This is a genomic window from Micromonospora aridisoli (assembly GCF_056150025.1).
Window position 1 is genome coordinate 168,843 of sequence record NZ_JAXCFK010000007.1, and the last position, 115,343, is coordinate 284,185.

Below are 115,343 nucleotides of genomic sequence, written 5' to 3' on the forward strand. Positions count from 1 at the left end.
GCCGCGAGTTCCGCCACGCCCTCGGCCCGGGCCAGGTCCGCCCGGACGGGCTCCACCCGTGGACCGCCGTCGCGGCGCAGCTTCTCCGCCGCCGCCGTGACGCCCTCGTCCTCGGCGGCGATCACCAGGTCGAACCCGTGCTCGGCGAACTGCGCGGCCAGCTCGTACCCGATGCCGCTGGAGGCACCGGTCACCACCGCCAGCGGCCGTTCGGTGCTCGGAGTGGTCATCTGCTTCCTCACTCTCCTCGGCTGCCGGGCCGACCGTCACCGTGCGGCCCCGGTTCTGCTGTGCCCCGACCGGGGCGGGCTAACCTTCGCCGGCCGCCCCCGATCCCCGGGGCGTCGGCCGGTCGGGACCGGTCCGGGTCGCCGCCGCGTCGACGCCGTCGGCGCGGCGGCCCCGACGGCGCTGCGGCCACCGCGACGGCGTACCCGGTAGGATCCCCTCGGGCCGTGACTGGCGCATTGGAGATGGAGAACCATCGGGGAGCGGCCCCGTCACGAGGACGCATGCCGAGCGCCTGGGCCTTCCGCACGTCACCTGGAGGTCACATGCCGCGCAACGTCGAATCCACCGCCTTCCGCAGCGCCCTTGAGGTGATCCGTGGTGTCGAGCCGCGGGTCGCCGACGCGATCGGGGCGGAACTGGCCGACCAGCGTGAGTCGCTCAAGCTGATCGCCAGCGAGAACTACGCCTCCCCGGCCACGTTGCTGGCCATGGGCAACTGGTTCAGCGACAAGTACGCCGAGGGCACCGTCGGACGCCGCTTCTACGCCGGCTGCCAGAACGTGGACACCGTGGAGGCGCTCGCCGCCGAACACGCCCGGGAGCTGTTCGGCGCGGCGCACGCGTACGTGCAGCCGCACTCGGGCATCGACGCCAACCTGGTGGCCTTCTGGGCGATCCTGGCCGACCGTGTCGAGGCGCCGGCACTGAAGCGGGCGCAGGCGCGCCACGTCAACGACCTGACCGAGGCGGACTGGTTCGCGCTCCGGCGTGAGTTGGGTGACCAGCGGATGCTTGGCATGTCACTGGACGCCGGTGGGCACCTCACCCACGGCTTCCGGCCGAACATCTCCGGCAAGATGTTCGACCAGCGCAGCTACGGCACCGACCCGGCCACCGGCCTGGTCGACTACGACCGGGTCGCCGAGGCGGCCCGCGAGTTCCGCCCGCTGGTGCTGGTCGCCGGCTACTCGGCGTACCCCCGGAAGGTCAACTTCCGGATCATGCGGGAGATCGCCGACTCCGTCGGCGCCACCTTCATGGTGGACATGGCGCACTTCGCGGGCCTGGTCGCCGGCAAGGTCTTCACCGGCGACTTCGACCCGGTGCCGCACGCGCACATCGTCACCACCACGACCCACAAGTCGCTGCGCGGCCCGCGCGGCGGCCTGGTGCTGTGTGGCCCGGAGCTGGCCGACCAGGTCGACCGGGGCTGCCCGATGGTGCTCGGCGGTCCGCTACCGCACGTGATGGCCGCCAAGGCGGTCGCCCTGGCCGAGGCCCGCCGGCCCGACTTCGCCGACTACGCCCAGCGGATCGTGGCCAACGCGCAGGCGCTGGCCGAGGGCCTGCTGCGCCGGGGTGCCACGCTCGTCACCGGCGGCACCGACAACCACCTGGTGCTGATCGACGTGACCGGCTACGGGCTGACCGGCCGGCAGGCCGAACAGGCGCTGCTGGACTCGGGCATCGTCACCAACCGCAACGCGGTGCCGCAGGACCCCAACGGCGCCTGGTACACCTCCGGCATCCGCGTCGGTACGCCGGCGCTGACCACCCGGGGTCTCGGCACCGCGGAGATGGACACCACCGCCGAGCTGATCCACACCGTGCTCAGCCAGACCACCGCCGGGGCGAACCCGGACGGCACGGCGTCCAAGGCGAAGTACGTCCTCGACCCGGCGCTCGCGGACAAGGTCGGCCGCCAGGCCGGCGAGTTGCTCGCCGGCTTCCCGCTCTACCCGGACGTCGACCTGGGCTGACCATGGACGCGCCGGGCCGGGACATCCCGGCCCGGCGCGCCCCCGGCACCGGTCAGTAGTTGAACGTCCAGAGGAACCACTGGGTGCTCACCGGCGCGTAGCTCTGCTCGCAGTACCACCAGTCCCAGAGGCCCTGGCTGGCGCCGGAGGCGCCGTACGACCGGCAGAAGTCGTAGCTGTAGTAGACGCCGCGCAGCGTCCCGCCCGCCGGATCCGCCTGCGCCGGCGCCGCCCCGGCGACCACCGTCGCGCCTACCGCGGCGAGCGCCGCCAGCGGCGCCACCACCCTGCTCCGCACCATGGGTACCCCCAATGCCAGACCTCGTCGATGCCGTTGCATCGACAACTGGTAACAGGATGGTGACGCTCGGCACGGGCGGTCAACGCGATCCCGAGCAGTGGCGGGCGGCTCAGGCGAGCGGCCGCTTGAGGTGGTAGCGGTGCACCTCGGTGCTGCCCTGCACGTTGTTCACGTCCTCGGCGGCGGAGACGAGTTCCCAACCGTCGCGTCCGGCCCGGTTGAGGTGCGCGATCGCGGTGTCGCCGTACGCGGTGATGTCCTTTCGGGAACCATCCGGGCCGTACCAGACGAACGAGACGTGGAAATTGCGGCCCTGCCCCTGGTAGCGGCGGACCAGCAGGGCGTACTCCCAGGCAACCATGTCGCCCATTATGACCGTCCACCCCGGACGATGGCAGGGCGGCGGTCACAGGTTGCGAAGCGGTGAACGCGGTGGGTCGCGTGGCTCGGGCACCCGGTCAGCCCACCGGCACGGTGCGCAGCTCGCGGGCGGCCGCCGGGTCGGCGCAACCGGCGAGGGCCAACGCGTGCCGCAACTCGTCGGCGAGCAGGGCCAGCGCGGTGCTCGCCGCCGGTCGCCCACCCACCGCAAGGGCCCAGAGCATCGGTCGACCGAGCAGGACACCGTGGGCACCCATGGCCAGGGCACGCAGCACGTCGACACCGCTGCGGATCCCGCTGTCGAGCAGCACCTGGCAACGGTCACCGACGGCGGCCACCACCTCGGGAAGCATGGTGGCGCTGGCCGGTGCCCCGTCGAGCTGCCGACCTCCGTGATTGGACACGACCACCGCCCGCGCTCCCGCCTCCACGGCCCGTACCGCGTCGGCCGGGTCGAGGACACCCTTGACGACCAGCGGCAGGTCGCTCCGCTCCCCCAGCCACCGCAGATCCGCCCAGCTCAACGCCGGAGCGGAGGCCGCACCACGGTCCGCGGACACCTCGGTGACGCCCGGCGTACCGCCGTGGGCGAGGTCGTCCCGGCCGCCGGGCAGGTTCGCCGGGAGCAGGTCCGGCGGCAGCCGGAAGGCGTTACGCAGGTCCCGGAGGCGCCGGCCGAGCACCGGCACGTCCACCGTGACCACCAGCGCCCGACAGCCGGCGGCCCGGACCCGCGCCAGCAGATCGGCCACCAGGCTTCGGTCCCGCAGCCAGTACAACTGGAACCACACCTCGGCGCCGGTGGCGGTGACCTGCTCGATCGGTGTGCTGCCCAGGATGCTGGCCAGGTACGGCACGCCGGCGGCCCGGGCCGCGGCGGCCAACGCGGGCTCGCCGTCGGGATGCACCAGCCGCTGGTACGCCATCGGTGCCACCCCCACCGGCATCGCGTGTTCCCGGCCGAGCAGCCGGGTACGCAGACTCGGAGTGGTCACCCCGGTCAGCACCCTCGGCAGCACGCCGACCCGGTCCAGGGCGGCGCGGTTGCCTCCGAGGGTCACCTCGGCACCGCTGCCACCGTCCAGGTAGTCCCAGACCTGCGGCGGCAGCACCCGGCGGGCCAGGGCGGCGAAGTCGGCCAGGCAGACCGGCGGTGGACCCGGCATGATCTCCATGCCGTCCACCATCCCCGACCCGCCGCCCGCCGCGCCAGGCGCACCCGCGCTACGCCGGTCCGACGGCGGGCACACGGGGCGCGCCACCTGGCGTACCGTCGGGAGGTGGCCAGTTGGGACGACGTACGCCGGATCGCGCTGAACCTGCCGGAGACCAGCGAGCGACCCTCCTACGACGGGGTGGCCGCCTGGCGGGTCAAGGACAAGTCGTTCGTCTGGGAACGCCCCCTGCGCGGCAAGGAACTCGACGCGCTCGGCCCGGCCGCGCCGGACGGACCCATCCTCGGGATCCGGGTCGCGGACCTGGGCGTCAAGGAGGCGTTGCTCGCCGACGACCCCGCTCTCTTCTTCACCACGCCGCACTTCGACGGGTACCCGTCCGTGCTGGTCCGACTGGACCGGATCGGCATCCCGGAGCTGACCGAGCTGATCGTGGAGGCCTGGTACGTCCGCGCCCCGAAGCGGCTCGCCGCCGCGTACCGGGCGGAGACGGCGGGACAGTAGCGGTCACCGGGCACGACCGGACGGCGCGGCCCGGACGACCGGCGGCGTCGCCGTCGGATCGGCGGGCCGGCTCGGGAAACGCTGAGTCTGTCGTCCGTGGGCGGCGGGCCGGATGAGCCGCTCGCCGAGCGACAGCACCAGAGCCACGACGCTGAGCAGGGCGCCGATCAGCACCGTGCCGTGCGCGCCGTGGCTCGGCAGGGCGAGGCCGCCGGCGAAGGCACCACCGGTGATGCCGACGTTGACGGCGGCGGAGACCGTGGCGGCGGCGAGGTCCGAGCGCCCCGGTGCCACCTGCAGCACGAGACCACCGAGGGTCGCGGTGAACGCGGCGAAGGCCAGGCCGGCCAGCGCGATCAGGCCGACGGCCACGGTGGGCCGGCGGCCCAGCGCGGCCAGCCCGACCAGTGCCAGCGACTGGAGTGCGACGGTCGTGACCAGGGCTAGCCAGGGGCTGCGATCCACCACCACGCCGATGGCGAGGATGCCGAGCACGCTGGCGACGCCGCGGGCCAGCAGAACGGCTCCGACCGAGGCGGCGGGCATCGCGCTGACCTCCGTCACGAAGAGGGCCACATAGGTGTACGCGGCGATCGCGCCGGCGGTCGCCAGCACCGCCACGGTCACCAGCAGCCAGAAGCGGCGGGCGTCGGGGGTCGCACCTCGGGCGGCGTGTCCCTGATCCGGCCGCGTCGAGGGCAGCAGCGAGGCGACCACGACGAGGACGATCGCGCCCAGCCCGGCCACCGCCAGGAACGAGGCCCGCCAGCCGGCGTGCTCGCCGAGCCAGGTGCCCGCTGGCACGCCCAGGGCCAGGGCGATGGTGCCACCGGCGAACACGACCGCGACCACCCGCCCTCGTAGACCCGGTCGGAACAGCTCCGCGGCCGCCGGCACCACCACCGCCCAGAACAACGAGTGGGTCGCCGCGGTCGCCATCCGTGCCGCCATCAGCAACGCGAAGGTGCTGGCGAAGACCGTCAACACGTTGCTGACCACGAAGCCGGCCAGCAGGCCCGCCAGCAGCCGCCGGCGAGGAACCCGGCGGACCAGCGCCGTCAACGGAACGGAGGCGACCATCACCACCGCGCCGTACGCGGTGACCAGCATGCCCACGTCCGCGGGTGAGACGTCCAGGTCCCGGGCCATCGGCAGCAGCAGCCCGATGGGCAGCGCCTCGGCGGTGGTGTAGAGGAACGTCCCGCCCGACAGACCGATCAGTACCGCCGTCGCCCGCCCGCGTCCCATTCGCCCTCCAGCGTTACCGTCTAATCAGGTTATGGGGGTAACAGTAGGGAGCGCCGCGACCAGGGTCAACTGGTAAAGTCGGTTTTGATGGAAACATACGAGGGTTTCCGGGGGCTGCGCCTGGTGGGCGGCAACCTCGCGCTGGACTTCGTCAACACCCGCACCGGCCCACCCGTCGGGCCTCCCGACGGCGACGCGCTCACCGGCTACGCCGAGCTGGTCGCCTGGGCCCGGCACACGGGCGACCTCACCGAGGCCGAGGTGGCCAGGCTGCACCGCCGTTCCCGCGACGAACCGGAAGCCGCGCAGGCGGCCTTCGTACGTGCCCTGCACGCCCGCGATCGTCTCGACGAGGTGTTTCGGGCACTGGCCACCGGCCGCGACCCGAGCGCTGCAGCCCTGGCCCACCTGCGCGACGAGGAGGCGGACGCGCTCGCCCACGCGCGGCTCGACCGGGCCGGCAGCTTCGCCTGGACCTGGCGGGACGACCAGACGGCGGACCGCCCGCTACGGCCGGTGGTCCACGCGGCAGTCCAACTGCTCACCACCGGCACGCTGGAGCGGATCAAAGGCTGCGGCGGCTGCCGCTTCCTCTTCCACGACGAGAGCAAGAACCGCAGCCGCCGCTGGTGCAGCATGGACGACTGCGGGACCGCCGAGAAGGCTCGACGCTACGTCGCCACGCGACGCACCCGCACCGCGAGGTGAGCGAACGGCCCCACCCGGCGGCGACATCGCCGCCGGCACAGCGGCTCCGGACGACGACCGCGGGTTCGTCGCCCGTTCGTCCGTCCGCCACGTCGGCGTCGCCTGCTCCGCGTACCGTCGACGCCCGTGATCATCCGTCCGGCGACCACCGAGGTGCGCGCGCTACGCCGTATCGGTGACACCGCCCCGCACAGCGCCTTCACCGACCTGGTCCGGCACGCGGGAGCCTGGTTCTGCGCGTTCCGGGAGGGCCGCTCGCACCTGTCCGACGACGGCGTCCTGCGGGTGTTGACCTCCTCCGACGGCGAGTCGTGGGAGACCGCGGCCGTCCTCGTTCAGGCCGGCGCCGACCTGCGCGATCCGCGCCTCGTGCCGCGGCCCGACGGACGGCTGCAACTGCTCGCCGCCGCCGCGGCCGGCACGCCGAAGCGGTTCCGGACGGTCACCGCACTCAGCGACGACGGTCACCGGTGGGACGAGCCGAGACCGATCGGGGAACCGGACGTCTGGGTTTGGCAGGCCGCGTGGCGAGGCGACGTGATGTACGGCGTCGGCTACGCCACCCGGGAACCCCGGTTCGTCCGGCTGTACCGCAGCGAGGACGGCTTCGACCTGCGCCCGGTGGTGCGGACGCTGTTCTCCGACGGGTATCCGAACGAGTCCGGACTGGTCTTCGACCCCGACGGCACCGCCACCTGTCTGCTGCGCCGCGACGGCGGCCCGGCCACCGCGCAGCTCGGCCGCGCCCGCCCGCCGTACCGCGAGTGGACCTGGACGGACCTGGGCGTACGGGTGGGCGGTCCGGCACTGTGCCGGCTGCCCGACGGCACCCTCGTGGCGGCCGGACGCCTGCACGACGGTGTGGTGCGGACCGCGATCTGCGCCGTCGACGTGGCACGGGGCCGGCTGCGGGAGCTGGTGACGCTACCCTCCGGCGGCGACTCCAGCTATCCCGGCCTGGCCTGGCACGACGAGCGGCTGCACGTCAGCTACTACTCCTCCCACGAGGGGCGCAGCTGCGTCTACCTGGCCGAGGTCGGCCTCGGGCCGCGCTGAGCATGCCGTCCGCGGCGCCGGCAGAGCACCCGCGGCCGCCTCGGCGACGCGGGGCGGCAGGTCCGCCGGGGGCCGCCGGTCGGCCCCGCTCAGCGAGAACAGCGGTCCGGTCATGACGTCCCCACCCTCCAGCACCCGACGAGTCCGCAGGTAGCGCCCTCGGAGCACTGCCGGAACCCTACGGCAGGCCCGATGCGCATTGCGTCATGCAAATGGATGCACGAGAAGGGCGACCGGCAGGATTGCCGCCGGGCCGATCGGCGAGGATGATCGATTCCGTGTGTCAGCCGTAAGTGACGGCATCAACACCGAACGTGCGAATTGTGGTGCGGAGCGGTCAGGCCGGGACCGGGGTCTGAGCGTGGATGTGGAAGCGCAGCGACCGGGCGTCGGTGAAGCACTCCCGCATCGGCCGGACCAGCTCGCGATGCTCGGGGCTGCGTTCCCACGCCTCGAAGTCGGCCAGGTCGGCCCACTCACTGGTGATGAGCCACTGCTCCGGGTCGGTCGACGAACGGCACACCTGGTCCACCAGATGCCCCGGCACGCCGTCGGCGACCAGGTGGCGTACCGCCTCGTAGGCGCGGAGAAAGTCCTCGGTGCGGTCGTCGGGCACCCGCACCAGGAAGACCACTCGTGCTCGCATGGTCACCCCTCCTGTCCGTCCGGTGGCGCACCGCGCAGCACCAGCGCACTGTTGAATCCGTCGAAGCCCCGGGCGCAGATCAACGCCACCCGGGTACGCGGGCGGCGGGCGGCCCGCAGGAAGTCCAGCTCGCAGCCGTCGGCGACGACGTCCGGGCCGGCCGAGGCGGGCAGCGTGTCGTGCGCGAAGGCGAGCAGGGCGGTGGCCACGTCCAGTGCCGATCCGCCCTGGTGCGCCCGCCCGGTCAGTGCCTTGTGGGTGCTCACCGGTGGTGTGCGGCCGCCGAAGACGGCGCGCAGCGCGCTCGCCTCGGCCCGGTCGTAGCGGGGCACCCCGAGGGCGTCGGGAACCACCACGTCCACCTCCCCCGGTTCGACGCCGGCCCGGCCCAACGCCAGCCGCATGGCGCGGGCGTACTGGTGCGGGTCACCGGCGCTGTCCGCCGTGGTGTGCGCCGCGTCATGGGTGGCACCCCAACCGGTCACCTCGCCGTAGATGCGCGCGCCCCGCGCCCGCGCGTGGCCCAACTCCTCCACCACGAACACCGCGCCCCCCTCGGCGGGCAGGTAACCACTGGCGGTGGCGTCGAACGGCCGGTAGGCCCGTTCCGGGTCGGTCACCTCGCTGAGCAGGCCGGAGCGCAGTTGGCAGGCCAGCGCGTACGGGCTCAGCGGGCACTCGGTCGCCCCGGCGAGGACCACCGACGCGCCGCGCCGCACGGTCCGCACCGCGTGCGCGAGGCTGTCCAGGCCGCCAGCGGACTCGGCCACCAGCACCCCGCACGGCCCCTTCGCCTGGTGTCGGATGGAGAGCTGGCCCACGCTGGCCGCGTAGAACCAGGCGATCGACTGGTACGCGCCGACGGTCCGCGTCGGTGACGACCAGAGACGTTGCAGCTCCCGCTGACCGAACAGGTTGCCACCGGAGGCGCTGGCCAGGGTCACCGCCCACCGGTACGGGTCGGTGGCCCGCTCGGGCAGGCCGGCGTCGCTGAGCGCCAGGGCGGTGGCGGCGAAACCGAGGTGGGTCCACCGGTCCGTCTGCACCAGGGCGCGGTTGTCGGCGTACCGGGCCGGATCGAAGTCCGCCACCTCACCGCCGAGCCGGGTCGGGTAACCGGAGGCGTCGAACAGCGTGATCGGCCCGGTACGGCGGCTGCCGGCCAGGACCGTACGCCAGTGCGCGTCCGCGCCGACGCCGCTGGGCGCGACCACCCCGACGCCGGTGACCACGGCCCGCCCGGCGGTCATGGCGTCACCTCGCCGGACACCCGGCCCGCTCACGACGTCACGTCCCGGGCCGGCCGGCGGAACAGCATCGCCGACTGGAACCCGCCGAACCCGCTGCCCACCGAGAGGGCGACGTCGACCGGCACCTCCCGGGCCTCGTTCGGCACGTAGTCGAGATCGCACTCCGGATCCCGGGTGGCCCAGTTGGCGGTCGGTGGCACCACCCCGAACTCGATGGCCAGTGCGCAGGCGGCCATCTCGATGGCACCGATGGCACCGAGCGAGTGCCCGACCATCGACTTGATCGAGCTGATCGGCACCCGGTACGCCGCCGACCCGAGGGACCGTTTGAACGCGGCCGTCTCGTGCCGGTCGTTCTGCCGGGTGCCGGAGCCGTGGGCGCTGATGTAGGAGACGTCCTCGGGCCGCACCCTGGCCTGCCGCAGGGCGTCGGTGATGGCCAGCCCCATCTCCACGCCGTCGGGTCGCAGCCCGGTCATGTGGTAGCCGTTGCTGCGGCTGGCGTAGCCGGCCACCTCGCAGTAGACGTGCGCGCCGCGCCGCGCGGCGTGTGCGGCCTCCTCCAGCACCAGCACCGCCGCCCCCTCGGCCAACACGAAGCCGTGCCGGTCGGCGTCGAAGGGGCGGGAGGCGTGCGCCGGGTCGTCGTTGTCCGGGCTGGTGGCCTTGATGGCGTCGAAGGAGGCCACGGTCACCGGGGAGATGGGTGAGTCGGCGGCGCCGGCCAGCACGATGTCGGCCTCGCCGTCGACGACCAGCTGGTGGGCGTATCCGATGGCGTCGATACCGGAGGTGCAGCCGGTGGAGACCACCTGCGCCGGACCGTGCAGGCCGTGTCGGCAGGCCACGTCGGCGGCCAGGCTGCTGGGCATCAGCGCCGGATAGAGGTACGGCCCGCCGAGTGCCGCGTCGACCAGCCAGCGTCGGCCGCTGTCGCTGACCGTCACGTACTCCTGCTCCAGCGCCATGGTGCCGCCGACGGCGGTGCCGAGCACGACACCGGCGCGGTCGCGTTCGGCGTCGGTGAGTTCCAGTCCGCTGTCGGCGACCGCCTCGGCGGCGCAGGCCAGCGCGAACTGCACGTACCGGTCGGCGCGCTGCCGCTGGGCGGGGGTCAGCCCGGCGGCGTCCGGGTCGAAGTCGCACTCGGCGGCGATCTGCGAGCGGAACGGCGACGGGTCGAAGAAGCTGATCCGCCGCGTCGCCGTGCGTCCCTCGGTGATGCTCTTCCAGAACCGGTCCCGGGTCACCCCGCCGGGGGCCACCACCCCCACCCCGGTGACCACGGCGCGGCGGGTGGTCACGATCCGTCCCGCTGTTCGACCACCTCGGTGTCGACGTGGCCGAGTTCCGGTCGCGGGGCCAGCGGTCCGAGGTGGAAGACCACCTCCGCCGGTACGTGCCCGGTGTTGCGCAGCCGGTGCCGGACGTTGCGGGCCACGAAGAGCGCCTCACCGGCCGCCAGCGGCACCGGTTCGTCGTCCAGGTCGACGGTGATGGCGCCCCGGGCGACGTAGAGGAACTCCTCGCTGTACGGGTGGTAGTGCTCGGCGATCCGCTCGCCCGGCGCCATGGTGGCCACGCCCATGAAACCCGAGGTGCTGCCGACGGTGCGCGGACCGAGCAGCACCCGGAGTTCGCCGCCGCGACGCCGGTCGGCGGGTACGTCCCGGGCGGCCACCAGCGCGAGGTCACTCATCGTCGGATCCCGTCGCGCCGGTGCCGGTCGACGCGGCCACCGGTGCCGCGCTCGTCGGGCCGGGGCTCGCGGGCGGCGAGGTCGCTCGTTGCCGGGCCAGCCGTTCGACCCGCTCCTTGATCACGGCCAGTTGCACGGCGCTGTTGGTGTTGATCCGCTCGGTCATCCCGGCGTTGTCCACCGGCGCGGTCGGCTTCATCGCGAAGTCCTGCACCCAGGTCATCCGGACGCCGTCGGGCTCCTCGGTGTAGGTCCAGTGGATCCGCATGTACTCGAACGGTCCGGTCTCCACCCGGCGCGCCCGCACCTGGCGGGTGGCCGGGTCCGCGGTGCGCTCGCTGACCCAGCTCCAGGCGACTCCGTTCTCGTCCGGATGCATGGTGAGCCGGAACCGGACGGTGTCTCCGTCCCGGTGCAGGATCTCGGCCCGCGCGTACTCGGTGAACAGGTCGGGCCAGTTCGCCACGTCGTTCGTCACCGACCAGACCAGTTCCAGCGGCGCGGCGACGACGATGCTGTTCTCGGTGTGCCCGGGCGGGTCGGCGCGCCGGGCGACCAGGTCGGCCACGGCGGGGATGCTCAGCTGGGCCGCCTGCTCCGGAATGCTGACCTGCCACCGGTCGGCGACCACGGCGGAGAGTTCGAGCAGGGCTAGGGAGTCCATCCCCAACTCCTCCAGCGAGGCCGCCGGCGCGCGGGCGGCGGCGTCCGGGTCCAGCCCGCAGTTGGTCACCAGGATGTCGGTTATCTCCGCGGTCAGCGGCGCACGGCCGTCGGTGACGGTCATCGTTTCCTCCTCGGGTGTGCGGGTTTCGGTGCGGCGAGAAGTCGGTCCACCAGGCCGGTGGAGTGACGTCCCTTGCGGAACTCGGGGTCGTCGAGCACCCTGCGGACGAACGGGATGGTGGTCCGCATCCCGGGCCCGGAGATCTCGAACTCGCCGAGAGCGCGGTCCAGCCGGCTCAACGCCAGGTCGCGATCCGGTGCCCACACCGCGACCTTCGCCAGCAGCGAGTCGTAGTAGGGCCCCACCAGGTAACCGGCGTGGCCGTGGGTGTCGACCCGGGTGAACGGGCCGCCGGGCGGTACGAACCGGTCCAGCCGGCCGGGCGTGGGCGCGAATCCGTGGTCCGGATCCTCCACATTGACCCGGCATTCGATGCCCACCCCGGTGAACCGGATGTCCTGCTGCCGCCAGCGCAGCGGAGTTCCGGCCGCGACGTGGAACTGCTCGTGCACCAGGTCGATCCCCGTGATCATCTCGGTGACCGGGTGTTCCACCTGGATTCGGCAGTTGATTTCCAGGAAGTGGAACCGCTCCTCGGCGTCGACCAGGAACTCCACCGTTCCGGCGCCGGTGAACCCGACATCGAGCGCGCCGCGCAGGGCGGCGCTGGCGATGGCGTCCAGCGTCGCCGCGGACAGCGCCGGGGCGGGTGCCTCCTCGACCAGCTTCTGGTGCCGACGCTGCACCGAGCAGTCCCGGGTGCCCAGGTGCACGCCGTTGCCGTGCGCGTCGCAGAGCAGCTGGACCTCGACGTGCCGGGCATCGGTCAGGTAACGCTCCACGTACACCCGGTCGTCGCCGAAGGCGGCCTGCGCGGCCGCCCGGGTGCGTGCGTACGCCCGGGGCAGGTCCGCCGGGGTCCGGACCACGGTCATCCCCCGGCCCCCTCCCCCGGCGGCGGCCTTGATGATGACCGGGTAGCCCACCTCGGCGGCGACGGCCGCGGCCTCGGCGGCCGTCGGCACCGGCCGCACCGCGCCCGGCGCCAGCGGCAGCCCGGCGCGGCTCATCAACGCCCGCGCGGAGGACTTGTCGGCCAGCACCGACATCACGTGCGGCGGCGGACCGACGAAGGTCAGCCCGTTGTCCGCGCAGATCTCCGCGAAGTCGGCGTCCTCGGAGAGGAAGCCGTAGCCCGGATGCACCGCCTGCGCGCCGACCTTGCGGGCGGCCTCCACCACCGCGGCGGCGTTGAGGTAGCTGCGGCGGCTGGCCGAGGGGCCGATCCGGACCGCCTCGTCGGCCAGTCGCACCGCCGCCGAGTCGGCGTCCGCGGTGGAGTAGACCACGGCGGTACGGATGCCCAGTTCCCGGCAGGCGCGCAGGATGCGCAGCGCGATCTCGCCCCGGTTGGCGATGAGCACCTTGGAGAACATCGGCACCTCACCCTCCGGCCGGGTCCAGGGCGACCAGCGGCTGGTCGTACTCCACCGGCTGCCCGTCGGTCACCAGCACCTCGACGACCCGACCGGGCCGGTCGGCGGCGACCTCGTTCATCAGCTTCATCGCCTCGACGATGCCGACGACCTGCCCGGGCCGGACCAGGTCGCCGACGGCGACAAAGGGCGCGGCACCCGGCTGCGGCGACCGGTAGAAGGTGCCGACCATCGGCGAGCGGACGGTGGTGCGGGTCGCGGGGTCCGCCGCCGGCGCGGCCGTGGGCGGTGCGACCGGCGACCGGGGGGCGGGGGCGGAGGTGCCGGCGGCCTCCGGCGCGCCCGGACCGGAGCCGGTCGGGCGCTCCCACTCCACCTCCAGTTCCACGTCCCCGCAGCGCAGCCGCAGGCGGCGTACCGGTGCGGCCAGTTCGGCGACGAACTGCCGGGCGTGTCGACGCAGTTCGGCCAGGGTGGCGTCCGCCTCCGCGTAGCGGCCGGGCCGGGCAGCGGTGCCGTCCGAGGGGCGCCCGTTCTCCGCGCCGGCCGCGTCGGTCGGAGCGGTCCCCGCCGGTGGTCCGCCATCGACGCCGACCTGCCGGTCGCGCGCCTCGTCCGCTCCGGATTCCGGCGCGGTGGTCGAGGGTGCGGAGCCGCCGACGTCCACCACCGGGTGACCGGCGACCGTGGGTACGCCGCCGGCCGCGCCGCTCATCGGGCACCCGCCCTGGTGCCGGCACGGGCCGCGCCGAAACGGCGGAAGCGCCCTCGGCGCCGTTGGACGAGGGTCGCCGCGGGCACGTCCAGCAGCGGCAGCAGGTTGGCCAGCAGCGCCTGGCGGACGGTCCGGGCCGTCGCCTCCGGATCCTCGGCGGCCGAGCCCGCCGGCTCGGGGACGACCTCGTCGACGACCCCGAGTCGGCACAGGTCCGGCGCGGTCAGGCGCAGCGCCCGGGCCGCCTGCGGCGCGGCGGTACGGCCCGGCCAGAGGATCGCGGCGCAGCCCTCCGGGCTGATCACCGAGTACACCGCGTGCTGGAGCATCAGCACCCGGTCGGCCACCGCGAGGGCGAGCGCCCCGCCGCTGCCGCCCTCGCCGGTCACCACGGTCACCACCGGCGTGGGCAGCATGGTCAGGGTCAGGATGTTCTCCGCGATGGCCGCCGCCTGGCCGTGCTCCTCAGCGTCGACGCCCGGGTCGGCCCCCGGGGTGTCGACCAGGGTCACCACCGGCAGCCCGAGCCGGGCCGCGAGTCGCATCAGCCGCAACGCCTTGCGGTGGCCCGCCGGGGTGGCCATCCCGAAGTTGCGGGCGGCCAGCTCGGCGGTGGTGTGCCCCTTCTGGTGTCCGATCACCATCAGGTGACGGCCGTCGAGCCGCGCCAGCCCGCCAACGACCGCCGGGCAGTCGCCACCGAGCCGGTCGCCGTGCAGTTCCGTGAAGCCGTCGAAGGTGGTTTCCAGGTAGTCCAGCGTGGTCGGACGACCGGGATGCCGGGCCAGGCGTACCGTCTCCCAGGCGTCGCGGGCCGGCGCCCCCGCCGGGTCGCCCGGACGGGCCGCCTCGGCCGCCGGGGCGGAGACTGCGGACCGGTTCGTGTCCCGCCGGCCGACGCCCGCCACTGCGAGCAGGGTGGCCAGCCGGGCGCGCAGCGCGTGCCGGGGCACCACCATGTCGACCTGGCCGTGCCGCAGCAGGAACTCGGCGGTCTGGAACCCCTCCGGCAGGCTGCGCCCGGTCACCTGACGGATCACCCGAGGACCGGCGAAGCCCATCCGGGCACCGCTCTCGGCGAGCACCAGGTCCGCGCTGGTGGCGAAGGAGGCCGCCACTCCGCCGTAGGTGGGGTCGGTCAGCACGCTGACGGTGAGCAGCCCGGCCTCGCGCAGCGCGGCCATGGCCTGGCTGACCGTGGCCATCTGCATCAACGACAGGGCCCCCTCCTGCATCCGGGCGCCCCCGGAGGCGGTGACCAGGACCAGCGGGACGCCCACCTCCAGCGCCTGCTCGGCGGTACGGGTGATCAGCTCGCCGACGGCGCAGCCCAGACTGCCGCCGAGAAACCGGAAGTCCATCACCGCGAGCGCGCAGCGCGAGCCGCCGACCGTGGCGGTGCCGCAGAGCACCGCCTCCGGCAACCCGGTGTCGGCGCGGGCGGCGGTGAGCCGGTGCGGGTAGGGCAGGACGTCGACGAAGCCGATCGGATCCACCTCGACCGCGCGATCCGGCAACGGCCGGAACGACCCGTGATCGACCAGTTGACCGACCCGTTCGGGGGCGGCGAGCCGGGAATGCAGGCCGCACTCCGGGCAGACGTCGAGGTTGCGGCGCAGCCGCTTGCGGTAGAGCAGGGCCGCGCAGCCGCCGCACCGGGACCACAGGGTCTCGCCCGAGGGCACGGTGGCGGTCACGACCGCCCCCCGTCGAAGCGGTAGAAGCAGCGCGCCATGGCGTCCCGCGGCGAGCGCCAGTCCGGCAGGTACGGCGAGACGTACGGCTGCAACCGGGTACTGACCCTGGCGAACTCGGGATGCGCCCGGGCGGCCTCCACCGCGCCGTCTCCGGCCGACTCGGTCTCCATGAGGTGCACGTACAGGTCGTGCAGGCGGTACAGCGAACGATGCCGAACGCCCACCAGGCGGGGCAGATCGGTCGTGTCGGACTCGGCGAAGATCTCGGCGACCGACGATTCGGCGGTCGGGACCACCTTCGCGACGATCAGCGTTCGGTCCATGCTGGTCCTCCCCCCATGGGCCCGGTGGTGACGCCACCGGGTGTGCCCGGACGGCTGCCGCCACGATGCTCAGCGGCGCGTCACCCGGGCGTCACCGCCACCCCGGGAACGGGCGGCGTTTGGTGACGCTGCGTTGACGCAAGCTGTGGTTCGGCTGAGCGACCACCATCGCCATGATCGGGAGGATTTAGCAGTTCAGAGGCGGTCTCACAGAACAGCATTCGTTACATTGCCGACAGCATTGTTGACTCAGAGTAATCGCTGTTGATAATCTTCGCGGCGGTCAGACCCGGCACCGCACATCCCGTGTGCGACGGCCCCAGCGAGTCGACAGTGGCGTCACGGCGGCCACGCCGGGACCCGGCCGAGACCCGCAACCGACGCGTTCCGCAGGGGGTGCCGCCGTGGCCGCCGTTCCGCCCGCGCCCACCACCGGCCAGCGCCGCGACGTGGCCGTACACCTGCATCTGCTCGGCGGTTTCCGCCTGACGCACGGCGACACCCCGGTGGCGGTGCCCCGCGGCCTGCAACGGGTCATCGCGTTGATCGGGCTGCGGCCCGGTGCCACCCGCACCCACCTCGCCGGCCTGCTCTGGCCCGAGGCCTGCGAGGAACGGGCCCTGTCCTCCCTGCGGACCGCACTGTGGCGGCTACGTCAGGACCCCTACTGCCCGCTGACCACCGCCGCCGACACCGTGCGCCTCGATCCGCTGGTCCGCGTCGACGTGGACCAGCTCGTCGACACCGCCGGCCGGGTACGCGACGGCCATCCCCCGGGCGACGCCGCGGAGGCCCTCGCCGCCGGTCGGCACGACCTGCTCCCCGGCTGGTACGACGACTGGGTGCTGGCCGACCGGGAGCGGCTGCGCCAGCTCCGGCTGCACATGCTGGAACAGGTGGCCGGTCAACACCTGGCCGCCGGGCGACACGGCGAGGCACTGGAGGCGGCGCTGGAGGCGATGGCCGCCGAGCCGCTACGCGAGACGCCCCATCGGCTGGTCGTCCGCATCCACCTCGCCGAGGGCAACGCCTTCGAGGCGGTACACGCCTTCTACGTCTACCGGGACCTGTTGCTCCGGGAGCTGCGGCTGGAACCCTCGCCGGCGATGAGCGCGCTGCTGGCGGAGACTCTCGAACCCATCCGCCGGGCCAGTCGCCCGACCAACGGCCCCCGTCGGCACCTGGTCACGCGCGCCGCCTTCCCGCACCCGATGGCGGTGCGTCACCGCACCGATCCCGGACGTTGACGGGCAGGTGACTGCGCGGGCGACAGGCTGGGGCGACAGCGGTCCGAAGCCTGGTGTCCGTCCGGGCCGGACCACCGGTGAGAGGGGTCCGATGAGCCGTCTAGTGATCGTCAGCAGGATCATCCCGGGCGCGGAGGGTCGCGTCGCGCAGATCTTCGCCGAGTCCGACGAGACCGAACTGCCCAGCCTGACCGGGGTTCGGCACCGGTCCCTGTACTGCCTGCACGACCTGTTCGTACACCTCATGGAGACCGACGACGTCGGCGCGGACGCCCTCGCGGCGGCCCGCAACCACCCGCTCTACCAGCAGGTCAACGAGCGACTGTCCGCGCACACCTCGCCGTACCTGCCGACCTGGCGCTCGCCGCGTGACGCGATCGCCAACTGCTTCTACCACTGGGACGGCGCGGAGGTTCCGACGCCCCGCGTGGCCGGCTGACCGGGCGGGACCGTGGCGACCCGAGCACCGCATGTCCTGGTCATCGGCGCTGGCACCGGCGGCCTCTGCCTGGCGCAGGGGCTACGTCGGGCCGGAATCAGCGTGGCGGTCTACGAACGGCACCGCGCCAGGGGCGAAGGGCTGCTCGGCTACCGGGTGGGCATCGGCCCCACCGGCAGTCGGGCCCTGCGTGACTGTCTGCCGCCGGAGCTCTTCGAGATCTATCTGGCCACCTGCGCCCGCTCGCCCCGCTACTTCAACGTGCTCAGCGAGAAGATGCGCCACACCGCCTCCTTCCCACTGCGGCCGGACACCCACCCGGTCGACACGGAACGGTCCGTGGCCCGGATGACGCTGCGCCAGGTGCTGCTGACCGGTCTCGAGGACGTGGTTCACTTCGACCGGACCTTCACCCGGTACGAGCAACACGACGACGGCACGGTCACCGCCCACTTCGCCGACGGCGGCACCGCCACCGGTGACCTGCTCGTGGCGGCGGACGGCACGCATTCGGCGGTCCGCCGCCAGTACCTGCCGCACGCCGTCATCCGGGACGCCGGCACCGTCAACATCGCCACCCGGGTACCGCTCACCGAGCACACCCGGTCGCTGCTGCCGGAGAGCGTGCAGCGGGGCATCTCGCTGATCTTCGGCACCGGCGGGGTGATGGGCGTGCTGCACGTGATGGAGTTCAAGTGGGACCGCGACGGCCGCCTGAAACCGGAGACCAGCTCGGTCGACGCGGCGCTGCTCGGCAACTGGCCGGGGCTGCGTCACGACCCCACCCGCGACAACATCAACCTGGTGGTGTGGAGCACCGCGCGCCGGTTCCCCTCGGACGTGATGCGACGCCGGGGTACCGAGCTGATCCAGGTGGCCTTGGAGCTGACCGCGAACTGGCATCCTCACCTGCGGGAACTACTCAGCCTCGCGGACCCGGACAGCGCCCTGCCGATCCGGGTGTCCACCTCGGAGCCGGTACCGCCCTGGAAGAGCAGCACGGTCACCCTCCTCGGCGACGCGATCCACACCATGACACCGGGACGGGGCGTGGGGGCCAACACCGCGCTGCGCGACGCGAACCTGCTGCGGCGACAGCTGATCCTCGCCGACGCCGGCGAGAAGACCCTGGTGCAGGCGGTCGCCGACTACGAGGCGGCCATGGTGCCGTACGGCTTCGCCCGGGTCGCCGACTCGCTGGGACGCAGCGGCACCAACGGCGACGACCGCATGTACCAGCCGGTCTTCGGACGCCTCGCGCTGCTCGGTGCCCGGGGATACTTCCGGGTCACCAGCCGGGTTCCGCGCCTGCGGCGAAAGTTCGTCGACGACTTCTACACCTACCGAGGTGAGCAGGACTGATCCAGGCTCGACGCGACCCCGGCGGCCGACCCGGCGCCGGGGTCGCGGCGCGTCCACTCGTACCGCACCGTCCGTCCCGTGACGGACACCTGCCGTAGCCTCCGCCCGTCGCGTACGGACTGTTACCTGGGCTGCCTGTCGTCCCGGCCGCGCGTGTGCGAAGCTGCGGCGAGTTTTTCTCGCGACGATCCGGACGTGAACCTCAGGGAGGGTTACCGTGGGCGAGTCCTTCGGGAACTGGCTGATACTGCTCGTGGCGCTGCTGGCAGGGCTGGCGGTGGGCTGGATGCTGCTGCGCGGCCGGCGGGAGGAACCGCCGACGGCCGGCCCGGTGAGCGGCGTGACCACCGAGGCGAACGATTCGGCCCCGGCGACCACCGTGACCGAGACGGCCACCGCCCCGGCCGAGCCGGCGACCGTGGCGTCCGAACCGACGGCCGCCGAAGTCACCGCCGCACCGACGGACAATGACACCGCACCGGCGGTGACCGAGCCGGCCGCCGATGTCGAGTCGACCCCCGTCACCGGCGAGGAGCCGGTGACCGCTGCCCCAGTCGCGGCGACGCTGCCCGCCGAACCGGTCGCGGCTGACGTCGAGCCGGCCACCGTCCTCGACGGACCGGCGGCGGACGCGACCGCGGCGCCGCGTCCGGCGGTCGCCACCCCGCCGGTTCGCCCGAACGCCGACGCCGCACCCGAGCCGGTCGCGGCGCCGGAGCCGGTCGCGGCGCCGGAGCCGGTCGCGGCGCCGGAGCCGGTCGCGGCGCCGGAGCCGGTCGCGGCCACCGAGCCGGTGGCCGCCGCCACCGACGACTTCCGGCGTATTCAGGGGGTCGGGCCGAAGATGGCCGCGGCGTTGCACAGCGCGGGCATCCGCACCTACCGGCAGTTGGCCGAGCTGGACGAGGCCACGCTGCGGGAGACCATCAAGAGCGCCGGGCTGCGTGCCACGGCCAGCCTGGTGACCTGGCCCCAGCAGGCGAAGGTGTTGGCCGGCCAGGCCGACAGCGAGGCCTGACAAACCAGGGCCGCCGGCCGCGGGACACCCAACGGCCCCGCGCCGGCGGCCACCGGTGCACACCGGTCCGGTGTACACCGTTCCGGTGACCGGCGTCGGCAACGGCCCGAGCCGGCCCGGCGACCCGGTTACGGTCGCTGGTGGGTGGCCAGAAACGTTCACCGTGCCGCGCCGGGCCCAGGCGGGACACCGCCAACGTTCCTGGACACCGCACTGGGTCGGCCACGCCGGTCCACCGAACCGTCGCCGGCAGCCGGGAGCCGTCCGTGCCGTTCGCCCAGTCGGAGCCGGAACGCCCACGGCAGCCACCGACCCGCAGCGCGGCCTCGCCCCGTCGGGTCACCCTGCTGGAGCTGTTCTTCGATCTGGTCTACGTCGTCGCGCTGGCGCTCATCTCGCGCGGCCTGGCCGAGGACATCACCTGGCACCAGGCGGGGCAGGCGCTGATCCTGCTGGCCGCCGTGTGGTGGACCTGGGTCATCACGTCCCTCATCACCGATCTGTACGACCCCGCGCGCACCGAGATCAAGGCCCTGATCGTCACGGTGATGTTCGGTGTGCTGCTGATGACCACCGCCATCCCCAAGGCCTTCGGCGACCGGGGACTGGTCTTCGCCGGCGCTTACGTCGCCATCCATCTCGGACGCGGGCTGTTCCTCATCCCGCTGGTCCGCGGCGACCGACAGATCCAGCGCCGCGCGGCGCGCGTCTTCTGCTGGTTCTCCGTCTCGTCGGTGCCCTGGCTCGTCGGCGCGTTCGTCTCCGACGACGCCCGGATGGTGCTGTGGCTGCTCGCCCTGGGGATCGACTATCTCGGGCTCCGGCTGGCCTACCCGGTGCCCGGGCTCGGCACCGTCCCGCCCGCCCTGTTGCGGGTGACCGCAGAGCACCTCGCCGAGCGGTACCAGCAGTTCTACACCATCGCCCTGGGTGATGCGATCCTGGTCACCGGCATGGCCTACAGCCAGGAACACTCGGAGGCGGAGCACGCCGTCGGCATGGTACTGGCCTTCGCCACGACCCTGCTGCTGTGGCGGATCTACGTGCACAGGTCCGGGGAACTGCTACCCCTGGCCATCCAGGTCTCCAAGGAACCGAACCGCTTTGTCAGGACTGCCCCGTATCTCCACCTGCTGATGGTCGCCGGGGTGGTCACCACCGCGGCCGGCTTCGAGCTGGTGCTGCACGAACTGCCCCGGCGTACCCCGCCCGCCTGGGCGGCGGTCATCCTGGGCGGCCCCGCCCTGTTCCTGGTCGGCCGCGCCATCTTCGAGCGCGAGGTGTTCAACCGGGTCTCGCCGTCGCGACCCGGCGGCGTGGTGGCCCTGCTGACCGCGGCGCCCGCGGTGCTGTTCCTTCCGCCGCTGACCGCGTCGCTCGCCGCCCTGCTGGTCCTCACCGCAGTGGCGCTCGACGACTTCCGCCGCAGCCGCAACCGACCGCCGGAGGCACCCGCGCCGCCGTAGGTCCGCGTCGGCCGCCGTTAGCCGTTGGACACGGTTGGGTACAAGGCCCCAAACCTTGCAACCCACCCCCGAACCGTGGAGGAAGCCATGCGTGGCACGTCGATATTCGGAGTCCTCGTCGTCATCTGGCTGGTCATCGGTGCTATCGCCGCCGGTCAGCGCGGCTACTACAGCGACGAGGAGACCAACTGCGCTGAGGTCGGCACGATCCTGGTGACCATCGCCGCCGGACCGCTGAACTACGTGGGCGCCAACCCGAAGGTCGACTGCGAGCTGCCGCAGCCCTCCCAGTGACCCCGGTGACGCACGACCGTGGCCCGTGCCGGCTTCGGGCTCGGGCCACGGTCGAGGCGGTCAGCGGAAGCAGTGCGCCACCGGCACCTTGCTTCCCTCGCAGTTGGTCGGGTTGTTCTCGATGACGGCGGTCTCATCGTCGATCTTGACCCGGGCCCGCTCGGCGTGGATCCCGCCGGCCTTGACGGTGGACTGGTTGTCGGCCACCCGGCTGCGGTAGAGCGAGGCCGAGCCGGCCGTCACGAACAGCCCGGCACCCTGCGACCGCTTGCCGACGGCGGCGTTGCCCCCGACGTCGCTGCCCCGCACCAGCAGGTTGGACTTCTCCGCGTAGATGCCGCCGCCGTTGCCACGCGTGGTGTTGCCGCTGACCACGCTGTCGTCCAGCGGCAGCAGGCCCTGGAAGGTGGAGATGCCGCCACCCTTGACGGTGGCCACGTTGTCCCGGACGGTCATCTGCCGCAGCACCATCACCGCGTCGGAGACGGCCAGGCCGCCGCCGGTCTCCGCGCTGTTGCCGACCACGGCGGTGTCGAAGACCTTGGTACGCGCGGAGAAGCTGGCCAGCCCGCCACCCTGTGCCGCGTTGTTGCGTACGAAGGTGGAGGAGTAGACGTCTCCGGCGGCCCGGAAGTTGGCCAGACCACCGCCGTAGGCGACGGCGCTGTTGTGCCGGAACTCGGTGCGGTGCATGGTCATGACGCCACCGTTGAGCAGGCCCCCGCCCTTGCCCTGGGTGCCGGCGGCCCGGTTGCCGATCAGCTTGCTGTCGCTGATCTGGAGGTTGCCGTCGTTGAAGATGCCGCCGCCGCCCTCCACCGAGGTCGAGGTGCTGCCGATGACGGTGACCCGTTCGACGACCGCCGTCGCGCCGTGGACGACGTGGATGCTGCCGCCCTCGCCGGTCGAGCGGCCGTTGCGCAGGGTGACGTCGCGCAGGGTCAGCTCGCCACCGTCGCGGACGGTGAAGAAGCGGAAGTCAGGGGTGTCGAGACCCCGGACGATGCTCGCGCCGGAGCCCTCGATGGTGATCCCGTGATAGATCACCGGCAGTCCGGCCTTGTCGTCGGCGGGGTTGCGCGGGGGCGCCTCGGCGTCGCCGGGGTTCTCGGCGGCGTCGTTGGCGTCCCGGGCGTCACGGATACCGCCGTCGTAGTCGTCGGGCTGCTGGAAGGCGTGGGTCAGGGTGTAGGTGCACTTCTCCGCCAGCCGCAGGGTGGCACCGCCCTCGGCGTTCGCCCGCACCAGCGCCGCGATCAGCCCGCCCGAGTCGCAGGGCACGGGAAGGACCTTGGCCGTCGACGGCCGCCCACGGCGACCGGCCGCATCGTCGGGCGGGTTCGACGGTCGTCCACGGTGACCGGCCGCGTCGCCGGACGCGTCGGCGTCGTGCCGCCATTCGGGCCGTTTCCGGTCCTTCCCCCGGTGTTGCGGCGTCTCGTCGATCCCGGGCACGTCATCCTGATACATCGCGGCGGGCTGGCCCGGTTGCGGTGCCGCGGGGTCACGGTCGGCGGCCGAGGCGGTGACGGCGGTCAGGCCGGCCGCCCCGGCCACCAGGCTGCCCGCCACCAGGCCACCGGCCAGCAACCACCGGGACCGCCGACCGGGTCGGCCCGACCCACGGCTCCCTTGGTACGTGGACATCAGCGTTCCTGCCTCTCGTGCATGGGGAAACACGGCCGCACCCGGAAATCGGGCGCGGAGTGGCTGACATCACCTCAGCCACCAGAGGCCACCGTACGGCGACACATGACGCAAATCCGGCATAAGTGAACGAGTAAGTCTTTCGGCTTCACATCTACTCACGAGGGGCGAGACCGCGCCTGCGGCACTCAGCCGCCGACGTGGATGCCGGGCCGGCGCGCGGGATCGGGCTCGGACTTGCGCAGGATCTCCCGCACCACCGGTGGGGTGTCCCCGCGCCCGAGAATGAGGTAGCGCAGCAGGTGGGCGATCGGATTCCCCTCCGACCACTCGAAGTGGGCGTGCGGGCGGACGCCGGTGGCGTCCCGCAACGCCAGCAGGATCGCCGCGATCGCGTTCGGTGCCGCCGGGCTGCTGGCCCGCAACACCCGGTACCCACCCACCTCGACTCCGCGTACCCGCAGCACGTGGCGGAACCCGGACGGATCGACCACCTCGATCTCCAGGAAGAGCACGTCCGTCGCTCCCGGAACCGGGTTCAGGCCCCGCTGCGCGCGTTCCTTGATGGTGTACTCCTTGACCGCGCCGCTGTGCCGTTTGTTGGCGATCAGATGCAACCGGCCGTCGTGGGCCACCGAATCGGCGACGAACCGCCGCGCCGTCTCGTCGAACTCGACCCGCTCCGCCCGCAGCTCCGTGGTCCGGGTCACCCGGGACACCAGTGAGACGGCGATGATGCCGAGGATGAACAGCCCGGAGATGGCGATCCCGTCCGGTTTCGCGATGACGTTCTCCACCAGGGCGTACAGCAGCACCAGGGTGAGCACCGTGAACCCGGCGGCGACACCGCGTTGCCGGCGGCCGGCGGCGGCGATGGCCACCGCGATCGCCGCCGAGACCATCATCGCCAGGATCCCGGTGGCGTACGCCCCCGCCTGCGCGTCGACGTCGGCGCGGAACACGACGGTCAGCACGATGCAGACCAGCGTGTAGACGATCACGACCGGGCGCACCGCCCGCGCCCATTCCGGTGCCATGCCGTACGACGGCAGGTAGCGCGGCACGATGTTGATCAGCCCGGCCATCGCCGACGCACCGGCGAACCAGAGGATCAGCACGCTGCTCACGTCGTACGCGGTGCCGAACGCCTCGCCGACGTGCTCGTGGGCGAGATACGCCAGCGCCCGCCCGTTGGCGGGCCCGCCCGGGGCGAACGCCTCGGGCGGAATGAGCACCGCGGTGACGAAGGTGGTCGAGAGCAGGTAGACCGACATGATCGACGCGGCGGCGGTGAGCAGCCGCCGGGTGTTGCGGATCCGTGCGGCCAGCCGGGCCTGCGTGTCCGGTCCCTCCCCCGCCACCAGAGGCATCATGCTGACCCCGGTCTCGAAGCCGGACAGTCCCAGCACCAGCAGCGGAAACGCCAGCGCTGCGGTCAGCGCCACCTGCCCCGGCCCGCCACCCGCGGTCAGCGCCGTGGTCCAGTCCGCCAGCGGACGGGAGTCACCGGCCAGTTCCACCAGCGACACGCCCACGATCACCGCGTTCAGCCCGAGGAAGGCGACCACCAGCGGCACGGCCACCGCCACCGCCTCCCGGAAGCCGAGCAGGAACACCCCACCCAGGATCAGCAGCAGCACCACGGTCACCGCGACCGCGACGCCGGTGCCGGCGAACGCCTCCGGCAGGTACGGGTTCTGCAACACGTGCACGGTGGCGTCGGCCGAGGACAGGGTGATCGTGACGATCCACGACGTGGCGACGAAACCGAGCAGGATCAGCACGAAGATCTTGCCGCGCCAGAACGGCAGGAGCCGCTCCAGCATGGCCACCGATCCCTGGCCGTGCGGGCTGTCCCGGGCCACCCGCCGGTACATGGGCAACATCCCGAACAGGGTCAACGCCACGATCAGCAGCGTCGCCACCGGAGACAACGCACCTGCGGCCAGGGCGGCGATGCCCGGCAGGTAGGACAGGGTGGAGAAGTAGTCGACGCCGGTCAGGCACATCACCCGCCACCAGGCGTGCGACCGGGCCTGTCCCTCGGCGGTCTCCGGTCCCACCGGTTGGACCCGGTGGAGGAACAGCCACCGACGCAGTCGGCTCTCCGGTGCCACCGGCCCGGTCGGGACCGCCACCCGTTCGGGCACGGTGACCACCCGTCCCGCGCGTTCGCCCTTGCGCGTCGGATCCCGCGCGGCGCGCAGCGCCGGCTCCGGTGTCCCGGATGCCGGGCGGCGGCGTTCCCGACCCCGTCGCGCTCTCGTCCCGTCCCCCATGCCCCGCCTCGCCGTCGTCGAACAGGCCGTCGGTGCTGGCCTGGAAGCTCGTCCCGGTCAGCCGCCGTCCGGTGCGGTCAGCACCCGGGCCAGGGCGGCGGGATCGGCCACGGTGACCGTCATCCCGGGATGGCGCGGCCACCCGCCGGGTAGCAGGGCGGGCACCGGTCGAGTGAATCGGACGCAGAGCCCGGCGGTCGTGGTGGTGCCGAAGGTGACCCCCATGTCGGCACCCGACAGATGCGGGCCGATCGCCCGCCACCAGCGGTACGGACCCCCGGTCTCCACGCCGGCCACGTTGTCCCGCTCGGTACGCAGGCACCACGGCCCGAAGCGGACCACGAGATCGTGGGCGTCGACCCGGGCCCAGGCGGTGGAGGGCCGGACGCCGATCAGCGCCAGCGGCCGGCGGAACCGCGGATCGAAGCGGAACTGGAAAACCTGGCCGGTCATCCCCGGGCTCCCCGGCCGGCGCGGTCTCCCGGGCGCGCGGGGCGGGGTGGCGCGGCAGGGCGCGGTCGCGGCCGGGCGGCAGGACGGCGCCGGGACACAGCGGTCATGGCCGCGGCGTACCCCGCAGGGGCCGGCCGACACCCCCCGGGCCGGCCGGCCCCTGCTTCCCCCCGTGGTCCCCCACCAGTCCCCCGTGGTCCCCCCGTGATCCCCGTGGTCCCCCCTGCTCCCCGTGGTCCCCCGTGGCCATGATCCGGGCGGATTCCGCCCGGGCGGGTCGGATGCCCCCGCGCCCCGCGGTGACGGAGCGCGGGGACCCCCCGTCCCGGCTACTGCAGGAACGCCCCGAGGGGCGACAGCAGCAACCGACCGAGCGCGGCGGCCGTGTCGTCGAGCCGCCTGCGCTCGCGCTCATGCTGGTGCGGGTCGTGCCGGCACCGCCAGATCCGCTGCGCGTTGCGCCAGGCGACATCGCGCGTGTAACCGATCAGCTCGCCCTGGTACCAGTCGTCGATGTCGCCGTTGAGCATGTCGATGAGCAGTTGCCACTGCTCCAGGTAACCCCGGCGCAGGCCGGGGATCTTGTCGGCGAAGATCTTGTTGATCTCCAGATAGTCCCGGTGCTGGTCGCTGCCGTCGACCGGCTCGGACTCCAGGTGGTCGAACGTGGTGACCAGCGCGAACGGCAGGTCGAAGTTGATGTGCGCGTTGACCCCGGCCGCCGCCGAGGGCAGTGGGCGGGCGTCCGGCCCCCGCATCCGCTCGAACAGGCACGCCCAGGCCCGCGGCGTGCTCGGGCTGGAGTCGCTCCACATCCGCAACGCGTCGAAGTAGCGGGCCGCGAACTCGACGTCCAGCCGGGACAGGAAGACCGGGTCGACGAACCGGTCGGCGTACAGCCCGTCGAGCACGCTGGTGGTGATGGTCAGGTAGAGCTTGTTGAAGTCGGCCAGCGGGCAACTGTCCAGCAGCGGAGGCAGGCGGACCAGCATGTCCTGCAGCTTGGTCAGGTGGTCGACGACGGCGGGCACGTCGGTCGGGTGATCGGCGAGCAGGTCGACGATGTCCCGGTGGACCGGCCCCCAGACCAGGTCGTCACACCCGCTCATGCCGAAACTCCGCCGCGCCACGTGCCGGCATGAGGCACCACAGCGTTGAACCCGATGATCCGCTCGCGGTGCTCGCTCATGTCCCCTCCAGGCAGTTCGTCGGCGTCGTCGTGCCGTTGCGACGCCGGGCACAGCCTTTCAGGGGTCCACCCCCGTGGACATCAGTAGAACGACGTATCCGACACCTACGCCCGACTACGCAGGAAGATGGCGCTGGCCTGGACCCGGGTACGCACCTGGAGCTTGTCGAAGATGTGCGACACGTGGACGCCGATGGTCCGCTCGCTGATGAACAGCCGCTGGCCGATCTCCTTGTTGGTCAACCCTTCGGCCACCGCGGCCAGCACCTCGCGCTCCCGGGCGGTCAGTGCGGCCAGTTCCTCGCCGGATCCGTCGGGCGTCGGCACCCCCACCGGACCGCGCTCCTCCAGCGCGACCCGGGCCCGCCCGGCGAGCGTACGGATCTCGTCGGTCAACGGCACCGCGCCGAGCGCCTGCGCCATCTGGTACGCCTGGCGCAGCAGCTTCCCGGCGGTGGCGGCCTTGCGACGGCTGGCCAGCAACGCCTCGGCCTGACGCAACCGCGAGTACGCCGCCGGGTACGGATGGTTGCGGTGATCCCACTCCGCCGCCGCCCGCGCCCACAACTCCGGGTCCGCCCCGTCGAGTCGGCTCACCTCGGCGGCGCACAACGCCAGGTACCCGTCGACCACGTAGCGCACCGGCCGGGCAGCCCGCTCGCTGCGCGACGCCACCCGGTCGGCGATCTCGCGCAGCCGGCGCACCGCGTTGTCGTCGACGGCGACGGTACGGCTGGCGTGGGCCTCCGCCTCGGCGCGCAGACCGTGCCAGACCAGCACCGCGAGAATGACCAGGTCGTCGGAGCGGGTCTCGGTCAGACCACGCTGTACGGCGTGCCGGGCCACGTCGTGCCGCCCCTGCCACATGGCCAGCCCGGCGCGCAGGGTGAGCAGCGGAATGACGTGCCGGGCACCGCCACCGGCCAGAATGGTCGCCACCGCGTCCAGGTCCCGATCGGCCGCCTCGATGTCGCCGTAGCCGACCGACAACCGGCAGCGGGCCAGCAGCAGCTCGACGGCGTCGGCGCCGGAGGGCCGGTGCCGCAGCGCCGTCGCGACCACCTTTTCCGCCTCGGCCCACTGCCCCACCCGGAACAGTCCATTGGTGGCGATGGCCAGCAGCCGGGTCTCGTAGGAACGGCCCAACCCGAGCTCGGCGACCCGCTCGGCGCCTCGGCGGGCGACCACCACCCCCTCCTCGAGAATGTTCAGCGGCCCGGTCAGCAACTCGGCCAGATGCAGGTAGGCCAGCGCGACGTCCTCCGGACGGCCGGCCCGCTCGGCGGTGGCCAGCGCCCGGCGCAGCACCGTCAGGCCCGTGTCCGGATCCTCCAGGCATGCCTCGGAGAAGCCGAGCGCGGCGCTGGCCAGCACCACCTCGGTGGTCGCCCCGTCCACCTGCTCGGCCAGGGCCAGCGCCTCCCGCGCACGCTGGCCCGCCTCGGCGTACCGGCCGAGCTGCAGCAGCAGTTCCGCCAGCCGGGCGGCGGCGGTGGCCCGCTGCACGGGTGTGCAGTCGGCGGCGGCGAGCGCCTGCTCGTACTCCACCTCGGCCAGCGCCGAACGGCCGGCGGCGGCCAGGTAGCGGGCCCGCCGGATGTGCAGCTCACAGGCCGGAGGGGCGGTGTCGGTGCCGGCCAGTTCCTCCAACAGGGTCAACGCCCGGGCGTACTCACCACAGTGGTGGGCCGCCTCGGCCGCGCGCCCGAGCAGCGAGGCCCGGTCGACACCGGGCAGCCCCTCGGCCGACTGCACCGCCACCGACCAGTGCCGGTGCGCCTCGGCGTAGCCGTACAGCCGCTCCGCCTCCTCGGCGGCGGCCACCGCCGCCGGCAGCGCCCGCTCCGGCTCCCCGGCCAGGCGCCAGTGGTGGGCCAACCGGGCCTGCTGCAACTCGCCCGGCGCCGAGGTCAACGCCTCGGCGTAGCGGCGGTGCAGCACCGCCCGTTCGGCCGGCAGCAGCTCGTCCTCAAGCACCTCGGCCACGAGGCGGTGGCGTAGCCGGTAGCCGTCGTCGGAGCCGACCAGCAGCCGATGGGCCACCGCCGCCCGGACCGCGTCGAGCAGATCGTGCTCCGGCAGGCCGACCACCTGAGCGAGCAGCCAGTGCTCCACCGGTTCCACTCCGGCGGCGACCGCGTGCACGGCGCGGTGGGCCGGCTGGGGCAGCGCGTCCACCCGGGCCAGGAAGACCTCGCGGAGGGTGTCGGAGAGCCCGTCGCGGCCGTCGCGTAGGTCCCGGGAGAGTTCCTCCACCACGAACGGGTTGCCGCCGCTGCGCTGCCACAGCTGCTCGGCCGCCTCGGCAGCCAGCGGTCGACGCATCACGGCGGCGGCCAACGCCTCGGTGCCGGCCCGGTCCAGCGGGGCCAGGTCGAGCACCCGCACCGAGCGCAGCCGGCGCAGCTCCGTGAGCACCCGACGCAGCGGATGCGCCCCCTGCAACGACTCCGACCGCACCGCCGCCAGCACCGACAGTTGCAGATCGCCGAGCCCGGCGAGCAGATAGAGCAGCAGTTGGCGGGTGGTCCGGTCGACCCACTGCAGATCGTCCAGCACCAGCACCAGCGGGCGGCCACCGGCGATCACACTCAGCCCACGGGAGACGCGCTCCAGCAACGCGCCCGCGCCGTCGGGGCCGGCCCGGTCCTCGGCGAACACCCCGAGCAACGAGCGGACCGACGCCGCGGCCGGCGGGGCGAGGTCGGCGTCCAGGCGGCGCAGCGCCTGCCGCAGCGGGTGCAGCGGCGAGGCGTCGCCGATGTCCAGACAGGACCCGGTGAGTACCAGAGCACCCCCGTCGCCCAGCCGGTCGCCGACCTCGCGCAGCAGGCGGGTCTTGCCGACCCCGCTCTCACCGGTCAGGAACACCGCCGCCGTGTGCCCCGACGTGACGTCGTCGAGCAGCGCGGAACGTACCGTCGCCACCAGGTCGTCCCGACCCACGAGCGGTGTGGTGTCCACGTCGCTGGCCATGGCTCGCAGCCTAGTCACAGGGTCCGTCCGCGTTCTACAGCCACCTCGCCCCTCTCCTACTCATCGCGTCGACATTGCGACCAAAGGTTGCGTCCGGCCGACATACGTCGTTCTGCCGATCCGCCGTCGGACCGGCGGTGACAGGCTCCGGACATCGTCGGCACGCACGGGGGGAGAGGCAGGTGCGATCTCCATGCCCATGTCTGTTGTCGCTGGTCATGTAGCCGAATGGCGGACGCGTTGGCCCGTGTCGGAGGAGCGGCGGACCGTCACGGTCCTCTTCGTCGACATCGTCGGGTCGACCCGGCTGGTCGACCAGCTCGACCCGGAGGATGTCCGCGACCTGCAACGGGCGTACTTCGGCACGGTCGCGCGGGTGCTGCGACAGTGGGGCGGCGCGGTGGAGAAGTACATCGGCGATGCCGTGATGGCCCTGTTCGGAGCGCGCCGCGCCGACGGGTGGGAGGCGTACCGTGCGGTACGCGCCGGGCTGGAGATCCAGCGGGCGCTGGACCGCCACCCGCTCGGCCCGGCACCCGGGCTGCAGGTCCGGGTCGGCGTCGCCACCGGGGAGGCTGTGGTGGACCTCGCGGTCGCCCACGACGGCGGGCACGGCGTAGCCAGCGGTGCCGTCATCACCCTCGCCGCCCGTCTCCAGGAGCATGCCCCGCCCGGCGGGGTGGCGCTCTGCCCGGCCACGCACCGGGCCGTCCTCGGGCTGATCGCGCAGCACCCGGTACCGGCGGTGACGGTGGCCGGCAAGGCGCTGCCGGTCGACGTCTGGCACGCCACCGGAACCGTGCGGACCCGACCGCGGCGGCACGACCTCCCGCTGGTCGGCCGTCGACGGGAGCTGGCCGCCGCCCGGGAGCACCTCGCCGAGGCGGTACGCGGACGCGGTGAGCGCCGGGTGCTGCTCCTCGGTCCGCCCGGCAGCGGGCGCAGTCGGCTGCTGCGCGAGCTGCTCCGGACCACCCGTACGGTGGACGGCGTCCCGGTGCGTTGGTGCCCGGCGGCCTGCCCGCCGTACCCGGAGGGGCCGTTGGCGCCCTTCGCGGACCTGGTCCGCGGGCTGGCCCGGGCCCGCGTCACCGACGATCCCGAGACGGTACGCCGCCAGCTCGCCGACGCCCTGGCGGGACGGGTACCCGCCGACCGGCTGGCACCCGCTCTGAGCACGGTGGACGCGCTGCTCGGGGTGGCCGCCGACCCGGCTCAGGTCGGCGCGGTGACCTACTGGCGGGAGGTGCTGCTGAGCCTGGCGCGGCGGCAGCCGGTGGTGGTGGCCATTGACGATCTCGATCGTGCCGCCCCGGAGCTGCGCCGTCACCTGGAAGCCCTCGTCGAGCTGGCCGACCGGCGTGGTCTGCCGTTGGTGCTGGTCGCCACCGGCACCCGGGACCCGAGCGACCCCGGCCAGCGGGTGGCCCGGCTGCGGCTGCCTCCGCTGGACGCGATCACCACCGGCCGACTGCTGCGCCGGCTGCTGCGTCGGGCCGGACAGCCCAGCGGGCTGGCGGCGCGGCTGATTCCGCTGGCCGGTGGCAACCCCGGACGGGCCGTGGCCTACGTGCGTGCGCTCACCGCGGGCGAGCTTGGACAGCTGCCCGTGCCGGAGAGTGTCCGCCGGATCATCGAGGCCCGGCTGGACCGTCTCGACGGTGGCGCGAGGGCCGTGCTGATGGCGGCCGCGCTCGCGCCGGGCCGCACCGTCGCGGAGCTGGCCCGCGTCCTGGGCTGGCCGCGGGCGCGGGCGGCGACGGAATTGGCCACCCTGACCGGCACCGGTCTGCTGGTGGCGCTGCCTACCGGCGGCTACGACGTCGCCGACCCGGTGGTGCGGCAGGTCGCCGGTGCCCGGCTGCCGCGGTCGGTGCGCGCCGTCTTCATCGGGCGGGCCGATCCCGTCACCCGGACAACCGGTACGCGCCCGGACCGACTGGTACCGGACCGCCCGGCCTGCGCCGCAGTCGCGCGACCGACGGCCGGGTCAACGGTGCGCCAGAAAGGCCAGGACCCGGTCCCACGCCAACTCAGCGGCGACCGGGTCGTGGTCGGCGACGGTCGGATCGGTGAAGAGGTGCCCCGCGCCGGAATAGCGGTGCACCACGAGTGCCGCTCCGGCCCGGGTCATCTCCCTCCGCCACTGCTCGACCTCCTCGGGCGGGTCGTAGCTGTCGGGATCGGCCAGGTGCAGCTGCACCCGGAGACCGGGACGGACGGCACCGGCGGATCCGCCGGTGCCGTGCAGCAGCAACAGACCGGCGGTGTCGGGGCGCTCGCCCAGCATCGCACCCGCCACCCCCGCCCCCATCGAGAAGCCGGCGAGCACGGTGTCGGGCGGCAGGCCGTCGAGCGCCGCGCGGGCCCGGTCCAGGACGGTCTGCTGGCCGATGCGCTCCAGCAGGGCGAACCCGTCCGCCACGGAGTCGACGGCGGGCACACCGTACAGGTCGGGCGCGTGCACCTGATGCCCGGCGGCGCGCAGCCGATCGGCGGCCTCCAGCACGGCCGGTCGCCGCCCGTACACGGAATGGAAGAGCACGACGTGTCCCATCGGAACATGGTGCCCGAACGCCACGACGATTCCGGCTCGGCGCGCACGGCCCTCGTTCGGGCCGGCGACGTCAGCCCTGCCCGGAGGCGGACGGCGGTCCGGCCGGTCCCCCCGCCCGCGGTGGGTGGTCGCCCGACGCGGGTGCCGACCGCAGCACCCGGCTCTGTCCACGGAACTCCGCGACCACCTCCCCACCGTCGCGGCTCACGGTGACGTCGTAGATTCCGCTGCGGCCGTACCGGGTGCGCTCGCTGGCCCGGGCCACCAGCACGTCTCCCTCGCGGGCCGGGCGGATGAAGGTGATGTCGGCACCGGCGGCGACGGTGACCGGACCGTGACTGTTGCAGGCCAGCGCGAAGGCCGTGTCGGCCAGCAGGAACACGAATCCGCCATGGGCGATGCGGTGCCCGTTGACCATGCCGTCGGTGATCCGCATCCGGGCCACCGCGCTGCCGTCGACGGCGCTGACCAGTTCGATGCCGAGCCGGTTGGACGCCACATCGGCGTCGAACATCTCGTGCGCGGCGGTGCGCTGCGGTTCCACGTGCTTCCAGTCCGTTCCGGCCGGGTGCCTCGCCCCTCGCCACGGACATCATGGCATCGCCGCTCGACGGCGGACCGGCCAGGCTCGCCACAGGCGAGTCCGGCTCGGACGAACCGGTACGCGACCGGGGCGGACCGGCTTCCCGGTCCGCCCCGACCCGATCATCGCCCCGCAATTCTCTCGCAGTTGCAAAAGACTTGCAACAAGGGCTGGACACGCGGGCCGGACAGTAACTAGCGTGCTCGCCATGAGTCCTTACCTGAATAACGCCGGGGCGTGGCAGGAGAGCTGGGACCGTCAGCAGGAGGCGTACCTGCCGGACCGGGAACACCGCTTCGCCGCCATGCTCGACGCGGTCCACGCCGTCCACGAGGCGGCACCCCTTCGGCTGCTCGACCTGGCCGGCGGCACCGGCACCATCTCGCTGCGCGCGTTGCGCCGCTTCCCCGACGCCGAGGTCACGCTGGTCGACCTCGACCCCGCGCTGCTCGCCCTCGCCACGGCCTCGCTCGCCGACCGGGCCACCATCGTGACCGCCGATCTCAGCCGGCCGGACTGGTCGACCACCCTGCCGCACCGGCGCTACGACGCGGTGCTCACCGCCACCGCGTTGCACTGGCTGCCGGCCGACCGGCTGGCCACCCTGTACACGGAGATCCGCGACCTGCTGCGGCCGGGCGGCCTGTTCGTCAACGCCGACCACATGCCCGACGATGGCCTGCCCGAGTTGACCAAGCGCCTGCTCGCCCGCGCCGAGGAGCAACGGACGGCCCGGTACGCCGCCGGCGCCGCCCTGTCCTGGTCGCAGTGGTGGCAACAGGCGGAGCAGGACCCGACGCTGGCTCCGCTCGTGCGGCAACGTCACGCCATCTACCCGTCCGGGCACAGCCCGGAATGGACACCCCCGATCTCCTGGCATCTCGCCGCCCTCACCGACGCCGGCTTCGCCGAGACCGGCACCCTGTGGCGCGGCGGCGCCGACGCCGCGGTCGTCGCCGTCCGCTGATCCTTCGCTAGGGTGCTGTGGTGGTTCAGCTCGAACACCTCGCGGGGCGGGTCTGGCTCTGTCCGGGCGACTCCGATCCGGAGCTGGTGCAGGCCGGCGTCGCGGTCATCGCCGACGAGCGGGGCAGTGTGCTGGTCGACGCCGGGCAGAGCCCGTCGCACGCCCGCGAGATCCAGGACGCGTTGCTCACCGCCGGCCTGCCGGCGCCGCGCTGGCTGGTCTACACCCACCACCACTGGGACCACGTCTGGGGCGCCTGCGCCTGGCCCGACGTCGAGATCGTCGGGCACGCCCGCGGTGCGGAACTGCTACGCGCGGAGGCCGCCCGGCCGTGGAGCGTCCGATACCTGCGCGAGGAGGTGCGACGGAACCCGCGGCTCGGGCCGAGCTTCCGGGCCCGCGCGCTCGCCGTCGACTCGTGGGAGGAGCTGACGGTCCTGCCGCCCACCCGTGTCTTCACCGACGAGGTGGAGTTGCCCACCGGCGTGCTGGCCCGCCACGTCGGCGGCCGGCACGCTCCGGACTCGACGGTGATAGTGGTGCCCGACTCCGGGGTCATGCTGCTCGGTGACAGCTGGTACCCGCCGCCGGCGCACCTGCGTACCCCGGCGGACGAACCGGATCTCGCACTGGTCCGCAGACTGCTCGACGACGACATCGGCTGGTACGTGTCCAGCCACAGCCCGCCGCTGACCCTCGCCGAGGCGCGGGAGGCGGTAGCCGGCTGAGCCGGCGCAGCCCGACGGCTCAGCGGGCGCGGCGCTCCGGATGGGCCCGGTTCCAGGCCCGCATCCGTTCCGGGTATCCGACCTTGGCGGCCTCGTAGAGCGGGATCGCGTGCTTGCGGGCCATGGCGCCGGCGGCACGTGGGGTGCCGGTGCGGCGGCGAATCCACTCGCCGTCGTGGGCGATGGCCATCACCGTGGTGTCGGTGGCGGTGGTCTCCGGCTCCAGGTAGAACTCCACCCCCTGCCGGCTGGTGGCGAACTGCTCAAGCGCGGCGAGGTCCTCCGGAGTCGCCTCGCGGTCGAGTTTCGTCGGGGTGCCCTGCGCGGCTTTTGGCCGCCGGCTGAACCAGCCCATGCCCGGCTCCTCTCCTCGGCGTGCCTCCCAGTGCAGCACCGTCACCTGGCAGAACCCTGTGAGCCAGGTGGGAGACCCCTGCGCGGTACGCTCTCCCAATGATCCACTCGGCGGTCCAGGAGAACGCCGCCTGGTGTGACCTGATCTGCGCCACGCACGGCCTACGCGGGTCCCGCGACGCCGACGGCTGGTCGGTGCCACGCCGTCCGCCCCCGTTCCACCCGGATGCGGTGACCCTGCGGCCCGGCGTCGGTACGGACCTGCTGCGCCGCATCGACGCCGGACCGGGGGCGTCGGTCAAGGACAGCTACGCCGACCTGGATCTCACCGGGCACGGCTTTCGGGTGCTGTTCGAGGCGCGGTGGCTGCACCGGCCGCCGGGCGGACCGGTCGATGGTGGGCCCCTGGTGACCGTCGTCACCGCCGACGGCCTGACCGGCTGGGCGCGGGCCCAGGGCGGCGGTGCGATCTTCCGTCCCGCCCTGTTGGCCGACCCCCGGGTGCGGATCCTCGGTCTGGCCGACGGTCACGGCGGCTGGGCCGGCGGTGCGGTGTTGCACGACCGGGGCGAGGTGGTGGGCGTCAGCAACGTCTTCGCGCGCGGCGTCCCACCGGAGCAGGTGTGGGCCGCGGTGTGCGCGGCCGGCGCGGATCGGCATCTCGTCGGCTACGAGCAGGATGCCGATCTCGCGCCGGCGCTACGTCACGGCTTCCGGAGCATCGGCCCGTTACGCGTCTGGGTTCGTTGATCCCGCCGGCCCCGTCGCCGTGGCGGGCGGACGGGCCGCGGGGACCAGCAGGAGGGTCGGCAGCAGGAGCAGCGGCACCACCAGCAGCGCCCGCAGCGTGCCCACGTGGTCACCGAGCAGGCCGAGCAGCGGCGGCCCGGCGAGAAACGCCGTGTAGCCGATCACCGCGACCACGCTGACCCGTACGTGGGCGTGCTCCTCCTCGTCGGCGGCGGCGCTCATCCCGACCGGGAAGCCGAGCGAGGCGCCGATCCCCCACAACGCGACGCCGACCACCGCCACCGGTCCCGAGCCGGCGAGCACCGCCAGACCGGCGCCGACCACGGCGAGCAGGATGGTCGTGGTCAGCACCGGCCCGCGTCCCCAGCGGTCCAGGGCCAGCGTGCCGACGGTGCGGCCCAGCGTCATGCCCACCACGAAGACGCCGAAGACCGCCGCGCCGGCCGCCTCGGTGAAGCCGTAGCCGTCGATGAAGGCCACCGCGAGCCAGTCGTTGGCGCTGCCCTCGGCGAAGGCTGCCGCCAGCACCAAGAGGCCGATGAGCAGGGTACGCGGCTCCCGCCAGGCGGCCAGCAGCCGACTGCGGTGCCCGGCCGGCGCACCGTCGGCCTCCGGCTCGGCCGACAGGAACGCCCGCGCCCCGAGCAGCGTGCCACCGAGCACCAGGGCCGCCATCACACCCAGGTGCCCGGCGACCGGGACCCCCAGTCGGGCGGCCCCCGCGCCGAGGCCGGCACCGGCCACCGAGCCGAGGCTCCAGGCGGCGTGGAAGCGCGGCATCACGGTCCAGCCGAGCCGCCGCTCGACGGCCGCACCCTCGATGTTCATCGCGACGTCGCAGCTGCCGGAGCCGTAGCCGAGCGCGAACAGGCCCAGCGCGACCCCGGGCAACCACCCGGCGACGCCGGCCGAGACCCCGGTGATGGTCAACCCGAGCGCGACCACCAGGGTGGACAGCGCCACCGTGCGGGCGGCACCCAGGCGCTGGGCGACCAGGCCGGCGGTCGGCATGGCGAGGATCGCCCCGAGCGACATGGCAAGCAGGAGCAGGCCCAGCCGGCCCGGGCTGAGGCCGAGGCCGTCACGAACCGCCGGCACTCTGGCGAACCAGCTGGCGACGGCCAGTCCGTTGAGCGCGAACACGACCGCCACCCCGTTGCGGGCGGCCAACACGGCGCGGGACGGGCCGGGCCGGGCCGGCGGTGTTACGGGGGTGGTGACGACGGGGTCCACGTACGTTCCGGTCCTCTCCTCGGGCGCTGGCACATCACACACCTGGAAGCGCTACCACCACAATCCATCACCGGTCCTTACCGCCAGCCCTCGGGCGGGGCATGATGCAGGTGGCGCCCGGGCAGCCGGGGCGGGCGACAGGAACGGGGAGAAGATCATGACTACGGCACCACACCGACCGGCGACCCTGGACGACGTGGCCCGGCTCGCTGGCGTGTCCCGCTCGACAGCGTCGCGGGTCATCGCGGGTACCGGCTTCGCGTCACCGATGGCACGGGAACGGGTCCGCACCGCCGCCGACCTCCTCGGCTACGTACCCAACCCGGCGGCCCGCGCGCTGGTGCACGGTTCCGGCGTACGGCTGCTGGTGGCGGTGGCCGGAGCCAGCCCGGACGTGCTGGAAGACAGCTACGTCGACCAGTTCGTGGCCGCCGTGGCGAGGGTCTGCGCGCCGTACAGCATGGGGGTCGCGGTGCAGTGGCTGCCCCTGGACGCGCCGGAGCACCTGACCAGGCTGACCGACGACCGGGGCGTGGCCGGTCTCGTCCTGCTCAACACCACCACGGCACTGCTGGACCTGGTGCCACGCCGGCTGCGCGGTCGGGTCGTGTCGATCGGGATCGGCTCGGCGGCGGTGCCGTCGGTGGACATCGACAACGGTGGCGGCACCTCCGCCATCGTCCGCCACCTGCTCGCGACCGGCCGGCGGCGGATCGCCATGGTGACCGGTCCCCGCTGGCTGCCCTGCGCCAACCGCTCCGTGGAGGCGTACCGCAGCCTGCTGCGCGAGGCCGGCCTACCGGCCCGGGAGGTGGTCGGTGACTTCAGCGCGGCCCGGGGACGCGCGGCCGCCGGGGAGGTGCTGCGGCACTGGCCGGACACCGACGCGATCGTCGGGATCAGCGACGCGACCGCGCTGGGGGTGATCGGCCGGCTGCGCGCTGACGGGGTCCGGGTTCCCGACGACGTGGCCGTGACCGGTTTCGACGACATCCCGTTGGCCTCGACCGCCGCCCTGACCACGGCCAGCCACCCGGTGCGGCGCATCGCCACGGCGGCGGCGACCCTGGTGCTCGAACAGCGACCGGCGGCGACACCGACGGTCTTCCCCTCGACACTGGTCCTGCGCGCCAGCGCCTGAGCCGTCAGGGGTCGGCGCCGGGTCGACGAGGACACGCAGGAGAGGCGGATCACCGTGGCGGAGAGTCATGCGGTTGTGGCCGGGGCGGGCATCGGCGGACTGGCCGCCGCCCTCGCACTGCACCGGCGGGGCTGGCGGGTCACGGTGCTGGAACGGGCCCCCGAGCCGCGCGAGGTCGGTGCCGGCATCACCCTGATGGCGAACGCGGTGCGCGGGCTGGACGCGCTCGGCCTCGGTGCCGAGGTACGCCGGTCGGGACGCGACGGGGCCACCGGCGGGCTGCGCAGCTGGAACGGCCGCTGGCTGTCGCGGGTGGACGCCGCGGAACTGGAACGCAGGCTCGGCACCACGGCGCTGGGCGTACACCGGGGCACCCTGCACCGGACGCTACGCGAGGCGCTGCCGGCCGACGTGCTGTGGACCGGTTGCACCGTGCGGGACGCGGATCCGACCAGCGGCGTAGTGCACTACCACCACGACGGCGAGCCGGCCGAGATGCGCGCCGACCTGGTGGTCGGCGCCGACGGGCTGCGCAGCGCGCTGCGTACCCGGCTCTGGCCGGACACCCCACCGCCGGCGTACACCGGTTCGACGGCCTGGCGCGCGGCGATCGCCTTCGACGAGCCGGTCCCCGCGGCGGTCAGCTGGGGGCCGGGCAGCGAGTTCGGCATGGTCCCGCTCGGCGACGGACAGGTCTACTGGTACGCGGCGACCGTCGCCCCGGCCGGCGGACACGCCGACGACGAACTGGCCGAGGTGCGCGAGCGCTTCGGCCACTGGCACGACCCCGTACCGGCGCTGCTCGCCGCCACCCGACCCGAGGACGTGCTCCGCAACGACCTGTACCACCTGGCCAGCCCGCCTCCCCACCACGCACGGGGCCGGGTGGTCCTGCTCGGCGACGCGGCGCACGCCATGACTCCCCACCTCGGGCAGGGTGCCTGCCAGGCGATCGAGGACGCCGTCACCCTGGGTGCTCTCGCCGGTCCGGCCGCCGACATCCCGGCGGCACTACAGGCGTACGACCGACTGCGCCGGCCACGCACCCGGGCCATCGCCCGCGCGGCCGCCCGCACCGCCCGGTTCGGGCAGGAGTTGCGACACCCGGCGGCCATCGCGCTACGCAACACGGTGCTGCGCCTGACGCCGAGCGGGACGGCGCTGCGGGGAATGGCCCGCCACGCCGACTGGCACCCACCACGGCCCGTCTGACGTCTCCCCGACGAGGGCCGTCATCCGGTCGCGGCCAGCGCGGTGAGTCGGGAGTACTCCGGCGAGGCCAGGAAGCGGGCCAGGACCTCCGCGGTGCCGGGAGTGTACGGGCGCGCCGTGCTCCGTTCTCGGACAAATTGCGGTCAACCTTTTAGATTATCGATTTCCTCCCTTCGCGACCTCGGCCGAATGTGACGGACTCCCGGTAAGATCGGCGACTGGCATGTGACTGATCGCTGACTGATGGCTCGGACGGCAAGAGCACACACTGAGCCCATGAATTCGGGTCTCGGGCGCATGAGGACACTCCGCGGCGCGGTGTGCCTCGTGCTGGCGGCGGCCCTTTCCGGCTGCATGCAACTCAACGCCGGGCTGACCGTCAACGCCGACGACACGGTCAGCGGCCAACTCCTGCTGACGGCCGAGCGGAACGTGTTGACCTTGAACAACAGGCCGGTCGAGACGGGCTTCGCCGAACTCCGGCAGAACATCCCGGCGCTGCCCGCCGGCTCCGAGACCCGATACGAGGACGACACCCACTTCGGTTCTCTGATCAACTACCGAAACGTTCCACTGAACCAATTCGACAGCGAGAGCCTGAGCATCGTCCGCGACGGCGACCGCTACGTGTTCACCCTTCCGCTGGATCCGAAGAAGTACGGCGGAAAAGTGGCCGAGCAGGATCCACAGAATCAAGAACGATTCATGTTGCTGATGTCGTTCGAGATCGCCGTGACGTTCCCCGGACGGGTCCTGGACGCGAGCACCGGCGGTCAGGTCAACGACCGGACGGTCACCTGGCGGGTCAAGCGCAACGAGCAGAAGCCCGCCGAGCTGCGCGCCGTCGCCGAGGCTCCCCCCCGACCGTCCACGGCCGCCGGAACGGACTCCGGGGGCGGGTTTCCCTGGCTGCTGGTGGTCGCCGGCACGGTCGCCCTACTGCTCGTCGTGGTGCTGGTCGCGATCCTGCTCCGCCGCTCCCGCACCGAGGGTTCGACGCCGGAGACCGCCGGCCCCACGCCGGCGCCGCCGGGCATTGGCCCCACGCCGGCAGCCGGCCCCACGTCGGCCGCCACGAATCCCGGTCCGCCGGGCGCCGGCTGACAGCCGGCATGCCGCCCGCCTCCGCGAACGGCATCTCACCTCACCCCACCCCGCAGCACCGCAACACCGAAGGGAGATCGGCGATGAACGATCTCTTCACCTGGGCGGCTCTGGGCAGCCTCACCGGCGCCAGCGCCGCGACGCTGCTCACCACCAATGTCATCGGGGGACTCATCGGCCCGAGCGCCGACAAGGCCCGCAAGTGGATCGCGCTGGGCATCGCGCTCGCGCTGTCGTACCTCACCGCGGCGTTCGCCACCGACGCGGGCGCCGAGAAGTGGATCATCGCGTTCTTCAACGGTCTGGTCATCTTCTCCGCCGCGCTGGGCATCAACCAGTTGCCTCCCGGCAACCGGCAGGCGACGCCGATCCAGCTGGCCCAGGGCAACGAGCCCCGGTTCATCCGCTCCTGGGCCTGAGAGGAGCCGGTCATGGTCTTCGGAATTCTCAGCGCCGCCGTCCACGTCGCCGCGGGCGCCGTGCTCGGCCAGCTCGTCGGCGGCAGCGTCGGGCTGCTCATCGGCGCGGGCATCGGTCTGCTGGTCGGTGCGGTCTTCGGCTGGGCCGTGGCCGCCGCCGAGGTGTACGCGGCCAGCCCCCGGGGTGTGTTCCTCTTCGTCGTCGACCACACCTGGAGCCTGCTGAACACCCTCGTGGGCGCGATCTACCTGGCGCTGCACCTGGTCGGCGGTCACTCGCTGGACCGGGCCACCTCCCGGCACAGCTGCCGGGTGAACGTGGTCGAGGGAGTCTCCCCCCGCTACGCCACCACCCTCGGCACGGTCTGCGCCGGCTCCGGTCCCGGCATCCAGCGGCACGAGGACGTGCACATCTTCCAGGCCCGGCTGCTCGGTCCGCTGTACATCCCGCTGGTCGTGGCCAACTACGTGCTGTTCACCATCGCGCCGGTCTGGCTGCTGTACCACGACCACGCCGGTGCGCCGATCAACCGCTTCACCCGGTACTTCGAGATCGGTGTCTACCCGCACGTGTGGAACGAGGCCATCGCGTACCGGATCCAGGGGACACCGCCGCGATGACCGACACCGGTCCGATCGCCACCGCCACCGCCGAGCTGGTGGCATGGCTGGCCGGGGCGGCGGGTGACGCCGTCCCGGTCGGTCCGCCCAGCTCCAACGCCGATCCGGGCCGGTTGACCCTGTGGCCACTGGAACTACGGCCGGCCCGGCAGACCCGGGGCAGCGGCGGCCCCGAGCCGTACCGGCTGACCGTGCGTTACCTGCTGGCAGCCGGCGGTCCGGAGGCCCTTGCCGTCCTGGACCGGGTGCTCGTCGCGGCGACCGCCACGGCCAGCCGCACGCTGGTGCTGGAAGCCGGCGACCCGACCCTGTGGGCGGCGTTCGGGACACCGCCCCGACCGGCGTTGCTCATCGACGTGCCGGTGCAGGTCACCCACCCGGTCGAGCCGGCGGCACCGGTGCTGCGACCGCTGCGGCTGCGGCAGCTGGAGATGCTGACCTTCGACGGGCGGGTCGTCGGCCCGGCCGAGCAGCCCCTCGCGGCGATGCGGGTCGAGGTCGTCGGCCAGCCGTACGCGACGCGGACCGACCCGGCGGGTCGCTTCCGGGTCGTCGGCGTGCCCCACGACCCGGAACATCCGGCACCGGTGCGGCTCCGGCTCACCGGACGGGGGCAGGTGCTCACCGCCGAGGTCGACCCGACCGAACCCGACATCGTCATCGTCTGCGCGCCGCCGACCCACTGACCCGACCCGACCAGCACGGGAGGACCGATGCCCACCTACTTCTCGCCCGGCATCTACGTCGAGGAGGTGCCCAGCGGTGCCCGACCGATCGGACCGGTCGGTACCAGCACGGCGGCGTTCGTCGGCGTCGCACCCGACCGCGGCGCCCATCTCGGCGAGGCCCTGGCGGTGAACAACTGGACCGACTTCCTCCGGCTGTACGCCGACGGTGACCAGTTGGAGAGCACGCCGCTGGCCCGGGCCGTCTTCGGCTTCCTCGACAACGGTGGCACCCGCTGCTGGGTGGTCAACGTCGGCGAGGGTGGCGCCATCTCCGGCACCGGCCGCAAGCGTGCCGGTCTGGACCTGCTGGAGGCGGTCGACGAGATCTCCATCCTGGCCGCGCCCGGTTTCCACGACCCGGTCTCCCACGAGGCGCTGCTGAGCATGGCCGAGCGCACCCGGACCATGGTCGCCATCTGTGACCCGGCGCCCGACATCGACGACGTCTCCACTCTCACCCGGGTCGCCACACCCGGGTCGGGCCGCCCGGCGAAGCCGAGCGACACCGCCGACCCGGATTCCCCCGCCGGTCCCGGCGGTGATGGCGGTGGCGGTGGTCCGGTGGCGTACCGGCCCCGGCAGTCGGACTTCGGCGCCCTCTACTACCCGTGGCTGCGGGTCCGCGACCCGCTCAGCGGCGAGCTGACCCTCACCCCGCCGAGCGGGCACGTCGCCGGCATCTGGGCGCGCACCGACGCTCTGCGCGGGGTGCACAAGGCGCCGGCCAACGAGCCGGTCCGGGGTGCCGTCGATCTGGCCCACCTGGTCACCCGGGCCGAGCACGACGTGCTCAACCCCAAGGGGGTCAACGTCATCCGCTACTTCCCCGGCGAGGGCATCCGGGTCTGGGGCGCCCGCACCCTCGCCGCCGAGGCCAGCGAGTGGCGCTACCTCAACGTCCGGCGGCTCTCCATCGCCATCGAGCAGGCCATCGCCAACGGCACCCGCTGGATGGTGTTCGAGCCCAACGACTACACGTTGTGGCGGTCCATCCGCCGGGACATCGGCGCCTTCCTGACCCGGGTGTGGCGCGACGGGGCGCTGCTGGGACGCACACCCGAGGAGGCGTTCTTCGTCAAGTGCGACGAGGAGACCAACCCGGTGGACGTCCGGGACGCCGGCATGGTGGTCGCCCACATCGGCATCGCCGTGGTCAAGCCCGCGGAGTTCGTGGTGTTCAAGCTGAGCCAGTGGGCCGGCGGCACCGAGACCGAGACGATCGGAGGCTGACATGACGACCACGGCCACTCCGCAGCCGGGCGCCCCGGTCGACCCGTACCGGGCGTACAACTTCAAGTTGCTGATCAACGGCGTGACCAACGGCCACTTCACCGAGGTCAGCGGACTGGAGGTGAACATTCCGGCGGTGCCGTACCGGGAGCAGGGCAACGACCGGATCCGGATGGTCCCCGGCCAGGTGGAGTACGGGCCGGTCACGCTGCACTTCGGTCTGACCGCGTCACGGGAGTTGTGGGACTGGGTGCACGCGGTCGCCCGAGGCACGGTCAGCCGCCGCAACGTCTCCGTGGTGCTGCTCGACGCGGCCGGCACCGCGGAGGTGCTGCGCTGGAACCTGATCAACGCATGGCCGACCAACTGGCGCGGTGCCCACCTCAACACGCTCGGCCAGGAGATCGCCATCGCGGCGCTGACGCTGCGCTACGAGAGCCTGGAACTGGAGGCCGGTGGTGCCGCGCCGACGCCCGCGTAGCTGGCTGGCCGACCGTCTCCGATCCGCGGCCGCTGCCGTGGACCGCCTGGCCGGCGCGGTCGACTCCCCCGCCCCGGGGCCGCCGGTCGGATCGCCCGCGGGACGGGGCGAGACGTCGGGCACCGGCGATCGGGGCGTGGCGACCCTCGGTGACGAACGCGATGACCGGCCCCGGCGACCGGGGCAGCCGCCCGAGCACTGGTTGCGCGTGGTCGCCGCCCACGCCCCGGGCCTGCTGCGGGGCCTGGCCCTCGACCTGCCGGCAGCCGCCGGGTCCGCACCCGCCGGGGCGTACCACCCCGAGCCGGATCCTCGCGAACCGGACGGCGACGACCGGCCGGACGCGTCTTCCGTCACCCCGGCGGGCGGGAGCGGTGCGGACGGCCCGGGACGTCGACCCGGACCGTCGGTCGGCGAAACCGGCGGGCACGCCCACCGACCCGGCGCGACGGCCGACCCCGGACCGACCGCCGCCGCGGACCCGAGGTCGACGGCGCACTCCCCCACGTCCGGTCCGGCCACGACCATCCCCTCCCCCACGCCCTTTGCTCTGCTTCAACCCACGCATCACCCGACGTCCGATGACCGGACATCGACCTGTGCGCCGGCTGAAGCAGAGCGAAGGGAGCACACGGGGAGGTCGCGACCCGGCGCGGGGTCGGCGGGGCGGGGCGGGCGGGGCGGCCTGCGCCGCCGGTGGAGCGGCGGAACGGTGCCGGCAGTGGCAACCGCCACACCGGATGCCCACGACGGAGCCGCGGCGTCAGCGCCGGGTAGCCGCCCGGCCGAGCCGGCGGGGTGGTCGGCGGTGAGGGACCGGGGCACGACCACGGGGGCACGGTTCCGCGTCGCCCCGGAGCGACCGGGAACAGCTCCGACCACGGCAGGGCCCCCGCTGCCGCACGCCCCGACATCCGCGCACACCGGCCCGGCCAGCCCGCGCACAGACGCGGCGGGCCAGCCCACCGGTCCAGCGGGCCGGCCGGCCGACCTGATCCGCCCGCGTGCTGCCGGACCGGACCGGCCGGAGGCCGGGCCGCCGGGGGATCCGGAGCCGCACCTCACCAGAGGTGTACCGGCGCTCCGGTTGGTGCCCGCACCCCAGCCGACCGCCGATCCCGGGAGCCGCTGGACCGGACACCGGACCCGACCCGGCGACGGAAGCGGGCTCCTCGACAGGCCCGCCACGGGCGACGGGGGCTGGCCCGGCAGCGGGCTTCCCACCGGCGACGGACGCTGGCCCGTCGGCGGGCACGTTCGCTGGCCGGCTCTGGAGTCGCCGCCGCGCGGTGGGCATCCCGACGCCGATCCGTGGCCGGCCCTCCCCGACGACCGGGCACTGTGGTCGGTGCCCGAGCCGAGCGGGGTCGACGCCGAACGGGTACGCCGGCTCGACGGCGAACAGGCGGGTGGCTGATGGAACGCGTGGCCTTCCTCATCGACACCACCGGCGAACGGATCGACTGCCTGCTCAACCCGGAGACGGTGCAGGTGACCCGGCTGGCCGGGGTCCGCCACCGGGGCGGCGTGGACGGCCAACTCACCGGCGCGGGGTTGGCCGACGACCCGCTGCTGTTCACCGGCGGTGGACGCACCGAACTGGTGCTGGACCTGCTCTTCGACACCGACTTCGCCGAGGGTCAGGTCCGCCCCACCGACGTACGGACACTCACCCGCCCGCTCTGGATGCTGGCGGAGAACTCGGCCGTCGAACACGGCTGGCTGCGACCTCCGCTGGTGCGACTGGTGTGGGGTAAGACCTGGAACGTGCCCGGCGTGATCGTCGCCGTCGCGGAGCGCTTCGACGCGTTCACCGCCACCGGCTCCCCACGCCGCTCCTGGCTGCGGCTCAAGCTCGTCCGGGTGGCGGAGGACGCCCGCCGCGCCCAGGAGGGTTTCGCCGACGAACTGTCCACCGCGCAGACCCCGACCGTCGCGCCCGGCTCGGCGGTGGTGGCCGCCGGCGACGGCACCGCCGCCGCGGACTCCTCGGGCGTACGCTTCGACCTGCTCGCCCACGACGCGTTGGGCTCCCCGTTGCGGTGGCGGCTGCTGGCCGAGCACAACCGGATCACGGATCCGTTGGCCGTGCCGGCCGGCACCGCCCTGGCCGTGCCGCCGCTGCCGGGCGGTGCACCGGTCGCCACCGGGTCGTCCAGCGCCCCCGGGACCGGGCCGTGACCGCCGCCGCGCCCCGGGCGCTGACCGTGCTGCTGGACGGCGGCCCGCTGCCCGACGCGACGGCCGGTCGGGTCGCCTCGGTGCGGATCGCCGCCCGCCTGAACCGGCCCACCCAGTGCGAGGTGACGCTGCCCAGCGGCCCCGGGCCCGCCGCGCTGACCGGGCCGGTGCGCGTCGGTGCGCGCCTCGACGTCCGACTCGACGGGCGGCCGGAGGCGCTGTTCACCGGCGAGGTGACCGCCGTCGAGGTCGAGTACGCCGCCGACGGCACGGCCACGCTGCGGGTGCGCGGGTACGACCTGCTGCACCGGCTGCGCAAGCGACAACGGATCCGGGTCTTCGAGTCGGTCACCGCCGCCGACCTGGCCGCCGAGCTCTGCGCCGACCTGGGGCTTCGGGTCGAGGCGGAGGTCGACGGCCCGCGGCTCGACCGCCTGCCGCACCACCGACCCAGCGACCTGGACCTGCTGGTGGAGGTGGCCGGGCGGGCCGGGCTGTACCTGGCCGTCGACGGGGACGTGCTGCGGCTGCTCACCCTGGACGGTCACGGCGAGGCGATCCCGATGGGGTTGGGCCGCGACGTGCACGGCCTGCGGTTGTCGGTCAACGCCGACACCGCCGCCGGGGAGAGCGCGGCGCTGGGCTGGCACCCCCAGCGGGCCGAGGCGATCGCCCAGAGCACCGGCACCCCCCGCTGCGGTCGACGCACCCCGGCCGACCCGGACCCGGCCGACATCGGCGCGGACGGCACCCGTACCGCGCTGGACCAGCCGGGACGCAGCGACGACGAGATCGCCGCGCTGGCCCAGGCCCGGCTCGACACGCGGACCGCCGCCCTGGTCACCGCAGACGGGACGGCCGAGGGCGACCCCGCGCTGCGGCCCGGCCGCCGGATCCGCCTGACCGGGGTGGCCGAGCCGGTGGCCGGCACGTACGTGTTGACGGAGGTGGTGCACACCGTCGACGCGAACGGCCATCTGAGCCGCTTCTCCACCACGCCGCCCCCGGCACCGCGCGCCGGATCGCCGGCACCGGCGGTGGTCACCCTCGGCACCGTCACCGATGTGACCGATCCGGACGGCCTGGGGCGGGTACGGGTGGAGTTGCCCGCGTACGGCGGGGCGGACGCCGGCTGGCTGGCGGTGCTCTGCCCGGGGGCGGGCCGGGGCAAGGGCCTGGTCGCGCTGCCCGATCCGCAGGACAGCGTGCTGGTGGCGCTGCCCGGTGGTGAGCCGGCCTCCGGCGTGGTGCTCGGCTCGCTGTTCGGCACCGTCGAGCCGTACGACACCGGGGTGGACGACGGGCGGGCCCGACGCTGGTCGCTGCGCACCGCCGGCGGACAGCAGGTGGTGGTCGACGACGTGGCACGGAGCCTGCGGCTGAGCACCGACGCCGGGAGCTGGCTGGAGCTGACCCCGCACCTGGCCACCCTGCACGCCGCCACCGACCTGGTGCTGTCCGCGCCGGGTCGGGCGATGGTCGTGCGGGCCCGCAGCGTGGACTTCCTGCACGCCGACACAGTCGAGGACCCGGAGACCGCGGCCGAACGGGCCCGCGCCCTCGCCCGCGCCCACCACGAAGGAGGCAGCTGATGCGCTGGATCCACCGCGACTCGGTGATCAGGTGCAGCCACGACGGCCGGGTCCGCAACCAGGCGTCCCAGGAGTGGGTCACGGTGGCCGGCGTTCCGGTGCTGGTGGCCGACGACCCGCAGGGCCGGGACATCGTCGCCTGCCCGAACTACGGCACCACCGTCAAGCCGTGCACCAGCACCGAACCGGTGCGGGTCGGCTACAGCGACTGGGTACGCGTCGGCGGCCGGCGGATTGTGCTGTCCCACCTGTCCGGGTTCACCAACGGCAGCCCGCCGGGCCAGTTCACCTACCGGGTGCGCGATGCCCGGCAGCGTTTCGTGGGGGCCGACCGATGAGGGCCATCCGGTTCGTCGGTGCCGGCTTCGACCCGGGTCAGGGTGGTGGGCTCGGGTTGACCGCCGCCGGCGGCCTGGCGATGACCGACGGCGACGAGACGGTACGCCAGGCGCTGTTCCTGCTGCTGTCCACCACGCCGGGCGAGCGGCTGATGCGACCCGGGTACGGCTCGCGACTGCACCGGTTGGTCTTCGCGCCGAACGACGACACCACCGCCGGGCTGGCCATCCACTACGTGCGGGCGGCCATCGCGCGCTGGGAGCCCCGCGTCGACGTGCTCGACGTCGACGCCGGACCGGATCCGGACGACCCGTGGCGGCTGGTGATCCGGCTGGACTACCGCATCCGGGCCAGCCTCAGCCCCGGTCAGCTGGTCTTCTCGGTCGACCTGCTGCCCGTCGACGAGGACCCGCCCGCCGGGCCGACGACCGAGCCCGGCGCCGAGCCAGAGGAGGCGCGATGACGCTGCCCGTGCCGCACCTGGACGATCGGACCTTCCTCGACCTGGTCACCGAGGCTCGGGACCGGATCCGGCAGTCCTGTCCGGGATGGACCGACCTGTCCGCGCACGACCCCGGCGTCGCGCTGCTGGAGGCGTTCGCCCATCTCACCGAGGTGATGATCTACCGGCTGAACCAGTTGCCGGAGAAGGCGTACGTCTCCTTCCTCAATCTGCTCGGAGTGACCCGGCACCCACCGGCGGCGGCCTGGGTCGACGTCCGGTTCACCCGCACCGGCACGGACGAGGCCCCGCTGCGGATCCCGGCCGGCACCCGGGTGGCCGCGGCCCGGGGCGCCGATCCGCGACCGGTCGTCTTCGTCACCTGCGAACCGGCGCTGCTCGCCGCCGGGCAGCACGAGGTGACCGTCCGGATGCACCACTGCGAGCCGGTCGAGGCGGAACTGCTGGGCACCGGCACCGGCCAACCGGGCCAGATTCTGCGGGCCGGCCGGGCGCCACTGGCGCGTACCGCCGAGCCGCTGGACCTGCTGCTCGGTGTCGAGGTGCCGGCCGGGTCGGTGGAACTGGGCGCGGCGGCCCGGGAGCACGACGGACGCACCTTCGAGATCTGGCGGGCGGTGGACAGCTTCGCCGGCCTCGGCCCACAGGACAAGGCGTACCTGGTGGACCGCTGCTCGGGCACGGTGACCTTCGCCCCGGCGCTGGACCTGCGGGCCGCCGACGGCGCGGCCGCCGGGTCGCTGACCTTCGGCGACGGCGCGGTCGCGGCGGTGCCGCCGGCCGGGCGGCAGGTTCGGCTGTGGTACCGCGCGGGCGGCGGACCGGCCGGCAACGTGGCCGCCGGCACCCTGACCAACCTGCGTGACCCGCTGCCGGGAGTGAAGGTGGTCAACCCGCTGCCGGCGGCCGGTGGGCGGGAGATGGAGGCCATGGAGTCGGTGTTGCTGCGCGGGCCGTACGCGTTCTTCGCCCAGCAGCGCGCGGTCACCGCCCGGGACTTCGAGGTGCTGGCCACCGTCTCCGGCGGGGTGAGCCGGGCCCGGGCCTTCACCCGGGCCGCGGTCTACAGCTTCGCCCGACCCGGCGAGGTGGAGGTGGTGCTGGTGCCGCACGTGCCGGCCGAGGCACGCCCCGGCGGCCAACTGCCGGTGGAGGTGCTCCGTGAGCACGAGGTGGAGGAGGTCCGGTTGCGGGTCGAGGCGGACCTGGAGCGCCGCCGTTCACTGGGGGCCACCTGCCGGGCCACCTGGGCACGGTACAAGGCGGTGTCGATCCGGGCCCGGGTGGTGGTCCGCCGGGAGGAGGACGTCGACGCGGTACGTCGGCGCATCCACGACCGGCTGCACCAGACGCTCAGCCCGCTGCCGACCGCGCTCAACCCCACCGGCTGGGCGTTCGGCGAGCCGCTGCGGGCGTCCAACGTGTACCGACTGCTGGAGCACGCCGAGCCGGGGGTGCGTTACGTCGAGTCGGTGCGGTTCGAGGTCGACGAGGCACCCGATCACCAGGTGCGTACGCTCGCCGCCGACGAGTACCAGCCCCGCACCTGGTACGCCGGCAGCGGCGCGGTGCTGTTCCGCTCCACCAACGCGGGGGCCGGTTGGGAGCCGGCGGGACGCTTCGACGGGGAGACCGTGCAGCGGGTGGTGCCGGCGCCCGCGCCGGTGCGACCGGGCATCGTGCCCCGGCCGGGATCGGTGGCGGTGGCCACCGTACGGGCTGGCGGCGGGTCGCGCGTGCACCTGAGCACCGACCTGGGTGAGACCTGGTCGCTGCTGGCGGACCTGGACTCGCGGATCGGCGACCTGGCCTGGATCGACCGGGACGGCGCGGGGTCGCTGCTGGTCGCCACCGACACCGGCCTGTACGAGGTGTCCCTGCTGCCGGGGGCGGTGCCGTTGCAGATCCTGGTCGATCCCGCCGACGCGGACCGGGGCTTCTACGCGGTGCGGGCGTTCGTCTCCGAGCGGGGTGCCGCGGGGGTGGCGGTGGCGGCCCAGGCCGGTTTCGGGGTGTACCTGTCCGGCAACGCCGGTCGCCCCGGCAGCTTCACCCACGTCGGGCTGGCCAACGTCGACAACCGGGTCCTCGCCGTGCAGTACGACGGGCCGGCCACCGTGCTGTGGAGCGGTGCCGGTGAGCCGGACCCGAACAAGCCCGGTCAGGGCTGTTTCCGCGCCCGGCTGTTCGAGTCCGACGTGAAATGGCAGGCGCTGTCGGCGGGCTGGCTCGGCGGCACCTGCCGCGGCCTCGCGTTCAGCGGCTCACTCGCGCTGGCGGCGACGCAGAGCGGCGGAGTGCTGCGGCTGGACACGGTCGCCGCCAAACCACAGTGGACGGCGGTGTCGGTCAACTGTGGGCTGCCGCTGCGCGACCGCACCCGGTTCATGCCGGTGGACGCGGTCGCCGCCACCGGCGCGTCTGACCGTCTGGTGCTGGCCGGCGGGGATCGCGGCGTGCACCGCAGCGACCAGGCGGTGGACTGGTCGGCCAGCGCCAACCAGGCCACCGCCGACGTGGTGACGGTCCCCGACACCTGGCTGCTCTGCTCCGGCGAGCACGACATCGAGGTGGTGCGGCAGGATGCGACGAGCGGCCATTGAGCGGCTGCTGCCCGCCGCCTACCAGCGGGCGTGCGTGCCGGGCAGCGTGCTGTGGGCGCTGCTGGACGTGATGGAGGCGTTGCACGCCCCGGACGAGGCGGTGCTGGCCGAGGTCGACGCGTTGTTCGCGCCGTACCAGGCACCGGCTCCGATGGTGGCGTACCTGGCCCGGTGGGTGGCGATGGACCATCTGGTCGCCGCGCCCCGACCGGGCGGCCCGCTGCCGCTGCCGCTGAACCGGCTACGCGACCTGGTGGCGCACGGCGCGTCGCTGGCCGCCTGGCGGGGTACCCCGGACGGCCTGCGAACCGCCCTGGAACTGGCCACCGGCGTCACCGGATTCGTCCTCGACGAACCGGCCGAGCGCCCCTTCCACCTGGTCGTCCGGGTGCCCCCGGAGGCCGCCGACCAACTGACCCTGGTCGGCCGCATCGTCGAGGCGGAGAAGCCGGCCGCCGTCACCGCCGAGATCACGGTCGACGATGCCCCGTCCGAGCGGGCGGTCGGCCGGGCCAGCGTGCCCTCCCCCACCACCGTCCCGCCACCTCCCGCCTCCCCCGTTCCCGCTCCCGAGGAGCCGTCATGACCACCGAATGGACCGTCGTCGCCGCCGCCGAGCAGTTCACCCTGGACGCCCGCAACGCCGGTGAACTGACCTTCACCGTCTCCAACCCGGGGGTCGCGCCGGACACCGTGGTGTTCGACGTGGCACCCGGCGAGGGCACCCAACGGTCGTGGTTCACCGTCACCGAGCCACAGCGGGTGGTGCCCGGCCAGGGCTCGGTGTCGTTCCTGGTGCGTCTGGCCGTGCCGCCGGGCACGCCGCCGCGGCGCTACGACATGACCGGGTTCGCGTACTCGGCCAACACCGCGCCGGAGGAGAGTTCCCGTTCCAGCGGCCGGGTCACCTACGAGGTGCGCGCGGTGGCGCCGCCGAAGCGTACGCCCTGGCCCTGGATCGCCGCGGCGGCGGCGCTGGTGCTGGTGGTCTCGGCGGTGGTGGTGTTCCTGGTGGCCCGCGACGACGCGCCGCCGCCGCAGGCCCGGGTGGTGACCGTCGAGGCGGAGACCCTGGTGGCCGGAGCCCGGGTCGAGTCACCGTCGGGTTCCGGTGCGACGGTGGCGGCGCAGCAGAACTGCTGCGAGGTGACCTGGTCGCAGGACGCTCAACTGTTCTTCCTCGGTCGGGCGGTCAACGACCGGGTGACCGTGACGGTGGAGTTGCCCGTCGAGGCGACCTGGCAGTTCTCCGCCGTGCTGACCACCTCGTTCGACTACGCCAACACGGTCTTCCTGATCGACGGGCGGCAGGTCGGCGACGCGTTCATCGGGTTCACCCCGAAGGTGCAGGTCACCGACTGGGTCGACGTGGGTCGGGCGCGACTCGGCCCCGGGACGCACCAGATCACCCTGGTCGCGATCGGTAAGACGCAGAGCACCGACCGCTACTTCGCCGGCATCGACATGCTCCGGTTCACCGAGGTCGCACCGGAGGACCGGCGATAGGGCGCGAGGGTGGACGGAGGACGGCATGAGCGGGCAGCAGAAGGCGCTGCTGGCGGCGCTGGGCGTACTGCTGGTGGTGTTGTTCGTGGTCGCGGTGGGCGTGGGTGGCGGCGACCGGGGCGACCCGACGGCCCGGTACCCGCTGGTCGACCTGCTGGGTCGGGCCGGCGGCGGGCGCGGCGCCGTGGACCCGGCCGGTGTCGACGCGGACTGCGCCGAGCAGATCGGGCGGCTGGCGATCATCGGTCGCTGCGAGCTGCGGGTCGCCGACCCGGGCGGGCTGCGCACGCTGGTGTTGCGCAGCCCGGACGCGTTCACCGTGCGGGCTGCGGCCCCGGGCGACGCCGACTTCACCGTCACCGACGAGGTGAAGCCGGCCGACGACGGCAGTGGTGCCGTGGCCCGCGTCGCCGTCGATCGGGCCACCACGGTGCTGGTGAGTTGTCCGCTCGGGTGCCTCGTCACGATCGCGCGGGACTGAGGCCGGGAGGTCGGGATGGACGCGTTGCGCAAGCCGTTCCTGCTGCTGGCCATGCTGGCGCTGGTGCTGGCGGTCGGCGTGGAGGTGGGTGCCGGGCTGCTGCTGGGGGGCGGTGACGCCGGCGCGGCGCTGGTCGGCACCGCCGGCGATCTCGGTGTCGAGGTCGGTGACGTGCGGGAGGTCAGCGAGCCGTCGGGACGCGGCACCGGCTACCTGGCGCTGATCGACGCGGTGGCGCTCTGGACGACCGGGTTGTTCTGTCTGGGCCTGGTCCTGCCGGAACGGCTGCACGGCCGGATCCAGGGCGTGGCCACCCTGATCTTCTCCATCGTCCTGATCATCGTGGCGCTGCTGGCGCTGGTGTTCGCCTTCATCGAGCTGATGATCATGGTGTCGTTGTTCCTGGCCCCGCCGTTCGGCCTGCTGGCCTACCTCGCGCTGTGGGGGTTCTTCCCGGTCGGCGACGCCGCGGTGCTGCTCGGCCTGGTGCTGCTGCTCAAGCTGGCCTGGGCCGGGCTGCTGATCCTGGCCCAGCCGAAGTTCCTGCAGAACAAGGGGCTGGTCCTGCTGATCCTGACCAGCCTGCTCTGCACGGTGGTGCTGGAGTTCCTGCACCACCTGGTGCCGGTGATCCTGGTCAGCATCCTCGACGGGGTAGGTGCGCTGGTCTTCGCGGTCATCGCGATCATCTGGGCGCTGGTGCTGCTGATCGGCGCGATCCCGGCGATCGTCAAGGCGGTACGGGCCACCGCCGCCCTCCGGGCCGAGCCCGACTAGACCTGGCCACCGAGGGCTATGGTTGTCGTGTGATGGGGCTCGGCCTGCTCTGGTACCTCGCCGGCGTGCTGGCCGACGTCGGTGCCGACAGCATGCTCTCCGGCACGGCCGCCGTCACCGGGGTCCTGCTTGCCGCCGTGCTCTCCGCCGCGATCCAGATCTGCGGCGTGCGTGTCGAGGCCGACGTTCGGACCGCTCACCGGGTGCTCCGCGAGCGTTCCGCTCGCGCGGGCGTACCCCGCCACCGTGATCCGGACGCGGCCGGCCGCGCCCGCCCCCGGGCACCCACCGCCGCGACCCTCGCGGTCGCCTGAGCCTCACCCACCCGTCCCACCGCCGCTCGTCGGCGACCGCTGCTGAGGTGCTGTCCACCGTCCAGTCGTAGGTCGCAGTTCGAGGGGTGCTCCATGTCCAGTTCGTTCTTCCTGTCCACCGTCCGTCAGCCACTCGGGGCGGAGGTGGCTCGATGAGTACGCTCGTCAGTCCACTGATGGCGGTGATCTACCACACCATCTCCGCGATCCTGCTGTTCTGGCACGCCGCCTGGCAGCGGCTGTTCGGTGACGGTGCCGAGCTGGGCACCAACTGGTCCTGGGTGCTGGGCATCGTCTTCCTGGTGCTCACCGTCCGGACGATCCTGTTTCCGATCTTCGTCAAGCAGATCAGGTCGCAGCGGGCGATGCAGGCGTTGCAGCCCAGGATCAGGGAGCTGCAGGAGAAGCACCAGGACGACCGGGAGGCGATGCAGCGGGAAGTGTTCGAGCTGTACCGGTCGGAGAAGGCCAACCCGCTGATGGGCTGTCTGCCGATGCTGGTGCAGATTCCCGTCTTCCTCGGTCTGTTCCACGTGCTGCGACACGTGAAGCCGACAATGCCGGAACACCTGAAGACGCTCTACGGATGGTCGGTCGCCCAGTTCGACAGCGCGTCGTCCGCGACGCTGTTCGGCGCGCCCATCGCGGCCAGCTTCAGATCCTCGGCGCAGGAACTCGCCCTGCTCGGCGCCGACGGCGCGACGGTCAGGATCGTTGCCGCCGTGCTGATCCTCATCATGATCGTCACCACCTACCTGACCAGCCGGCAGATGATCCTGCGCAGCGGACGGGCCGAGGATCCGCAGCAGCGGATGATGCAGCGGCTGATGCTCTACGGCATCCCCGCCTCGCTGCTCGTCTCGGGGTTCATCTTCCCCATCGGCGTGATCCTCTACTGGGTGACCACGAACCTGTTCTCGCTCGGCCAGCAGACCTGGATGCTGCGCAGGTATCCGTCACCCACGAGCGGTGCGACCGGCCCGGACACGCGGGCCAGCAAGCCGAAGGCGGTTCCGACCCGCGCCGGGGACGAACCTGGCCGTCGGGCCGCACCGGCACCGAAGGTCGGGGCGAAGCCGACCAACGCCCGTCGCCGGCGTACCACCTGAGAACTGCTCCGAATCAGCGGTGCCGGCCACCACCGCGGCGGTGGCCGGCACCCCGGGGTCAGCTGATCTCGGCGGTCGTCCAGCGGGCGGAGGCGTTCGTGACGGGCGTGACGTCGCCGACCAGGGTGGTCGATGCCTCGGCGTCGCGCCGGGCGCTCGTACCGACCCAGAGCTCGACGTCGCCGGGCTCCACCACGCGGGTGAGCGTGCGGTCGGAGAAGGCCAGCCGGGTGGTGGGTACCGTCAGCGTGACCGTGGCCGACTGGCCCGGTGCCAGGTGGACCCGCTGGTAGCCGAGCAGCTGCGCCACCGGCCGGGTCACCGAGGCCACCAGGTCACGGCCGTAGAGCTGGACCACCTCGTCGCCGGCCACCGCGCCGGTGTTGGTGACGCGCACGCTCACCGTCACCGGCCCGTCGGTCGGCACCGTGGCCGGCACCGTCAGGTCCGCGTACTCGAACGTGGTGTAGGACAGGCCGTGGCCGAACGGCGCGGCGGGCGTGGCCAGCAGGTTGGTGACCTCGTTGCCGTCGCCGAGGGTGGGATGCAGGTACGAGTACGGCTGCGCCCCCGCCGACCGGGGCAGGCTGACCGGCAGCCGGCCCGACGGGTTGACCCGCCCGGAGAGCACACCGGCGATCGCACCGGCACCCTCCTCACCGGGGAAGAACGTCTGCACCACCGCCACGCAGCGGGTCAACGCCCAGTCGATCGCGTACGGCCGGCCGGTGAGCAGGACCAGGACGACGGGCCGGCCGGTCGCCAGCACCGCCTCGACCAGCTCCCGCTGCACACCGGGCAGCTCCAGGTCGTCCCGGTCGCAGCCCTCGCCGACCGTGCCGCGCCCGAAGAGGCCCGCGTGGTCGCCGACGACCAGCACGGCGACGTCCGCCGCGGCGGCCGTGGCGACCGCCTCGTCGAAGCCGGAACGGTCGTCGTCGTCCACCTCGCAGCCGCGGGCCGAGGTGACCAGGTCGGCGCCGAACTCGGCGCGCAGCGTGTCGAGAACCGTGGGGACCTCGAAGCCGGTCTCCACGTCGGGATGCTGCACGAGCACGTGGTTGAGGAAGGAGTAGCAGCCGAAGAGCGCACTCTGCCGGTCGGCGTTCGGACCGATGACCGCGATCCGTCGGCCCGCCGGCAGCGGCAGCGCACCCTGGTTGGCGACCAGGACGACCGACTTCTCCGCGAGACGGCGGGCGATGTCCCGGTGCTCGGGCGAGTCGAGGTCGACCGCCTGGACCGGCTCGTCGGTGAAGGTGGCGTCGAGCAGGCCGAGTTCGAGCTTCTGGCGCAGCACCCGCAGCACCGCCTGGTCGATGACCGACTCGTCGAGTCGGCCGGCACGTACCGAGTCCGCCAGGGTGAGGTACGCGTCGCCGGTCGGCAGCTCGATGTCGACCCCGGCGGTGAGTGCCTGGACGGCCGCCTCCGCGTGGTCACCGGCGACCTGGTGCAGCAGGTTCAGGAACGCCACACCGTAGTAGTCGGCGACCACCGTGCCGTCGAAACCCCACCGGTCCCGCAGCAGACCGGTCAGCAACGTCGGATCGGCGGCCACGGGTACGCCGTCGATCTCGGCGTACGAGTGCATGACGGAGCGCGCGTCACCGTCGAGGATTGCCATCTCGAAGGGCACGAGCAGCACGTCGGCCAGCTCGCGCGGGCCGGCGTGCACCGGGGCGAAGTTGCGCCCGGCGCGAGAGGCGGAGTATCCGACGAAGTGCTTGAGCGTGGCGTGCACGCCCTGCGACTGCAGGCCGCGCACGTACGACGTGCCGAGGGTGCCGACCAGGTACGGGTCCTCGGCGATGCACTCGTCGACCCGGCCCCAGCGGGGGTCACGGATCACGTCGAGCACCGGGGCGAGGCCCTGGTGGACGCCGAGCGCCCGCATGGACGCCCCGATCGCCGCGGCCATCTCGGTGACCAGCTCGGGATCGAAGGCGGCGCCCCACGCCAGCGGGGTGGGGAAGGTCGCCGCCTTCCACGCCGAGAGCCCGGTCAGGCACTCCTCGTGCACGATCGCCGGGATGCCCAGCCTGGTGCCGGTCACCAGGTCGGACTGGAACTTCCACAGCCATGACGCCCGCGACACGGCGTCGACGGGACGGGTGCCGTAGGCGCGGGTGAGGTGACCGAGACCGTGCCGGGAGAAGTCCTCGAGCCTGCCGATGTCGCCGAACTCGCCCTGCAACGGGGCTACGGCCTCGCCCTCCGCCTTCTCCCAGAAGCCGACGAGCTGTGCGATTTTCTCCTCGATCGTCATCCGACCGAGCAGTTCACGCACGCGCGTCTCGCCATCGGGCCCGTACCGGTCGGGCCGGTCGTGGCCCGATCCTGTTGTCTGGGCCGGCACCGGTGCCGGCCCGCCCACGACCTCGCGGACCTCAGTCATGCTGTGCTACCCCTCTTGTGTTCGTGCCGCTGCCGCTCAGCCCTTGACCGCGCCCTGTAGGCCACCGACGATCTGCTTCTCGGCGAACGTGAAGAAAATAAGTGCCGGCAACATCGCCAGCGAGGTGAAGGCGAGGATTCCCGCCGTGTCGGAGGTGTACTGGCTGGAGAAGTTCTGCACGCCCAGCGGCAGGGTGTGCAGGCTCGCGTCGCCGAGCACGAGCAGCGGCAGGAGGAACGCGTTCCAGCTGGTGACGAACGCGAGGATCCCGACGGTGACCAGCGCGGGCCGCGACAGGGGCAGCAGGATCCGCCACAGGAAGCCGAGCCGGCCGGTGCCGTCGATGGCGGCCGCGTCCTCCAACTCACGCGGGATGGCGGTGAGGAACGGTCGCAGGATCACGATCGTCAGCGGCAGTGAGAAGGCGACCTGCGGCAGGATCACCGCGTAGTAGGAGTTGATCAGGTTGAGGTCGCGCAGCATCAGGTACAGCGGCAGGATCGCCGCGCCGGCCGGGAACAGCAGGCCGAGGGTGAAGAAGGTGTAGAGCACCTCACGGCCGCGGAACGTGTAGCGGGCCAGCACGAACGCGGCGCAGACCCCCAGCACCACGACGCCGATGGTGGTGCCCAACGCGACCACTCCGCTGTTGAACACCTGCCGCCAGAAGTTGCTCTGGGTCAGCACCCGGGCGTAATTGTCCCAGACCCACGGGTCGGGCAGCCCGGCCGGGTTCGCGACGATCTGCGGCGTGGTGCGGAAGCCACCGATGATCACGTAGATCACCGGAGTGATCGACACGGCCGCGACCGCGAGCGCCAGCGCGTACGTCAGCGGATTGCCCCACGACACCGGGCGGCGCTTGGCGGGTCGGGACAGGACGGCGTTCGCTGCCACGGTCAGTTTGCCCTTCTGGTGATGGCGCCCTCGATGTCACGACGCAGGAGGAAGCGCTGGAACAGCAACGCCGCGACGAACGAGATGGCGAACAGGATGACCGCCACCGCGTTGCCGTAGCCCCACAGCCGGGCGAAGAACCCGTTGTCCACCATGTACGTGGCCATGGTGGCCGAGGCGCCCAGCGACCGCACCGCCGGTACGGAAGTCACCCAGATCACGTCGAAGACCTGCAGCGAACCGATCATCGACAGGAACATCCAGATGCGGATCGTCGGACCCAGCAGCGGCAGCGTGACATGCCGCTGGATCTGCCACCAGCTCGCGCCGTCGATGGCCGCGGCCTCGTTCAACTCCTGCGGCACATTGGACAGACCGGCGAGCAGCAGGATGATGGCGAAGCCGACATACTTCCAGGTGAGGATGGCGAGCAGCGTCCAGATAACGATATCGAGGTCGGCGAGCCACGCCTGCACCAGGCTGCCCAGCCCGATCGACTCCAGCATCGCGTTGACCGTGCCGGCGTCGGCCAGCAGCAGCTTCCACATGATGCCGACGGTGACCTCGGCGAGCACGTACGGCACGAAGGCCAGCAGGCGGAACACGGTGCGCCCACGGAAGTTGCGGTTGAGCAGCAACGCCACACCCAGGGCGATGGGCCCCTGGATCAGCAGCGACCCGAACACGACGATCGCGTTGTTGCGCAGCGCGTCGAGGAAGATCGGGTCCTGGAACGCCAGGACGTAGTTGTCGAAGCCGACGAAGTCGGTGGGCGGCCCGACGCCACGCCAACGGAACAGGCTGTAGTAGAAGGCGAAGCCCATCGGGACTAGCACGAACATCACGTAGACGATCACGGCTGGCGTCGTGAGCCCGATGATCTCGTACCACTTGCGTCGGGTCTGCGCGGCTCGAGTGGACGAGCGCCGGGCAGACCGGGAGCCCGCCGGCGGCGCGGATGCGCCGCCGGCGAGGTCCAGGGTCGGGTTGGTCGAGGTCACTTGCGCGCGGCCGCCTTCATGGCCTCGACAACCTGCTCGGGGGTGCCGTTGCCGGCGAAGATGGCGACGATCGCGTCGTTCATCGCGTTGCCGACGGTGCTGCCGAAGGCCGTGTCCAGCCAGAGCTGCACGTAGGTGGCGCTGGTGGTGGCCTCCAGGATCGACTTCAGTGCCGGGTCCTGCACGCCGTCCTCGGCGCCCTTGGCCACGGGCAGGCCGGTACCGGTCTCGGCGTAGCCCTTCTGCACCTCGGGGCTCACGATGTACTTGAGGAACTCGACGCACTCGGCCGGTGCGTTCTTGGCGCAGGCGAACCCGTCGCCACCGCCGAGGGCCGCCTTCGGGTCACCCGCGGAACCCTCGATGGCCGGGACCGGGAACCAGCCGATGAACCTGTTCAGCGCCTCCTGGTCCGTGGTCACGTTGTCCAGGGTGCCCTTGTTCCAGTCACCCATCAGCTCCATCGCGGCCTTGCCGTTGGCCAGCAGACCGTTGGCGCTGGTCGGGTCGTTCTGACCCGGGGTGGCGATGAAGTTGGGCTGGAACGGCTCGGTGTCGATGAACGCCTTCAGGTCCTGGCCGGCCTTGACGAAGCACTGGTCGTCGAAGTTGTTCTCGAGGGACGCCTTCCGCAACGTGTCGACCGAGCAGGCCCGCAGCGCGAAGTTGTACCACCAGTGGGCGGCCGGCCACTTGTCGCCGGCGCCGACGGCGATCGGGATGACGTTGATGGCCTTGAGCTTGGTGACGGCGTCGTTCAGCTCACTGAAGGTGGTCGGCGGAGCGGCGATGCCGGCCCGCTCGAACATTTCCTTGTTGTACCAGATGCCCTCGATGCCCATCCGGTACGGCAGGCCGTACTGCTTGCCGTCCACCGCCCAGATCTCAGCCGCGCTGCCGATGTTGGCGACCTCGTCCTTGACCTGCTCGGTGATGTCCTTGAGGTAGTCGGCCTCCACCTGCTCACGGAGCTCGCCGCCACCCCACGCCTGGAAGATGTCCGGCGGGTCGTTGCTCAGCAGCGCGGCAGGGAGCCGGGTGCGCTGGAGCTGGTTGGTCTCGATGCCCTCGATCTCGATCGTGACCGTCGGGTGCTTGTCGGAGAAGTCCTTGGCGACCTTCTCCCAGTAGGTCTTACCGGGACCGTCCTGGGAGGCGTTGTGCCACCAGGTCAGCGTGACCGGGTTCTTGAACAGCTCGCTCTCGGCGGGTTCCTCGCTCTCACCGCCGCCGCCGCAGCCGGCGACGAGTAGTGCGGTAGTCATGGACAGCGCTAGAAAGGTGGTTGCACGGCGCTTTATAGCCATCGATTTCTCCTCGACCAGTCAGTCGGGTGCTCGGCCTGACGGCGAGTTTTACAGCCACGTAACCCTGTGTCAATCGGTGTCGATAACGTTTTCGACTCGCCTGCGACCAGGGCCCGCCGGCCCTCTATCATCATCGGCGTGGTGTTTCCCCAGCGTGTCAAGATGTCGGACGTAGCCCGCACGGCCGGCGTCTCCGTGGCGACTGTATCCAAGGTTGTAAACGGCCGTTACGGAGTGGCACAGGCGACCGTGGAGCGGGTCCAGCAGGTCATCCGCCAACTCGGTTATGAGGCGAGCCTGGGGGCGCAGAGTCTGCGTAGCCACCGCACCAATGTGCTGGGCATCCTGGTGGCCGAGTTCGAGCCGTTCTCGACCGAACTGCTCAAGGGCGCCTCCGTCGAGGTCGCCGGCACCGGCTACCAACTGCTTGCCTACTCGGGTGGCGACGGCGCCGGGACGGCCGTCGGCTGGGAACGCCGTTCGCTGGCCCGGTTGTCGGGCACGCTCATCGACGGCGCCGTGATCGTCACGCCGACCGTGGTCGAGACCAAGCAGGGCTTCCACGTCGTGGCCGTCGACCCGCACACCGGCCCCTCAGGGCTGCCGACCGTCGACTCCGACAACTTCGCCGGCGCCGTGCTCGCGACCAACTATCTGCTGTCACTCGGTCATCGCCGCATCGGGCACATCAGTGGACGCTCGGACCTCGAATCGTCCCGCCTGCGCGAGGCGGGCTTCCGGCAGGCGATGGCCGACGCGGGCGTGACGGTGGACGAGCGTCTGGTCCGGGTCGGCGGATTCCGCATCGAGAGTGCCGCCAATACCGCCGCCGAACTGCTCGCACTGCCCGATCGACCGACCGCGGTCTTCGCGGGTAACGACCTCTCCGCGATCTCCACGATCGACGTCGCCCGCAGCATGGGCCTGTCGGTTCCCGACGACCTGTCCGTGATCGGCTTCGACAACATCCCGGAATCGGCGCTGGTCAACCCGCCGCTGACGACGATAATGCAACCGTTGCAACGAATGGGTGCCGAGGCTCTGCGCCTGCTCGTCGACCTGATCGCCGGGGTCGACCGGGACATCCACATCCGGTTGCCCACCGAGCTGGTCGTCCGTGCCTCCTGCCGCGCCCTCGACCCGGTCGACGCCTAAGCTCTCGGCGCTTCCGAGATGCGGCGTCTCGCGGCGTCCCGAGCGCGGGAAACCCCGACAGGCCGCATCTGGCGACCGGCGCTCGGTGGTCAGTGACCGGCGAGAGCGGCCGCGGTGCGCTGGTCGAGCAGGCCGTCGGCGACCAGCACACCGTAGTGGCCCGTCCGGCTCGCTCCGGCCGGAATGGTCAGGGTCTGCTCGAAGGCGAAGGCCACGCAGACCCCCGGGTACATCGTGGTCCGCACGAACCACCGGTCCCCCGCGCCGAGACCAGTGAAGACCAGGGTGTACGCCCCGCCCTCCGGTGCCCGCGCCCGCATCGCCACCCACGGTTCCGCGCACCCGTTGACCTGCTCCTCGCCGGCCAGCCGAGCGGTGAAGACCTCGGGTGGCTCGGCGGCCACCGCCCGCCAGAAGAACCCGCCGTAGCCGGCTCCGCCGGGGCGACCGTTGGTGGCCGGGCTGCCCAGCACGATGTCCCGGTCGGCGGGAGCGGTGAGCGTGCTGCTCACCTCCAGCCGCCACACACCGCCGTGCCCGGGTACCGCCGAGGCGGCCAGCGCGCGTCGCTCGGTGAGCAGCACCTCGCCGGACGGGTCGCACCAGTGCAACCGGTGGTCGAGCCGCTCGGCCGACCGGTGCTCCCAGCCGGTGTGCACGATGCGGCCGTGATCGGCGCGCCAGGTGTACCCGGTGTCCCGCACGTACGTCCGCCCGCCCCACAGGTTGGTGCCGTCGACGTCCTGCACCGCCAGGGACGCTCCGAGATGCCAGACGTGGTCGGCGGGGAGCGCGTCGGTGACCACGGTGCCGGCCAGGGTGCGGACCGGGTGCAGGTACGGCCGGGGCCCGTGCCGGACGTCCAGGTCGGGATCGAGCACGTACCGGGCGACCGGCGTGCCCGCGACGAGCAGTTCCTCGTCGGAGACCTGCGCGGCGGCAGCGGCTGGAACGGCAGGATCGGTCCCGGCGGTCACGACAGCTCCACGCGGGTGACCGGCCGGCGGCGGGCGACGGCGTGCACGGCGGCCAGCGCGTACCCGACGAGGATCGGCACCGCCACCGGGGTGACCAGCACGCCCAGCAGGGCCGTGACCAGGGTGGTGCCGGCCAGCGCGGCCCAGTTCGCCGGGTGGTCGAGGCAGGCGCGGGCGGCGCGGGTGACCGCCGACCGCCACCCGGTGCCGCCGGTACGCCCCACCTCGACCACGATCGCGGCGGCGTAGCCGAGCAGGGCCGACCCGACGACGGTGGTGAGAATCAGCGCCACCGTACCGCCCGGCACCCGGCCGGTGGCCAACGCGGCCAGGTCGGCGACGAGCAGCCCGGTCGCGGCCAGCCCGAGCAGGACCGCCGGCACGCCCGGCAGCAGGGCCCGGCCGAAGCGGGACAGCGTACGGCGAGCGGGTGGCCAACTGCCGGTGGTGAGCCAGTCGTGCACGGCCGCGCTGGCGGTGCCGACCGCGGCCCCGGCGGTCAGCACCGGCGCCGAGGCGAGCACGGTCAGGATGCCCAGCAACGCCAGGTCGGCACCGTCGCGGACGGTGTCGCGCCAGTCGCGGCGCGGTTCGCCCGGTTCGTCAGCCCTTGAGTCCACTGGTGTTGATCCCCTCGACGAGCATCCGCTGGAAGGCCACGAAGAACAGGAATACCGGCAGCAGGGACAACACCGCCATGGCGAACATCGGCCCGACGGCGCTCTGGCTGGTCGAGTCGATGAACAGGGTCAGCGCCACCGGAACCGTGTAGTCGCTCAGGTTGGACAGGAAGACAAGTTGCCGGAAGAAGTCGTTCCAGGTCCAGATGAACGAGAAGATCGCGGTGGTGACCAGCGCGGGCCGGCTCAGCGGCAGGATCACGTGCCGGAAGATGCCGAAGGCGTTCGCGCCGTCGATCCGCGCCGCCTCGTCCAGCTCGCGTGGGATGCCGCGCATGAACTGCACCATCAGGAAGACGAAGAACGCCTCCGTGGCCAGGAACTGCGGAATCAGCAGCGGCAGGTACGGCCACTCCCCGCCGACCAGGCCGAGGGTACGGAAGAGGATGTACTGCGGCACGATCAGCACGTGGCCCGGCAGCAGCAGGGTGCCGATCATGACGGCGAACCACAGCCCGCGCAGCCGGAACTTCAACCGCGCGAAGGCGTACGCGGCCAGCAGGCAGCTCACGCCGTTGCCGAGCACGGTGAGCAGGCTGACCATGGCGCTGTTGAGGAAGAACCGGCCGAAGCTGACGTCGAAGTTGCCCCACCCGTCGGTGTAGTTGCCGGGGGTGAACGTCCGCGGCAGCAGACCGATGTTGTTGACGATCTCCTCCTGCGACTTGAACGAGGTGCCGATCATCCAGATCAGCGGGTAGAGCACGACCGCGACGATGCCCAGCAGCACGATCAGTCGCAGCCAGGAGCGGCTGCGCGGACGTTGCGGCCGGGTCGCCACGGGCGGGGCCACGGTGCTCGCCACCATCAGCGGTCCTCCCCGTCGGAGTAGTGCACCCAGAACCGCCCGGTGCTGAAGAAGATCACCGTGATGATCGCGATGGCGATCAGGAACACCCAGGCCATTGCCGAGGCGTAGCCCATCTCCAGGTCGGTGAAGCCGGTGATGTAGAGGTTGAGCGTGTACATCAGGGTCGAGTCGACCGGCCCGCCGGTGCCGTTGCTGAGCACGAACGCGGCGGTGAAGCCCTGGAAGCCGTTGATCGTCTCCAGCACCAGGTTGAAGAAGATCACCGGGGAGAGCATCGGCAGGGTCACGTTCACGAACTGCCGGAACCTGCCGGCCCCGTCGACCGAGGCCGCCTCGTACAGCTCGGTCGGCACCTGCTTGAGCCCGGCCAGGAAGATCACCATTGGCGCGCCGAACTGCCAGATGGCCAGCACCATCAGCGTCTCGAGCGCCCAGTCGGGGTCGTTGACCCAGGGTTTACCCTGAATGCCGAAGAGGGCGAGGAACGAGTTGAACGCGCCCTCCCGGTTGAACATGTTGACCCAGACGATGGCCAGGGCCACGCTGCCGCCGAGCAGCGACGGCAGGTAGAACAGGCCACGGAACAGCCCGACTCCGCGCCAGGCCCGGTTGAGCAGGAGAGCCACCCCGAGCGCCGCGGCCAGCTTCAGCGGTACGGCGATCAGGGCGAAGCTGAGCGTGACCCGTACCGAGTGCCACCACGAGGGGTCGCTGGTGAACATCCGTTCGTAGTTGGCCAGCCCGACCCACTCCACCTCGGACCACGGCGTGAGGATGTCGTAGTTGGTGAAGCTGAGGTAGAGCGACAACAGCATGGGTATCGCCGTGATGCCCATCAGACCGATGAGCCAGGGCGACAGGAATACGTATCCGGCCAGACCTTCCCCGTGCCGGATCCGTCCGGTCCCGCGCCGGCTGGCGTCGGGCCGGACGGATCCGGTGCCGCGTCGGGTCGGGTCGGGCGCCGTGGTCAAGGCCACGAACTGCTCCTCTCCGGGTGGTGCGGCGGGTCAGGAGGCGATTGCCGCCTTGCAGGCCTCGATGAACTGGGCGGCGGCCTCGGCGGGGGTGGCCCGGCCGTACTGCGCGTTCTCGGCGGCCTTGATCAGCTCGGCGCGGACCTTGCTGTGACCCTTGATCGGCACCTGGGGCGACTCGCCGAACTTCTCGGCCAGCTCGGTCTCGACGGCGATGGACTGCTTCATCGCCTCGTCGGTGGTGTCGTCGCTGACCACCCGACGCAGGTCCATGTTGGACGGCAGGCCACGGTCGGTGCCGAGCAGCTTGACCGCCTCCGGGTCGTTCGCCAGGAAATTGATCACGTCGACCGCGATGTCGGCGTTCTTGCTGCCCCGGAACACCGACCAGTACATCGAGGCTCGGGCCCACTGCGCGCTGGGGTCGCCCGGGTAGGCGATGACGCCCAGCTCGTCGGCGGTGTTCTTTTTCAACTCGGGCATCTGGTTGACCCAGACCCAGCTGGTGCCGGCCTTACCGGTCACCACGAGCTGCTTGGTGATGTCGGTGGCGTTGCCCTCGTGGATGACGTCCGGCGTGGGGGTGGCCCCCCGGTCCCGGGCACCCTTCCACAGCTCGAACCACCTGGTCACGTCCTCGGCGGTGAATCCGAGTTCACTGCCGGAGTAGAGGTCCTTGCCCTGCTGGCGCAGCCAGACCCAGAACGCCTTGTAGTCGGCGCTGGGGTCCTGGGTGCCGGGTACGCCGGCCTTCTTGCTGACCTGCTCGGCCCAGGCGATGTGCTCCTCCCAGCTCATCCCGGTGGTCGGCTCGGGCAGCCCGTTCTTGTCCAGCAGCGTCTTGTTGTAGACCAGGCCCTGGGTGTTCTCCCCGGCGGCCAGGCCGGCGAGCTTGCCGTCGACCACCCCGTACTGGAGCAGGCTGGGCGGGAACTTGGTGGTGTCGAGGTCACCGGAGTCCTGGTACGGCTTGAGGTCCAGGGTGGTGTTGCGGGCCGCGTACTCGGCGAGGAAGTTGTCGTCGATCTGGAAGATGTCCGGCGGGTTGCCGCCCGCGGTGAGGGTGGCCAGCTTGTCGAAGTAGCCCTGGTTGGCCTGCCAGGTCTTCTCGAAGGTGACGTCGGGGTTCTTCCGGGTGTACAGGTCCAGCGCCTGCTCGGTGAGCTGGGCCCGGGCGTCGCCACCCCACCAGAAGATCGAGATCTTGGTCTTGCCGTCGGACGCGGCGTCGTCGCCGCAGGCCGCCGCGGCGCCGACCATCGGCAGGGCCACGACCGCGGCGAGCAGGCCGCGCAGCAGCCGGCGGCGCAGCAGGGGGGTACGGTAGGTGCGCCCGTCGGGCGCGTCGGCGGTGGGGTGCGTTGCGGGGTGCATGTGCGCTCACTCCTTGGCGTTAGGAGGCGACGACGTCACCGGCGGCCACGATCGGGTTGCCCGGGTCCGCACGGCGATGCGGGCCCGGGCCAGCGGCAGCGGCTCCGGGACGTTCCCGGCCGGCGTAGGGGCCCGGTCCGGTGGAGTCGCGGATGACCAACTCGGTCTGGAGCATTACCTGTGCGGTGGTGCGACGGACGCCGACAGCCACGGCGGCACCGCTGCCCCGCGCGGTGCGCGGGACGTCGGTGTCCTGTTGCAGCAACATGTCGACGGCCGTCCGGCCGGCGGCCGCGGTAGGCGTGGCCACCGTCGTCAGCCGGGGACGGGTGAGCCGGCTCAGGGAGATGTCGTCGACCCCGACGACACTGATCTCCTGCGGCACCCGGACCCCTAGTGCGTCGAGCCCTTCGAGCAGGCCGATCGCCATCAGGTCGTTGTAGGCGAGCACGGCGGTGACGCCGGCCCGGCGCACCTGCTCCGCCTGGGCGAGACCGCCGGCCTCGGTGGGCGGGTTGGGACCGAGCACCGTCAGGTCGGCGCCCGCGGTCCGGGCGGCGGCGCTGGCGGCCCGCCGGATCTCCCGGCTGGTCCACGAGCCGCGCGGCCCGCCGAGCAGCGCGATCTCCCGGTGGCCCAGCCCGGCGAGATGCTCGATGGCCGAGCGGGCGCCCTGCCCCACGTCCATCAGTACGCAGGGCAGCCCGGCCAGCTGCCGGTTCACCACCACCAGGGGCACCTCCCGGCTGAGCTGCTCGATCAGGCTGTTGCTCATCCGAGGGCTGCACAGCAGCACCCCGTCGACCTGCTTGGCCAGCGCGTGGACCAGCTCCTCCTCGACGGCGGCGTCCTCGTTGGTGTCGGCCACGAAGACGTGGTAGTCGCGGTGGCGGGCCTGGCTCTCCGCCGCCTTGATCAGCGGCGGGAAGAAGGGGTTGGCGATGTCGGCGATGATCAGCCCGATGTTGTGGGTGCGGCCGGTGATGAGTGCGCGGGCGGCGCGGTTGGGCCGGTAGCCCAGATCCTCGGCGCAGGCGAGCACGCGTACCCGGGTCTCGGGATTGACCAGGTGGGGTGCGGAGAAGGTGCGGGACACCGTGGAGATGTGCACCCCGGAGGCCCGTGCGACGTCCCGGATGGTGACTGGCATTCAGGCCCCCTTCATCGATGTGTCGGCGGTCACGGTGTCGCCAATTAATGCAAACGGTTGCTCCAGTGTCAACGGCCGATGGTTGCGGCTGTGTTTCAGGAGTCGGCTCTCCATGCACCTCAATGCCTCGAAGCCGGGGCAAAAGCCGCCGATTTCCGGGCCGTCGTTGACTCGGGGCAATCGATCGTGATTACTTCAATGCAAAGGTTTGCAGAGAGATCGAGGAGCATCGGTTCGTGTCACCCCAATCCGGAGGACGGGCCCGGCACGCCGTGGTCGGCACCGGCGCCCGCGCCGAGATGTTCGTCCGGGCGCTGGTGCGCGACCACGCCGACACCGCCGAACTGGTGGCGTTCGCCGACGTCAACCAGGCCCGGATGGACGCCCACAACCGGTGGCTCGGCGAGCTGGGTCACCGGCCCGTGCCGACGTACCACGCGGCCGACTTCACCACGATGCTCGCCAAGGAGCGCGTCGACGTGGTGCTGGTGACCTCGGTCGACGTCACCCACGACGAGTACGTGGTGGCCGCCCTGGAGGCCGGCTGCGACGTGGTCACCGAGAAACCGATGACCACCGACGCGCCGCGCTGCCAGCGCATCCTCGACGCGGTACGGCGCACCGGTCGGCGGGTGACCGTGGCCTTCAACTACCGCTACAACCCGCTGCACGAGCAGCTGCGCCGGCTGCTGGCCGACGGCGCGGTCGGCGAGATCGGCTCGGTGCACTTCGAGTGGTTGCTCGACGTGCGCCACGGCGCCGACTACTTCCGCCGCTGGCACCGCGACAAGGCCAGCTCCGGCGGGCTGATGGTGCACAAGGCCAGCCACCACTTCGACCTGGTCAACTGGTGGCTGGACGCCACGCCGGTGCAGGTGTACGCGGCCGGGCGGCTGTTCTTCTACGGCGACGCCGGTCGTCGACACGGCTACGCCCGCGACTACGACCGGGCGCACGCCGCGCCGGCCGCCGAGGACGACCCGTTCGCGTTGCGCCTTGCCGAGCATCCCCGGCTGCGCGAGCTGTACCTCGACGCCGAGGCCGAGGACGGCTACCACCGCGACCGCAACGTCTTCGCTCCCGGGGTGAGCATCGAGGACGACATGGCGGTGCTGGCCACCTACTCCACCGGGGCGACCATGACCTACCACCTCACCGCGTACGCGCCCTGGGAGGGTTACCGGGTGATGGTCAACGGCAGCCGGGGCCGCCTCGAACTGGAGGTCACCGAGAGCGAGTTCGTCAGCCCGGCCGCCGCCGGCGCACTGAAGGGCGCCGCCCTGCACGGCGACCAGGCCGCCGACGAGGGCGGCGCGGCCACGCTGACCCTGCGCCCCTTCTGGTCGCCACCGCAACGCATCGAGGTCGATGGGTACACCCGGCACGGGCACGGCGGGGCGGACGCTCGGATGACCCAGGTGCTGTTCGGCGGCGTACCCGATCCGCTGCACCGCGCGGCGACCGCCCGCGACGGCGCGCTGGCCCTGCTCACCGGCCTGGCCGCCAACCGGTCCTTCGACACCGGCGCCCCCGTCCGGGTCGCCGACCTGCTCAGCCTCGACTGACTCGACCACAGGAGCCGCTCCCCGTGCCCACCTCGACCAGACCCGACCTGCTCCTCCCCGCCGAGCCGGGCCAACGCGCACTGGCCCGGGAGCTGTACGCGCTGGTGGCGCAGCTGCCCATCATCTCCCCGCACGGGCACGTCGACCCGGCGCTGCTGGCCGAGGACCAGCCGTTCCCCGACCCGTCGCAACTGCTCATCGTGCCCGACCACTACGTGACCCGGATGCTGCTCAGCCAGGGCGTCTCCCCCGGCGAGCTGGGCGTGCCCAGCCGTGACGGCAGCCCGGTGGAGACCGACGGGCGGAGGATCTGGCGTCGCTTCGCCGACCGCTGGCACCTGTTCCGGGGCACCCCCTCGCGGTTGTGGCTGGAGCAGACCTTCACCGAGGTGTTCGGCGTCGGCACCCGGCTCACGCCGGACACCGCCGACGAGGTGTACGACGCCCTCGCGGCCCGGCTCGCCGAGTCCGACTTCCGGCCCCGGGCACTGTTCGAGCGGTTCAACATCGAGGTGCTCGCCACCACCGAGTCCCCCTTGGACGACCTGGGCCGGCACGCCAAGCTCGCCGCCGACGGCTGGGGTGGTCCGGGCGGGCGGGTGGTCACCACTTTCCGCCCGGACAACGTGGTGGACCTGGACTTCGAGGACTGGTCGGGCAACGTCGACCGGCTCGGCGAGATCACCGGGGAGGACACCGGCACGTACGCCGGCTATCTGGCCGCGCTGCGCGCGCGCCGGGCCGCCTTCATCGCCGCCGGGGCCACCTCCTCCGACCACGGCCACCCCACCGCCCGCACCCTCGACCTCGGTGCGGACGCGGCGACGCTGTTCGACCGGGCCCGCCGGGGCGCGGCCGAGCCGGGCGACGCCGAGGCGTTCCGGGCGCACATGCTGTTGGAGTTCGCCCGGATGTCGCTCGACGACGGCCTGGTCATGCAGCTGCACCCGGGCGCGGTACGCAACCACAACCGGTGGCTGTACGCCCGGCACGGCCGCGACGTGGGTGGTGACATCCCGCAGGTCACCGAGTACGTGCACGCCCTCGCCCCGCTGCTGGATGCCTACGGCAACGACCCGCGGCTGCGGGTGGTGCTCTACACCCTCGACGAGGACACCTTCACCCGGGAGCTGGCGCCACTGGCGGGCGGGTACGCCGCCCTGCTGCTCGGCGCGCCCTGGTGGTTCCTGGACTCCCCCGAGGTGCTGCGCCGTTTCCGGGAGGCGGTCACCGAGACCGCCGGCTTCTACAACACCGCCGGGTTCGTCGACGACACCCGGGCGTTCTGCTCCATCCCGGTCCGCCACGACGTGGCCCGTCGCGTCGACGCCGGCTTCCTGGCCCGGCTGGTCGCCGAGCACCGGTTGCCGATGGACGAGGCCGCCGAGACCATCGTCGACCTGGCGTACCGGCTGCCGAAGCAGGTCTTCAAGTTCGGGGAGAGGGCATGACCAGAATCACCGAGGTCACCGTGCACGACGTACGGTTTCCCACCGCCGCCAGCGGCGATGGCTCCGACGCGATCAACCGCGGCGACTACTCGGCCACCTACGTGGAGCTGGGCACCGACGGCGGCCCGACCGGCGCCGGATTCACCTTCACCAACGGCCGGGGCAACGAGATCACCTGTGCCGCTGTCCAGGCGCTGCGGCACCACGTGGTGGGCCGGACCGTGGCGGAGCTCGACGCCGACCCGGTGGTTTTCTGGCGGTCACTCGCCGCCGACGTGCAGCTGCGCTGGCTGGGCCCGGAGAAGGGGGTCATCCACATGGCCACCGGTGCGCTGGTCAACGCCGTGTGGGACCTGAAGGCCAAGCTGTCCGGCAAGCCGATGTGGCGCTACCTGGCCGAGCTGCCCACCGACGAGCTGGTGGCCAACGTCGACTTCAAGCACATCACCGACGCGCTCACGCCGGACGAGGCCGCCGCCATCCTGGACAAGGGCCGCGACGGGCTCGCCGACCGGCTGGCCGGGCTGGAGCGCGACGGCTTCCCCTCGTACACCACCTCGGTGGGCTGGCTCGGCTACCCCGACGACAAGGTCCGCGCGCTGACCCGTGCCGCGTACGAGCAGGGCTGGCGGGCGATGAAGATGAAGGTCGGTGGCCCGCCCGCCGACGACCTGCGGCGGGCCCGGATCATCCGGTCGGAGATCGGGCCGGACGCGCTGCTGATGATGGACGCGAACCAGGTCTGGGACGTCGACGAGGCGATCACCAACATGACGGCGCTGGCCGAGGTCGACCCGTACTGGATCGAGGAGCCGACGCACGCCGACGACATCCTCGGCCACGCCCGGATCGCCCGCGCGATGGGCGAGCTGACCGGCGGGCGGTGCCGGGTCGCCACCGGCGAGGTGGCCGCCAACAAGGTCATCTTCAAGCAGCTGCTCCAGGCCGAAGCGATCGGCGTGATGCAGATCGACGCCTGCCGGGTCGGCGGGGTCAACGAGGTGCTCGCCGAGATCCTGATGGCGGCGAAGTTCGGGGTGCCGATCTGCCCGCACGCCGGCGGCGTCGGCCTCTGCGAGTACGTGCAGCACCTGGCGATCTTCGACTACCTGCGGGTGGGCACGAGTCTGGAGGGACGGATGGTGGAGTACGTCGACCACCTGCACGAGCACTTCGTCGACCCGGTACGCACCCGCGACGGGCGCTACCTGCTGCCGACCGCGCCCGGTTACAGCGCCACCATGCACCCGGAGTCGATCGCGACCTTCCGCTTCCCGGACGGCCCGGCGTGGCGGTGACCGTGGACGCGTCCCGGCTCGGGCTGGGCGTGGTGCGCCGGCTGCCCGCCGACGCCCGCCCAATGGTCCGCCCGGGCACCGTGCCGGCGGGCGTGGTGCACCTCGGGCTCGGCGCCTTCCACCGCGCCCACCAGGCGGTCTACACCGAGCAGGCGATCGGCCTGGCCGGCGGCGACTGGGGCATCGTCGGCGTGGCGCCCCGCAACGCGGCGCTGGTGGCGGCACTGGCCGCCCAGGACAACCTCTTCAGCGTGAGCACGCTCTCCGCCGCCGACCGACGCACCCGGGTGGTCGGTGCGCTGGCCGGGGTGCGGTTGGCCGCCGCCGACCCGCAGGCGGTGGTGGCCCTGCTGGCCGACCCGGCGATCCGGGTGGTCACCCTGACCGTGACGGAGAAGGCGTACCAGCTGGACCCGGCCGGCGGAACGCTGCGCCCCGACGCCGACCTGGTCGCCGACCTCACCATCGACCGACCGCCGGCCACCGTGCCGGGGCTGCTGGTCCGCGGGCTGCTCGCCCGGGCCGCCGCCGACGCCGGGCCGATCGCCCTGGTCAGCTGCGACAACCTGCCCGCCAACGGCCGCCGGCTACGCGGCCTGGTGACCCAGTCCCTGGCGTACGCGGGCACCCCGCGTCCGGCACTCGACTGGGTCGAGGAGCAGGTCGGTTTCCCCGGCACCATGGTGGACCGCATCGTCCCGGCCAGTACCCCGGAGACCCTGGCCGCCGCCCGCCGGGCACTCGGCGTCGAGGATCTCGCGGCGGTGGCGGCCGAGCCGTACACCCAGTGGGTCATCGAGGACGACTTTCCCGGCGGCCGACCCGCGTGGGACCGGGCCGGGGCGGTGCTCTGCGCGGACGCGGGGCCGTGGGAACGGCTCAAGCTGCGCGCCCTCAACGGGGTGCACTCGGCGACCGCGTACCTCGGTGCGCTGGCCGGTTGCGAGACGATCGCCGACGCCCTCGCGCTGCCGCACCTGGCCACCGTGCTGCGCCGGTTGATCGCCGAGGACGTGGCGGCCAGCTTCGCCCCGCCCGACGGGATCGACGTGGTCGGCTACGGCGAGCAGGTGCTGGAGCGTTTCGGCAATCCGGCGATCCGGCACCGCACGCTCCAGGTGGCGATGGACGGGTCGCAGAAGCTGCCGCAGCGCATCCTGCACACGATCGCCGACCTGCGCGGGGCCGGCCGTCCGGCCCGTTGGGCGGCGCTCGTCGTGGCCGCCTGGATCCGCTTCGCCCAGGGCACCGCCGACGACGGCCGTACCCTGCCGCTGGACGACCCGTTGGCGGAACGGATCCGCGCGGCCCTGACCGCCGCGCCGCAGACCCCGTCCGGGGCGGTGGACGCGGTGCTCGGCCTCGACGAGGTCGTCCCGCCCGAGGTGGCCGCCGACGCCCAGGTCCGCGCGGACGTGGTGGCCTGGCTCACCGACCTGCACCGCCACGGTGTGCCCGCCACCCTGGCCGGTGCGCTGTGACGGTAAGGAAGGGCACCTTGTTAACGCCTGCGGTAGAGGAAGGGGCCCCTCTTAACGTTCCGCGCGTGGCGCTGGTCGGGGCGAACGGGCACGGGCGCTGGCACCGACGGGTGATCAGCCCGCTGCACGACGCCGGCCGGGTACGCCTGGTCGCCCTGGTCGACACCCGGCCCATCGAGCCGGAACCAGCGGCGCCGGTGCCGGCCGGCGTGCCGGTGTTCACCGACCACCGCGCGATGCTGGCCGACGTCGTACCGGACGTGGTGGTCATCTGCACCCCGCCGCACACCCATCTGCGGATCGCCCGGGACGCGGTGACCGCCGGTGCGGACGTGCTGTTGGAGAAGCCGCCGGTGCTGTCCACCACCGAACACGAGGAGCTGGCCGGGGCGCTGGCCACCACCGGCCGGGTGGCGCAGGTCGGGTTCCAGGCGCTCGGCTCGGCGGCGCTGACCGCGCTGACCGACGCGGTGCTGGCCGGCCGGGTGGGTGCGGTGGACCGCATCGCCACGGTGGCCGCCTGGCAACGCCCGGACGCCTACTACGCCCGCGCGCCCTGGGCCGGACGCCGACTGCTCGACGGACGGCCGGTGCTCGACGGCGCGCTGGCCAATCCCCTGGCACACGCGGTGATGCAGTGCCTGGCGGTCGCCGAGGCCGTGGGTGGCGCACCGGCGGAGCCGGCAAGCATCGAGGTGGAGCGCTACCGGGTGCGGCCGATCGAGGTGGACGACACCGCCGTGTTGCGGGTACGGCCGCGTCACGGGCCGCCGATCGTCGCCGCGGTGACCCTCGCCGGTGAGGATTTCATCGCCGGCGAGGTGATCGTCACCGGCGACGGTGGGCGGGCGGTGCTGGAGTACCCGACCGACCGGCTGCTGCTCCCCGGCGACGCCACCGCCCGCGAGGTGCCCGGGCGGCGCGGGTTGCTGGAGAACCTGCTGGCCCATCGGGCCGATCCGCGGGTGCCGCTGATCGCGCCGCTGGCCCGAACCGCCCCGTTCACCGCCGTGCTGACCGCCCTCCAGGCGGCCCCCGAGCCGACGCTGCTGGACGGTGCCCTGGTGGAGACCGTCGGCGCCGGTCCGCAGCGGGTGCTGCGGGTACGGGGCGTCAACGAGGTGCTACGTCTGGTGGCCGAGCAGGGTCGACTTCCGTCAGAACTCGGGGTGCCCTGGGCGGTCGCCCCTTGGCGAACCGATCCGATCGGGCAAGAATAGGAGGCGTCGCCGCAACAAACTGCAAATCCCCGATCCACACGGAATCGACGGACAACGCGCCGAACAGCGACTTCCCGACGAAATGACGTCGGGGCGATGCCACTCGAAAACATTTACTGCAACAAAGCTGCACGTCACATATATTGACGTTCATAAAAGCGCAACCGTAACCTTCGCCATAAATACGAAACACCGACGAAGGAAACGGTACGAGCCGATGCGCAGAATCGCCGCCGCCGCGGCATCGATCATTCTCACGTTGACGGGCGCCCCCGCCGCGGCCCGACCCTCGGACGACCCGGGCGCGTCCTCGGGTTCGCACGCGCAGCGGGGCGACCTCCCAGCGCTGGCCCGACAGCTCGGCCGGCAGGTCCTGCCGGCCGGTGACGGCTGGGCCGCCGCCGGGGCTGGCACCACCGGAGGCGCCGCCGCCACGGCCGACCAGGTGCACGTGGTCGGCAGCCGGGCGGAACTGGTCGCCGCGCTGGGCGGCGACAACGCCACCAACGCCACGAACGCCACCCCGAAGATCGTGTACGTCAGGGGCAGCATCGACGGTTTCGAGGACGCCGACGGTCGACTGCTCGACTGCACCGACCTGGCCGATCCCGGGTACACGCTGGAGGCCTACCTGGCCGCGTACGACCCGGCGGTGTGGGGTCGGGTGGCGCCGAGCGGGCCGCTGGAGGAGGCGCGGGCAAGGTCGGTGACCAACCAGACCCGGCAGACCCAGATCAACGTCGGCTCGAACACCACCATCGTCGGGCTCGGCGGTGCGCGGCTGACCGGCCTCACCCTGATGATCGACCGGGTCTCCAACGTCATCGTCCGCAACATCACCTTCGACGACGCCCGGGACTGCTTCCCCGCCTGGTCCCCCACCGACGGCGACACCGGCAACTGGAACTCGCAGTACGACCTGCTCTCGATCCGCCGCAGTGAGAACGTCTGGATCGACCGCAACACCTTCACCGACGGCGACAACCCCGACAGCGCCCAGCCGATCCACTTCGGACGGCCGTACCAGGTGCACGACGGCGCGCTCGACATCACCCACACCGCCAGCCTGGTCACCGCCTCCTGGAACCGTTTCGACGGGCGGGACAAGGTGATGCTGATCGGCTCGTCCAACACGGTCGGCCCGGACGTCGACCGGCTCAAGGTCACCCTGCACCACAACCTGTTCGACGGATCGCTGCAACGGCTGCCGCGGGTCCGTTTCGGTCAGGTCGACGTCTACAACAACGCCTACCGGCTCGGCGGCGACGGCTTCGAGTACGCCATCGGCGTCGGCGTCCAGTCCGCCGTGTACGCCGAGAACAACCACTTCACCCTCGGCGCCGGTACCAGCGCCGCCGACGTGCTCTACGACTGGGGCGGCACCGCGATCACCACCCGGGGCAACTGGGTCGACCCGGCCGGCGGCCCGGCCCGCCCGGTGGACCTGGTTGCCGCGTACAACGCCGTACACGATCCCGACCTGAACCCGGACGCCGGCTGGACGCCGACGCTGCGGCACGGCCCGGTGCTGCCGGCCCCGCTGGTGCCGCTGGTCGTCGGCCCGTTGGCCGGCGCCGACCGGCTGCCGCGGTAACCCCGGCTGTTAACAAGGGGCCCCTGCTCTACCTCAGACGTTAAGAGGGGGCCCTTCCTTACACCACCACCACCAAGGAAGGTGAGACGAGGATGAGACGACCAGTCGCACTTCGACTCCTCGCGGGGCTGGCCGCCACCGCCATGGGAGCCGCGGTCTGCGTGGCCCTGACGACGCCGCAGGCGTCGGCCGCGGTCGGCAGCGCCACCGGCTTCGCGACCCGCAACGGCGGCACCACCGGGGGTACCGGCGGGCAGACCGTACGCGCCACCACCGGAACCCAGATCCACGCCGCCCTCTGCAACCGGGCCAGCAGCAGCACCCCGATCATCATCCAGGTCGAGGGAACCATCAACCACGGCAACACCACCAAGGTGTCGGGTTCCAGCTGCAACACCGCCGCCGACGTGATCGAACTCAAGCAGATCAGCAACGTCACGATCCTCGGGGTCGGCAACGGCGCTGTCTTCGACCAGATCGGCATCCACATCCGCGAGGCCAGCAACATCGTCATCCAGAACGTGACCGTCCGCAACGTCAAGAAGTCCGGCTCGCCCACCTCCAACGGCGGTGACGCCATCGGCATGGAGGCGACCGTCCGCAACGTCTGGGTCGACCACGTCACGCTGGAGGCCTCCGGCGGCGAGTCGGAGGGCTTCGACGGCCTGTTCGACATGAAGAACAACACCCAGTACGTGACGCTGTCCTACAGCATCCTGCGCAACTCCGGCCGGGGTGGCCTGATCGGGTCCAGCGAGAGCGACCTCAGCAACGACTTCATCACCTTCCACCACAACCTGTTCCAGAACCTCGACTCCCGCGCTCCCCTGCTGCGCGGCGGCACCGCGCACATCTACAACAACCACTACGTGAACATCCGCGAGTCCGGCATCAACTCCCGGGCCGGGGCGCGCGCCAAGGTGGACAACAACTACTTCCAGAACTCCAAGGACGTGCTGGGCACCTTCTACACCAACCAGGCCGGCTACTGGCAGGTCAGCGGCAACACCTTCGACAACGTGACCTGGTCCAGCCGCAGCGGCGACAACAACCCGGCCGGCCCGAACCCGACGTCCAACACCAGCGTCAGCATCCCGTACCCGTACAGCCTCGACCCGGCGAGCTGCGTGCCGAGCGTCGTCAGCCAGACCGCCGGCGCTAACAAGGGCATCCGCACGTCGAACGGCAGCTGCACGCCGCAGAGCCCGACCGCCGGACCGACCAGCCCGACCCCGCGACCGACCAACACCACCCCGCCCCCGACCAGCAACCCCACGCCGACCCCGAGCCAGCCCAGCGGCACCAACCTGAGCATCGGTGCCGGCTCCGACGGCTCCAGCAAGGCCAGCGGCACCAGCTACGGCGACGTGCGCGACGGCAACATGAACACCGCCTGGTCACCGAGCGGCGCGACCGGCCAGATCTCGATCAAGTGGGACACCGCCACCGCCGTGTCCAGGATCAACATCCGCGAGGCGTCCGGCGCGGTCGGCAACATCCGCAACTGGCGGGTACTCAACCACGACACCGGCGCGGTCCTGGCCACCGGCACCGGCGCGGGCGTCATCACCTTCACCAGAACGTCCCTGCGCAAGATCACCTTCGACATCACCAGCTCGACCGGCACGCCGAGGGTCGCCGAGTTCGAAACGTACGCCAGCTGACACACCAGCACGGACAGAGGGCGGGAGCCGCCGGACATCGACGGCTCCCACCACTGCACTCCTGTCTCCCCTTTGCTCTGCGTCAACCGACGCAACGGGTTGACCCCGGAACCGATGCGTGGGTTGAAGCAGAGCAAAGGGGGCACGCGATAGGCACGGTGGCGAGCAGGTAGTCATCCCGCCGGTTCGGGCGGGTCCTCGCGTGGCAACGAGTTCGGCTCATCCCCCTGGTCGGGACGGGTGCGCGTGCCCGCCCCGGCCCACAAAGCTGCTCTGTCGTCGTACCGCCGATTGGGGCTGCGGCGGGCAGAGCGGGCGGCGACGCCACCGCCAAACGTGAGATCTACGTCCGGCTCACCGGCCTTTGCCGCGCCCCGGAGCCCCCGACGGCTGGTCGGGCGGCTGGTGGCACGCCACCTCCGAGACTCCGGCGGCCGTCGACGGTCAACCCGACACCGCCTGCCGCGCGGGCCGTCGAGGGCCGGCGGGTCGCGAGGATGGCCAGGGTCTCCCGCCGTACGTCGTGGGGCTCGTGAGTCAGGCGGCGGTGGGCGAAGCGGACCACCAGGATGCCGACGGTCGCAAGTAGCGCGTCCCTGCGCAGGTCGATCTCACGTTGACGAGGGTCGCCGTGGGACGTCGCCCCGTCGAGTTCGATGTTGACCCGTTCCTGCTCGGCGAAGAGGTCGAGGTACATGGTGCGGCGCCCGATGGTGATCCGCGCCTGCCGTCGGAACGCCGGCATTCCGGGGCCGGTGAAGACGTGCTCGTGCCCCCAGATCTCCAGCGGGCTGCGGCAGCCATCGGCCAGCCTGGTCAGTAGCGACCCTAGGGCTGCCCGGTCCGGCAGCCTCGGCGCACCCCGCAGGGCCGACGCCAGCCGCTCAGGTGTGGTGAGGCGGTCATTCACCGCTCTGATCACCGGTGCCCGCCGTTCATCGGGTGGCAGCAGCTGCCAGGAGTCGACTAGGGTCCGCTCGACGCGGGTCATCGGAAGGCCCCGGCGTACCACCACCTGCGGCGGTTCGAGGGTGAAGTCCCGCCGTCGGTGCACTCGGGCACCGGGCTGGCCGCGCAGGCCACCGCCGAGCGGCGCGCTCAGGTGCAGCGGCTCACCGGTCGCCTGTCGGCGTAGGCCCCACAGGTCGAGCGCGGTGAGGTGGCTGAACGCCGCCCGGCCCCGTACCCAGGCGCACGCCGCGCGGCGTGCCACGGACGGGTCGAGTCGGTTGAGCGCGGGAGCGTCGTCCGTCCGGTGAGTCAGCAGCTGCGCCGCCACGAACACGCCCGGCAGGACCCGCACCAGGTCGCCGGCGCCACACGCTTGTTGGAGAACCCACCGGGGCACCACCTGCTCGACGGACGCCCGGCTCACCAGCCCGCCGCCCCGCGCCACCAGCTCCCGAAGCACCCCGTTCACGCGATCGACCGTGCCGCCCTACCCCGTGGGCCCGCAACCGCCCACGCGCTTACCTGTGGACAGCCACCCCACTGTGGAAAACCCACGCCTCGCGGCCGGATTCGCTACGGAGAACGGGCTACCCCTGATCTGTGTCAGTAAATGTCGGCCGGAGCCGGCGTGTCGAGCACCGGAACTGCCACGGATCGGGAGACACACGCTGGGTGGGGTGATCCGATATAAGGGACGGATGGAGTTGCCGCCGTACCTGGCCACGATGCCGATGCACGCGATCACCGAGATGCACGGCGAGGCCGGGCTGCGGGAGCGGTTCCGGCTGGAGGTCGAGGGATACGACGATGCGGAGCGGCGCCGGCTCGGGGAGGCGTTGGAGCTGGCCGCGTGGCTGCATCGCGATGATCGGCGGTCGCGGGAGCCGTACGTCAATCATCTGCTCCGGGTGGCGATCCGGATGATGCACCACTACCAGGTACGCGATGTCGACGTGATCGTCGCCGGGCTGCTGCACGACGCCGTCGAGGACCACCCGGCCGAGCTGGCCGGCGATGGGAATGCCGCTGACGCCGACGCGGCGTTGGCGGTGCTGGCCGAGCGGTTCGGGGCACGGGTGGCGCGGCTGGTCGCTGCGGTCACCAACCCGGCGTGGGATCCCGGGCGGGACCGGAACGAGCAGTACCGGGAGCATGTCGCCGCCAGCCTCGAACGGGAGCCCTGGGCCCGGGTCATCAAGGTCTCCGACTTCACCGACAACGGCGTCGGGGTGATCCATTCAGTCGGCCCGAAGGTCGAGTCGTCGGCCCGCAAGTACCGCCCGCTCGTGCCGGTGTACCGCGACCTCGTCACCCGGGCCGACACTCCCCTGTCCGAGCCGGTCAAGCGGCACATCCTGGACCAGCTCGACCTGGCCGAGCAGCGCTTCAGCGCCATCCTCGACCAACCCGCCCACCCCGCCTGAACCACACCGAACGACCGAAGCCGCACACGCCACCCCAGCGATGCCGCGCACCGCCCAGCAACGCCCCGCACACCACCGCGGCGAGACGGCGCACGCCACCCCGGCGACGCCCCGATCCCGGCCCGCCGCTGATTCGTCCGTGCCATCAGCTCGACAGCGCGCACCTTGCTTGAGTGACGCCGCCAACCCACCTGGGCAGCACCGCCCATTCCCACCAGCCCCCACCCAACGGCGTCCTGTCACCGCTCAGCCGGGACTCCGGTGTGCGCGCCGGGGCTGGGACTGAGCCTGCTTACCAGGAGTTCGGCCTGGGCCACCGATCCGCCGCCGACGCCGAGCCCACCACGGGCGGCCCGGTAGAACTCGTCCCGTGCCTCGTTGGCCCGGTGCAGCAACGTGGGCTGGTCGGCGTCGGCCTGCCCGCCCCGCGCCACGCGTTCGATCTCCCAGACCGTGTCCCGCCACGCGCGAGCCGCGACCACGGTCGGCTCGTCGCCGAGCAGCAGCACGTTCTCCCAGGCCAGCGTGTGCCGGAAGTCGGCCTCCGCGAGCGCGGCGAGTTCGGCGTCCCGGTCGAGGTGGCCGCCGATCAGCCGGCTGGCGATGGTGTGTGCCTCCTTGAGCACCCGGGCGAACTCGGCGTACGCGTCGAGCCGTCGCTCGTCCCAGCGCACCGTCTGGTTGCGTCGCCACCGTGACCGGTCGGCCAGCGAGGTGGCGACGATCGTGCCGATGGTGCCGACGAGCACGCCGAGGAGTGCTGGTAGCTGCGCAGCGATGCCGTCCATGACCGCACAGCCTGGCAACCACCGGCAAGCGCCGTCCACCCCGTCGACAGGGGACGTGCCGTGGATACGATCCTGAAGATGGATAATCCGCTGGCCCAGCTGTCACTGGCCGAGCTGCGGCAACGCACCAGCGTCAAGTGGCGCCTGTACCCCGAGGACGTGCTGCCCCTGTGGGTGGCCGAGATGGACGTGCCGTTGGCGGCGTCGGTGGTCGAGGCGCTGCACGACGCGGTCGAGCGCGGCGACACCGGATACGCCTACGGCACGGCGTACGCCGAGGCGTTGGGTGCCTTCGCGGCCGAGCGGTGGGGCTGGTCCGATCTGGCGGTCGAGCGCACCACCCTGGCGCCGGACGTGATGCACGGCGTCGTCGAGGTGATCCGACTGCTGACCGCTCCCGGTGACGCGGTCGTGGTCTGCGCACCGGTCTACGCCCCGTTCTACGCCTTCGTCAGCCATGACGGTCGGCGGGTCATCGAGGCGCCGCTCGGGGCGGACCGACGGATGGACCTGTCGGCGTTGGACGAGGCGTTCCGTCGGGCGCGCGCCGGTGGCCGGCGGGCGGTCTTCCTGATGAGCAACCCGCACAACCCGACGGGTGTCGTCCACCGCCGCGACGAACTCGAAGCGGTCGCCGACCTCGCCGACCGGCACGGGGTGCGGGTGGTGTCCGACGAGATCCACGCCCCACTCGTACTGCCCGGAGCCCGCTTCACCCCGTATCTCACCGTGCGCGGCGCCGAGGACGCCTTCGCCGTCCTGTCCGCCTCGAAGGCGTGGAACCTGGCCGGGTTGAAGGCGGCGCTGGTGGTCGCGGGGCCGCGGGCGGTGGCCGACCTGCGGCGGATACCCGAAGAGGTCAGCCACGGGCCGAGCCATCTGGGCGTCATCGCGCACACCGCCGCCCTGCGCGGCGGCGGGGAATGGCTGGACCGCCTGCTCGACGGTCTCGACGAGAACCGTGAGCTGCTGGGAACGCTGCTGGCGCGACACCTCCCGACCATCCGGTTCCACCGGCCGGAGGCCACCTGCCTGGCCTGGCTGGACTGCACCGCGCTGGGTATCGACAGCGGACCGGCCGGCGACGAGCCGGGCGTGGTGACCGACCTTGGCGGTCCGGCGGGAATGTTCCTCGACCGGGCGCGGGTCGCCCTCAGCTCCGGGCACGTCTTCGGTACCGGCGGTGCCGGCTTCGTACGGCTGAACTTCGCCACCTCGCCGGCCATCCTGACCGAGGCGGTGACCCGGATGGGCCGCGCCGTCACCGAGCACCGGGCTGCGGCGAGCCGGCCGGGAGGCTGAGTCAGGCGAAGAACCCGGCGCGCAGGTTGATGCCGTGTTCCAGCCACGCCTTGAGGCAGCAGAGCATGTTGGTCCAGCCCTCACAGTTGCCGTACGAGGCCCGCTGGCCCTCGGGGGTGGGTCGCCACCCCTCCTCGGCGATGGTGACCAGGGTCCGGTCGTCGTCCAGGGCCTCGAACTCCATGGTGACCGTGGTGAAGTAGGACGCTCCGGCGACCGGCTCGTCGGTGGTGGACTGGGCACCGTCGGCCGCCTCCCAGCGCAGCACGATCCGCCGGTCCTGCTCCACCTCGACCACCTCGACCGGGAACGCCCCGGGGAAGTCGGCGAAGTCCCAACTGACGGTGGCTCCGGTGGCCAGTCGACCCTTGGCGCCGCCGGTGGTGAAGTACCGGGAGAGCTGGTCGGGATCGACCACCGCCTCGAACACCTCGTGCACCGGCCGGCTGATCCGTCCGGCGATCTTGAACCGCAGGTCCACGACGATCACCTCTCCCATCCGCGACATGTTATAGCTTTATAACATGTCGAGTCGTCGTGGAGAGCGTTCCGGCCAGGATCCGGTCGACGAGGACCGGGTGTTCAAGGCGCTGGCGTCGGCGACCCGCCGGCAGATCCTCGACGCGCTGAAAGACCAGGCCCGCACCACCGGCGACCTCTGCGAACGCTTCCCGCAACTGGACCGGTGCACGGTGATGCAGCACCTGCGCGTGCTGGAGGCGGCGGGGCTCGTCATCGCCCAACGCAAGGGCCGCGAGCGCTGGAACCACCTCGACCCGCTACCGATCAAGCACATCCACGACCGGTGGATCGGCGACTACGCGAGCGCCGCGGTGGGGATGCTGGCCACCCTCAGGACCGACCTCGAGAGCCGTACGCCCGACCGGCGGCCCGGCCACGGGTCGGGCTGAACGGCACGCCGGCGTCAGCCCGTCGTCGAGACGAAGAGGCAGAAGGGGTGGCCTGCCGGATCGGCGTACGCCCGGAACGGCTCGTCGGGACCGTTGATCTGGTCGGCCAGCAGGCGGCCGCCGAGGGCGAGCACGCGCTCGTGCTGCGCCAGCAACTGCTCGGTGGAGGTCACGCTCAGGTCCAGGTGCAGCTGCTGGGGCACCCGGCCGTCCGGCCAGGTCGGGCGCGGCAGTTGGTCGACCTGCTGGAAGGCCAGTTGCGGGCGGCCCTCCGGGGTCCGCAGCACGAGCCAGTCGTCGCCTCGCTCGTCCGGCTGCCCGGGTTCGGGTGGCTCGTCGCCGGGTCGGTAGACCAGGCCCAGCAACTCGCGGTAGAACTCCGCGAGCGACCTGGCGTCGGTGCAGTCGAGCACCACCTGGCACAGCCTGGGTGCGTTCTCCCGGTCAACCACCCTGGTCACCTCCGAACAGGGACAAGAACCATGACGGCGCGGCGCCGGCCGCCCGAACAGTGATCACTCTCGGTCGGGCGCCGGCCCGTTGTCGTTGAGCCGGAAGCTGCTCGTCGGCGGCGCGTCGCCCAGTTCCTCCAGGATCAGCCCGGAGTCCCGCGAGCTTCGCAGGTACGCCGAGCCGCTGCTGATCAGAAAGCCCTCGTCCGCGTCGGGGGCGGTGATGGTGAATCGCTGCCGGGGCTCGTCCTCCCGGCAGGCCGCGCCCTCCACGATCAGCGGGCGGCTACCGCCCGGGTTGCGGACCTGCCAGCAGAGCGGCTCGCCGGTGCCGGGGCCACCACCGGTGCCGCGGTACGACCTGATCAGAAACTCCTGCCCGGACAGCGGGGTCGGCACGAACAACTGCCGACCACTGTCGTCGTCCACCTCGGCCAGGCGACCGTCATCGGTCAGCGACAGTCCCGCCTCGAACCCGTCGACCCGGGTGATGGTGACCTGGCGGGTGCCCGACAACACCCTCGGGGTCGCCGTCGGCGACGGGCTGGCCGGCTCCGACGCCGTGGGCGTGGGTGATGCGGTGGTGGTCACGTCGGTGACGGGCGTGCCGGTGACCGTCGGCGAGGCGGAGACCTCGTCGTTCGGGCTCGTCCCACCGCAGCCACCGGTCGCGACGGCGAGCGCCACCAGCCCTGCTCCGGCGAACCAGTTCCGCATCGACATCCCTCGCTCCTCGTCCCGGCGGCGTCTCCGGTCGGCGACCGGGGGCACCGCTCCCTCACAGCCGTCCGCTAGATCCACGTACCCGGCAGGCGTCGCGGGTATGCGGCACGGCACCGGTTGCTACTCAGGTCGTAAGCCGAATGCCATCCTGCGCCAGATGTCGCGTCGACGGCGCTCGCCCAGGCTGGTTCCAGGCCCCGGGTGACGCCGTACGGAAGCCCTCCGAACACCCGCGCGGCCCGGAAGGTGGCAGCGGACCGTGATCCACGAGACCGTGACCCGACCTCGCTCACCCCGAACCCTGTCCCGTGTCGGACGACTCGGCGCGGCCCTGGCCACGGCGGTCGCCGTCGCCGCGACGGTCGCCGGATGCGGCACGTCCGGGACCGACCCGGCACCGCCCGTGCCCGCTCCGGCCGCGCCGGGCGCACCGGCCGACCCCGGCGCGGACGTCAACGCCTGGCTCGACGGGCTGTTGCCGGCCGCCCTGGCCCGCGCCGGTATCGCGGGAGCGAGCGTCGCCGTGGTCCGCGACGGCGAGATCCTCACCGCGCGGGGTTACGGGCACGCCGACACCGGCGACGGTGACGCGGGCCCGGTGCCGGTCGATCCCGACCGGCACCTGTTCCGGGTCGGGTCGGTGTCCAAGCTGGTCACCGCCACCGCGGTGCTGCAACTCGTGCAGAGCGGCAAGCTCGACCTGGACGCCGACGTCGCCGAGTACCTCGACATCGAGGTGCCCCGCCGCTATCCGCAGGCCGTCACGCTGCGACACCTGCTGACCCACACCGCCGGGTTCGAGGAGCGCATCGCCGGTCTCATCGGGACCGCCGGTACCGGCGTCGACCTGCGGGCGGCCCTGGCGACCGACCCGCCGGAGCAGATCTACGAGCCGGGCACGGTGCCCGCGTACTCCAACTACGGCAACGCGCTGGCCGGCTACATCGTCGAGCGGGTCAGTGGCACCCGCTTCGAGGAGTACGTCGGCACCAACGTGCTGGCCCGCGCGGGCATGGCGTCGTCGACGTTCGAGCAGCCGCTCCCCGCCAACCTGGGCGACCGGATGTCCAACGGGTACGAGCGCGCGGGCGCGCCCGCCGCACCATTCGAGATCGTGGGTACTCCCCCGGCCGGCGCGCTCAGCGCCCCGGCGACGGACATGGCCCGGTTCATGCTCGCCCTGCTGGGTGAACCGGTGGGCGAGGCTCCCCTGCTCGACGCGGCGACGCGGGAACTCATGCGGCGTCCGGCGCTCGACGCGACGTCGCTGGGCACCCTCGCCGACGGCCCTCGGATGACGCTCGGCTTCTTCGACGAGAGCCGCAACGGGCACCGTGTCCTCGGGCACGGCGGCGACACCCTGTACTTCCACTCGCACCTGCAGATCTTCCCCGACGACCGGGCCGGGATCTTCATCTCGCTGAACAGCAGCGGTAACGACGAGCCGGCCAGCCACGAGCTGCGGCAGGCCGTGCTGAACGGCTTCGCCGACCGCTACTTCCCGGCCGAGGGCGCTGCACCGGCCGGGGGTGTCGACGCGACCACCACCGCCGAGCACGCCGCGCTGGCCGCCGGCACGTACGAGAGTTCGCGGGCGATCCGGAGCAACTTCCTCACCGTGATCGGTCTGGTCGGACGTACCACGGTCAGCGTCACCGACGGCGACCGGCTGCTGTTCGAGCCGGCTCCGCTGTCCGACTCTCCCGCGGTGTACGAGGAGGTCTCGCCGTGGGTGTGGCGCGAGGTCGGCGGGCAGCGCACCGTCGCGATGCGGGTGGCCGACGGCCGGGTCGAGGCGATCAGCTTCGACTCCGCGTTCGCGCTGCTGCCGGTGCCGGCCGAGCGCGACTCCGCACTGGTACTGACGGTGATCACCGCGTCGACCATCGTCCTGCTGCTCGCCGCCCTCTCCTGGCCGGTACGGGCCGTCGTGCGACGGCGGCTCGGCCGGGCACCACGCGACCGGGCCGGCCGGACCGCGCGAATCCTCACCCGCGTCGCCGTCGCCGGCACGCTGCTCGCCCTCGCCGGCTGGGCGGTGAGCGTGGCCACCATCATGAGCCTCACGGACGTCTCCGCCGCGAGTCTGCGGGTGGTGCAGCTGATGCAGCTGATCGGCCTGCTCGGTGTGCTGCCGGCGGCCGTCCGGCTGGTCGACGAGATTCGTCGCCGGACCGGCTGGCACCGGATCGCCGGCAGCCTGGCGGTCCTGCTGGCACTGGCCGGCACGGGTTGGTTCGCCGTCGAGTTCATGCTGCTCGCCCCTAGCATCTCCTACTGACCGATCCGAACCGGAACCGTCCGGAGCGAGGATGCCCAACGCATGTCCGAGCACAGCGGCACCGCCCCCGAAGCCGTCGACGTCCCGGGCCCACCCCGGCTGACCGGACGGCTCGACGAGCGGCTCACCCGGATCGGGCTGACCGGCCGGTTCGCGCGGGACTGCCTGCTCGCGGCGCTCCTCACCGTGCTGACGTTCCTGGCGCTGACGCTGTTGTTCCGGTTCGTGGCGCCGGCGGAGGGTCTCAGCTTCGATCCGGCGCGGGCCTGGCTGGTCATCGCCCTGTGCAGCGGGCAGGCGATGCTGCTGTGCCTGCGTCGGGTCCGCCCGCTGCTCTGCCTCGTGCTGGTCGTCGGCGTCCAGGTGCCGGTCATCGGGCTCTCGTTGCCCTGAGGCGACGGTCCGCGGCATCGCGCCGTTCGTCGTGGCGTACACCCTCGGCACGCTGCTGCCGGTCCGGGCGGCGTTACTGGCGGCCGGCGCGGCGGTGGCGGTGGAGACGGCCGCCGCGGTGCTGGCGGTGCAGGCGGCGGATGGCACCGCGGGCCCGCTCGTCACCGCCGCCGGTCACCTCACGGCGGCCACCCTGATCTACGTCGGCTTCACGTTCGTCGGCAGTTACGTCGCCACCTACCGGCGCTACCTGCACCTGGTACGGGTCCGGGCGGACGAGGCGGCGCGGGCGCAGCAGGCCACCGTGCGGGCCGCGATCGGCGCGGAACGCGCCCGGATGGCGCGGGAGCTGCACGACGTCGCCGCCCACCACCTGTCCGGGATGGTGGTGCAGGCGGCGGCGGCCGAGCGGCTGATCGACCGCGACCCGTCGGCGGCGAGGGCCGCGGTGACGTGGATCCGGGCCCAGGGCAAGGAGACCCTCGACAAGCTCCGGCTCGTCGTGGGCGTGCTGCGCGGTCGGCCGGGGGACGGCGACGGCGGCGCTCCGGTGCCCGGGCTGGCCATGCTCGACGAGCTGGTCGGCGGCGCGCGGCAGCTCGGCAGCCCGGTCGAGCTGGTCCGGGAGGGGCAGCCACGCGACATACCGCCGATCGCCGACGTCGCGCTGTACCGGATGGTCCAGGAATCCCTGTCCAACGCCCGCCAGCACGCCCCGGACGCACCGGTGCGGGTGATACTGCGTTACCTGCCCCGGACGGTCTCGCTCGAGGTGGTGAACGGCCGGCCGACGCGCCACCCCGACCCACGATCCTCGGCCACCGGCGGGGTCGGTCTGGTGGGGATGCGCGAGCGGGCACAGCTGATCGGCGCACGGTTCAGCGCCGGCCCGACGGCGACGGGCGGGTGGTCGGTCGCGGTGACGGTGCCGACGGCCGCGGACGAGGCCCGCGCCACCCGGGCGACGGCCATCGGGAACGGAGACGACCAGAGATGATCACAGTGATGCTCGTCGACGACCAGTCCGTCGTACGGGCCGGCTTCCGCGTCATCCTGGAGCAGGCCGGCGACATCGAGGTGGTGGGTGAGGCGTCGAGCGGGTCCTCGGCCGTCGAGCTGGCCCGTCGGCTGCGACCGCAGGTCATCTGCATGGACGTGCGGATGCCGGGTGGCGACGGGCTCACCGCGACCCGCCGGATCCTCGCCGAGGCCGTCGGATCGCCGCCGGCCGTGCTGGTGGTCACCACCTTCGACCTCGACGAGTACGTCTTCGGGGCGCTGGAGTCCGGTGCCAGCGGGTTCATCCTCAAGGACTGCGAGCCGGAGGAGTTGATCGACGCGATCCGACGTCTCGCCGACGGTCAGGGGCTCGTCGACCAGGCCGTCACCCGACGCGTGATCGCCGAGTTCGCCCGCCGCACGCCGGCTCCGACGACCGACGCGGCGGTGGCGCACCAACTCACCGCCCGGGAAGTCGAGATCATCGAACTGCTCGCCCGAGGACTGTCGAACGTCGAGATCGCCGACGAGCTGTTCATCGAGACCAGCACGGTCAAGTCGCACCTCGGGCGCGCCATGGCCAAGATCGGCGTACGGGACCGGTTGCAGACCGTCGTGTGGGCGTACCGCAACGGTGTTGCGCCGCGCTGATCGCGGGCACCACACCGGCGAGGTTCCCACCGGTGACCCAGCCGACCGGCGTGCCTACATACCCAGTATGCTCGCGTGTCATGCGATCTCAACCCCACCATCGGCAGGTGGCGGTCACCGCGGTACTGGGTGGCATTCTGCTCGGCGTCCTCGACTTCCTCTGGATCAAGTACGTGCCGTTCCCCCTCGGCGACCTGGGGAACTCCAGCGCGGTGTGGGCGGTCGCCGCCTTCTTCTTCGGCTTCTGGGTCCGGTCGGGTTGGCTGCGCGCGGCGGTGGGCGCCGCCGTTGGACTCGTGGTCGCGGTGCCCAGCTACTACGTGGCGGCAGCGCTCGTCCAGGGCGACGACTGGTCGATCCTGTGGGCACCCACGTCGCTGCTCTGGATGCTCTTCGGCGTCCTGGCCGGGGTCATCTTCGGCATCGGTGGAACCTGGGCACACCGACCCGGCTGGCGCCAGGCGGTGGGCGTCGCACTGCCCGCCGCGGTGCTCCTCGCCGAGGCGGGGCTGCAGATCCGCCGCATCGGCGACCCGAGCTACGGGGCCGACGCGATCTGGGACGCCCTGATCAGGATCACGCTCGGCGTACTGATCCCGGTGCTGGTCGGGCGCACGAACCGGCAACGGGCGCTCACGCTGGCCACCGCGCTCCCCCTGGCCCTGGCCGGTCTGGCCGCGTTCCTGCTGGCCGGCTTCCGCTGAGGCCGCGGCGGCGGGGCTGATCGCCGGCGGGGCCTCAGGCCAGCGACAGGAAGAGCTTCTCCATCTGGTCGAGGTTGGCCTTTCGGTCCTCCCCGGCGGAGTCGCTGACGCACTGTTGCAGGCCGCTCGCGATGATCTTGAAACCGGCCCGGTCCAGCGCGCGTGAAACCGCCGCGAGCTGGGTCACCACCTCGGCGCAGTCCCGGCCGTCCTCGAGCATGCCGATGACGCCACGAATCTGGCCTTCGGCACGACGCAGCCGCTTGACCACGTCACCGACCGCGTCCTCGTCGACCTGCATCCCCTGCCCCCTTCCCACGTCCTCGAACAACCGTACACCCGGGGGTATGCCCGGCCGGCCTGCCGCGAGCGACGCAGGGGAGGTTTGCGGTTTCTCCAATCCGTGGTCAATACTCGAAGCCAGATACCCCCGGGGGTATATGACCGAGACTGAGGATGGAGTGTCCCGTGACCGCCGAGAGCAGTTCGCCGACCATCGACGTGCCCACCGCGCGAGCGCTGATCGCCGACAACCCCGACGTGCTGATCGTCGACGTGCGTACGCCGGGCGAGTTCGAGACCGCCCACGTTCCCGCCTCGATCAACCTGCCGCTCGACCAGGTCGACGCGCACCTGGGCCGGATCGTCAACGACGCGGGAGGTCGGATCCTGCTGATGTGTCAGTCCGGCAACCGCGCCACCGCGGCCTGCACCCGGCTGGCGAGCGCCGGTCTGACCGGAGCCACCGTCATCGCCGGTGGCATGAACGCCTGGATCACCGCCGGTGGGTCGGTGGCGCGCGGCCGGCAGCGGTGGAGCCTGGAGCGCCAGGTCCGCCTGGTCGCGGGCGGCATCGTGCTGCTCGCCGTCGTCGCCAGCGTGTGGGTGCCGGCGACGCGGTTCGTGGCCGGTCTCGTCGGCGCCGGCCTGACCTTCGCCGCCCTGACCGACACGTGCGCGATGGGGGCGCTGCTGTCCCGGCTGCCCTACAACAGGGGCGCCGGCTGTGACGTCGACCGTTCGCTTGAGCGACTGCGCAGCGGGAGGCGGGAGGCGTGAACCGCCCGGGACGTGTCCGGCCGGACCGCTCCGGGGTGGCCCGGGTGGTGCCGCTGCTCGGATGGCTGCGCCGCTACGACCGGTCCATCCTGCGCCACGACCTGACCGCCGGTCTGACCGTGGCGGTCATGCTCGTCCCACAGAGCATGGCGTACGCCGCGCTGGCCGGTATGCCGCCGGTCACCGGCCTCTACGCCTCGATCGTGCCGCTGCTGGTCTACGCGCTGCTCGGCAGTTCGGGATCCCTGGCCGTCGGGCCGGTCGCCATCACCGCGCTGATGACCGGCACCGCGCTGGCACCCCTGGCCCACGGCGACCCGGCCCGCTACGCGGCACTCGCCGGGCTGCTCGCGCTCCTGGTCGGCGCGATCCAGGTGCTGCTCGGAGTGCTGCGCCTCGGTGCCCTGGTCAGCTTCATGTCGCACTCCGTACTGTCCGGCTTCACGTCCGCCGCCGCGATCGTCATCGGGGCCAGCCAGGTGAAGGATCTGCTCGGGCTGGACGCCGGACGCGCGGAGACGTTTCCGGAGATCGTCGCCACGCTCTGGCGCTCGGCGACCACCGTCCACGGCTGGACGGTCCTCGTCTCGCTGATCAGCGTCGCCGGTCTGGTGCTGCTGCGCCGCTACCTGCCGAGGCTGCCGGGCGCGCTGCTCGTGGTGGCCGGAGTCACCGTGGCCAGCGCCGCGTTCTCCCTCGGCACGCACGGCGTGCGGATCCTCGCCGAGGTCCCCGGCGGCCTTCCGGCCCCGGTCCTGCCCACCCTCACCAGCCAGGACGTCTCGGCGTTGCTACCCAGCGCGGTGGCGATCGCGCTGGTCGCCTACCTGGAGGGCATCGCCGTGGCCAAGGCTCTCGCGGCCAAGGCCCGCCAGCACGTCAGCCCCAACCAGGAACTCGCGGCGGTCGGTTCGGCCAACCTCGCGGCCGGCCTGTTCCAGGCGTTTCCGGTGGCCGGCGGCTTCTCCCGCAGCGCGGTGAACTTCTCGGCCGGGGCACGTACGCCCATGGCCAGTGTGGTCACCGCCGTGATGGTGGCCCTGACCGCGCTGTTCCTGACCCCGGCCTTCCACCACCTGCCCCGGGCCGTGCTCGCCGCCATCGTGGTGGTGGCGGTGCTCGGCCTGGTGGATCGGCGGGCGGCGGTGACCGCGTGGCGGACCCGCCGCGGCGACGGCCTGTCGCTCGGCCTCACCTTCGTGGTCACCCTGCTGTTCGGGGTCGAGCCGGGACTCGCCGCCGGCGTGGGGTTCAGTCTCGCGGTCTTCCTGTGGCGGACCGCCCGGCCGCACCTGGCCGAACTCGGTCGGGTGCCGGGCACGCAGACGTATCGCAACGTCGACCGCTACGCCGGCCTGGTCACCGACCCCCGGGTCGCGGTCGTCCGGGTGGACGGGCCGCTGTACTTCGCCAACGCGCAGCGCCTGCAGCAGCGACTGCTCGCGCTGGCCGAGCAGCGGGAGGAACTCCGCGCCCTGGTGCTCGACGCGAGCGCGATCAGCGATGTCGACGGGGACGGTGCGCATGCCATCGCCGAGCTGCACCAGCGTCTCGGAGCCGGCGGCGTGGCGTTGCACCTGGCCACCGTCCGTGGGCCGGTCCGTGACCTGCTCGGTCGGGCGGGCGTATGGGCCACGGTGCACGGGGCCGGCCACGTGCACCCGGACCTCACCGCCGCGCTCGCCGCCATCGACGGCGGGCCGCCACAGCCGGTGACCCGCACGCCGGCTGCCCACCAGGAGGTGATCTAGCTCGTGCCCGACCGCTTCGCCACGTTGCTGAGCTGCATCGACGGCCGCGTCCAGCGCCCCCTCGACGAGTGGGTCAAACGGCACCTCGACGTCGAGTACCTGGACACCATCACCGAGCCCGGGCCGGAGGCGGTGCTGGCCTCGACCGGGGAGACCCGGCTGGACACGCTCCTGGAGAAGATCCGGATCTCCCAGCGGGCCCATGGCAGCGCGACCCTGGTCGTCGCCGCCCACTCCGACTGCGCCGGTAACCCGGTGAGCGTCACCGAGCATCACCGCCAACTGCGGGCCGGCCTGGCCCGGCTGGCGGCACGGCTGCCGGGCACCCGCATCCTCGCCGTACACGCGGATCGTTGCGGCCACCGGTGCTGGGCGCCCGAACTCGTCGCGGAGGTGACGCCGGCCACCACCGGGCCGTAGCACTTTGTCGTTTGCATACCCCCCGGGGTATACAGGAAGTAAGTCCATTGACTGTGATCGTTGTTAAGGAGCCGACCGTGCTGTTCACCCAGTACTACCTCGACTGCCTCTCGCAGGCGTCGTACCTGATCGCCGACGACACCACCGGCCGGGCGGTCCTGGTCGACCCGCGCCGCGACATCGAGGAGTACCTCGCCGACACCCGGGCGCGTGGGCTGACCATCGAGGGCGTCATCAACACCCACTTCCACGCCGACTTCCTCGCCGGCCACCTCGAGGTGGCGGCGGCCACCGGCGCCTGGATCGGCTACGGCCGGCGCGCCGAGACCGAGTACCCGATCCGCAAGCTGACCGACGGGGAACGGATCAGCCTCGGCGAGGTGACCCTGCAGGTCATGGAGACGCCCGGTCACACCCCGGAGTCGATCAGCGTGCTGGTGTACGAGCACGCCGACGACCGCGTCCCCTACGGCGTACTCACCGGTGACGCGTTGTTCATCGGCGACGTGGGCCGGCCCGACCTGCTCGCCTCGCTCGGCGTCACGGCCGACGAGTTGGGCCGCATGCTCTACCACAGCGTGCACCACAAGCTCATGACCCTGCCCGACGAGGTGCGGGTCTTTCCCGCTCACGGCGCCGGCTCGGCCTGCGGGAAGAACCTGTCGACCGAACGGCAGTCCACCATCGGTGAGCAGCGCCGCACCAACTACGCCTGCGCCCCGATGAGCGAGGAGCAGTTCGTCGCGCTGGTCACCGGCGGACAGCCGGCGGCACCGGGCTACTTCGCCTTCGACGCCGTGCTCAACCGCAAGGCCCGCGAACTGTTCGACCACGCCCGGCCCGCGCGGCCGCTCGGGCCCGCCGAGTTCCTCGCCGCCCGTGCCGGCGGCGCCGTCGTGGTCGACACCCGCGACCCGCACGAGTACGCCGCCGGGCACGTGCGCGGTGCGATCAACATCCCCGCCGACGGCCGCTTCGCCGAGACCGCCGGCAGCGTCGTCTCCCCCGACCGCACCATCCTCGTCGTGGCCCACCAGGACCGCGAGGAGGAGATCGTGACCCGCCTCGCCCGGATCGGCTTCGACCACGTCGCCGGCTACCTGCGTGACCCCGAGAACGCCTACCGCGAGATGGTCGCGGAGTTGGCGAGGGCCAGCCGCGTCACCGCCACCGAGCTGCGCGCTGCACTCGACCGCACCGAGCCACCGCGCGTGCTCGACGTGCGCAACGCCGGTGAACGCGACCAGGGTGCCATCGACGGCTCGCTGCACATCCCGCTGGCCGAACTGCCCCGGCGGCTCGGTGAGGTCCCCGCTGACCGGCCCGTCGTCGTGCACTGCGCCGGCGGCTACCGCTCGTCCGTCGCCGCCAGCCTGTTGCGCGAGGCCGGCCGTACCGACGTCTCGGATCTGCTCGGCGGGTACGGCGCCTGGCAGGCGCTCCAGCAACCCGCCGCCGCCTGAGCCCCTGGCCGGTGGGGCGTGGCCGCCGCGACGGCGGTCACGCCCCACCCTGGGTGATCGCCGCGCCTCCGGCCCCGCGTCATCGGGCTCGCCGGGTTCGACCGATCGACCCCGCGCACCGAGGCCGTCTGCCGCTGCTGGTCGCCAGGCCCCCATGCTGGCCGGCACAGGGCTACGATCGACGGCCGGAGGGTGCCCGTGAGAGTGCTGCGGCGAGTCACGCTACCGCTGGCCGTGCTCACCGCTCTGGCCAGTTGCTCCACCCCGCCCCGCACCGGCGAGCCGTCGGCGTCCGGGCCGTCGAGCGGGTCGCCCACCGCACCGCACGAATCGGTGCCGGCACCGTCCAATTCGCACGTCACGTTCGACCGGGCGCTGCACGACGAGTTGGTCGGGATGCTCGAACGTGACCAGGCCGCAGTGAACGGTCTCCCCCAGACCGACACCGCCGAGCAGCGCACCGCCCGGTTGAAGGAGATCATCAAGAGGCACGGCTGGCCGACCTTCGACCTCGTCGGCAGGGACGGCGAGAACGCCGCCTGGGTGATCGCCCAGCACTCGGACTTCGACCTCGCCTTTCAGCAGGAGGCGCTCGAACTGCTACGCGAGGCGGCCGCACACGGTCAGGCCTCGCCGGGCAATCTCGCGTACCTCGAGGATCGCGTCGCCGTTGCGCGGGGCGTACCCCAGGGGTACGGGACGCAGATACGGTGCGGTCCCGACGGCCCAGTCCCCGCGACCCCGATCCGGGACGAGGCCGGCGTCGAAGAGCGGCGAGCCGCAGCCGGACTCGCGCCGCTGGCCACCTACCTCGCCGAGATGGCCACGATCTGCGCTCAGGATCCGCAGTAGGCACCTGCCCCTCCGCCCTGGCTCGGTCAGCCGCGGTACTAGACTGGGCAGATCCGCGCCAGACCGCTTTGGCCGGGAACGGGTAGATCGCGAAGTATATGAGCAGGTGTGGAGATCGTGGCGAGCGAAACTGACCGCGACTGGGTCGATCGGTATGCCGGCGAGGTCATCGCCGAGGCCGAGCGACGGGCGCCTGGCAGACCGATCGTCTGCGCCTCCGGGCTCAGCCCGTCGGGGCCGATCCACCTGGGCAACCTGCGCGAGGTCATGACCCCGCACCTGGTGGCGAACGAGATCCAGCGGCGCGGCCATGACGTCGTTCACATCATCTCCTGGGACGACTACGACCGGTTCCGTAAGGTGCCGGCCGGCATCGACCCGTCCTGGGCCGAGCACATCGGCAAGCCGCTGACGTCGGTGCCGGCGCCGCCCGGCAGCTCGTACCCCAACTGGGCCGAGCACTTCAAGGCCGCGATGACCGAGTCCCTGGCGGAACTCGGCGTCGAGTACCGGGCGATCAGCCAGACCCAGATGTACACCTCCGGCGCGTACCGGGACCAGATCCTGCTCGCGATGCGCGAGCGCGCCCGGATCGACGGCATCCTCGGCCAGTTCCGGACGAAGGTCGCGATCCCGTCCACCCCGGCGACCGGCAACCTCGACGAGGCGGACGCCGCCGCGGCCGCCGACGCGGCGGCCGGTTCGGGTGCCGCCAGCGAGGACGACGGCGAGACGGCCACCGGCTACTACCCCTACAAGCCGTACTGCGCCGTGTGCGGGACCGACTTCACGACCGTCGTGGCCTATGACGACAGCACCACCGCGCTGACGTACACCTGCAGGTGCGGTCACACCGAGACCGTCCTGCTGACCGAGTTCAACCGGGGCAAGCTGGTCTGGAAGGTCGACTGGCCGATGCGCTGGGCCTACGAGGGAGTGGCCTTCGAGCCGTCCGGTGTGGACCACCAGTCGCCGGGCTCGTCCTACGTGGTCGGTCGGCGGATCGTCAGCGAGGTCTTCGGTGCGCAGCCACCGATCGGGCCGATGTACGCCTTCGTCGGCATCAGCGGCATGGCGAAGATGAGCAGTTCCCGGGGTGCCGTGCCGACCCCGGCGGACGCTCTGGAGATCATGGAAGCCCCGCTGTTGCGCTGGCTCTACGCCCGCCGCCGGCCCAACCAGTCCTTCAAGGTCGCGTTCGACCAGGAGGTCCACCGGATCTACGACGAGTGGGACGCGCTGGAGCGGAAGATCCTCGCGGGCACCGCGGTTCCGGCCGACCAGGCAAGCTACGACCGGGCGATCCGCACGGCCACCGCCGAACTGCCCCGCACGCCCCGACCGGTGTCCTACCGCACGCTGGTGTCGATCGTGGACATCACCACCGGCCAGGGCGACCAGATGCTGCGCATCCTGCAGGCGATGGATCCGGAGCAGCCGGTCACCTCGCTGGACGAGGTGCGGCCGAGGCTCGACAAGGTGCAACGCTGGGTCGAGACCCAGCTCCCCGCCGAGCAGCGCACGAGGGTACGGCGGGAGCCGGACAAGGAGCTGCTGGTCGCTCTGGACGACGACCAACGGAAGTCGTTGCGTCTGCTGCTCGACGGCCTCGATGAGCACTGGTCGCTGGAGGGCCTCACCACGCTGCTCTACGGCGTGCCCAAGATGATCGCCGGGCTGCCGCTGGACACCAAGCCGACCGCGGAGCTGAAGGTGGCGCAGCGTAACTTCTTCGCGCTCGTCTACCGCCTGCTGGTCGGCCGGGACACCGGCCCCCGGCTGCCCACCCTGCTGCTGTCGGTCGGGGCGGACCGGGTACGCCAGCTCCTCTCCGCGTAGGGCACCGCCGGGCCGGATCGCGCCCGTCAGCCGCCGCTATCGCGCCACCTCGTGCAGGGTGACGGCGGCCAACCGTCCTCCGGTCAGCTCGGCGGTGAGGTACGTCGCGTACGGCTGCCGACGCCGGTCGGTCGGCGAGCCCGGATTGAGCAGTCGCAGGCCGCCGGGCGCCTCGCTGTCCCAGGGGATGTGGGAGTGCCCGAAGACGAGCAGGTCGCTGTCGGGGAACCGGGCCGCGCACCGTTGCTCCCGGCCGCCGGCCGGACCGGTCTCGTGCACCACCGCGATCCGTAGTCCGGCGACATCCGCACGGGCGACCTCCGGCAGCCGTGCCCGCAGTTCCGGCCCGTCGTTGTTGCCGTGGACGCCGATCAGCCGGGCGCTACGGCGCTCCAGCTCGTCGAGCAGCGACACGCTGACCCAGTCGCCGGCGTGGATGACGAGATCGGCGGCGTCGACCTCGGCCCACAGCCCGGACGGTAGGTCACGGGCGCGTTTGGGCAGGTGGGTGTCCGCCATGATGACCAACCGCACCCGGCCAGCGTAACCCCGCCACCTGCCCCGTCGAACAGCCCGCGGAATCCTCGAATACGTGGAAATCTTCCGCAGCAGACAAACGCCGCAATGTCCAGGTCACGTCATCCACGTCAAGCGTGAAACGTTCCGCCCGACCGCCCTATCCGTTGCCTTACGCCAACCGACACGGCGGCGCGAAATCGGTGAACGACTTCATCCGGTATGACGTCGACACGGAGAGACAGATCCACACCGGGTCGCCTACACTGTCGATGCACCGCGAACCGCCGACCGTTGTCAGAGGGCATGCCGAAAGACATCCCAGGAGCTTGAATGTCAAGCAGCAGCCTTGCGGACGTGATACGGCCGGGGGGTCGCCTGGCGGCGGGGGAAGTTCAACGTCGGGCGATCATGCGGGAATCCGTCGCACCGGCTCGCAGGTTGGCGCGGCCACGTGTGCTCGCCGACCCGTCCCGCTGCCGACCGAAATGGGCCGCCACCTGCGTCTACAGCGCTGCGGCCGCGTGGTGTGCGCCAACCGGCGGCACGGCCGGAGCCCGCACCGACGCTGTGATCAACGGAGCGGTCGTCGGCGCCTCCACAAGACCGCCTACCGCGATCGGGCAATCCGCATCCGTCCGCGACCGAGCCGCCATGGACCACCGGCGAAAGATTCTTTCGTCTGCCCTCGCTCTTCAGATGCTGCGAGTGCTCACCTATCGGCGGCCACCCTCTCAGCCTGGAGTTTGCCGGCAGGGCGCACTCCCAGATCTCGTTAGGACTTGAGCGTGCAGCAGGAAGCCTCAGGCACCGCACGGAGCGACCCGCATTTTGCAATCGAGGCCAAGGACCTCCGAAAATCGTTCGGTGCGACTCGCGCCCTTGACGGATTCTCGCTGACGGTCGCCCCCGGCGAGGTGCACGGCTTCCTCGGTCCGAACGGTGCCGGTAAGTCAACCACAATCAGGGCACTTCTCGGTCAACTGAAGCTGAACAGTGGAGAATGCCGGATCTTCGGCCACGATTGTTGGCAGGAGTCCGTCGCCGTGCACCGGCGGGTCGCCTACGTGCCCGGGGACGTGGCATTGTGGGACGGGCTCTCCGGCGGCGAGTGCATCGACGTGCTCATGCGCCTGCAGGGCGGCGGAGACCGCCAGCGCCGCGACGAGCTCATCGACCGCTTCGATCTCGACGTACGGAAGCGCACGCGCTCGTACTCGAAGGGCAACAGACAGAAGGTCGCACTCGTCGCCGCGTTCTCCAAGGACGCCGACCTCTACCTGCTCGACGAGCCGACCTCCGGTCTCGACCCGCTGATGGAAGAGGCCTTCCAGCAGACGGTGCGCGAACTCAAGCAGCGCGGCAAGTCGGTCCTCCTGTCCAGCCACATCCTCTCCCAGGTGGAGGCGCTGTGCGACCGGCTGACCATCATCCGGCGCGGCCAGACCGTGGAGTCTGACACCTTGGAGCAGCTGCGCGGTCGGACGACCCTGCAGGTCCTCGCCACCACCGAGCGTTCCCCCGAAGCGCTGCTGAACTCCGCCGACGTGCACAACCTGGCCTCGGAGAACGTCGGCGGGCGGACCAGGACGACGTTCCAGGTGCCGCCGGCCGCGCTCAACGACGTCATGTCCACTCTCGTCGGCGCCGGACTGACCGCGCTGACCGTTTCCCCGCCCAGCCTCGACGAGGTCTTCCTCTCCGCCTACCGCGAGGGTGTCACGCCTGAGCCCGCATCGGCGGCGAGTGCGCGATGAAGGGTCTCGGGCGCACCACGTGGATGCTGCTTCGCACGATGTGGCTGTGGGTGGTCGTGCCGGCGGTGGTCGTCGCCGGCCTCGTCTGGTCGGCCGCCTCCTCCATCCAGGACATGTATCCAACCGAGACACACCGCCTGGCGTACGCCGCGGTGATCACCGACTCGGTCGCGGTCCGGGTGTTCCAGGGGCGTGGTTACGACCTGACGAGCATCGGAGGCATCTTCGCCCAGGAGATGGCGGTCGTGGTCCTGTTCCTGGTTCCCCTGATCGGGGTCTACGTGGGTGTCCGCTTCACCCGCTGGCTGGAGGACAAGAACTACCTCGACATCATCACCGCGGGCACGATCAGTCGGCTGGCTCCCACCGTCGCCGGTCTCTGCTGCGGGGCCCTGACCTGCCTGCTGGCTGCCGTCCTGTCGTTCGGCGCGCTGGTGGCCGCCGGGTACGACACCGTGGGCTCCGCGCTCTGGGCGCTCGCCCTGATGCTCTTCTTCACCTGGGCGGTTTCCCTCGGAGCGTTGGCCGGTCAGCTCTTCCGCAACAGCGCCGAGGCCACCTTCGCCGCCCTCGCCGTGGTGGTTGCCTGCTATCTGTTCCGCAGCGCCGTCGACGTCCGGTCCTGGGATGCGGTCTGGTCGACACCGCTGTCCTGGCTCGCGGAGACCAAGCCGTTCGCCGACACACCCCCGGCCTGGCCCTACCTTTTCTACGCGGCGGCAATCGCGGGACAAGCCCTGCTGGGCGTCTTCTTCGCCACCAGACGTGACCTCGGGGGCGGGATGTTCGCCGCTTCCGTCGGTCCCCGTGAGGCGGGTGCCGCACTCGTCGGCCCCCGCACGTTGCTTCTCCGTCTGGTCCGGGGCACGACCCTGGCCGTGCTCATCGCGGGGGGCGCGGTGGCCTTCACCTTCGGCTTCTTCGCCAAGGACATGGCCACCGAGGGGCTGACCGCCAGGATCGTCCTACTCGTCCAGCTCAACGCCGTCATCGCGGCCTCGGCCGGGGTGCTGGTCAGCATGGCCTTCTCCCGGGAGGAGCTGTCCGGGCGGACCGGACGCGTGCTCGCCGGGCTGCCAACCCGTACCCGGTGGCAGGCCAACGGCATCCTCATCGCGTTCGCGGCCGCGATCACCACGCAGCTGGCTCTCGCCTCCCTGTCCGGCCTGGGCCTGAGTCTCAGCCTCGACGACTGGGGCCGGTTCGGTGAGGCGCTGCGCGCCAACGCCCAGCAGCTACCCGCGGCGCTGCTCATCACGGCGCTCTCCCTGGCCCTCGGATCACTGGACGCGCGGCTGCCCGCGGTCGCCTGGACCCTGGTCGCCTGGTCCGCGGTGGTGGCTCTGCGGGCGGACATGCTGCAGCTCAGCGAGTGGTTGCGGCACATCTCCCCGGTGGAGTGGACCGGCAAGGTTCCGGTGGATCCGTGGTCGGCCACGGCGTCGGCCGGAATGGCCGCCGTGATCGTGGTGCTCACCGGGCTCGCGCTTGTCGTGTTCAGGCGCAGAGACCTCGCCAAGGGATGAGCATGGAGGAGCAGCCGCGCGTCGGCCGGCCCGAGTCGCCGTGGCTGGTCACGATGACACCTGCCCCCGCAGATCCCCGGGCGAGCCTCGTCGTCTGCCCGCACGCCGGAGGATCGGCCGCCTCGTACCTGAGGCTCGTGCGGGCGTGCCCGTCGTGGCTTGCGACCATGGTCGTTCAGTATCCGGGGCGGGCGCACCGGATACAGGAGCCCTTTCCCGGCTCGATCGGTGAGCTCGCGGCGAACACCGCCGAGGCGATCCTGACGTGTGTCGACGGTCCGGTCGCGCTTCTCGGCCACAGCATGGGTTCGTTCGTCGCCCTCGAGACGGCCCGCGTACTGGCTGCTGAAGGGCGGGAACCGGTGGCCCTCTACCTGTCCGGTCGGGGTGATCCGTCGGTGCGGCACAGGGGCGGCCATCACCTGATGAGCGACACCCAGCTGATCGAGCACGTCCACGCTCTCGGTGGCACCGACCGCCGGATCCTCGACGATCCGGCGATGGGTGCGCTCGCGTTACGGGTGATCCGGGCCGACTACCGGGTCCTGGCCTCGTACCGGTACCACCCGGGCCGGCTGCTCCACTGCCCGGTGACCGTGCTCAACGGCGTGGAGGACCCGTCGGTGCCGGTCGCCTCCTGCGAGCCGTGGGCCGAGGTCACCCACGGCTCCTTCGCGCAGCACGTGTTCCCGGGTGGTCATTTCTTCATCCTCGACCACGCCGAGGCAGTCGCGGATCTGGTGGCGTCCGGTCTGCTGTCGCGGCTGCGGTCGGCCCCGGCCGGCCGGGTCGTCCCGGTCAACGGAACGGGACGGTGACCTCACGGTCGAAGCTGTGCGTCGGGACGCCGACGGTGCGACCCACTCCGCGCAGTGCCGTGGCCCAGTCGACCGACGCGCCGCGCTCGTAACACCACGCCAACGTACGCCACCACCAGTCACCGGGTCCCCCGGCCGTCTCCCCCACCATCCACAGGGCATGACCGCGCTCCCCGCACGCCCTGCGGAACGGGTCGTCGACGGCCGGGTCGGCCCCGATCCCCAGCCATCCGACGGTGTCCAGGTCGTCAGCGGCATCGAAGCAGCCCGACCACCGCGCGGGTTCCCGAGTGGCGGCCAGCCACTGCGCCGCGCCGGGAACGTCCTGCCACGGCCAGAGCCGTCCGAGTGAGGCGGGGGCCCAGGGGAGCTCGGGGGCACGCGCACCAGCGACCGGTGGCCCGACGCCGGAGATCAGCTGGAGCATCCCGGCGAGGTCGATGGCGCCCGCGACGTGGGCCGCCGCGTACTCACCGACACCGACGCCCGTGACGACGGTCGGAACGACACCCACCGCGAGCAGGGCACGTGCGACGACGCACTGCCGGATCACCGGCTCGGGCGCCTCGTCGGCCGCCGCCCGGCACTGCGCGTCCAGCGTCGCGAGAAGTGGCACGCCGCGCAGCGTCTCCGCCCACCCGACGTCGTTGATCAGGGATTCGCCCAGGTGGAACGCGATCCCTGCGGACGGCACCGGCGCACGGGCCGGTGCCGTCCGCAGGGCTTCGGCGGCCTCCAGCACGTCGGACGCGACGACCGCGACCCGCCAACGCCAGTGTGGGCGACCGCAGTTCCACGACCGTGCCACGTCGGGCCACGACAGCGCCGGGTTCTCCACCAGGAACTCACGCATCGCCAGCACGGCTCGATCGAGGTCCCGCTCGTCGCGGCCGGACAGGGCGAGCACGCAACTCGCGTCCGGACCGGTTTCGACCCGGGACGGCGGCGGGTCCCCCTCGGCGACGACGATGTGGCAGTTGGTGCCGGTGAAGCCGAACGCGCTGGCCCCCGCGATCCGGCGTTCCGCCCGGGGACGCCAGTCCCGCGCGGCAGTGACCAGCTCGATGCCGGCCTCCTCCGGCGGCGGCAGGCCGCGGTTGGGGCGTTCCAACCCGAGGGTGGCGGGGATCTGTCCGTGCTCCATCGCGAGGAGCACCTTGAGCAGGGCCGCCATGCCACCCGCCGCCTGAAGGTGCCCCACCTGTCCCTTGCAGCTGCCGAGGAGCAGCGGCCTCGTCCGATCAGCTGTCAGGCCGGCCAGCGCCTCCACCTCCATGATGTCTCCGAACGGCGTCGCGGACGCGTGAGCCTCGACGTAGTCCAGATCCGGCGCGGTGATGCCGGCGGCGTCCAGGGCGGCGGTCACGACCTGGCGCTGCGCGTCCACCGACGGCGTGGTGAGCGAGGCGGTGCGGCCGTTGTGATTGACCGCGGAGCCGAGAATCCATCCCCGGACGCGCCGGTCGTCGCGCTCGGCCTCCGCCTTCCGCTGCAGCACGACGAAACCGCAGCCCTCGCCGATGACCGGCCCGTCCGCCCGTTCGTCGAAGGGTCTGGACTCGCTGCTGCGCGAGACCAGCCCCGGTTGGGAGAAGGCGATGTTCGTGTACGGCGAGACCAGGGCGTTGACTCCGCCCACCAGCGCCAGGTCGCACTCCCCGTCGCGCAGGCTCCGGCAGGCGAGGTGGAGCGCCACCAGCGACGAGGAACAGGCGGTGTCGACCGAGATCGACGGGCCCGCGAGCTCCAACGTGTAGCTGATCCGACCCGCCACGGCACCGTGGGCGGTACCGATGCTCGTGTGGGTCGTTATCCCGGAGAGATCCCTGAACCGGGACAGGGCGAAGTCATAGGTGCACACCGCGGTGAACACACCGGTCCGGGTACCGGCGAGTCCGGTGGGATCGATCCCCGCGTCCTCCAGCGCCAGCCAGGCCTGCTCCAGCGCGAGGCGTTGCTGCGGGTCCACATCGCACGCCTCGTCCGCACTGATTCCGAAGAATCCGTGGTCGAACCGCTCCAGGTCGGTCACCAGGCCGAGCCGGCGGGCGGTGGTCCGACCCGGCTTGCCCGGCTGCTCGGCGTAGTACCGATCGACGGGCCACCGCTCCTCCGGGATGTCGACGATGCCGCTGTCACCCGAGGCCAGCAGCCGCCAGTACGCCGCCGGTCCGTCGGCACCGGGAAACCGGCAGGCGAGTCCGGTCACGGCGATGGGCACCGTCCTCGCCTGTTCCGCCGCTGCCAGGCGCTGCCGCAGGTCCGCGATGGTACGCAGGGCACGCCGCAGGGTCTCGGCCACACCAGACCCCGCTGCCGACTCAGCCATCCGAGTTCTCCAGATCGTGCAGGGTCGAACGCAGCAGCGTCTCCAGTTCGCCTTCGGACAGGTCGGCAAGGCCGTCGTCCGGGACGGTCGCCGGGTCCGGTTCGGAGGTACCCGTGCGCGGCGGCTGCTGGTTGCCCAGATCGACGCCCATCGAGGCGGCCAGTTGCTCGGCGAGCGCGTCGACGTTCGGGTATCGCCACACCACGGTGCTGGGCAGCGACACGCCCGTCCGGCGCTGAAGTCGCTTGCGCAGTTCCAGGGACATCAACGAGTCAAACCCCATCTCGGAGAACGGGCGGCCCGACGCGACCGCCTCCGGCGAGCTGCGCAGCACGGCCGCGACCTCGTGTCGGCAGGCGTCGACGACCGCGGCACGACGCGCACGCCCCGGAGGAAGGCGTCGAAGCTCGTCGGCGAGACCCGACCCGGCCGGGTCGGGAGCGGTGTCCCCGGAGCCGGCCGCCGCGTACCCGGACAGGAGCCCGGGAAGGTCGTCGGCCGGCATCCGGGCGATGGTGGCGGAGTCGATCGGCAACACGACGACTTCGGCCGGAACATCGGTCGCGGTGTCGAACACCGCGCGTCCGAGATCGGCGTCGATCGGTCGGAGTCCCAGCCTCGCCAGGGACACGTCGCTGCCCTGCCGCGAGGCGAGGCCGATCTCCCCCCACGGGCCCCACACCAGGTTGACCACCGGAACGCCCCTGCGGCGAGCACCGCGCCCCCAGGCGTCGACGAAGGCGTTGGCCGCGGCGTAGTTGAGCTGTCCGGGTGACCCCAGGACGCCGGCCGCCGACGAGTACGTCACGAAGAAGTCGAGGTCGAGCTGCTCACACGCGCTGGCCAGGTTGATCACACCGCTAGCCTTCGCCGTCCAGACGAGACGCAGCGCGGCGGCGTCCTGCTCGTCGAGAGCGGCGTCGGCGAGCACGCCTGCGGCGTGGACGACGCCCCGGACGGGCAGTCCGTCCGCGCCGGCCCGGGTGATGACCGTGGCCACCGCCGCCGCGTCACCGACATCGGCGCTGGCCACCATGAGCGCGGCCCCCGTCGTCCGGGCGATCTGGTCCAGTCGCGTCCGCACCGCCTCGGCAGGCTCGCTCCGGGACACCAGGACGACCCGGCCCGCGCCCCGCTCGGCCAGCGAACGTGCCGCCTCCAGCCCGAGGTCGCCGAGGCCACCGGTGATCACATAGCTGGCGTCGCGCCGCACGGGCACCGATCCCGGCGCCACGATCACCTCGGAGATCCCGTCCGGAACGAGGACGATCTTGCCCACGTGCCTGGCCCTGGCCATGGTGGTGAACGCCTCCGCCGCCTGCGCCATGGGAAAGACGGTGGTCCGCACCGGCGCCAGGTCGCCGGTGTCCAGCGCAGATGCGACGGCATCCAACAGCGGCGTGACCGCCTCCGGCCGTCGGGAGAACAGCGCCTCCAGGTCGACGGCCAGGAAACTGCGGTTGTGGGCGAGCACGGACAGGCCCACCGCGGCGTCGTCGTAGATGTCACGCTTGCCGATCTCGACGAACCGTCCGTTCTCCGCCAGCAGCGCCAGGCTGGCCCTCATCGCCTGCCCGGCCAGCGAGTTGAGAACCACGTCGACGCCCCGGCCCCGGGTGTCCTCGCGTACCTGTTCGGCGAATTGGAGAGTCCGCGAGTCGTAGACGTGGGCGGCTCCCAGGGACGCCAGCAGCGCACGCTTCTCGGGGGTGCCGGCCGTGGCGAGGATCGTCGCCCCTCGACGCCGGGCGATCTGCATCGCCGCCAGGCCGACCCCGCCGGCGGCGGAGTGGATCAGCACCGTCTCACCCGGAGCGAGGCGGGCCATGTGCTCCAGGGCGTACAAGGCGGTCAGGAAGACGATCGGAACCCCGGCCGCCTCGGTGAGATCGACCCGTTCCCCGATCCGGGCGACCAGGGCCTCCGGCGCCACCACCCGGCCGGCGAAGCTGGCGGACGCCACCGCGATCACCGACTCCCCGACGCGGACCCGGCTCACCCCTTCCCCCACCGCCGTGACCACGCCCGAGCATTCGGCGCCCAGCGGGACCCGACCGGGCTCCACGCCGGGGCAGGAACCCAGCGCCTTGAGCACGTCGTTGAAGTTCAGTCCCGCCGCCCGCACGTCGATCACGACCTCCCCGGGTGCCGGACCCGCCAGACCGGAGGCGAACGGCGACAGGCTCGCGAGGTCACCGGGTTCCCTGGCCAGGAGTCGGAAGTCCCGTTCGCGGCCGGGCCCCAGCTCGCGGACGGGCCACCCGCCCGGATCCTGCGGGTCGTACCGTCGCAGGCGGGGCACCCACCACCGGTCCTCCCGCCACGCCGCCTCCGTGCCAGAGGGGAAGGTGTCGACTCGCGCCCCGGTCAACCCGTCGGGCCCGGCGGGCAGATCGACCAGTCGGACTCCCAGCTCAGGCGCCTCCAGTACGAGGGTGCGGGCGGCACCCCACAGGGCGGCGGGCCCGCTGTCGAGGCGCGCCTCCCCCCGGACCTCCTGCGCGCCCGCGGTCAGCACGACCAGGTTCGCCGCCGCCGCCGGACCCGCCGACCGCATCGCCTGCGCCACCGTGACCAGGGATTCCACGAGGTCGAGGCCGTGGCGCGCGTCGTCGTACGCCGGTTCGGCCAGCGCGAGGGCGTGCACCACACCGACCGCCGAGCCGTGCCTGTTCGACTCGCCCCGGAGGAACGCCGCCAGCCGCTCCCGGTCCAGGTCCTGCGGGGCCACGGTCGACGAGCGGCCCGCCAGGACGGAAGCCACCGTCGCGTCGACCTCGTCAGCCGCCGACATCACCACCCAGTGCCCGGGGACGTCCGTCCGAGCTGCGCTGCCGGTGTACTCGTCCCAGCTCACCTGGTGCAGCGGCAGTCCCTCGACCCGCGGGCTGTGCGAGGACAGTTCGAGGCCCTCCAGCCGGGCCACCATCCGGCCGGCCCGGTCCCGCGCCTCGACCAGGTAACCGTCGTCCGGGGAACCGACGCACACCACGTCGAGGTCGCCGTCGCTGACCGGCGCGCAGGCGAATCTGCCGACCCGGACGGGCACCCGTGGATCGGTGTGGTCGGTGTCCACCAGGCCCGCGGCGGCGAGTTGGAGGCAGGCGTCCAGCTCGGCCGGGTGTGGCCCCGACCGCCAGCCTTCCTCATGCGCCACCACGCCACCGCTCGCACCGTCGGCGGCCCAGGCCGAGCGGATGCCACGGAACTCCTCCCCGTACTCGATACCCGCGGCGGCGAACGCCGCGTACAGCTTGGCCGGGTCGACCGTCCGTCGTTCCCGCGTCACGTCGTCGGCAGCCGCCCTCGGGCCGCTGAGCTCTCCGACCCGGGAGCGCGCCGCCAGCGTCCACGCCGCTGATCCCGTTCGACGCCAGAGCAACTCCACCTCGGTCGGCATTCCGGACCGCTCCCGCAGCACCGTCCGCAGCTGTGTCGAGGGCTCGTCCGCCCGGCCGACCGGAATCATCGACGACAGTTCGACGTCCGCCAGCTCGAGTTCGTCCCTGCCGAGGGCCGTCCGAGCGGTCGCCAGCACGGCGTCGAGGACGGCGGTCGCCGGCAGCACCGCCCTGCCCGCCACCCGGTGGGCGGCCAGCCAGGGCAGCCGGTCGGGGCTTGCCTCGCCGACGCCCAGCCACAGTCCCGGTTCGGCGCCGGTCTCCAGCACGGTGTGCACGAGCGGGTGTCCGCCGGACGGCAGGTGCGCCGCCCGCGCCGCGGTCAGGCCGAGGTGTCGCTCATGGCTCCACGGATAGGTCGGGAGATCGACCATGTGCCGGCCGGTGTGCACCGCACCCCAGTCGACGTCGGCACCGCTGCAGAACGCCTCACCCACGGCCCGCCACAACGCGGGGAGCGCGGGCGAGTCCCGTCGGACCGTCTCGATCACCGCCGCGTCCGCGTGATCGTCGTCGAGCCGGTCCTGGATCGACCGGGTCAGCGCCGGATGCATGGCGATCTCGGTGAACCGCTGCCATCCCTGCTCCAGCGCGGCCCGGATCGCCGAGTCGAACAGCACCGGCCGGCGGAGGTTGTCGAGCCAGTAGTCGGTGCCGAGCCGGTCGCCGTCGACCGTACGGCCGTGGACGGTGGAGAGCATCGGAATCCGGGCCCGGCCGGTGGGCACCTCACCCATGGCCGCGCGGAAGGCGGGCAGCGCATCGTCCATCAACGGGCAGTGGGAGGCGAAGGAGACCTGGGCCAGGGATCGGGAGAAGATGCCCTCCTCCTCGGCGGCGGCGAGCCACGCGGCCACGGCCTCCCGACTTCCCGAGAGGATGGTGGCGCCGGGGCCGTTCTCGGCCGAGACCCACAGGTCGGGAGTCGGCCGGCGGGCCAGGCGCGTCCTGGTTTCCTCGGCGCTCAGCGCGACCATCGCCATGGCACCCGGGACCGCGCTCGACTCGATCGCCTCGCCGCGCGCCGCGGCGATCCTGAGCCCCACCTCGAGATCGAGGGCACCAGCCACACAGGCTGCCGAGATCTCGCCCACGCTGTGCCCGACGACCAGACCGAACTCCACACCGTGCTCCATCAGCCAGGCGGCGAGAGCCACCTGTGTGGCCACCAGTGCGGGTTGCGCGAGACGGGGACTGCCCGCCATGCGCCCACCGTCGGGCCGGGAGACGTCACCGAGCAGAGACCAGTCGAGGTGCTCCCGACACCAACGCTCGGCACGGTGGAGCGTCTGCTCGAACGCGCCACCGCTGTCGAGCAGGTCCGCGGCGATCGGCCACCACCGGCTGCCCTGCCCCGGGAAGACGGCGACGCTCGACGGTGGTCCTCCGGCGAGGGCGCGGCGCACCGACACGCCCTCCGCGTCCTGCCCCTCGGACCAGGTCCGCAGCATCGCCGCCAGCGCGGGTACGGACCCGGCCGAGCCGGCCGCCCGGTGGGGGTGCGCGGTGCGTCTGCGGGCCGCGGCCCGGCAGATCGCCCGGGCCTGCGCGGCCGTGGCCGACGTCAGGAGCGACGAGTACCGCCCGGCGAGACGGCGCAACGCGCCCTCGTCCCGGGCCGACATGGGCAGCAGCAGCGGGCCGGTCACGCGGTCCAGATCCCGGTCCGCCTGCTCCGGCGGCGTCGCCAACACGGCGTGCGCGTTCGTGCCGCCGAACCCGAACGAGCTGACCCCGGCCACATGCCGGGGGCCGGGCCCGGGCCACTTCCGCAACTCGGTGACGACGTCGACGTGCAGCGTCTCGAAGGGGATGTGCTGGTTCGGCTCGTCGAAGTGCAGGCTCGCCGGGATGCTGCCCCGGTACAGGGCCAGGGCGGCCTTGATGAGTCCCGCCACCCCCGCTGCGGCCTCCAGGTGCCCGATGTTGGTCTTGACCGATCCGATGAGCAGCGGGTTGTCCGCGGATCGCCCGTCGGCCAGGACATCGGCCAGGGCGGCGACCTCGATCGGATCTCCGAGCAGGGTGCCCGTGCCGTGTGCCTCGACCAGCTCGACCGCGTCCGGGGCGACGCCGGCCGAGGCGTACGCGTCCCGCAGCACCGCCTTCTGGGAGGCGCTGCTGGGTGCCATGAGCCCGTTGGTGCGGCCGTCCTGGTTCACCGCCGAACCCAGGACGGTGGCGTAGATCCGGTCGCCGTCCACGATCGCCTGGGACAGCGGCTTGAGCACGACCACGCCACACCCCTCGCTGCGGACGTAGCCGTCGGCCGCGGCCGAGAAGGTCTTGCACCGCCCGTCCGCGGCCATCGCACCGGCACGGCTGAAGTTCACCGCCAGCTCCGGTCCGAGAATGACGTTGATTCCGCCGGCCACCGCCGTCGACGACGTTCCGGAGGCCAGGCTCTCGCACGCCTGGTGCAGGGCCACCAGCGACGACGAGCAGGCGGTGTCCAGCGCGATGCTCGGTCCGCGCAGATCGAGCAGGTAGGAGAGCCGGTTGGCGATGATGCTGGCGGCGTTCCCGGTCCCGGTGAAGGCGGTGATGGACGCCAGATCGCGGGTGGCCAGCCTGGCATGGTCGCTGGTCGACGTTCCCACGAACACACCCGTACGCGAACCCGCCAGGTCGTCCGCCCGGATTCCCGCATCCTCCAGCGCCTCCCAGGCGACCTCGAGGAACATCCGCTGCTGCGGGTCCATCTCCGCCGCCTCACGCGGGGAGATCCCGAAGAACTCGGCGTCGAAGTCCGCGATCCCGTCGACGAAGCCGCCCCACCTGGTCCGCGTGGTGCCGGGCGTGGCCCCGGTGGGGTCGTAGATCTCGTCGACGTTCCACCGGTCGGGCGGTACCTCGCTGATCGCGTCCCGCCCGGCGGTCAGCAGTCCCCAGTACGCGTCGAGGTCGGGCGCGCCCGGGAAGCGGCAGGCCATGCCGACGATGGCGATGGGCTCGCCCGCGTTCCCGGGCGGCCGGGGCACCGGCTCGGCCACCGTGGAGGAGGACCCACCGCAGTAGTGGCCGACGACCGCCTCGATGCTCGGGTGCTCCCACAGCAGGGTGGCCGGCACGTCGGTGCCGACCCGGGTCTCGAGGCTCCCTGCCAGCCCGACCAGGTCGCGCGAGCCCAGCCCGAGGTCGGCCAGCGGTGCGGCGACGTCGACCTGGTCCACGGGTACCCGGGCGGCCGCGGCCACCTGCTCGCGCAGCCAGGCGGTCAGCTCGCGCGGGTCCGGCCGCTGATCGGGCGCGGGCTCGTCGTGATCGGTCGAGGTGACCGGGTGGCCCTTCGACCAGGCGTGGACCGCCGCGATCTCACCTCGCAGGAAGGCTCCCGCGATGGCCCGGCGCCGGGTCTTTCCGCTCGAGGTCTTGAGGATGCCGCCGCGACGCACCAGCACGATCTCGTCGACCGCCAGGTCGTGCTCCCGCGAGACGGCGCGGCGGATCGCGGTGACGATCTCGGCCGCCTGTTCCGGCTCAGGCGCCCGCAGCACCTCGTTCACCACCAGCAGGCGACCGCTGCCGTCCTCGACGATCTGGCAGACGGCGACCCCGGGCCGGAGCAACGGGTGGACGCCGGCCAGGGAGCCTTCGATGTCGTGGGCGTGGACGTTGCGTCCGTCGACGATGACCAGGTCCTTGATGCGTCCGGTGACGAACAGCTCGCCGTCGAGGACGAACCCGAGGTCGCCGGTGCGGAACCAGTCCCTCTCGTCGCCGTCGCCGTCGATCCGGCTGGCGAACTCCTCCGCCGTCCGGCCCCAGTAACCTCGGGTCACACACGGTCCGTGCAGCCAGATCTCGCCGACCTGCCCGTCGGGACACCGGCGGGCGGTGTCCGGGTCGACGACGGCGAGATCACCGCCGGAGCCGACCACTCCGGAGCTGACGAACTCCCGCCCCTCGTCGCTGGCGCTGGCTCGTCCCTGCTCGACGGTGGAGGGGTCGAAGCGGCCGATCACCGGGCCTTCGCCGCGCCGCGTGGCCGTGGCCATCAACGTGTTCTCCGCCAGTCCGTAGCAGGGGAAGAACGCCGAGGGGCGGAACCCGGCCGGGGCGAAGAACCTGGTGAAACGCTCGATCGTGCCGGCCTGGACGGGCTCGGCGCCGTTGAACGCCACCTCCCAGTTGGACAGGTCGAGCTGCTCCAGGTCGGCGGGCGCGACCTTCGACAGGCACAGCTCGTAGGCGAAGTTCGGCCCGCCGCTGCAGGTCGCCCGCGTGTCACTGACCGCCCTGAGCCAGCGCACGGGCCGCTTGAGGAAGGACATCGGATCCAGCACGGTCACCGGGAATCGCCCGAAGGCCGGTTCGAGCAGTCCGCCGATGAGGCCCATGTCGTGAAACGGCGGCAGCCACGACACCAGGTGCCGGCCCTCCACCTCGGGTGGGAAGAACGTGCGGTCGATGCAGGCCAGGTTGGCCAGGAGGTTGCCGTGCGTGACCATGACGCCCTTGGGCTGCCCGGTCGAGCCGGAGGTGTACTGGAGGAAGGCGATGTCGTCCTCGTTCAGGTCGGGTTCCCGCCAGTCGGCGGGGTCGGCCGTCACCTCCTGGATGCCCATCCGCGGCAGCTCGGCGAGCACCGGGGCGAGCGTCCGGTACGTCGAGTCCTGCTCCGGGCTGGTCCGGGGTACCAGGAGCGCCGCGGCCTGGCAGTCACGGGCGATGCCCTGCAGCTTCGCCAACGACCGTGCCGAGTTCCCGCCCTCGACCGGATAGGCCGGGACCGCCACGATCCCGGCGTAGAGACAGCCGACGAAGGCGGTGAGATAGTCCGGGCCCGACGGGCAGGCGAGGATAACGCGGTCCCCGGGCCGGAACCTCGCGAGCAGGGCGACAGCCAGCGCGCGAGCCCGCCGGTCCAGCTCCCGGTCGAGCAGGGCGTTGGGCTGCCCTTCGCCATCGTCGAGGAAACGGTACGTCGACGAATCCTCCCGAGCGGTGAGGGTGTCGCGGAACATCTGCGCCAGGCTGGACATCGGGACTCCTGTCAGTCGATGAGTGGGCGGCGCGCGAGGCCGCCGTTACGAGAGCCCGTCACTGGCCCGTGGGCTCGTCCGGCAGCCGACTCGGCGCTCATCAGTCGTTCACCCGGTAGAGCGCGAAGTAGGACGCCACCCGGTCCTGGTTGTAGGCGTGTGCGAGGGCCGGGACGTCCTCGAAGTCCCACACCTCGATCGCCTGCGGCGGCGGCAGGAAGTCGGTGGTCTCCATGACGTCTCTGATCACCGGCGCGTCCTGACTACGCCACACGTGCGTGTTGACGTGGAGGTGCCGGGCCAGGCACTCGGCACCGCGCAGCACCGGGATGCGCATCCCGGCCTTCCATCCGCAGGTCGAGACCACCCCCTGGCGCGCCAGCACCGAGGAGGTGAGCTTCCACAGCGGCGTGCCGATGTTGTCGATGACGATCGAGGCGCCCTGCCCGTCGCTGAGTTCGTGGACCGTGGCGACGAAGGCGGCCGTCGACGCCTCGTGCCGGGCGACCTCGTCGGGAGCGGCCCCCCGGGACGGCACGGTGAGCCCTGGCCACTCCCGGCGGTCGAGGGCGGTGATCCCCAGCTTCTCGACCAGATCGCGGCGCTCGTCGCTACCGACGGTCATGGCGGTCCGGAAGCCGGCGCGAGCGGCCAACGTCAGTTCGGCCAGCGCCACGCCGCCGCCCCAGGCGAGCACCAGGTGCTCGGCGGGATCGGCGTCCGGAAGTTGGGTACGCCAGCACCCCAGGGCCGCTCGCCAGTTGTCCCAGGCCGTGAAGTACCGCCCGTAGGTGGCCCACTGCTCCACGCTGTGCCGGGTCGATTCGGGTAGCGGGAGCAGATTGGCCATCGGCAGGACACTGCGTCGGGCGAGCAGTCCCATGGTGCCGGGGCAGTCGTAGGCGTGCACGAGCTCGACGTAGCCGTACCGGTCCAGACGCCCGAACGGCATGAGCAGGCAGACGGTGCCCGCGGGCAGTGCGGGCCCCCCGGGCACCGGGTTGGTTTCCAGCACCCGGACGACGCCGAGGTTGCCCAGGACGACGGAATCCTCTCCCCGGGCGCTGCAGACGTCGATCGGAGTGCGGGTCAGGGCGTGGTCGACGTTGGCCTCCCACGAGCCGAGCAACGGTTCGACAAGCGCCTCGCCCGGCCCCGGATCGCCGATCTCGATGACCGTCCGCCGGAGGGCACCGCCCGCGGTGCCGTCCCAGTCCGGGGCCACGGCCGCCGCGGGCAGGACCCATGCCTCGGTCTTCACCATCACACCCCGCCTTTCGTCGACAGGTGCGGTCCGACGGGCAGCTCATGGCCGATGGCGTAGTCGACGGAGACGGCCCCCCACGACTCGCCGGCGCCGTACGCCACCGCGGCGAGCCGGGCCCGCCGGGGAACGGCGCCATCGGTCAGTTCCGCGGCGAGCGCGAGAGGAATGGACGCCGACGAGGTGTTGCCCAGTTCGGCGATCCGGTTGACGAACAGTGGGGCCGGATCAGGGAGCCTGCGGCGCACCTCCTCGAGGATCCGGCCGTTGGCCTGGTGGGCGACGACCACGTCCGGCTTGAAGTCCGCCGAGACGTCGGCGAGCACGCTCACCATCCGCGCCACCGCCCGTTCGTAGACCTGGATGCCCCTGATCTGAACCCCGTTCGGGCCCATCGTCATCAGGTCGGCGAAGGTGGCGTCGCAGCCCGCCACCGACCGGGGCGGCGCGAACTCCTCGCGGTCCGCCACCCGCAGCACGCCGACCCCGTCACCGAACAGGAAGGCGGACTGCCGGTCGCGCTTGTCGGTGATTCGGGACATCGCCTCGACGGAACACACCAGGGCCTCCGGCACCGTGCCGGCGGCCACGAGGCCGAGTGCCATGGTCAGCCCGTACACGGTGCCGCAACACGCGGCGCTCAGGTCGACGCCGAGCACGGAGGACGGGAGACCCGCTCGGGTCGCCACCGCCTGCGCCAGGCCGGGTACCCGCGCGTCGTTCGACGTGCTCACCAGGAGCAGGGCGCCGATCCGCTCGCGGTCCGCACCCCGGTCGACGACGGTGCGTACGACGTCGGCCGCGGCGGCCGCGAGGTCGGCATCCTCGGCGAACCAGGATCTGCTACGGATCCCGCTGCGCCGGGTGATCCAGGCATCGGTGAGCGAGATCCCGGAGAACTCCTCGTTGGAGATCCGGCCGGGGGGTACCCAGGCCTCGATGTCGGTCAGTCCCGCTGGCACGACGGCTCCACCAACGACCGCAGGTACGGGATGTACTCGCGCAGCGTCTCGAAGGCGGCGACCACCGCCGCGTCCGCCTGCACCTGGAGCCGACGCTCCAACTCGTGGGTGATCTCCAGCGT

General features: G+C 72.3%; 102 protein-coding genes, 2 pseudogenes and 1 riboswitch (2 of these 105 cut by a window edge). Of the genes and pseudogenes, 59 read left to right on the forward strand and 45 right to left on the reverse strand.

From position 1 onward, the window contains the following. Positions 1-230: the 5' portion of an SDR family NAD(P)-dependent oxidoreductase gene (locus tag SM447_RS16895; protein ID WP_474573765.1), read on the reverse strand. Its footprint begins 577 nt before the window's first position; only the first 230 of its 807 coding nucleotides appear in the window; it begins with the start codon at positions 228-230; its stop codon lies beyond the left edge, outside the window. A gap of 215 nt (positions 231-445) precedes the next feature. Beyond that, positions 446-536, forward strand: a riboswitch (ZMP/ZTP riboswitch). Positions 537-554: 18 nt separating this feature from the next. On the opposite strand from SM447_RS16895, the gene SM447_RS16900 reads away from it, so the two are divergent. Next, a complete protein-coding gene (locus SM447_RS16900; RefSeq protein ID WP_474573766.1) occupies positions 555-1,991 on the forward strand; it encodes a glycine hydroxymethyltransferase in 1,437 nt (478 codons plus the stop codon). Positions 1,992-2,043: 52 nt separating this feature from the next. Here the strand turns inward: SM447_RS16900 and SM447_RS16905 are convergent, their stop codons facing one another. The 3 genes from SM447_RS16905 to SM447_RS16915 all read right to left on the reverse strand — a co-directional run bounded on the left by SM447_RS16905 (position 2,044) and on the right by SM447_RS16915 (position 3,848). After that, a complete protein-coding gene (locus SM447_RS16905) occupies positions 2,044-2,292 on the reverse strand; it encodes a hypothetical protein (RefSeq protein WP_474573767.1) in 249 nt (82 codons plus the stop codon). Positions 2,293-2,401: 109 nt separating this feature from the next. Continuing rightward, positions 2,402-2,662 carry a hypothetical protein gene (locus SM447_RS16910; RefSeq protein WP_091088513.1) on the reverse strand — a complete coding sequence of 87 codons (261 nt, stop codon included), beginning with the start codon at positions 2,660-2,662 and terminating at the stop codon, positions 2,402-2,404. Between the two features lie 88 nt (positions 2,663-2,750). Beyond that, a complete protein-coding gene (locus SM447_RS16915) occupies positions 2,751-3,848 on the reverse strand; it encodes an alpha-hydroxy acid oxidase (protein WP_474573768.1) in 1,098 nt (365 codons plus the stop codon). Positions 3,849-3,953: 105 nt separating this feature from the next. Here SM447_RS16915 and SM447_RS16920 point away from each other — a divergent pair, with 105 nt between their 5' ends. Then, positions 3,954-4,352 (forward strand): MmcQ/YjbR family DNA-binding protein, encoded by a 399-nt coding sequence (locus tag SM447_RS16920; protein WP_474573769.1) that lies wholly within the window; start codon positions 3,954-3,956, stop codon positions 4,350-4,352. A 3-nt stretch (positions 4,353-4,355) separates the two neighbouring features. Here SM447_RS16920 and SM447_RS16925 read toward each other — a convergent pair whose 3' ends face one another. Then, positions 4,356-5,600 (reverse strand): MFS transporter, encoded by a 1,245-nt coding sequence (locus tag SM447_RS16925; protein WP_474573770.1) that lies wholly within the window; start codon positions 5,598-5,600, stop codon positions 4,356-4,358. Positions 5,601-5,687: 87 nt separating this feature from the next. On the opposite strand from SM447_RS16925, the gene SM447_RS16930 reads away from it, so the two are divergent. Next, positions 5,688-6,308 carry a CGNR zinc finger domain-containing protein gene (locus tag SM447_RS16930; protein WP_474573771.1) on the forward strand — a complete coding sequence of 207 codons (621 nt, stop codon included), beginning with the start codon at positions 5,688-5,690 and terminating at the stop codon, positions 6,306-6,308. 126 nt (positions 6,309-6,434) lie between these two features. Next, complete coding sequence (locus SM447_RS16935) at positions 6,435-7,364, forward strand: exo-alpha-sialidase (protein ID WP_474573772.1); 930 nt, start codon at positions 6,435-6,437, stop codon at positions 7,362-7,364. Between the two features lie 337 nt (positions 7,365-7,701). On the opposite strand, the gene SM447_RS16940 is transcribed toward SM447_RS16935, so the two are convergent. Genes SM447_RS16940 through SM447_RS16980 form a run of 9 tightly spaced genes read right to left on the reverse strand, consistent with a single transcriptional unit; the run spans position 7,702 to position 15,857 of the window. Further along, the gene (locus tag SM447_RS16940; RefSeq protein ID WP_474573773.1) at positions 7,702-8,010 is read right to left on the reverse strand and encodes an antibiotic biosynthesis monooxygenase family protein; all 309 of its coding nucleotides are present in this window, start codon (positions 8,008-8,010) and stop codon (positions 7,702-7,704) included. Positions 8,011-8,012: 2 nt separating this feature from the next. Then, complete coding sequence (locus SM447_RS16945; protein WP_474573774.1) at positions 8,013-9,260, reverse strand: beta-ketoacyl synthase N-terminal-like domain-containing protein; 1,248 nt, start codon at positions 9,258-9,260, stop codon at positions 8,013-8,015. Between the two features lie 29 nt (positions 9,261-9,289). After that, a complete protein-coding gene (locus tag SM447_RS16950; RefSeq protein ID WP_474573775.1) occupies positions 9,290-10,564 on the reverse strand; it encodes a beta-ketoacyl-[acyl-carrier-protein] synthase family protein in 1,275 nt (424 codons plus the stop codon). Continuing rightward, positions 10,561-10,959, reverse strand: coding sequence for a cupin domain-containing protein (locus tag SM447_RS16955; protein WP_474573776.1), 399 nt, complete (start codon positions 10,957-10,959; stop codon positions 10,561-10,563). Before SM447_RS16955 ends, SM447_RS16950 begins: the two co-directional genes overlap by 4 nt. Beyond that, positions 10,952-11,746 (reverse strand): SRPBCC family protein, encoded by a 795-nt coding sequence (locus SM447_RS16960; RefSeq protein WP_474573777.1) that lies wholly within the window; start codon positions 11,744-11,746, stop codon positions 10,952-10,954. The genes SM447_RS16955 and SM447_RS16960 overlap by 8 nt, the downstream gene beginning before the upstream one ends. Continuing rightward, on the reverse strand, positions 11,743-13,122 hold the full coding sequence (locus SM447_RS16965) for an acetyl-CoA carboxylase biotin carboxylase subunit (protein WP_474573778.1): 1,380 nt from the start codon (positions 13,120-13,122) through the stop codon (positions 11,743-11,745). Before SM447_RS16965 ends, SM447_RS16960 begins: the two co-directional genes overlap by 4 nt. Before the next feature lie 7 nt (positions 13,123-13,129). Next, positions 13,130-13,837, reverse strand: a complete 708-nt coding sequence (gene accB / locus SM447_RS16970; RefSeq protein ID WP_474573779.1) for an acetyl-CoA carboxylase biotin carboxyl carrier protein — start codon at positions 13,835-13,837, stop codon at positions 13,130-13,132. Continuing rightward, complete coding sequence (locus SM447_RS16975; RefSeq protein WP_474573780.1) at positions 13,834-15,534, reverse strand: acetyl-CoA carboxylase carboxyltransferase subunit alpha; 1,701 nt, start codon at positions 15,532-15,534, stop codon at positions 13,834-13,836. The genes accB and SM447_RS16975 overlap by 4 nt, the downstream gene beginning before the upstream one ends. Then, positions 15,531-15,857, reverse strand: coding sequence for a TcmI family type II polyketide cyclase (locus SM447_RS16980; RefSeq protein WP_474573781.1), 327 nt, complete (start codon positions 15,855-15,857; stop codon positions 15,531-15,533). Before SM447_RS16980 ends, SM447_RS16975 begins: the two co-directional genes overlap by 4 nt. Before the next feature lie 404 nt (positions 15,858-16,261). On the opposite strand from SM447_RS16980, the gene SM447_RS16985 reads away from it, so the two are divergent. The 6 genes from SM447_RS16985 to SM447_RS17010 all read left to right on the forward strand — a co-directional run bounded on the left by SM447_RS16985 (position 16,262) and on the right by SM447_RS17010 (position 21,683). Then, positions 16,262-17,104, forward strand: a complete 843-nt coding sequence (locus tag SM447_RS16985) for an AfsR/SARP family transcriptional regulator (RefSeq protein WP_474573782.1) — start codon at positions 16,262-16,264, stop codon at positions 17,102-17,104. 91 nt (positions 17,105-17,195) lie between these two features. Continuing rightward, entirely contained in the window at positions 17,196-17,543 is a 348-nt protein-coding gene (locus SM447_RS16990; protein ID WP_474573783.1) for a TcmI family type II polyketide cyclase, read from the forward strand. Between the two features lie 12 nt (positions 17,544-17,555). Further along, positions 17,556-18,905, forward strand: a complete 1,350-nt coding sequence (locus SM447_RS16995) for an FAD-dependent oxidoreductase (RefSeq protein ID WP_474573784.1) — start codon at positions 17,556-17,558, stop codon at positions 18,903-18,905. A 217-nt stretch (positions 18,906-19,122) separates the two neighbouring features. Next, the gene (locus SM447_RS17000) at positions 19,123-19,923 is read left to right on the forward strand and encodes a helix-hairpin-helix domain-containing protein (protein WP_474573785.1); all 801 of its coding nucleotides are present in this window, start codon (positions 19,123-19,125) and stop codon (positions 19,921-19,923) included. 266 nt (positions 19,924-20,189) lie between these two features. Then, entirely contained in the window at positions 20,190-21,389 is a 1,200-nt protein-coding gene (locus tag SM447_RS17005) for a low temperature requirement protein A (protein ID WP_474573786.1), read from the forward strand. A gap of 87 nt (positions 21,390-21,476) precedes the next feature. Continuing rightward, the gene (locus SM447_RS17010; protein ID WP_474573787.1) at positions 21,477-21,683 is read left to right on the forward strand and encodes a hypothetical protein; all 207 of its coding nucleotides are present in this window, start codon (positions 21,477-21,479) and stop codon (positions 21,681-21,683) included. 60 nt (positions 21,684-21,743) lie between these two features. Here the strand turns inward: SM447_RS17010 and SM447_RS17015 are convergent, their stop codons facing one another. From SM447_RS17015 to SM447_RS17035, 5 genes are all read right to left on the reverse strand, one after another. Then, positions 21,744-23,330 carry a hypothetical protein gene (locus SM447_RS17015; RefSeq protein ID WP_474573788.1) on the reverse strand — a complete coding sequence of 529 codons (1,587 nt, stop codon included), beginning with the start codon at positions 23,328-23,330 and terminating at the stop codon, positions 21,744-21,746. A 188-nt stretch (positions 23,331-23,518) separates the two neighbouring features. Next, positions 23,519-25,609 (reverse strand): APC family permease, encoded by a 2,091-nt coding sequence (locus tag SM447_RS17020; RefSeq protein WP_474573789.1) that lies wholly within the window; start codon positions 25,607-25,609, stop codon positions 23,519-23,521. 57 nt (positions 25,610-25,666) lie between these two features. Beyond that, positions 25,667-26,062: a hypothetical protein gene (locus tag SM447_RS17025; protein ID WP_474573790.1), complete on the reverse strand. Its 396-nt coding sequence runs from the start codon at positions 26,060-26,062 to the stop codon at positions 25,667-25,669. 329 nt (positions 26,063-26,391) lie between these two features. Next, entirely contained in the window at positions 26,392-27,171 is a 780-nt protein-coding gene (locus SM447_RS17030) for a DUF5995 family protein (protein ID WP_474573791.1), read from the reverse strand. 185 nt (positions 27,172-27,356) lie between these two features. Continuing rightward, positions 27,357-30,227 carry a helix-turn-helix transcriptional regulator gene (locus tag SM447_RS17035; RefSeq protein WP_474573792.1) on the reverse strand — a complete coding sequence of 957 codons (2,871 nt, stop codon included), beginning with the start codon at positions 30,225-30,227 and terminating at the stop codon, positions 27,357-27,359. 199 nt (positions 30,228-30,426) lie between these two features. On the opposite strand from SM447_RS17035, the pseudogene SM447_RS17040 reads away from it, so the two are divergent. Next, a pseudogene (locus SM447_RS17040) lies at positions 30,427-31,605 on the forward strand (adenylate/guanylate cyclase domain-containing protein); the annotation flags it as partial. Positions 31,606-32,217: 612 nt separating this feature from the next. On the opposite strand, the gene SM447_RS17045 reads toward SM447_RS17040, so the two are convergent. Continuing rightward, on the reverse strand, positions 32,218-32,784 hold the full coding sequence (locus tag SM447_RS17045) for a dienelactone hydrolase family protein (RefSeq protein WP_474573933.1): 567 nt from the start codon (positions 32,782-32,784) through the stop codon (positions 32,218-32,220). Between the two features lie 142 nt (positions 32,785-32,926). Then, positions 32,927-33,298 (reverse strand): annotated as a pseudogene (gene paaI, locus SM447_RS17050) (hydroxyphenylacetyl-CoA thioesterase PaaI); the annotation flags it as partial. Between the two features lie 277 nt (positions 33,299-33,575). Here paaI and SM447_RS17055 point away from each other — a divergent pair. Together SM447_RS17055 and SM447_RS17060 are read left to right on the forward strand one after the other, a co-directional pair. After that, on the forward strand, positions 33,576-34,334 hold the full coding sequence (locus tag SM447_RS17055; RefSeq protein WP_474573793.1) for a methyltransferase domain-containing protein: 759 nt from the start codon (positions 33,576-33,578) through the stop codon (positions 34,332-34,334). A 20-nt stretch (positions 34,335-34,354) separates the two neighbouring features. Further along, positions 34,355-35,062, forward strand: coding sequence for an MBL fold metallo-hydrolase (locus SM447_RS17060; RefSeq protein WP_474573794.1), 708 nt, complete (start codon positions 34,355-34,357; stop codon positions 35,060-35,062). Between the two features lie 19 nt (positions 35,063-35,081). On the opposite strand, the gene SM447_RS17065 is transcribed toward SM447_RS17060, so the two are convergent. Then, on the reverse strand, positions 35,082-35,417 hold the full coding sequence (locus SM447_RS17065) for a hypothetical protein (protein WP_474573934.1): 336 nt from the start codon (positions 35,415-35,417) through the stop codon (positions 35,082-35,084). A 98-nt stretch (positions 35,418-35,515) separates the two neighbouring features. Here SM447_RS17065 and SM447_RS17070 point away from each other — a divergent pair, with 98 nt between their 5' ends. Further along, a complete protein-coding gene (locus SM447_RS17070) occupies positions 35,516-36,166 on the forward strand; it encodes a hypothetical protein (protein WP_474573795.1) in 651 nt (216 codons plus the stop codon). Here SM447_RS17070 and SM447_RS17075 read toward each other — a convergent pair. Further along, entirely contained in the window at positions 36,146-37,399 is a 1,254-nt protein-coding gene (locus SM447_RS17075) for an MFS transporter (protein WP_474573796.1), read from the reverse strand. The genes SM447_RS17070 and SM447_RS17075 overlap by 21 nt on opposite strands. A gap of 157 nt (positions 37,400-37,556) precedes the next feature. Between SM447_RS17075 and SM447_RS17080 the strand changes: the two genes are divergently transcribed. The 20 genes from SM447_RS17080 (at position 37,557) to yidC (ending at position 55,700) form a co-directional block, all read left to right on the forward strand. Continuing rightward, positions 37,557-38,540 (forward strand): LacI family DNA-binding transcriptional regulator, encoded by a 984-nt coding sequence (locus tag SM447_RS17080; RefSeq protein WP_474573797.1) that lies wholly within the window; start codon positions 37,557-37,559, stop codon positions 38,538-38,540. A 54-nt stretch (positions 38,541-38,594) separates the two neighbouring features. Then, entirely contained in the window at positions 38,595-39,752 is a 1,158-nt protein-coding gene (locus SM447_RS17085) for an FAD-dependent oxidoreductase (RefSeq protein WP_474573798.1), read from the forward strand. A 297-nt stretch (positions 39,753-40,049) separates the two neighbouring features. After that, positions 40,050-40,856, forward strand: coding sequence for an LppM family (lipo)protein (locus SM447_RS17090; RefSeq protein ID WP_474573799.1), 807 nt, complete (start codon positions 40,050-40,052; stop codon positions 40,854-40,856). An 83-nt stretch (positions 40,857-40,939) separates the two neighbouring features. After that, complete coding sequence (locus SM447_RS17095; RefSeq protein WP_164450182.1) at positions 40,940-41,275, forward strand: hypothetical protein; 336 nt, start codon at positions 40,940-40,942, stop codon at positions 41,273-41,275. A gap of 12 nt (positions 41,276-41,287) precedes the next feature. Next, the gene (locus tag SM447_RS17100) at positions 41,288-41,896 is read left to right on the forward strand and encodes a glycine zipper family protein (RefSeq protein ID WP_474573800.1); all 609 of its coding nucleotides are present in this window, start codon (positions 41,288-41,290) and stop codon (positions 41,894-41,896) included. Further along, the gene (locus SM447_RS17105) at positions 41,893-42,582 is read left to right on the forward strand and encodes a carboxypeptidase-like regulatory domain-containing protein (RefSeq protein ID WP_474573801.1); all 690 of its coding nucleotides are present in this window, start codon (positions 41,893-41,895) and stop codon (positions 42,580-42,582) included. Before SM447_RS17100 ends, SM447_RS17105 begins: the two co-directional genes overlap by 4 nt. A gap of 27 nt (positions 42,583-42,609) precedes the next feature. Beyond that, positions 42,610-43,854 (forward strand): phage tail sheath family protein, encoded by a 1,245-nt coding sequence (locus SM447_RS17110; RefSeq protein ID WP_474573802.1) that lies wholly within the window; start codon positions 42,610-42,612, stop codon positions 43,852-43,854. 1 nt (position 43,855) lies between these two features. Next, entirely contained in the window at positions 43,856-44,335 is a 480-nt protein-coding gene (locus SM447_RS17115; RefSeq protein WP_474573803.1) for a phage tail protein, read from the forward strand. Positions 44,336-45,425: 1,090 nt separating this feature from the next. Then, positions 45,426-45,752, forward strand: a complete 327-nt coding sequence (locus tag SM447_RS17120) for a hypothetical protein (protein ID WP_474573804.1) — start codon at positions 45,426-45,428, stop codon at positions 45,750-45,752. Further along, a complete protein-coding gene (locus SM447_RS17125; protein ID WP_474573805.1) occupies positions 45,752-46,516 on the forward strand; it encodes a CIS tube protein in 765 nt (254 codons plus the stop codon). Before SM447_RS17120 ends, SM447_RS17125 begins: the two co-directional genes overlap by 1 nt. Continuing rightward, positions 46,513-48,108 carry a phage baseplate assembly protein V gene (locus tag SM447_RS17130; protein WP_474573806.1) on the forward strand — a complete coding sequence of 532 codons (1,596 nt, stop codon included), beginning with the start codon at positions 46,513-46,515 and terminating at the stop codon, positions 48,106-48,108. Before SM447_RS17125 ends, SM447_RS17130 begins: the two co-directional genes overlap by 4 nt. Continuing rightward, positions 48,108-48,446, forward strand: a complete 339-nt coding sequence (locus SM447_RS17135; protein ID WP_474573807.1) for a hypothetical protein — start codon at positions 48,108-48,110, stop codon at positions 48,444-48,446. The genes SM447_RS17130 and SM447_RS17135 overlap by 1 nt, the downstream gene beginning before the upstream one ends. Continuing rightward, positions 48,443-48,910 carry a GPW/gp25 family protein gene (locus tag SM447_RS17140; protein ID WP_474573808.1) on the forward strand — a complete coding sequence of 156 codons (468 nt, stop codon included), beginning with the start codon at positions 48,443-48,445 and terminating at the stop codon, positions 48,908-48,910. Before SM447_RS17135 ends, SM447_RS17140 begins: the two co-directional genes overlap by 4 nt. Beyond that, a complete protein-coding gene (locus tag SM447_RS17145; RefSeq protein WP_474573809.1) occupies positions 48,907-51,513 on the forward strand; it encodes a putative baseplate assembly protein in 2,607 nt (868 codons plus the stop codon). The genes SM447_RS17140 and SM447_RS17145 overlap by 4 nt, the downstream gene beginning before the upstream one ends. Further along, positions 51,494-52,099, forward strand: a complete 606-nt coding sequence (locus tag SM447_RS17150) for a phage tail protein (protein ID WP_474573810.1) — start codon at positions 51,494-51,496, stop codon at positions 52,097-52,099. Before SM447_RS17145 ends, SM447_RS17150 begins: the two co-directional genes overlap by 20 nt. Continuing rightward, complete coding sequence (locus SM447_RS17155) at positions 52,096-53,019, forward strand: hypothetical protein (protein WP_474573811.1); 924 nt, start codon at positions 52,096-52,098, stop codon at positions 53,017-53,019. Before SM447_RS17150 ends, SM447_RS17155 begins: the two co-directional genes overlap by 4 nt. Before the next feature lie 25 nt (positions 53,020-53,044). Then, a complete protein-coding gene (locus SM447_RS17160; RefSeq protein WP_474573812.1) occupies positions 53,045-53,500 on the forward strand; it encodes a hypothetical protein in 456 nt (151 codons plus the stop codon). A 15-nt stretch (positions 53,501-53,515) separates the two neighbouring features. After that, positions 53,516-54,277, forward strand: a complete 762-nt coding sequence (locus SM447_RS17165; protein ID WP_474573813.1) for a hypothetical protein — start codon at positions 53,516-53,518, stop codon at positions 54,275-54,277. Positions 54,278-54,309: 32 nt separating this feature from the next. Continuing rightward, on the forward strand, positions 54,310-54,591 hold the full coding sequence (locus SM447_RS17170) for a DUF6412 domain-containing protein (RefSeq protein ID WP_474573935.1): 282 nt from the start codon (positions 54,310-54,312) through the stop codon (positions 54,589-54,591). A gap of 152 nt (positions 54,592-54,743) precedes the next feature. Continuing rightward, positions 54,744-55,700, forward strand: coding sequence for a membrane protein insertase YidC (gene yidC / locus SM447_RS17175; protein ID WP_474573814.1), 957 nt, complete (start codon positions 54,744-54,746; stop codon positions 55,698-55,700). Between the two features lie 58 nt (positions 55,701-55,758). On the opposite strand, the gene SM447_RS17180 is transcribed toward yidC, so the two are convergent. Genes SM447_RS17180 through SM447_RS17195 form a run of 4 tightly spaced genes read right to left on the reverse strand, consistent with a single transcriptional unit; the run spans position 55,759 to position 61,261 of the window. Further along, complete coding sequence (locus tag SM447_RS17180; protein WP_474573815.1) at positions 55,759-58,098, reverse strand: beta-xylosidase/alpha-l-arabinosidase; 2,340 nt, start codon at positions 58,096-58,098, stop codon at positions 55,759-55,761. A gap of 36 nt (positions 58,099-58,134) precedes the next feature. After that, positions 58,135-59,001 (reverse strand): carbohydrate ABC transporter permease, encoded by an 867-nt coding sequence (locus SM447_RS17185; protein WP_474573936.1) that lies wholly within the window; start codon positions 58,999-59,001, stop codon positions 58,135-58,137. Next, entirely contained in the window at positions 58,998-59,996 is a 999-nt protein-coding gene (locus tag SM447_RS17190) for a carbohydrate ABC transporter permease (protein ID WP_474573816.1), read from the reverse strand. Before SM447_RS17190 ends, SM447_RS17185 begins: the two co-directional genes overlap by 4 nt. Continuing rightward, positions 59,993-61,261, reverse strand: a complete 1,269-nt coding sequence (locus SM447_RS17195) for an extracellular solute-binding protein (protein ID WP_474573817.1) — start codon at positions 61,259-61,261, stop codon at positions 59,993-59,995. The genes SM447_RS17190 and SM447_RS17195 overlap by 4 nt, the downstream gene beginning before the upstream one ends. Positions 61,262-61,465: 204 nt before the next feature. On the opposite strand from SM447_RS17195, the gene SM447_RS17200 reads away from it, so the two are divergent. Beyond that, on the forward strand, positions 61,466-62,458 hold the full coding sequence (locus SM447_RS17200; protein WP_474573818.1) for a LacI family DNA-binding transcriptional regulator: 993 nt from the start codon (positions 61,466-61,468) through the stop codon (positions 62,456-62,458). An 89-nt stretch (positions 62,459-62,547) separates the two neighbouring features. Here SM447_RS17200 and SM447_RS17205 read toward each other — a convergent pair whose 3' ends face one another. Genes SM447_RS17205 through SM447_RS17230 form a run of 6 tightly spaced genes read right to left on the reverse strand, consistent with a single transcriptional unit; the run spans position 62,548 to position 68,427 of the window. After that, on the reverse strand, positions 62,548-63,435 hold the full coding sequence (locus tag SM447_RS17205) for a DUF6807 domain-containing protein (protein WP_474573819.1): 888 nt from the start codon (positions 63,433-63,435) through the stop codon (positions 62,548-62,550). Beyond that, positions 63,432-64,055 carry a hypothetical protein gene (locus SM447_RS17210; protein WP_474573820.1) on the reverse strand — a complete coding sequence of 208 codons (624 nt, stop codon included), beginning with the start codon at positions 64,053-64,055 and terminating at the stop codon, positions 63,432-63,434. Before SM447_RS17210 ends, SM447_RS17205 begins: the two co-directional genes overlap by 4 nt. Continuing rightward, the gene (locus tag SM447_RS17215) at positions 64,039-64,923 is read right to left on the reverse strand and encodes a carbohydrate ABC transporter permease (RefSeq protein WP_474573821.1); all 885 of its coding nucleotides are present in this window, start codon (positions 64,921-64,923) and stop codon (positions 64,039-64,041) included. Before SM447_RS17215 ends, SM447_RS17210 begins: the two co-directional genes overlap by 17 nt. Continuing rightward, a complete protein-coding gene (locus SM447_RS17220) occupies positions 64,923-65,906 on the reverse strand; it encodes a carbohydrate ABC transporter permease (protein WP_474573822.1) in 984 nt (327 codons plus the stop codon). Before SM447_RS17220 ends, SM447_RS17215 begins: the two co-directional genes overlap by 1 nt. Before the next feature lie 30 nt (positions 65,907-65,936). Beyond that, entirely contained in the window at positions 65,937-67,277 is a 1,341-nt protein-coding gene (locus SM447_RS17225) for an ABC transporter substrate-binding protein (RefSeq protein WP_474573823.1), read from the reverse strand. 19 nt (positions 67,278-67,296) lie between these two features. Continuing rightward, positions 67,297-68,427, reverse strand: a complete 1,131-nt coding sequence (locus tag SM447_RS17230; protein ID WP_474573824.1) for a LacI family DNA-binding transcriptional regulator — start codon at positions 68,425-68,427, stop codon at positions 67,297-67,299. Between the two features lie 236 nt (positions 68,428-68,663). Here SM447_RS17230 and SM447_RS17235 point away from each other — a divergent pair, with 236 nt between their 5' ends. The 7 genes from SM447_RS17235 to SM447_RS17265 all read left to right on the forward strand — a co-directional run bounded on the left by SM447_RS17235 (position 68,664) and on the right by SM447_RS17265 (position 78,700). After that, positions 68,664-69,992 (forward strand): Gfo/Idh/MocA family protein, encoded by a 1,329-nt coding sequence (locus SM447_RS17235; protein ID WP_474573825.1) that lies wholly within the window; start codon positions 68,664-68,666, stop codon positions 69,990-69,992. 23 nt (positions 69,993-70,015) lie between these two features. Further along, entirely contained in the window at positions 70,016-71,443 is a 1,428-nt protein-coding gene (gene uxaC, locus SM447_RS17240) for a glucuronate isomerase (RefSeq protein ID WP_474573826.1), read from the forward strand. Further along, a complete protein-coding gene (locus SM447_RS17245) occupies positions 71,440-72,741 on the forward strand; it encodes an enolase C-terminal domain-like protein (RefSeq protein WP_474573827.1) in 1,302 nt (433 codons plus the stop codon). The genes uxaC and SM447_RS17245 overlap by 4 nt, the downstream gene beginning before the upstream one ends. Further along, positions 72,732-74,222, forward strand: coding sequence for a mannitol dehydrogenase family protein (locus SM447_RS17250; RefSeq protein WP_474573828.1), 1,491 nt, complete (start codon positions 72,732-72,734; stop codon positions 74,220-74,222). Before SM447_RS17245 ends, SM447_RS17250 begins: the two co-directional genes overlap by 10 nt. A gap of 65 nt (positions 74,223-74,287) precedes the next feature. Further along, on the forward strand, positions 74,288-75,442 hold the full coding sequence (locus tag SM447_RS17255; RefSeq protein ID WP_474573829.1) for a Gfo/Idh/MocA family protein: 1,155 nt from the start codon (positions 74,288-74,290) through the stop codon (positions 75,440-75,442). A gap of 217 nt (positions 75,443-75,659) precedes the next feature. After that, positions 75,660-77,036: a pectate lyase family protein gene (locus SM447_RS17260; RefSeq protein ID WP_474573830.1), complete on the forward strand. Its 1,377-nt coding sequence runs from the start codon at positions 75,660-75,662 to the stop codon at positions 77,034-77,036. 92 nt (positions 77,037-77,128) lie between these two features. Further along, positions 77,129-78,700, forward strand: a complete 1,572-nt coding sequence (locus tag SM447_RS17265) for a pectate lyase family protein (RefSeq protein WP_474573831.1) — start codon at positions 77,129-77,131, stop codon at positions 78,698-78,700. 343 nt (positions 78,701-79,043) lie between these two features. Here SM447_RS17265 and SM447_RS17270 read toward each other — a convergent pair whose 3' ends face one another. Next, positions 79,044-80,120 (reverse strand): DUF559 domain-containing protein, encoded by a 1,077-nt coding sequence (locus SM447_RS17270; protein WP_474573832.1) that lies wholly within the window; start codon positions 80,118-80,120, stop codon positions 79,044-79,046. A 229-nt stretch (positions 80,121-80,349) separates the two neighbouring features. Here SM447_RS17270 and SM447_RS17275 point away from each other — a divergent pair, with 229 nt between their 5' ends. Further along, on the forward strand, positions 80,350-81,075 hold the full coding sequence (locus tag SM447_RS17275; RefSeq protein ID WP_474573833.1) for an HD domain-containing protein: 726 nt from the start codon (positions 80,350-80,352) through the stop codon (positions 81,073-81,075). Between the two features lie 239 nt (positions 81,076-81,314). Here SM447_RS17275 and SM447_RS17280 read toward each other — a convergent pair whose 3' ends face one another. Then, positions 81,315-81,863: a hypothetical protein gene (locus SM447_RS17280; RefSeq protein ID WP_474573834.1), complete on the reverse strand. Its 549-nt coding sequence runs from the start codon at positions 81,861-81,863 to the stop codon at positions 81,315-81,317. Between the two features lie 78 nt (positions 81,864-81,941). Between SM447_RS17280 and SM447_RS17285 the strand changes: the two genes are divergently transcribed. Then, on the forward strand, positions 81,942-83,165 hold the full coding sequence (locus tag SM447_RS17285) for a MalY/PatB family protein (RefSeq protein WP_474573835.1): 1,224 nt from the start codon (positions 81,942-81,944) through the stop codon (positions 83,163-83,165). Position 83,166: 1 nt separating this feature from the next. On the opposite strand, the gene SM447_RS17290 is transcribed toward SM447_RS17285, so the two are convergent. Then, a complete protein-coding gene (locus SM447_RS17290; RefSeq protein ID WP_474573836.1) occupies positions 83,167-83,664 on the reverse strand; it encodes an SRPBCC family protein in 498 nt (165 codons plus the stop codon). A 25-nt stretch (positions 83,665-83,689) separates the two neighbouring features. Here SM447_RS17290 and SM447_RS17295 point away from each other — a divergent pair, with 25 nt between their 5' ends. Next, entirely contained in the window at positions 83,690-84,076 is a 387-nt protein-coding gene (locus tag SM447_RS17295; protein WP_474573837.1) for an ArsR/SmtB family transcription factor, read from the forward strand. 14 nt (positions 84,077-84,090) lie between these two features. Here the strand turns inward: SM447_RS17295 and SM447_RS17300 are convergent, their stop codons facing one another. Then, positions 84,091-84,528 (reverse strand): VOC family protein, encoded by a 438-nt coding sequence (locus SM447_RS17300; RefSeq protein WP_474573838.1) that lies wholly within the window; start codon positions 84,526-84,528, stop codon positions 84,091-84,093. A gap of 63 nt (positions 84,529-84,591) precedes the next feature. Then, on the reverse strand, positions 84,592-85,251 hold the full coding sequence (locus SM447_RS17305) for a hypothetical protein (RefSeq protein ID WP_474573839.1): 660 nt from the start codon (positions 85,249-85,251) through the stop codon (positions 84,592-84,594). Positions 85,252-85,510: 259 nt separating this feature from the next. Here SM447_RS17305 and SM447_RS17310 point away from each other — a divergent pair, with 259 nt between their 5' ends. The 5 genes from SM447_RS17310 to SM447_RS17330 all read left to right on the forward strand — a co-directional run bounded on the left by SM447_RS17310 (position 85,511) and on the right by SM447_RS17330 (position 90,279). Further along, positions 85,511-87,532, forward strand: coding sequence for a serine hydrolase domain-containing protein (locus SM447_RS17310; protein WP_474573840.1), 2,022 nt, complete (start codon positions 85,511-85,513; stop codon positions 87,530-87,532). Between the two features lie 42 nt (positions 87,533-87,574). Then, positions 87,575-87,925, forward strand: coding sequence for a hypothetical protein (locus tag SM447_RS17315; protein ID WP_474573841.1), 351 nt, complete (start codon positions 87,575-87,577; stop codon positions 87,923-87,925). Between the two features lie 31 nt (positions 87,926-87,956). Beyond that, positions 87,957-88,922, forward strand: a complete 966-nt coding sequence (locus SM447_RS17320; protein ID WP_474573842.1) for a sensor histidine kinase — start codon at positions 87,957-87,959, stop codon at positions 88,920-88,922. Then, entirely contained in the window at positions 88,919-89,575 is a 657-nt protein-coding gene (locus tag SM447_RS17325; RefSeq protein ID WP_474573843.1) for a response regulator, read from the forward strand. The genes SM447_RS17320 and SM447_RS17325 overlap by 4 nt, the downstream gene beginning before the upstream one ends. 80 nt (positions 89,576-89,655) lie before the next feature. Then, entirely contained in the window at positions 89,656-90,279 is a 624-nt protein-coding gene (locus SM447_RS17330) for a DUF6518 family protein (RefSeq protein ID WP_474573844.1), read from the forward strand. 34 nt (positions 90,280-90,313) lie between these two features. On the opposite strand, the gene SM447_RS17335 is transcribed toward SM447_RS17330, so the two are convergent. Continuing rightward, positions 90,314-90,580, reverse strand: a complete 267-nt coding sequence (locus tag SM447_RS17335) for a metal-sensitive transcriptional regulator (protein WP_474573845.1) — start codon at positions 90,578-90,580, stop codon at positions 90,314-90,316. Positions 90,581-90,747: 167 nt separating this feature from the next. Here SM447_RS17335 and SM447_RS17340 point away from each other — a divergent pair, with 167 nt between their 5' ends. The 6 genes from SM447_RS17340 to lysS all read left to right on the forward strand — a co-directional run bounded on the left by SM447_RS17340 (position 90,748) and on the right by lysS (position 97,663). Then, the gene (locus SM447_RS17340) at positions 90,748-91,338 is read left to right on the forward strand and encodes a rhodanese-like domain-containing protein (RefSeq protein WP_474573846.1); all 591 of its coding nucleotides are present in this window, start codon (positions 90,748-90,750) and stop codon (positions 91,336-91,338) included. Beyond that, positions 91,335-93,089 carry a SulP family inorganic anion transporter gene (locus tag SM447_RS17345; RefSeq protein WP_474573847.1) on the forward strand — a complete coding sequence of 585 codons (1,755 nt, stop codon included), beginning with the start codon at positions 91,335-91,337 and terminating at the stop codon, positions 93,087-93,089. The genes SM447_RS17340 and SM447_RS17345 overlap by 4 nt, the downstream gene beginning before the upstream one ends. Before the next feature lie 3 nt (positions 93,090-93,092). After that, positions 93,093-93,509, forward strand: a complete 417-nt coding sequence (locus tag SM447_RS17350) for a carbonic anhydrase (protein WP_474573848.1) — start codon at positions 93,093-93,095, stop codon at positions 93,507-93,509. Positions 93,510-93,586: 77 nt separating this feature from the next. After that, on the forward strand, positions 93,587-94,972 hold the full coding sequence (locus SM447_RS17355; RefSeq protein WP_474573849.1) for an MBL fold metallo-hydrolase: 1,386 nt from the start codon (positions 93,587-93,589) through the stop codon (positions 94,970-94,972). A gap of 198 nt (positions 94,973-95,170) precedes the next feature. Further along, entirely contained in the window at positions 95,171-95,824 is a 654-nt protein-coding gene (locus SM447_RS17360; RefSeq protein WP_474573850.1) for a DUF6624 domain-containing protein, read from the forward strand. A gap of 117 nt (positions 95,825-95,941) precedes the next feature. Further along, the gene (lysS, locus tag SM447_RS17365) at positions 95,942-97,663 is read left to right on the forward strand and encodes a lysine--tRNA ligase (protein WP_474573851.1); all 1,722 of its coding nucleotides are present in this window, start codon (positions 95,942-95,944) and stop codon (positions 97,661-97,663) included. A 36-nt stretch (positions 97,664-97,699) separates the two neighbouring features. Here lysS and SM447_RS17370 read toward each other — a convergent pair whose 3' ends face one another. Continuing rightward, positions 97,700-98,197, reverse strand: a complete 498-nt coding sequence (locus tag SM447_RS17370; protein WP_474573852.1) for a metallophosphoesterase family protein — start codon at positions 98,195-98,197, stop codon at positions 97,700-97,702. A 770-nt stretch (positions 98,198-98,967) separates the two neighbouring features. On the opposite strand from SM447_RS17370, the gene SM447_RS17375 reads away from it, so the two are divergent. Genes SM447_RS17375 through SM447_RS17385 form a run of 3 tightly spaced genes read left to right on the forward strand, consistent with a single transcriptional unit; the run spans position 98,968 to position 102,280 of the window. Next, entirely contained in the window at positions 98,968-99,936 is a 969-nt protein-coding gene (locus SM447_RS17375; RefSeq protein ID WP_474573937.1) for an ABC transporter ATP-binding protein, read from the forward strand. Continuing rightward, a complete protein-coding gene (locus SM447_RS17380) occupies positions 99,933-101,462 on the forward strand; it encodes a hypothetical protein (RefSeq protein WP_474573853.1) in 1,530 nt (509 codons plus the stop codon). Before SM447_RS17375 ends, SM447_RS17380 begins: the two co-directional genes overlap by 4 nt. Before the next feature lie 2 nt (positions 101,463-101,464). Beyond that, complete coding sequence (locus tag SM447_RS17385) at positions 101,465-102,280, forward strand: thioesterase II family protein (RefSeq protein WP_474573854.1); 816 nt, start codon at positions 101,465-101,467, stop codon at positions 102,278-102,280. On the opposite strand, the gene SM447_RS17390 is transcribed toward SM447_RS17385, so the two are convergent. The 5 genes from SM447_RS17390 to SM447_RS17410 all read right to left on the reverse strand — a co-directional run. Further along, on the reverse strand, positions 102,261-104,609 hold the full coding sequence (locus tag SM447_RS17390; protein ID WP_474573855.1) for a beta-ketoacyl [acyl carrier protein] synthase domain-containing protein: 2,349 nt from the start codon (positions 104,607-104,609) through the stop codon (positions 102,261-102,263). The two genes, SM447_RS17385 and SM447_RS17390, sit on opposite strands and share 20 nt — an antisense overlap. After that, the gene (locus SM447_RS17395; protein WP_474573856.1) at positions 104,602-112,995 is read right to left on the reverse strand and encodes an SDR family NAD(P)-dependent oxidoreductase; all 8,394 of its coding nucleotides are present in this window, start codon (positions 112,993-112,995) and stop codon (positions 104,602-104,604) included. The genes SM447_RS17390 and SM447_RS17395 overlap by 8 nt, the downstream gene beginning before the upstream one ends. 100 nt (positions 112,996-113,095) lie before the next feature. Then, positions 113,096-114,259, reverse strand: a complete 1,164-nt coding sequence (locus SM447_RS17400; RefSeq protein ID WP_474573857.1) for a hypothetical protein — start codon at positions 114,257-114,259, stop codon at positions 113,096-113,098. Then, the gene (locus SM447_RS17405) at positions 114,259-115,221 is read right to left on the reverse strand and encodes a 3-oxoacyl-ACP synthase III family protein (RefSeq protein ID WP_474573858.1); all 963 of its coding nucleotides are present in this window, start codon (positions 115,219-115,221) and stop codon (positions 114,259-114,261) included. The genes SM447_RS17400 and SM447_RS17405 overlap by 1 nt, the downstream gene beginning before the upstream one ends. Beyond that, on the reverse strand, positions 115,206-115,343 hold the end of the coding sequence (locus SM447_RS17410) for an acyl carrier protein (protein WP_474573859.1). 141 nt of this gene lie beyond the right edge of the window; the window shows 138 of its 279 coding nt (coding positions 142-279); the start codon falls outside the window, past its right edge; its stop codon occupies positions 115,206-115,208. Before SM447_RS17410 ends, SM447_RS17405 begins: the two co-directional genes overlap by 16 nt.

Bases quoted from the DNA above. Each gene is read 5' to 3' on its own strand.
- SM447_RS16900 (WP_474573766.1), top strand. From the start codon at position 555: ATGCCGCGCAACGTCGAATCCACCGCCTTCCGCAGCGCCCTTGAGGTG.
- SM447_RS16905 (WP_474573767.1), bottom strand. From the start codon at position 2,292: ATGGTGCGGAGCAGGGTGGTGGCGCCGCTGGCGGCGCTCGCCGCGGTA.
- SM447_RS16910 (WP_091088513.1), bottom strand. From the start codon at position 2,662: ATGGGCGACATGGTTGCCTGGGAGTACGCCCTGCTGGTCCGCCGCTAC.
- SM447_RS16915 (WP_474573768.1), bottom strand. From the start codon at position 3,848: ATGGAGATCATGCCGGGTCCACCGCCGGTCTGCCTGGCCGACTTCGCC.
- SM447_RS16925 (WP_474573770.1), bottom strand. From the start codon at position 5,600: ATGGGACGCGGGCGGGCGACGGCGGTACTGATCGGTCTGTCGGGCGGG.
- SM447_RS16930 (WP_474573771.1), top strand. From the start codon at position 5,688: ATGGAAACATACGAGGGTTTCCGGGGGCTGCGCCTGGTGGGCGGCAAC.
- SM447_RS16940 (WP_474573773.1), bottom strand. From the start codon at position 8,010: ATGCGAGCACGAGTGGTCTTCCTGGTGCGGGTGCCCGACGACCGCACC.
- SM447_RS16945 (WP_474573774.1), bottom strand. From the start codon at position 9,260: ATGACCGCCGGGCGGGCCGTGGTCACCGGCGTCGGGGTGGTCGCGCCC.
- SM447_RS16955 (WP_474573776.1), bottom strand. From the start codon at position 10,959: ATGAGTGACCTCGCGCTGGTGGCCGCCCGGGACGTACCCGCCGACCGG.
- SM447_RS16960 (WP_474573777.1), bottom strand. From the start codon at position 11,746: ATGACCGTCACCGACGGCCGTGCGCCGCTGACCGCGGAGATAACCGAC.
- SM447_RS16965 (WP_474573778.1), bottom strand. From the start codon at position 13,122: ATGTTCTCCAAGGTGCTCATCGCCAACCGGGGCGAGATCGCGCTGCGC.
- accB (WP_474573779.1), bottom strand. From the start codon at position 13,837: ATGAGCGGCGCGGCCGGCGGCGTACCCACGGTCGCCGGTCACCCGGTG.
- SM447_RS16980 (WP_474573781.1), bottom strand. From the start codon at position 15,857: ATGGACCGAACGCTGATCGTCGCGAAGGTGGTCCCGACCGCCGAATCG.
- SM447_RS16990 (WP_474573783.1), top strand. From the start codon at position 17,196: ATGAGCCGTCTAGTGATCGTCAGCAGGATCATCCCGGGCGCGGAGGGT.
- SM447_RS17010 (WP_474573787.1), top strand. From the start codon at position 21,477: ATGCGTGGCACGTCGATATTCGGAGTCCTCGTCGTCATCTGGCTGGTC.
- SM447_RS17015 (WP_474573788.1), bottom strand. From the start codon at position 23,330: ATGTCCACGTACCAAGGGAGCCGTGGGTCGGGCCGACCCGGTCGGCGG.
- SM447_RS17020 (WP_474573789.1), bottom strand. From the start codon at position 25,609: ATGGGGGACGGGACGAGAGCGCGACGGGGTCGGGAACGCCGCCGCCCG.
- SM447_RS17025 (WP_474573790.1), bottom strand. From the start codon at position 26,062: ATGACCGGCCAGGTTTTCCAGTTCCGCTTCGATCCGCGGTTCCGCCGG.
- SM447_RS17030 (WP_474573791.1), bottom strand. From the start codon at position 27,171: ATGAGCGGGTGTGACGACCTGGTCTGGGGGCCGGTCCACCGGGACATC.
- SM447_RS17035 (WP_474573792.1), bottom strand. From the start codon at position 30,227: ATGGCCAGCGACGTGGACACCACACCGCTCGTGGGTCGGGACGACCTG.
- SM447_RS17045 (WP_474573933.1), bottom strand. From the start codon at position 32,784: ATGGGACACGTCGTGCTCTTCCATTCCGTGTACGGGCGGCGACCGGCC.
- SM447_RS17055 (WP_474573793.1), top strand. From the start codon at position 33,576: ATGAGTCCTTACCTGAATAACGCCGGGGCGTGGCAGGAGAGCTGGGAC.
- SM447_RS17065 (WP_474573934.1), bottom strand. From the start codon at position 35,417: ATGGGCTGGTTCAGCCGGCGGCCAAAAGCCGCGCAGGGCACCCCGACG.
- SM447_RS17070 (WP_474573795.1), top strand. From the start codon at position 35,516: ATGATCCACTCGGCGGTCCAGGAGAACGCCGCCTGGTGTGACCTGATC.
- SM447_RS17080 (WP_474573797.1), top strand. From the start codon at position 37,557: ATGACTACGGCACCACACCGACCGGCGACCCTGGACGACGTGGCCCGG.
- SM447_RS17090 (WP_474573799.1), top strand. From the start codon at position 40,050: ATGAGGACACTCCGCGGCGCGGTGTGCCTCGTGCTGGCGGCGGCCCTT.
- SM447_RS17095 (WP_164450182.1), top strand. From the start codon at position 40,940: ATGAACGATCTCTTCACCTGGGCGGCTCTGGGCAGCCTCACCGGCGCC.
- SM447_RS17100 (WP_474573800.1), top strand. From the start codon at position 41,288: ATGGTCTTCGGAATTCTCAGCGCCGCCGTCCACGTCGCCGCGGGCGCC.
- SM447_RS17105 (WP_474573801.1), top strand. From the start codon at position 41,893: ATGACCGACACCGGTCCGATCGCCACCGCCACCGCCGAGCTGGTGGCA.
- SM447_RS17110 (WP_474573802.1), top strand. From the start codon at position 42,610: ATGCCCACCTACTTCTCGCCCGGCATCTACGTCGAGGAGGTGCCCAGC.
- SM447_RS17115 (WP_474573803.1), top strand. From the start codon at position 43,856: ATGACGACCACGGCCACTCCGCAGCCGGGCGCCCCGGTCGACCCGTAC.
- SM447_RS17125 (WP_474573805.1), top strand. From the start codon at position 45,752: ATGGAACGCGTGGCCTTCCTCATCGACACCACCGGCGAACGGATCGAC.
- SM447_RS17135 (WP_474573807.1), top strand. From the start codon at position 48,108: ATGCGCTGGATCCACCGCGACTCGGTGATCAGGTGCAGCCACGACGGC.
- SM447_RS17140 (WP_474573808.1), top strand. From the start codon at position 48,443: ATGAGGGCCATCCGGTTCGTCGGTGCCGGCTTCGACCCGGGTCAGGGT.
- SM447_RS17145 (WP_474573809.1), top strand. From the start codon at position 48,907: ATGACGCTGCCCGTGCCGCACCTGGACGATCGGACCTTCCTCGACCTG.
- SM447_RS17150 (WP_474573810.1), top strand. From the start codon at position 51,494: ATGCGACGAGCGGCCATTGAGCGGCTGCTGCCCGCCGCCTACCAGCGG.
- SM447_RS17155 (WP_474573811.1), top strand. From the start codon at position 52,096: ATGACCACCGAATGGACCGTCGTCGCCGCCGCCGAGCAGTTCACCCTG.
- SM447_RS17160 (WP_474573812.1), top strand. From the start codon at position 53,045: ATGAGCGGGCAGCAGAAGGCGCTGCTGGCGGCGCTGGGCGTACTGCTG.
- SM447_RS17165 (WP_474573813.1), top strand. From the start codon at position 53,516: ATGGACGCGTTGCGCAAGCCGTTCCTGCTGCTGGCCATGCTGGCGCTG.
- SM447_RS17170 (WP_474573935.1), top strand. From the start codon at position 54,310: ATGGGGCTCGGCCTGCTCTGGTACCTCGCCGGCGTGCTGGCCGACGTC.
- yidC (WP_474573814.1), top strand. From the start codon at position 54,744: ATGAGTACGCTCGTCAGTCCACTGATGGCGGTGATCTACCACACCATC.
- SM447_RS17180 (WP_474573815.1), bottom strand. From the start codon at position 58,098: ATGACTGAGGTCCGCGAGGTCGTGGGCGGGCCGGCACCGGTGCCGGCC.
- SM447_RS17195 (WP_474573817.1), bottom strand. From the start codon at position 61,261: ATGACTACCGCACTACTCGTCGCCGGCTGCGGCGGCGGCGGTGAGAGC.
- SM447_RS17200 (WP_474573818.1), top strand. From the start codon at position 61,466: ATGTCGGACGTAGCCCGCACGGCCGGCGTCTCCGTGGCGACTGTATCC.
- SM447_RS17215 (WP_474573821.1), bottom strand. From the start codon at position 64,923: ATGGTGGCGAGCACCGTGGCCCCGCCCGTGGCGACCCGGCCGCAACGT.
- SM447_RS17225 (WP_474573823.1), bottom strand. From the start codon at position 67,277: ATGCACCCCGCAACGCACCCCACCGCCGACGCGCCCGACGGGCGCACC.
- SM447_RS17230 (WP_474573824.1), bottom strand. From the start codon at position 68,427: ATGCCAGTCACCATCCGGGACGTCGCACGGGCCTCCGGGGTGCACATC.
- SM447_RS17245 (WP_474573827.1), top strand. From the start codon at position 71,440: ATGACCAGAATCACCGAGGTCACCGTGCACGACGTACGGTTTCCCACC.
- SM447_RS17260 (WP_474573830.1), top strand. From the start codon at position 75,660: ATGCGCAGAATCGCCGCCGCCGCGGCATCGATCATTCTCACGTTGACG.
- SM447_RS17265 (WP_474573831.1), top strand. From the start codon at position 77,129: ATGAGACGACCAGTCGCACTTCGACTCCTCGCGGGGCTGGCCGCCACC.
- SM447_RS17275 (WP_474573833.1), top strand. From the start codon at position 80,350: ATGGAGTTGCCGCCGTACCTGGCCACGATGCCGATGCACGCGATCACC.
- SM447_RS17280 (WP_474573834.1), bottom strand. From the start codon at position 81,863: ATGGACGGCATCGCTGCGCAGCTACCAGCACTCCTCGGCGTGCTCGTC.
- SM447_RS17285 (WP_474573835.1), top strand. From the start codon at position 81,942: ATGGATAATCCGCTGGCCCAGCTGTCACTGGCCGAGCTGCGGCAACGC.
- SM447_RS17290 (WP_474573836.1), bottom strand. From the start codon at position 83,664: ATGGGAGAGGTGATCGTCGTGGACCTGCGGTTCAAGATCGCCGGACGG.
- SM447_RS17295 (WP_474573837.1), top strand. From the start codon at position 83,690: ATGTCGAGTCGTCGTGGAGAGCGTTCCGGCCAGGATCCGGTCGACGAG.
- SM447_RS17305 (WP_474573839.1), bottom strand. From the start codon at position 85,251: ATGTCGATGCGGAACTGGTTCGCCGGAGCAGGGCTGGTGGCGCTCGCC.
- SM447_RS17315 (WP_474573841.1), top strand. From the start codon at position 87,575: ATGTCCGAGCACAGCGGCACCGCCCCCGAAGCCGTCGACGTCCCGGGC.
- SM447_RS17325 (WP_474573843.1), top strand. From the start codon at position 88,919: ATGATCACAGTGATGCTCGTCGACGACCAGTCCGTCGTACGGGCCGGC.
- SM447_RS17330 (WP_474573844.1), top strand. From the start codon at position 89,656: ATGCGATCTCAACCCCACCATCGGCAGGTGGCGGTCACCGCGGTACTG.
- SM447_RS17335 (WP_474573845.1), bottom strand. From the start codon at position 90,580: ATGCAGGTCGACGAGGACGCGGTCGGTGACGTGGTCAAGCGGCTGCGT.
- SM447_RS17380 (WP_474573853.1), top strand. From the start codon at position 99,933: ATGAAGGGTCTCGGGCGCACCACGTGGATGCTGCTTCGCACGATGTGG.
- SM447_RS17385 (WP_474573854.1), top strand. From the start codon at position 101,465: ATGGAGGAGCAGCCGCGCGTCGGCCGGCCCGAGTCGCCGTGGCTGGTC.
- SM447_RS17390 (WP_474573855.1), bottom strand. From the start codon at position 104,609: ATGGCTGAGTCGGCAGCGGGGTCTGGTGTGGCCGAGACCCTGCGGCGT.
- SM447_RS17395 (WP_474573856.1), bottom strand. From the start codon at position 112,995: ATGTCCAGCCTGGCGCAGATGTTCCGCGACACCCTCACCGCTCGGGAG.
- SM447_RS17400 (WP_474573857.1), bottom strand. From the start codon at position 114,259: ATGGTGAAGACCGAGGCATGGGTCCTGCCCGCGGCGGCCGTGGCCCCG.